The organism is Metabacillus indicus LMG 22858, from assembly GCF_000708755.2.
GTDB lineage: Bacteria > Bacillota > Bacilli > Bacillales > Bacillaceae > Bacillus_P > Bacillus_P indicus.
Map to the genome: position 1 here is coordinate 57224 of NZ_JGVU02000001.1, position 113514 is coordinate 170737.

Here is a 113514-nt window from a genome sequence, read left to right on the forward strand (position 1 = left end):
TCCTTCCAAGAAAAGTACGCACATACCAGCTGCGTGAAGCACAGCGTTTAGTTAATTAACTGACAGAAAACCTTCCTTATCATTTAAGGAAGGTTTTCTTTTTTTTCCATGCGCTGATAGATAAAGCCCGCTGCTGTCAGGAAGAGAATCAGCAAGTACGGAAGCAGCGTACCCATGCTTGGGTGGGTATGGAAGATTGGAGCAAGCTTATGCTCATGAATAATCATTTTGCCGGCCGTATAGGCAAGCATGCCTCCCCCGATGTAGACGAGAGCGGGATATTTGTCCAAAAGCTTTAAAATCAAATTGCTTCCCCAGATCATAATAGGAATGGAGATTAAGAGCCCGATGACGACCAGTACCGTTTTTCCCCCTGCAGCACCTGCAACGGCAATGACATTGTCCATGCCCATCAGCATATCCGCCGCCACAATCGTCTGTACAGCTTTTCTCAGAGACTGGTGGCTTTTAATTTCTCCTTCCTTTTCTTCTGACCCGACAATAAGATGATAGGCGATGTAGAGAAGAAGAATCCCGCCGATCAGCTGTACGAATGGAATCTGAAACAAATAGACCGCGACTGTTGTAAGCAGAATCCGGACGACAATGGCAAAAACCGTCCCGAGCACCACAGCTTTTTTCCTCTGCTTTGGCGGAAGGTTGCGGCTGGCCATTGCAATGACAATCGCATTGTCCCCGCCGAGCAGAAGATCAATGCCGATAATCATAACTAAAGACATGAGAAATTCCTGTTCCATTCAAGTACCTCTTTCTGTGTATTAGACTGCTCGTACCAAGTATATGAACGAAAAGATGAATTATGAGCTTATCCTTCTGGGCAAATAACTGTTTTTGTAAATCCTGAGGTTTTTTTATTTCATTCAGAGCAGTTTTATCATAAAATAGGATTACAAGAAGCTTGAAAGGCAAGTCTCATTTTCAAGACAAGTTTTAAACGCCTGCGAAGCGCTGCGCTGACGATTAAATAGGTGCTGATTTGGGTAAAGTGTAAAAAAGTGCAACTTATTTAGGGGTTTAGTTGTCCCTTCAACATCATATAAAGAAGGGAAGGTTGTAAAGATGGAGATAGAACGTATTAATGAATATACCGTAAAGTTTTATATTTCATATCTTGATATAGAAGAGCGCGGTTTTGACAGAGATGAAATCTGGTACAACCGCGAAAGAAGCGAAGAGCTTTTTTGGGAAATGATGGACGAAGTGCATGACGAAGAAGATTTTATGGTCGAAGGACCGCTCTGGATTCAGGTTCAGGCGCTCGACAAAGGGCTTGAAGTGATCGTGACAAGAGCCCAGCTTTCAAAAGACGGCCAGAAAATTGAGCTTCCCCTGTCTGAAGATAAAGTAAAAGAACTTCCTGTTGATGAAAATATTGAATCCATTCTCGATCATCATTTCAGCGATGACCTTGATGAAAAATCAGAGTCGCAGGAGGAGGAGGAACAGCAGCTTGAGTTCCTTGTGAAGTTCAATGATTTTGAACACCTTATTTCCTTGTCGAAAGTACAGCTCAGCGGGTTTACAAACGCGCTTTATTCCATGGAGAACCGGTATTACCTCTTTGTGGAATTCAATGATGAGCATTCAGACGAAGACATTGAAAATATGCTCAGTGTTATACTCGAGTATGGACAAGAATCACGCATGACGATTCACCGCGTTGCCGAATACGGGAAACAAATTATTTCCGAGGACGCTTTGAGTGTTATTAAGCAGCATTTCAGCTGAAGATTTAAAAGCCGATTTCATTCTGATTGAAGTCGGTTTTTTTTTAGCAGGCAGCTGCCATCATCTTTATAGAGTCAGGGGAATGACATGAAGAATACAGTCCGTGTCTTTTTATTTACAGCATTAATAGGAGTCAGCATTTACCTTCTTCAAAACGTGACAGGCAGTATTTCAAGCGAATGGCTTCTGACGGCTGTGACCGTTTTGTTTACATTTTCCATTATCTTCATCGGATTTGTCATCTTCCTGGAAAACCGCAAGCCATCACAGACGATCACATGGCTCGTTGTCCTTGGAAGCTTTCCGCTGATTGGTTTTCTGTTCTACCTTGTGTTCGGAAGAAATGTAAGGAAGCGGAAACTGTTTGACAGAAAGGCGCTTGTTGATGAAAAAATCATGTTTGAAATTGAAGGGAATCAGCGCTCTTATGAAGATAAGATCGACTTAATGGGAGACCACCAGCAAATGCTTTTCAATCTGGCCCACAGGCTCGGCCATACACCGATTTCATTTGCAACAAGGTCAAAAACATTAACGAACGGGAAAGAAACGTTCGACCATATCTTCAGCGAAATTGAAAAAGCCGAGCATCATGTTCACTTGGAATACTATATTGTCAGACACGATGAAGTAGGCTGCAAGCTTAAAGATCTCCTGATCAAAAAAGCGAAGCAGGGTGTTGAAGTCCGCTTCTTATATGATTCAGTCGGCAGCTGGAAGCTGTCTAAATCCTACATAAAAGAAATGCAGGCAGCGGGCATTGATGTCGTCTCTTTTTTGCCTGTTAGAATGCCGTTTTTAAATAATAAAGTAAACTTCCGCAACCATAGAAAAATCATCGTTATAGACGGAACCGCAGGGTTTGTCGGCGGGCTGAATGTCGGAGATGAATACTTGGGGAAAGATGCGTACTTTGGCTTCTGGAGGGATACGCACTTAATGGTGCGGGGTGAAGCCGTCCGTACTCTTCAAATGATTTTTCTGCAGGACTGGTACTATATGACCGGGGAAAACCTTGTGAAGCAGGAGTATATGACACCTTCTGTGCAGCTGGAAGAACATGAAGGCGGAGTTCAGATTATTGCAGGAGGGCCCGATAATAAATGGGAAGTCATCAAAAATCTGTTCTTCTCCATGATTACATCGGCCAAGGATTCCATTTGGATTGCATCTCCTTATTTTGTTCCGGATGAGGATATTCTTTCTGCGCTTAAGGTAGCAGCCTTGAGCGGTGTGGATGTCAGACTCCTGGTACCTCGCCGTCCCGACAAAAAAATTGTCTTTTATGCGTCAAGATCGTATTTCCTTGAACTGCTTGAAGCAGGGGTGAAGATCTACGAATATAAGGAAGGCTTCATGCACAGTAAAATAGTCATCGTCGATTATGAGCTTGCCTCAATCGGAACAGCAAATATGGATATGAGAAGCTTCCACCTTAATTTCGAAGTCAACGCTTTTCTGTACAGAACAAGAAGCACACAGAAGCTTGTGAATGATTATGAAAAAGATATTTTATACTCTCATGAGATTATTTTGGATGAGTTTGAAAACCGGCCGTTCAAACAGAAGTTGTTTGAATCTATGTCAAGGCTGCTTTCGCCATTGCTGTAGGGCATACCTGAAGAGGTGTGTCTTTTTTGTGCTTTCTTTTTCCTGTTTATTGTATAATGGAAAAGAATTCTAAATAGGAGCTGATAGATAATCATGCTTATAGCTAAAGATGCTGATGGCAGGCTGATCAATCTGACCTCGATAAGGCACGATCATTCAGATCTCCACCGCATGCGCGAAAAAAAGCATTACTGTCCCGTGTGTGACCATCCCCTTGACCTGAAAGCGGGAAGCATTGTAATTCCTCATTTTGCCCATCAGAAACTGAAATCCTGCCTCATTGACCACGAACCTGAATCAGACTATCACCTGAACGGAAAGATCCAGCTGTACCGATGGCTGAAAAGCCAAAACCTGGTTCAAACAGAAATGGAACGCTATTTTCCTGAGATTATGCAGAGGCCCGACGTTTACGCAGACACAGGCCAAAGGAAGATTGCCGTTGAATTTCAGTGTTCATCCATACCTGCTGTCCAGTTTTACAAACGAACTTCGCAGTATAAGCAGGCAAACATTGAACCGCTCTGGATCCTTGGAGCAAAAAACGCGGTAAGGTTAAGCAGCACCACCTTTCGCATTTCCCCTTTTCAATGGCTGTTTGCAAAACAGGGTCCTGATATTCTGGCTCCCCCGCATCTCCTGACTTATTGTTCATCCCTTCAGGCTTTTCTTCTCATCGAGCATCTCATCCCATTTTCCAAGCAAGTGTTCACATCCATTCCCGCAGTCAAACCCATCCGTCACATCACCCTCCGTGATGTCTCTCCGCAGGCAGTTCCTTCACCCCAGTATTGGATCCAGTGGCTAAACCTCATCAAAATGCACCGGCTTAAACCGCACATCCATTTATCAGAAGAATTGAAATCCCTTCAGCAAACTCTCTATGAAAAAAAGCAAATTCCGCTTTCATGTCTTCCTTCCGAAGCCTTCATTCCTGTAGCGACTGGATATCTTTTTCATACAGCTGTTTATGTTTGGCAAACAAAGATCCTGCTTTTTATAGACTCTTTATCTGGACATTCGGTCTTTCGCCTGGAAGATGCGGTAAATGAAATGAAGCGGGACCGCCATATTGTAAGACGTGATATCACACATATGAAGCACGTATCAATCGGAGCTCCTGTCCGGGCTTACCTGGAAGCACTGACTCAAACAGGACTGATCGCGAAGGAAAACAAGTATTCTTATAAAAAAACAGCAGATCTTAAATGGAGTCAAAATCAGGAGGAGCTTTTGAAAAGAGACAATGAGCTTTTAAGCAAAAGATAGCTGGAAAAGTATGAACAGGGGTCAGATGCAGCAACCTAAGGACAAACAGAAAAATGGAGGAATGAGTATGTTTTATAAGAAGAAAAAGAAAGCGACTTTATTTGATTTTACCGTAACAGCAGCGAGCACGGGAGCCATTGCCTACATCCTGGCGAAATCGATGCAGAAACACGGGGAAGAAAATGACGGACCCCGTCGGGAAATGTCTGATATAGAGTGAAAATAGCAAGACTCTTCAATTGATTTGATAGAAAATATAGAATATTATTGGAGTAATCATGTTTAAAAGGGGGATATTTCCATGACAGAACAAACAGCTGCAAAAACGCTGCCGAAACGGTCTGAAATTGCTGCAGAAGATACGTGGAGACTGGAAGATATTTTTAAAAACGACGAGGCATGGGAAGCAGAATTTAAAGAAGTAAAAGCAGCCCTGCCGAAAATGGAAGAATATAAAGGAAAGCTTGGAGATTCTGCAGATGCATTTCTTGAGGCCTTAACGTACCAGGATTCAGTAATGGAGAGACTTGGCAAGCTTTATACATACGCGCATATGAGATACGATCAGGATACAGGAAACTCCCACTATCAGGGGCTGAACGACCGCGCCGCAAACCTTTATACGCAGGCAAGCAGCGTGTCATCCTACATGATACCGGAAATCCTTGAAATGGATGAAGCAAAGATTAAGGAATTTCTTCAGGAAAAAGAAGAGCTGAAGGTGTACGGACATACACTGGATGAAATTAACCGCCAGCGCCCGCACGTTCTTTCAGCCGAGCAGGAAGCCATGCTTGCACAGGCATCGGATGTTCTCAGTTCTTCAAGCAATACATTCGGCATGCTGAACAACGCAGATCTTGAATTTCCATCCATCAAGGATGAAGACGGTGAAGAAGTGGAAGTCACCCACGGCCGCTATATCCGCTTTCTTGAAAGCGAAGACCGCAGGGTAAGAGAAGACGCATTCAAAGCTGTATACGGCACGTATGACAAATACAAGAATACATTCGCAAGCACGTTAAGCGGAGCCGTTAAAAAAGACAATTTCTACGCAACAGTAAGAAACTATTCTTCTGCACGGGAAGCGGCACTCAGCAACAACAACATTCCGGAAGAAGTATACGAAAACCTTGTGAAAACGGTGAATGACAACCTGCACCTGCTGCACAAGTACATTGAACTCCGCAAAAAAGTGCTGGGACTCCAAGAGCTTCACATGTTTGATCTGTTCACACCGCTTGTAAAAGACGTGAAGATGAAGGTGCCGTACGCAGAAGCGAAGGATTACCTTCTAAAAGGTCTTGCTCCTCTTGGAGATGAGTACATCGCCATTTTAAACGAAGGGTTTGAAAACCGCTGGGTCGATGTTCATGAAAACAAAGGAAAACGAAGCGGCGCCTATTCTTCAGGCACGTACGGAACAAATCCTTATATCCTCATGAACTGGCAGGATAACGTAAATAATCTCTTTACACTTGCACATGAATTCGGGCATTCTGTGCACAGCTATTATACACGCAATTCACAGCCTTATCAGTACGGCCACTATTCAATCTTTGTCGCAGAGGTCGCCTCTACCTGCAACGAAGCACTATTGAATGATTACCTGCTGAAAACAATCGATGATAAAAAGAAACAGCTGTATCTGTTAAATCATTACCTTGAAGGATTCAGAGGCACGGTCTTCCGCCAGACGATGTTTGCGGAATATGAGCATGCCATTCATAAAAAAGCACAGGACGGAGAGCCGCTGACTCCGGATCTTCTGACTGAACTGTACTATGATCTGAATAAAAAATACTTCGGCGAACATTTGACAGTAGATGAAGAAATCGGGCTTGAGTGGGCAAGAATACCTCATTTCTACTACAACTACTATGTCTATCAATATGCAACAGGCTTCAGTGCAGCTACGGCGCTCAGCAAACAGATCCTTGAAGAAGGGGAGCCAGCTGTTAAACGATACATTGAGTTCCTTAAATCAGGAAGCTCTGACTATCCAATTGAAGTTCTCAAAAAAGCCGGCGTAGACATGACTTCCAAAGAGCCGATTGAAGAGGCGCTGAAGGTGTTTGAAGAGAAACTGAACGAAATGGAACAGCTTCTGTCTGAATAAAAGAAAAACCTGCAGCGTTCATGGCTGCAGGTTTTGTTCTTTCTATTCGTCCAGCTCCAGCACTTAGATCCTCAGTCAGAACAAATCCGGCAAAAAAGTCAAAATCGGACTTTTCTGCCGGATTCTCATCTGCCTTTCGGATCTAATCAAGGCGCTTCCGCTTTTGTTCCTAAAACCCTTTAAACGTATTCCGGTGATTAACAAAGTACAAAGTCACAAAGATTGAAACAAACAAAAGCGGCGAAGAAATCAGCAGAGGAAACATTTCCATCAGTCCAAGAACGTTCAGGAAAAAGCTGATAAGCAGGATGACAATGCTGATAAGCAGGGGAATGCGGTTATTCATAATCTCCTCCCGGATTGTCCTTTTTAAAAAACTATGAAGTGCCGGGCATTTTTATGTTTGTGACAAATTTGTGAAATGAAGATCAATGGGTTGTCATAAGTCGACAGAATCTGATATATTATAGATGTGAAATTAATCACAAACAAACATTTACCCCTTTGTTTGACCGTGAAAAATTTCTCCCATCCCCTTTGTTGTCGTTAAGACATACAGAAGACTCCGTATTACCCGTGCGGAGTCTTTTTAATTTATAGTTTGTAAGCGTTTTTTATTTGAGAGTTCAGCATAATGCAGAACTCTTTTTTTGATATGCACATCATCTGGTTTTTTATAGGTGTACAAAGGGAATAAGAAAAAAGACCCGTACATGAGTACAGGGTCCGTTCATCCGATATATCTCCAGAAAGTGCCGTGTTTGAGCGGGACACGTTCTGCTTTTTGAGCAAGCATGTACTTTTTCATTTCCCTCTCTGCATCTTCGTGAGTCATATTGTAGACAGCGGCAATTTCGGCTGTGGCTACAAAACGGTAATAGCTCAGGAAAATTTCAAGCGGGGGAGCGACAGATTTCTTCGGCAGGTCTCCAATCATTTCGGACAGGATGCCTACATACATTTCGTAAGGATAGATCCCGCTAATCTTCAGCCCTTCTTCATCCACATTCTGATTGAAGAACGTAAGAGTTGGATTCTCCTGAACCTCCATCTCGGCAGAAATCTTCAAATCGCATTGAAGTGCTTTCGCGGCGCTTGGCGAGTGAAGGTCTCTTACGAATTCATCCTCATCAAGTCCTACTTCTTTTGCAATCTCAAGGAGAACTTTTTCATCTGAGATGTTTCTCGTTTCCAGAAAGAGAACTTCCTGAAGCTTCCGCAAATATTTGATTCCGGCTTTTCTTCCCTGAAGCTCAGCAGCCTTAACCGCAAGGGATGCTGCAAAGGGCGCTGAGATGCTGCTTTCTGACTTAAGGATGCCGTCGCAGGACATGCCGGTCAGGCTGGCCGTTTTTTCCCATGCTTTTGACTGATTGGCGGGTGTTTTCTTTTTAAATTGATTGAGCGTGTTGATACGGCCGCTGATAATATGTTTTAAAGTGAAAAAACGTCCGTATTCAATCTGGAGTTTTTTAATGATCGGCTCAAGAGCCCAGCATTCAGGACATAAAGGATCGATAAACATGTATATTTCAAGCGGTTTTTTTGAGTTTCCCTGGCAGTGAGAGAAAAAAGGTGCTGTATTCTCTCTGTGGCTTATCATCATTGGTGTATCCCTTTCTCGTGACGTTCTGTGTCAGGTGTGTTCACCATATGCCTGGCTGTAAGCTCCAGCCGTTCAAAAAACCATGCTTGAAATCGTTCATCCAGATCCAGTTCATCCATTGCTTCTTCCATGCAGGACAGCCACGCGCGAGCTCTCTCAGGCGTTATTTCAAATGGCAAATGCCTGGCGCGAAGCATGGGATGTCCGTGTTCTTCTGTATATAAAGACGGTCCGCCCAAGTATTGCGTTAAAAATTGTTTTTGTTTTCTGGCTGTTTCCGATAAATCATCCGGAAAAATCGGAGAGAGCAGAGGATGCTTATGCACTCTTAGGTAAAAGGCATCAACCAGCTGCGAAAGTGCATCTGCTCCGATCGCCTCGTACGGTGTTGCAAATTGATCAGCCATTCCAGTGATCTCCTTTATTTCGTAATAAGCTTATTGTAACAACTGGCTTGCCATTGCTCAAACAAACTGCTCTGAATGTCTTTAGTTCTTTCTCATTATATAAGGAATTATGCTTTTAGGCGACAGGGATTTTTCCAGGCTTTCCTGTCATGTAATGGCATTAAAAAAAGCCGATTCATTAGAATCAGCTCTCTATCAGGCGTAATAGGCATCTGTAATTTTCTGCACGTAGCTGCGTGTTTCTTTAAAAGGGGGAATTCCGCCGTATTTATCCACATTTCCCGGTCCTGCATTGTAGGCGGCAAGAGCAAGCGATACGTTTCCGCTGTATTTCGTGAGCATTTGCTTCAGGTATTTCGTGCCGCCTTCCACATTCTGAACCGGGTCAAAAGCGTTGTGCACGCCAAGTGACCGGGCGGTGGCCGGCATGAGCTGCATGAGTCCTGCCGCCCCCGCATGACTGACCGCGTCCGGATTGAAATTTGATTCCTGCCTGATGACTGAACGGATCAATTTCTCGTCAACGTCATATTTGGCTGCCATTTCAGAGATAATGCCGTCAATGTGTGAGGGGGCATTATCCTTTACCGGTTTTGGAGCAGTCTGTACTTCGACCTGATCATATTCTGCAAGCAGCGGCTGAGTCAGCTGGACCGGCAGTCCAATCGGTGTACGGACAGAAACGGAATCGTTCTTCTGGTCTTCGTTGATAAAAGACTGAAAAACATCCTTGAAATAACTATGGGAGGACAGGGGGGATGCCATTGTTTCTTCTCCTGAAAGACTCCGCAATGCCTGCAGCTGCAGGGCTGATTTGAGATGGGTGATATCCATTTGCTTTATACTCCTTACTTGTTTTCCGTCAGAAGTTTTTGGTCGTAAAAACGTTTGATTTTATTAGGGGTTTTGCGAACCGGAATCTGGTGAGAGGCAAGCAGGTTCTGAAAAGAACGAAATCCCTCTTCCGCATGTGTCACTTCAACTTCAATTTCGTAATCCTCTTTATTTAAATATCGGCTGTGATCAAGCACAATTAAGCCTTCATCCGTATTTTTTTCAGCCCTTGAGGTGGACAGCGTGCCGAAAAATCTCAAATTATCTGAATTGACTCCGAGGTTTTGGAGCTGTCTAGTAATGGTTCCCTCTTTCAGCCGTTCATTCGAATTCAGCAGCCCTTCTGCTTCTTCTTTGTTCAGCTGCTGGTGTGTTTCAAGCAGTCCGATTTTTGCAGGCTCTTTCAGTGTAAGCACATAGCTTCCGTTTTTAAAACGGATGCGAAGGGCCGCCCCGCTTGCTTTCAGCTGAAAGTCGGGGGTGTCAAAGTAATGGTTTTCCTGTAATTTGAATGCATCTTTTGTAAAGCCGAAAAAATCGGTCAATCTGTCGAATTCTTGTTTTGTAAGCAGGTTTTTATATTCAATTTCAATTTCCTGGGTCATATACGATGTTCCTTTCAGATCTGACAATATCTTCTTCCATTATCGCAATTAAAAAACGGGTTTTCAATGTTTATCATGTAAAGGGGGAATATGTTAGAATAGACGTGGAATTGATTTGGAAGGAGATTGCTATGAAACAGAGAATTGAAGTAACAGGGGCAGTACGCGAAAATGACCGGATGATTTTTCAGGCACAGCCATTTGAAGAGTCAGATCTTGCAGGACTTGCAGCAATGGGCCAGGTGCTTGCAGATTCGGATCAGCTTTCATTTATATACATATTGGATCATCAAGAAGAATTCATCTACGCTAATCTTCCTTCAAAGGTTTGGCCGGAGCTTAAAGAAACACTCGACAGCAGCATGCCGGCATATTTGGCGGTAAATGGTCTGACGATTGAGCTTAAAGATCTTCATGATGAATTATCAGCCCTTCTTGAAAACATTAAAGGAAATGCAAACTACGGGGAAGAAATGGAAAGAAGAGCAGTAGAAACATTCGGTTTAGAAGATTGATACATAAGGGATTTTCTTAAAAGAGAGAACAAAAGCAGTCTATGCTGCAGCTTCGTTTTTTACAAAAGGGGGAAGGTTATGATCGGCAGAAACTGGGAAGTGTTTTTAGCTCCGTACCGCCAGGCGGTGGATGAGCTGAAAGTAAAGCTGAGAGGAACCAGATCTCAGTATGAGTTAGAAGGGACGCATTCCCCAATTGAATTTGTTACAGGCAGGGTGAAGCCAATCGCGAGCATTCTGGATAAAGCGAAGAGAAAAGAAATTCCGCTTGACGCTCTGGAACGCGAGATGCAGGACATTGCAGGCATCCGCATGATGTGCCAGTTTGTTGATGATATTAAAATTGTTGTGGAGATGCTCAGGAAGCGGAACGACTTTAAGATCATTGAAGAACGGGATTACATTACACAGAAAAAAGCAAGCGGATACCGCTCCTATCACGTTGTGGCTGAGTATCCTGTCCAGACGGTTTCAGGGGAGAAGAGCATCCTTGTGGAGATTCAGATCCGGACGCTTGCGATGAACTTCTGGGCTACTGTTGAGCATTCCCTGAATTACAAATACAGCGGGAATTTTCCGGAGGATATTAAAATCAGGCTGAAAAGCTCTGCGGAGGCTGCCTTTCTGCTGGATGAAGAGATGTCTAAGATCCGCGGGGAGATAAGGGATGCACAAGTCATTTTTTCAAGAAAAACGGACAAGAATGATAAATGATGAAAAAAGGGGCATGCTGCTATGAAATTTGCAGTGACATCTAAAGGTGACACGGTATCTAATACATTGATGCATAAAATGAAGGCCTATTTGATGGACTTTCAGCTTGAGTATGACGAGGACAAGCCTGATATCGTGATTTCTGTAGGAGGAGACGGAACGCTCCTGTATGCGTTTCACAGATACCGAAGCAGACTTGATAAAACGGCTTTTGTAGGGGTGCATACGGGACATCTCGGGTTCTATGCAGACTGGGTCCCTGATGAAATTGAAAAGCTTGTGATCGCCATTGCCAAAACGCCTTATCAGGTTGTGGAATACCCGCTTCTTGAGGTCATCATCAGACATAATGACGGCGGACGCGAAGCAAGATACCTTGCTCTCAATGAATGCACAGTGAAGGCCATAGAAGGCTCTCTTGTCATGGATGTAGAAATCAAAGGGCAGCTTTTTGAAACGTTCAGAGGAGACGGGCTCTGCATGTCAACGCCATCCGGCTCGACAGCCTATAATAAAGCACTTGGTGGAGCCATCCTCCATCCCTCTATCCCTGCCATTCAAGTGGCTGAAATGGCTTCCATCAACAACAGAGTGTTCAGAACGGTCGGCTCTCCGCTTGTGCTGCCGGACCATCACACATGTCTGCTGAAGCCGGTTAACGATGTGGATTTTCAAATCACAATCGATCACTTAACTCTTCTCCACAAAGATGTAAAATCGATTCAGTGCAGGGTGGCAAACGAAAAAATCAGATTTGCGCGGTTCAGGCCGTTTCCGTTCTGGAAGCGTGTCCGCGATTCATTTATAACGGAGTGACATGCCTGTGGACGCGTTTTTATTATCATGGACAGTTCCTTCTGAAGACGAAGGCAAAACCATCAAAGACTATCTGAAAGAGAAAAAAATTTCAAAGCGTGCCTTAACGGATATCAAGTTTGCAGGCGGAAGCATCCTGCTGAACGGGGACCATGCGACCGTCCGCGCCTCGCTATCTGCCGGAGATGACCTGAAGGTGATGTTTCCTCCTGAAGAGCCAAGCCCGGGCATCGTTCCGGAAAAAATGAATCTTGATATTGTGTATGAAGACGAATGGTGCCTTGTTATCAACAAACCTCCGTTTGTACCCACCATTCCGTCCAGAGAGCACCCGGGCGGAACCCTTGCAAACGGCCTGCTGGACTATTACAGTGAAAACGGAATCGCTGCAACCATTCATGCTGTGAACCGCCTGGATAAAGATACTTCGGGACTTATGCTTGTCGCCAAGCACCGCTTTGCCCATTCCCTCTTTTCATCCATGCAAAAGCAGGGAAGCATTAAGCGGACATATGCCGCTTTAGTAGAAGGGGCTTTGACAGAGGAGAGCGGAACCGTCGATGCACCGATCGGACGCAAAGAGGAAAGCATCATCGAGCGGACTGTGCAGGAAGACGGGCAGCATGCCGTTACGCATTATCAGGTGCTGTCTTCTGCGGAAAAGTACACCCTTGTAACTCTCCGGCTTGAAACCGGCCGGACTCATCAAATCCGGGTGCATATGGCTTACATCGGGCACCCGCTTTGCGGAGACAGCCTCTACGGAGGGAGCAGGGACCTGATCCGGAGACAGGCGCTGCACAGCAGAATGCTTTCCTTTTTTCACCCGCTTTTTGAGAAGGAAATGACGTTTGAAGCGGAGATTCCAGCAGATATGCAGGAATTGCTAAGAGGGTAATAATTGAAAGAAAACCGCCGTCGATTATGACGGCGGTTTTTTGATAGTGGGAGATAGGATTCTAGAATTCAGGGACGCGAATCAACTGGAAAATGGTCAAGATCTTGCTAGAAAAAGAGGCAGTTAGTGGGTTGATAAGAGTTTGGATTGCTGAAATGGCTCTTCAACACCCCCTCACTCCGCCCCGTCCAGCTCCCTGAAACGTGTTTCAACGTAAGGCATGGAAGATGGCACAGTCACCGTCTCTTTTTCCGGGTACCTGAGGGCTGTCAGCATTCCGCCGAATACTGCCCCGGTGTCGATGTTGACTGTGTTCCCGACGAATCTGGCTTTGCGCACCGGCGTATGTCCGTACACGATAAGGGGTTTTCCGCGATACAGCTTTGCCCAGTCTCTTCTGACCGGAGTGCCGTCAGGGTTTGTTTGGCCTGTTATATCTCCGTAAAGAACAAATTCCTTGACCTTTTTGTTCGTTTTTCCTATGTAATCTGCCCGGATCCCGGCGTGGGCAATGACAAGTGCTCCGCCGTCCAGCACCTGATAGAGAGGAGCCTGTTCGTAAAGGTTCATGAAGCTTGAATAGATCTGTTTTCGTTCTTCTTCTTCCAGGGACTCAAGCTCGGCCGCGGTAGTTTCGAGTCCGTGGGCGACCTGGACTTTGTTCCCGAGCATGTAGCGGTACAGTTTATTGCAGTGGTTGCCGGGCACATAATACGCTGCCTGATTCTCTATTAAAGCCACAACGGTTTCAATAACCTTAAGCGACTTAGGTCCCCTGTCAGCAAGATCCCCGACAAATGCAAGCTTCCTGTCAGGGTGCAGCGGAATTCCGCCGGTCCAGTCATACCCGAGCTTTTCCGTTAAGCTTTTAAACTCATCAAAACATCCGTGTACATCTCCGATAATATCGAGCTTCACACCTGCCACTTCCTTACTTTTCTCTTTTCTTCATCTTATCAAAAAAGCATCTGGCTTTATTCTTCCATTAAATGCACAATTGCATCCCATTATAAAGAAAAACCCGCTCATGCAAGCGGGTTAATCAAACATATACTTTCTCGTTCTTGACCGGACATTCAGCACAATTCCAATGGCAATCATATAAGTGGCAAGCGAGCTTCCCCCGTAGCTGATGAACGGGAGCGGAAGTCCTGTAATCGGCAGGAGGCCGACGGTCATGCCGACATTCTGGAAAACCTGGAATGTGATCATGCCGATAACGCCTGTACAAAGAAAGCTTCCGAACGGATCGTTGCTTTCAAGTGCAATGTGAACCATCCGGTAGATCAGAAGGAAAAACAGGGAAATGACAACACTTCCGCCAATGAAGCCGAACTGCTCACTGATGATGGCAAAGATGAAGTCCGTATGTCCTTCAGGGAGATATACTTCCAGCTGCTGATAGCCTTTGCCGTATAATTCTCCGGAGCCGATGGCAAGGAGCGATTTAATCAGCTGAAATCCAATATCGTTTGAGTATTCATAAGGGTTCAGCCAGCCGTAAATCCGGTCCAGCTTGTACGAGTTTGTATCAAGAATATATGTGTTGAAAAAACTCGGGAAGGCAAAATAGATGCCGACTCCCATGGCGAAAACGGCAGCACCTGAAAAAACGAAGCCGAGGATGATTTTCCATTTCACGCCAGAAACGAGGATCAGTGATCCGATGATGGCGCAAAAAACCATTGTCATCCCTGTATCCGGCTGTCTCATCAGCAGGAGTATGGGAGGTGCGGCTGCTGCAAATACTTTACCTAATAGGAGCAAGTCGTCTCTCACTGTATTGGTTGCGTATTTCTCCCTGTGATCTGCTATAATTCTGCTGAGCACAATAATCATGAAGATCTTCATTAATTCAGAAGGCTGGAAGTTTCCGATTCCGGGAAGTGTGTACCAGCTTGTGGCACCTTTGATCGGCTCTACAATCGGCGGCGGAAGAATTTCAAGGCCGATGAGCAAAAGCATCCCAAATCCATATAAATACCATGAGAGCTGCTTGAAGCGGTCAAAGTCGATAATCATCGTTCCAATGACGGCGATAATACCGATGATGTACCATCTGAGCTGCAGAAACGCAAAGTTTATATTCTGCAATTTTTCGGGTAAAGTAGGCTGGGCACTGCTTATGGCTACGGCACTGGTCAGTGCCATTAAAAACATAATAAAAATCAGCGTGTAATCCAATTGCTGCTGTGGGGATTTATCTGTGTTCATACGGGATCCCTTTCTTGTACTTTCAGTCATTATATGGTTTGTGCTTAGCTTGCAAGCGAAAATCATCTTTTACAATCTTAGCGAAAATTGACGGTTTTGCAAAGGATTCATTTGTAAATCAGTCAAAAACATGATACCTTATCACAATGAAAAAACGGTTGTGAAGACTGCAGAATGCCTTACCGGCGCATGTTCACAGCGAATAGACGATTTGTATCACAATTTGATGACATTTTGATTTCCCGGTGATTTAGAGACAGGGAGAGGAGGAGATTCTTTATGTCAGAAGAAAAAGAAAAAGTTGTCATCGAGACAGAAACGGTTCTGACTGCACTTGAGAATGAAGACTTTGACGGTTTTCGCTCGCTGTTTTTAGAGCAGCATCCATACGACCAGGCAAAAATGTTCGTAAAGCTAGAACAGGAAGAGCGTTCAAGGGTCTATCAGTATTTGTCTCCAGAAGAGATGGCTGCCCTGTTTGAAAATATTGAAGATGAAGAATACAACTACGAAATGTATCTGTCAGAAATGGATCCAAGGTTTGCTTCGCAAATGCTTGAACACATGTATGCAGATGATGCAGTAGATGTTCTGAATGAGCTTAACAAAGATCAGGTGGCAAGCTACCTGACCATTATGGACGATGAAGCAGCGAAGGAAATCCGTGAGCTCCTTCATTATGAAGAGTTTACTGCAGGAAGTATCATGACGACGGAGTTTATTGCGATTCAGGCGAATCAGACCGTCAAATCGGCGATGCATATTCTTAAGCATGAGGCTCCAGATGCTGAAACCATCTATTATCTGTATGTGATTGACGAAGATAAGCACCTTGCGGGAGTTATCTCCCTCAGAGATTTAATAGTCAGTGACGATGATGTGATGATCGGCGAGATCATGAGCGAGCGCGTCTTTTCCGTCAGTGTGGGGGAAGATCAGGAAGAAGTTGCCCGGAAAATGCGGGATTACAACTTTCTGGCGCTGCCTGTTGTTGACTTTCAAAATCACCTTCTCGGGATCATTACAGTTGATGATATTGTGGACGTTATTGATGAAGAAGCGTCTGATGACTACTCAAAGCTCGCAGGGGTTTCGGATGTAGACTCTATTGACAGAGGTCCTCTCTCTGCTGCTAAAAAAAGACTGCCATGGCTCGTGATTCTATTGTTTCTCGGGATGCTGACAGCCAATCTGATCGGGCAGTTTGAAGAAACACTTGATAAGGTAGCGATCCTTGCTGTGTTTATTCCATTGATTGCCGGTATGGCAGGAAATACAGGCACGCAGGCACTGGCAGTTGCCGTCCGCCGAATTGCCATGGGGGATGAAGAAGAAGGTAACTTTAAAATCATCGCCCGTGAAGCGGGAACCGGTTTAATCAACGGTGCTGTTTGCGGTGTTCTTGTAACAGGCGTCGTGTATTTCTGGAAACACGATCTGTATCTCGGCCTGCTTGTCGGATTATCCATTCTTGCCACGCTGACTGTTGCGACAATTGCGGGAGCGTTTGTGCCTCTTATTATGCACAGGCTGAAGGTCGACCCGGCCGTTGCATCAGGCCCTTTTATTACGACGATTAATGATATTATTTCCATCCTTATTTATTTTGGAATGGCCACTATGTTTATGCAGTACTTAATTTAACTACAGAAATGAGGGAAAAACCTTGCACGGAGCTTCTTTTTCATCACTTGTCATTGTCCTTCTTGCAGCTTTTATCACTCCGCTCATCCTGCACCGCTTTAAAATAAAGGTGATGCCGGTCGTTGTAGCAGAAATTATTATCGGGATTGTGATCGGCAAAAGCGGGTTTGACCTTGTTCAGCAGGATATGTGGCTTGAAACTCTGTCTATGCTCGGATTTATTTTTCTCATGTTTCTGAGCGGTCTTGAAATTGATTTCACAGCGTTTATCGGCGGCAGGAAGAAAGAGGTGCTGCCATCCGGAAAAGAGGCGCCGAATACATTCGTGGTCTCTTTACTCGTATTTGCCGGCATCTTTATTCTTTCCCTGCTGCTCTCTTATCTGTTTGTCCTGATCGGATTTATAGAAAATGCATTCCTGATGACGCTGATCATCTCGACCATTTCACTCGGTGTGGTCGTGCCGACGCTTAAGGATGCAGGCATCATGAAGTCGAACATCGGGCAGATTATCCTTCTTGTCGCCGTCATTGCGGACTTGGTGACAATGATTCTGCTTGCAGTTTTTGCTTCCATTTACGGCGGGGAAAATACGAATATGTGGCTGATGCTCATTTTGTTCGGAGCTGGTGTCGCCCTTTACTTTATAGGCAAAACCTTTCAGAGCAGATCCTTTATTGAAACGCTCTCTAAAGGCACGATTCAAATTGGGACAAGAGCTGTTTTCACACTCATTATTGTTCTTGTTGCGCTTTCAGAAACGATTGGTGCAGAAAACATTCTCGGTGCCTTTTTAGCAGGCGTGCTCGTATCTCTTCTTTCCCCGAATAAAGAAATGGTTCAGAAGATGGACTCGTTCGGGTACGGATTTCTGATCCCGATTTTCTTTGTCATGGTTGGAGTGGACCTTGATATTTGGTCGCTTTTTAAGGACCCTAAAATCCTGATGCTGATTCCGCTCTTATTTATAGCGCTTCTCATTTCAAAAATTGTGCCGATTTATCTTCTAAAAAGATGGTACGATACGAAAACGACTCTTGCTGCCGGCTTTTTGCTGACATCCACTCTGTCGCTTGTTATCGCCGCAGCCACGATCGGAGAACGTGTCAATGTCATTGACTCGCAGATGTCCGGAGCTCTCATTCTGACGGCCGTTCTGACAAGCATCTTTACGCCGATTGGATTTAAAAAGCTTTTCCCTGAAAAACTCGGTTCAAAGAAAAAGCTGAAGGTTGCTTTCATAGGAGCCAATCAAATGACGCTTCCGGTAACGAGAGAACTGAATCCGAATCTGTATGAAACAATCATCTATCATACGCATGTTGATAAAAACGAACAGCAGATTGCCGAATCTCTTTTTCAAATTGAAGAGCTGGACGATTATTCGATTGAGACGCTTCAGGATAAAGGTGTATTTGATTCGGACATCCTTATTGCAGCAACTGGCGATGAGGATGCGAATGCGGAAATTGCCCTGATGGCAAAAGAGCTTGAGGTCGAAAGGGTCATTGCAAGTATTGCTTCGCCTCTGCTTGATGAGCAGCTGAAAGCAAAGAACATTGACGTGTTCTCTGTTCTGCTCTCGACCAAAACCCTGCTCAGAGCTCTGATCGAAGCGCCGGGCATCATGAAAATCCTGACGCACAGCGAATCTGCCCTTTATCAAATCAAAATGAACAACAGACGCTATGATGGAATGGTTCTCAGAAGCTTCCCGTTTACCGGAGACGTCATTTTTGTCCGGATCTTCCGGGAGAATGAGTCGATTGTTCCTCACGGCGATACGGAGCTGAAACGGGGAGATCTGCTGATTTTAACGGGATCCTCCGAATATATCGATGAACTGAGGCAGGAGCTTGAGTTTCACAAAAATTAAGCAGAAATTTCCTGCAAAAGCCTTGAAAGATATTTTTATCGTGGTATGATGGGCATGTAAAACATTCAGAAAATTTTATACGATGAACCGCTAGGGGAGCCCTTTTGAAGGGCTGAGATCGGAGTGTGACTCCGAGACCCTCAGAACCTGATCTGGTTAACACCAGCGTAGGGAAGTGGTGTAATGGTCTATTTCATACACCACTTTTCTATGCGAAAAGTGGTTTTTTGCTGTTTAAAAAGAAATGGAGGATATGTCATGCAATTTTCAAAAGAATGCAGGGAGTACGCGAATGAATGGTGGGAAGGTAGCTTTCACCATCCCTTTGTAAAAGGAATCGGTGACGGGACACTTTCAAAAGAAAAGTTCAAATTTTACGTGATGCAGGATTCGTATTACTTGACCCACTTTGCCAAAGTACAGGCGTTTGCCGGTGCAGTGGCCCCGGATTTGCATACAACGTTCAGAATGTCCGTTCATTCTCAGGGGACCTATGAGGCAGAGCTTTCCCTTCATCAGCAGTTTTCAAAAATGCTCGGTATTACGGAGAAAGAGCGTGCGGAATTTAAGCCGGCGCCGACAGCATATGCTTATACGTCTCATATGTACCGCGCGGTAGCGACTGGAAATCTCGGTGAAATCATTGCTGCGCTGCTGCCGTGCTACTGGCTTTATTACGAAGTGGGAGAGCGCCTGAAGGACTGCAAGCCTGGAGATGCCGTCTATGAAAAGTGGATTGAGACCTATCATGGCGACTGGTTTAAAGAGCTTGTCCTTGAACAGGTGAACCGTTTTGATGAGCTGGCTGAAAAAGCAAGCGCTCATGAGCGTGTGATGATGAAAGAACATTTTCTGATCAGCTCTATGTATGAATACCGCTTTTGGGATATGGCTGAAAACCTTGAAGCGTGGGGCCGTGCAGATTCTCTGCAGCTGCAAAAATGAAGCTGCACCTTGTAACGGATGGAAAGCATTCTTCAGATTTGCTGATTTCAATTCTCGCAGACGTACATAGATATGCGGATGCCATCCATATAAGAGAAAAAGACAGGTCAGCCGGCGAACTGGCGGAGCTTGTGGAGATTCTTGCGCGCAAGGGTGTTCCAAAATCAAAGCTGATCATGAACGGCAGGGTGGATGCGGCCGTACGCTCGGGACTGGCAAAAGTGCAGCTTCCGGCACATGGGCTGCCTGTAAAGTTTGTTAAAGAGCACTACCCTTACCTCGGCGCAGGATGTTCGGTTCATTCAGTAAAAGAGGCAATAGATCGGGAGAAGGATGGGGCAGACTGGCTGATTGCCGGACATGTATTTCAGACAGATTCAAAAAACGGCCTTGAGCCGAAAGGAATTTCATTTCTTCAAACAATTTGCGAATCTGTATCCATCCCTGTCTATGCAATTGGAGGAGTCGCTCCAGATGTGCTGCCGGAACTGAAAAAGCTGAAAGTCGCAGGAGCAGCAGTCATGTCCTACGTGTTTTCAGCAGACAAACCTGTGGATGCGGCAAAAGAGCTTGCACGAAAGCTGAAAGGAGGAACGGCGGATGAAGACATTCTATGATGCCGGCATCGTCGGGGGAGGAGTCATCGGCTTGATGTCTGCCTATTTTCTGTCAAAGGCAGGCCTGAAAGTAGCCATATTTGAAAAAGGAAAGATTGGCTGCGGGGCATCATCCGCTGCAGCAGGCATGCTTGGTGCTCATACAGAAACGGAAAAAGCAGATGCGTTTTTCCGTTTTGCAGAAGAGAGCGGGGCTCTTTATCCCGCGCTTGCAGCCGATTTGCTTGAAGAAACAGGCATAGACATTCAGCTCGTTTATAATGGGATGCTCAAACTTGCCATGACGGCTGAGGAAGCTGTTTCCCTAAAAGACAGAGCCTTGAATGAACCGGATGTTGAGTGGCTCTCAAGGGAGTCTGTCCTGAAGAAAGAAAGGAACCTGACAGAGTATCTGCAAGGAGGACTGTTCATTGCAAAAGACGGCCAGGTTTCCCCTCCCGCTCTTTGCCGTGCGCTGGCAAGGGCGGTACAGATAAACGGAGGAACCATATTTGAAGGAGCTGCAGCCGGACGCATGCGGGCAGAGCCTTCTCATTATGAAATTTCCGCTGCAGGAGAGACTCATTTTTGTGAAGCTCTCGTCATTACAGGCGGGACATGGAGCGGCCCGCTGTTTGAGGAATTAGGCATCTCAGCTCCTGTTCATCCTGTTAAAGGCGAATGTCTTTCCGTCATGCCGGATGGGTTCCGTTTAGCATCAACTGTCTTTCATGACAGCTGTTACCTTGTGCCGAAGTCTGACGGGAGCATCGTCATCGGCGCGACGATGGAGAAGGGGAACTGGAGGGCAGAGCCTACAATACAAGGGATGGCTTCCTTGATGGAGAAGGCTGTCTCCATTATGCCGTGCATGAAAAAGAGTGTTTTTCAAAAAGCCTGGGCCGGACTGAGGCCGGCAGCGCGCGATGCGAAACCATACATTTTTAAGCATGAAGGCATGAAGAATCTTTATGCCGCAACAGGACATTACCGGAACGGCATTCTGCTTGCGCCTAAAACTGGCGAAATGGTCAGGGATTTGATTTTGAGCCGTCAGGTCAAGCCTGAATATGCAAGAGAGTTTGGATTAAATCGGGGTACAGAGGTGAAATCATGAAAATCAGATTGAACGGCAGCACAGCTGAACTGGATCCGCACATAAAGACAATGGAAGATCTTCTGGCATTTTATCAGCTGAGCCATAAAACGGTCATGATTGAACATAACGAAACAATCCTAGATAAGGAAAGCTATGACAGCGTGATATTAAAAGATGGTGATGTTCTTGAAATGGTTCATTTTGTAGGAGGAGGATGACATATGTTGAAAATTGCAGGGAAAACGTTTAGATCACGGCTGCTTCTTGGAACAGGCAAATATCCGTCTTTTGACATTCAAAAGAAAGCGGCTGAAGTTTCAGAAGCGGAGATCCTGACGTTTGCTGTCCGCAGGATGAATATATTCGAGCCGTCTCAGCCGGACTTGCTTGAGAAGCTTGATTTGACGGCATACACACTCCTTCCTAATACGGCAGGCGCCAAAACGGCCGGGGAAGCGGTTCGGATTGCAAAGCTCGCTAAAGCTTCAGGTCTGTGTGATATGATAAAAGTAGAAGTGATTGGATGCTGGAAAACACTCCTGCCGGATCCTGTGGAAACGCTTAAAGCAAGCGCGGAACTCGTAAAAGAAGGATTCATTGTTCTTCCTTACACGTCGGACGATGTTGTGCTTGCCAGAAAACTTGAAGAGACAGGTGTCCACGCCATAATGCCCGGAGCATCGCCAATTGGATCAGGTCAGGGAATCATCAACCCTCTCAATCTCTCATTTATTATCGAACAGACTGACTTGCCGGTTATTGTCGACGCAGGAATCGGTTCTGCAGCTGATGCAGCGAAAGCGATGGAGCTCGGCGCTGACGGTGTACTGCTGAACACGGCTGTATCCGGAGCATCAGATCCCGTGAAGATGGCCAAAGCCATGAAGCTTGCGGTCGAAGCAGGAAGACTGAGTTATGAAGCAGGCCGTATTCCTGTTAAATCCTATGCTGTTGCAAGCAGTCCTGAAGAAGGAATGATCACAACTTAAATGGAACGGTACTCAAGACAGCAATTATTCGCCCCTATTGGGGAAGAAGGCCAGAAAAAAATCATAGACAGCCATGTGCTCGTCATTGGAGCCGGTGCACTCGGCACAGCTAACGCTGAAATGCTGGTACGGGGCGGAACCGGAAAAGTGACGATTGTAGACCGTGACTACGTCGAGTGGAGCAACCTTCAGCGCCAGCAGCTCTATACAGAGCAGGATGCAAAAGAACGGATTCCAAAAGCCGCAGCTGCTGAACGGAGACTTGCCTCCATTAACAGTGAGGTAATAGTCAGGGGCATTATTGAAGATGTAACGGCGGCTTCCATCTTTGAATACTGCCATGATGCGGATATGATCGTGGATGCGACGGATAATTTTGAAACCCGCATGCTGATCAACGATGCTGCTTTGAAGCAGGGAATTCCCTGGGTTTACGGGGCATGTGTCGGAAGCTACGGTCTGACCTATACGGTTCTGCCTGGGGAAGGCCCCTGTCTGAACTGCCTGCTCAAGCAGATTCCTATGGAAGGCCAGACGTGCGATACAGCGGGAATCATCAGTCCTGCCGTTCAAATAACGGCCTCTTACCAGACCGCAGAAGTGTTTAAGTGGCTGACTGGAGAAAAATCAGCGATGAGGAGAGAGATTCTTTCCTTTGATGTCTGGCGGAATCAGTTCAGCAAAATCAGTGTTGCCAAAGTGAAAAATCCATCATGTCCTTCGTGCGGAGAAAATCCGATCTATCCATACCTGACCGGGGACAAAAGTGCGAAGACATCCGTTTTATGCGGAAGAGATACCGTTCAGATCAGGCCCGCAGAAGCCCGGAGCCTGGATTTTCAAAGTCTCGCCAACCAGCTGGAACAGGCGGCCCAAAAGATAACGGCCAATCCGTATCTGCTCTCTTTTCAGGCAGGTGAAAACCGGGTGGTTGTTTTCCGCGACGGCCGTGCGCTTATTCACGGCACAAAAGACCAGGCTGAAGCAAGGAAAATTTATCAGAAGTATTTGGGGTAGAAATCAGCGCGAGATTGTTCCCGCATCAATTACATGCTATAATTATAACCAGGTACTAATAACATGTATTAATCGGGAGGATTCCAAATGAACTTATCATTAGCTGGACGCAATGTTGTCGTAATGGGCGTCGCAAATAAACGAAGCATTGCCTGGGGAATTGCACGTTCTCTGCACGAAGCCGGAGCGCGTCTTATTTTTACATATGCAGGGGAACGCCTTGAAAAATCGGTGCGTGATCTGGTTGAGACGCTTGACCGCAGCGATTCAATCGTTCTGCCGTGCGATGTGACAAACGACGCGGAGATTGAAACATGTTTTGAAGCGATTAAAAATGAGGTTGGCGTTATTCACGGCATTGCGCACTGTATCGCGTTTGCCCATAAAGAGGAATTAAGCGGAGAATACATGAACACTACACGTGACGGATTCCTGCTTGCCCACAACATCAGCTCTTATTCCCTCACGGCTGTTGCAAAAGCGGCAAGAGGCCTGATGACAGAAGGCGGCAGCATCGTCACACTTACGTATCTTGGAGGAGAAAGAGTTCTTCCGAATTACAATGTAATGGGTGTAGCAAAAGCGTCGCTTGATGCAAGCGTGCGTTACCTTGCGAGCGACCTCGGAAAAGACGGCATCCGCGTGAATTCCATTTCTGCAGGCCCGATCCGCACCCTTTCAGCAAAAGGCATCAGCGACTTCAACTCGATCCTTAAGGACATTGAAGAGCGTGCCCCGCTCCGCCGCACAACGACTCCTGAAGAAGTCGGCGACACTGCGCTGTTTCTGTTCAGTGACCTTGCACGCGGCATGACCGGAGAAAATCTTCATGTTGATTCAGGCTATCATATTCTTGGATAACAAATCAGAGCTTCCTGCAGGTGCAGGAGGCCTTTTTTTTGCTTTTTTTAAAATATGCACACGCTCTCAGTGATGAATTTGGACAATTAAGTTCATCTGACTCTGGCGGATGCGGAGATGTGATAAAATGGAAATAGACAAGGGAGCCATCGTTTGAATGGGGGATTAACATGATTATAAAAATGGATATTACAAACAGAAAAACAGCTGAGGAAGTATTAAGTATTCAAATCCCTTCTTATAAAGTCGAGGCAAACTTAATTGGCTCTTATGACATACCTCCATTAAAAGATACAATTGATACCCTGCAGCGATGCGGAGAATGCTTTTATGGCTATTATTCAGAAAATAAGCTATGCGGGGCACTGGCTATGAAAACAGAAAATGAAGAAATGGATATCCATCGTTTGATCGTAGACCCTGGCCATTTTCGAAAAGGAATTGCCCAGAGCCTTCTGAGTTATGCTGAAAGACAGGAAGGGATAAAAAGAATCATCGTTTCAACGGGTTCAAGAAATACTCCGGCAGTAAGATTTTACGAAAAGAATGGATTTCAGAAAGTGAAAGAAGTCATCGTAAACGAACAGATCTCCTTAACGTTTTTTGAAAAGAATGTATGAAATGACTAACTGCAGAGGGGGATTAGCATGAAGCTGCAAACTTTTCATTGGAACAAGATAGACACGTTTGGTACAGAGCATTTCCGTTTGGTACGGGAAGGGGAGCTTTTGCGCGGATCAGGCAAAGTTGCTTATGAAGAGGAAAATGTCCTTTTTCATGCCAATTACGTCTTAGAACTTGATGCCGAGTGGAGAGCCAGGAAATTGAAAGTAGAGGCTTCCGGTGCAGGAAAACTTGAAATCCTTTCAAATGGAGAAGGAAATTGGTTTCAGCCTGATGGAAAGGAAATAGAGGAGTTAAACGGCGCGATCGATGTCGATCTTTCTGTCACACCTTTTACTAATTCCCTCCCGATTAACCGGCATGAGTGGGAACCCGGCCAGAAAAGGAACTTTGAAATGGTCTATGTGGATGTTCCGCATCTGCGCCTGTATAAAGTATTACAAACGTATACATTTCTTGAACAGAAAGGCGGCATGAGAATATTCGCTTATCATTGCCGTGATTTTGAGTCTTTAGTCTATGTAGACACAGCGGGTTTTGTGATCGAATATCCGAATTTATTTATCCGCAAGTCAGACATCCCGGCAGGAGAGTTTGATAGAATAAGATAAAAACCCGTTTAGAAAGGACAAACTATGAGCGCATTTCATGATGAAGCAACCATTGATGCCCCAATTGAAGAAGCATTTGCATTCGCGGCAAATCCGGAGAATGCTGTGCAGTTTATGGAGAACGTGATAAAAGTTGAAAAGCTGACAGACGGACCTGCTGCAGCAGGGTCCAAATACCGGGAAACCCGGGAAATAAGAGGAAGACAGGCATCCGCTGTGATTGAATTTACAGAATACGTACCCAGTGCGAAATTTTCCGTCAAAAGCGAAATGAACGGAATGGAAACCGTGTATCACTATTCATTCACCAAGGCGGGAAATCAGACCGTCATCCGCTTTGAGTGCGAAATCACCGCAAAAACGCTCAAGATGAAACTGATTAAGCCTGTTTTTGTGAAAATCATGAAAAAAGAAGACGGCGATCATTTGAAACATCTGAAAAAAGCGATAGAAGCACAAAAGCAAAGCGAATAGCCAGCTCCTTTATAATCATAAACCCTGGTACCCGGCATATACTTTCTTGTAAAGCATTTAAACCGGGAGGGAAGCCTGTTGAAAAAACATCAATCTGTGAAGAATCCTCCGCTGCTGTATATTGTCCAGCCGGAATTTGAGCCAGTGCTAACGTCCATGCAGAAAACCTATGTGATGAGAAAAAATCCGACGGCCGAAGCGGCCGCTCCTGCACCTGCTGAGCCTGCAGCTAATGAGGCAGCAAAAAAAGCTGCGCCGGTTCAAAAAGAGCAAAAACTTTCAAAGCCTCTGCACTCCTTCAATGACTTATCAAATGAGGAAAAACTGCAGCTGCTACTTCATTTGCCTGACCGCCTGTCGAGTCTCAACTGCAGCATCTCCACCAATGTGCAGACCTATATCGGCAAGGTGACGGAATTTAAAGATAACTGCGTGACGATAAACGGAGAAAAAGTAAAGCTTGAAGACATTCAGTCTATTACGCTAAAAGGCTTATAAAAGTGTCCTGCTGGGACGCTTTTTTTGTTTAATAAAAAAGAGCGCCATATTTGGCGCCCTGTGGCATGCTATTGCCCTGACTTGATCATGGAATTCAAGTGTGCTTCTTTAATCCGCTCATATTCAAATGCCTGAGCAAGTTCTTCCGGCAGCATATCTGTTTTTCTGACAAACTTTTCCCGGGCAATGTCATACATCTCATACGGGAACAGCATGTCGATATACATAACCTCTTTCTGTTCGTCAGTCAGAGGATTGACGCTTTCGTATGCATTCATCATCAGCTGAAATCTCGCTTCATCCCACTCGCCTGTTGTATCGAGGAGAGGAATTATCATTTTGCGCAAATCACGGATCGGCAGATCATATGAGACTGTATCAAGGTCAATGACCCAAATTTTCCCGTCCTGCCCAAGGACTGTATTGCCCGCGCCGTAATCCTGGTGGCAGAGAGTAGGGTTAGCGGACTGCTGTTCAATCCACGGAACATACTTGGAGTTCATCAGACGCTCAAGTGTTTCTCTTCCCTGCTTAATGAAGTAATCGATTTCCTGAATATACAGCTGGGAAAAAGGATTGTCTGGAGTGCTTTGCGCGATGAGCTTCCATGATTCCATCTGCTGGCACCTTTTAATGTAATGGTTCGGCCAGCGTCCGAGCTTCTTAAAGACTGGAATCCCTTCCGGCGGATGATAGCCTTCTGACCAGAGGTGAAATTCAGCAAGACCTTTCATGACCACTTCAAGGTCCGGATCAACGGCTAAATCGAATACTCCGCCTTCAATCCAGTCATACAAAACAAACAAAAACGGCCCCTGTTTAGTGAAAAGCATATCGTTTTTGTTTCGGATAATGCCGGGAACCCTGCCGCCTTTTTCTGCTAAGTAGTTTTGAGCATTGATGGAAAAAAGAGCTTTTTTCTCCGGGCGGTGGATCCTCTTGAGACAAACGGGTCCATTTGGAGTATGAATTTTCCACACGAGCGCCATTTGGCCGCCTTGAATAACTTCTATCCGGTCAACAGCCACGTCCCAGCTTGTGATAATATATTCAGCGAGCTTCACAAGCTTCGCTTCCTCTTCAGGAGACATCACATACAGTTCTTCTTCTTCCTTTTCTTCCTTCTTCTCCGCTTTGATTTTCTTACCTTCCGTCACCGTTTTCACTTTAGGTGCCTCAAGCGCAGGAAAAGTTTTTTTCTTCTTTTTTTCTTTTTTTGGTTTTGGTTTTACCTCTGCTGCAGGGGAGACGTTTTCTGCAGTCATGCTGCTCTCTTGCAGAGATTCCTTCTGAACTTCAGCCTCTGGTGCATCTTCTTCTGACTCTGGAGAGAACTGCAGCATGGCGTTTTTTCTGGATTTGCTTTTTCCTCTGTTTTTCTGTCCTTTTCTTTTTCTCACGATATTAAGCTGCTCTTCTTCAGCAGCAGATTCCGCCTTTTCTTCTGGAGTTTCCGTCCGCTGTGGAGTGTTTTTACGGTCAATAAGTGAAAATACATTGAACGTTTCCTCTGAGGATTTCGAGGATCCTGTGTTGTTGTTTTCCTCCAATATGGTCACCATCCCATCCTTTTATTTCATAGACTATGAAACAAAGCCGGTTTTTGTCATGGGGTAAATGCCGGCGTTTTATTGATGAGTTGTCCTTTTTTAGTAATTGCACCAGATTCATTAGGAATTCCGCCTTTTTTTAAATAGTTCCTTAGAGAAAGGCACATAGCTTCCTGTGTTTCCGTATTTTAGGATAAGGGCTTACTAGATGAATGGAGGTACCGTATGAAGATTGCATTAATCGCAACTGAAAAACTTCCTGTTCCCGCGATAAAAGGGGGAGCGATACAGATTTATCTGGATGCCATTGCTCCTCTTATTGCTCAAAAGCATGACGTGACTATACTTTCCATTACTCATCAGGATCTTCCTGATCAGGAGACACGGAACGGGGTTCAATACATCCGATTTGCTGAAAGCGAGTATTTATCTTCGCTTGGCGCGCACTTGAAAAATGTGAAATATGATGTAATTCACTTATGCAACAGGCCGGCGTGGGTTCCGGTTTTGCAGGCTGCAGCACCGAACGCGCGCTGGATTTTAAGCGTTCATAATGAAATGTTCGCTGTTGAAAAAATGTCTGATGAAGAAGGAAAAGCTTGTATTGCAGCTGTGTCGCAGATTGTGACGGTAAGCGACTATATCGGACGAACGATTACAGACCGTTTTCCCCAGGCAAAAGGAAAGGTGAAAACCGTTTACTCCGGAGTAGATTTAAAGACTTATTTTCCGGACTGGACGACTGAAGGACGCAGGCTGAAAGAAAAAGTCCGCTCTGAGCTTAATTTGAAAAACCAGAAAGTTATTTTGTTTGTAGGAAGACTGAGCAAGGTAAAGGGACCTCATATTCTTCTGCAGGCCATGCCTGAAATTTTAAAGAAGCATCCGGACACTGTTATGGTCTTTATCGGATCAAAATGGTTCGGCGATAACGAAGTAAATAACTACGTAAGGCATTTATATACGCTTGGCGCCATGTATCCTGAAAATGTTCAGTTTATCCAGTTTGTGCAGCCTAAGAACATTCCGACTCTATATGCGATGTCCGATATTTTTGTCTGCTCATCGCAGTGGCAGGAGCCGCTTGCGCGTGTTCACTATGAAGCGATGGCCTGCGGTTTGCCGATTATCACGAGCAACCGCGGAGGAAATCCTGAAGTGATTGATGAGGGCAGAAACGGCAAAGTCATTAAGGATTTTGAAAATCCTGATGCTTATGCAGAGGCCATTATTTCTCTTCTGGACAGTGCGGGCAAGCGGAATGACATGGGAAAATACGGCCGTGCAAAAGTGGAGCGCGATTTCAGCTGGAGCAATGTATCAGGCAATTTGCTCAGTGTGTACGAGAATAGAAGATAGAGAGGGGGAATCATCTTGGATACAGAAGTCAATCAGCATGAACTGCAAATGGACATTATGAATTTGTACCCTTTTGAGGTGGAATCGATCACCCTGCTGACGAACAAAAGCGGCAGAACAACATGGAAGATTGAGACAGCCCAGGGTGTAAAAATTTTAAAACGCGTTGTGATGAAGCCTGCAAGAATGCTGCTTATTGCAGAAGCACATGAACATCTGCAGGAAAAAGGACTGCCGATCGCCCGCATTCACCGGACAAGAGCAGGTGCCATTTGCGTTGGCGCCGGAAAATCCGCCTACGTCCTTTATGACCTGCAGCAGGGGAAAGAAGTACTCTACTATGATAAAGCGCAGATGCTGAACATCATGGAGTTTATTGGAACATTCCATCATACGTCACAAGGATATATGCCGGATGAGATGAGCAAAAAGAGAAGCAGACTCGGCAAATGGCATAAGCTTTTCAGATGGAAGCTTCAGGAGCTTGAAGGCAATAAAATGCTGGCTCTTAAATCCGACCAGGAAAATAATCTGCCTGCGCCTGCTGTCATTGACCCCGATGCAGAACAAACATGGCTGCAGGATCCGTTTTCAAAAATGGTCATCGAAACCATTGATGAGATGATTTTGAGGGGAAAACAGGCACTTCAGGAACTTGATGCAGGCCAGTATGATCAATGGACGCTTGAATGCATCGAATCAAGAATGTTCTGCCAGCAGGATTTTACGCTTGCCAGATTCATTGAAACAGAAGAAGGCCTTTCGATGAAAGAACTGCACTCCATCACATCTGATCTGCCGTCAAGAGATCTGAGAGTCATCTTAAATAAAATGATGAAAAAGATGTCAGTCTGGGATTCAGACCTTGTCGTCGAACTTTTGAGAACCTATGACAAAATCCATCCTTTGACGAAAGATCAGTACAAAGTGCTGTGGACTGATTTGAAATTCCCTCATCTCTATTGTTCCATTGTCCATAAATATTTTCTTGGACAAAAGACTTCATGGTCGGATGAAAAATATATCTGGGCGCTGCAGAACATCGTTTCTGTTGAACAGTCCAAACAGGAATTTCTATCTAACTTTGAAGAATTCTATTCTAAGATAAAGGCGCAGGGAGGGTGATACAATGAGTACAAATGAATTTCAGGAGATTCCTAAAGTCGAGCTTGTAAACTTTTCTTTTTCTCCTCCCGGGCCGATGGGGTGGAGTGCTGCAGAGTATGAAACGATGCTTGAAGATCCGGAAACGTTTCTTTCACAGAATAAGTACCGCAAAGAAGAACCGCCAACGGGAGACGTTGAATTGATTGAACTTCCCATAAAGACGCGGAAGCCTCAGGAAGCATACGTGCCGGTACCAGAAACAGTGTTGCCTCCAGTATCTGTTCAGGAACATACACTCGAAGCAACAGCATTTCCTCCTGCAGCTGTTGAGGAAGCAACGCATGAAGCAGCAGGATCTCCTAACACAGCTGTTGCGGAAGAAACACATGAAGCAGAAGTTCCTATAGCATCTATTGTAAAAGAAACACTAGAAGCAGAGACCATTTTAAATGAAGAACCTTCAGAAATAAAACAAGACGTTTTAATGCAACAGCAGGGAGAAGCAGCAAACTTCATTACGATGTCAGAACATGTGTCACAAGATCAAATGGAAGCAGTACAGAAGACAATCAATACTTCCATGAGTCTCATTGAAATGTTCAGCGCGCTCAGCAAGCAGGAGCAATTCAGCGATGAACTTGAATCCGTTCAGGAATCCATGTTCAGATCGAAGAGAAAATCGAAACACCGAAATTCAACGAGAAAAAACAGAGTATTTTTTATGTAAAAAGAAGGATAAGAGCTTTAAAAAAAGCACATCATCATGGTGTGCTTTTTATTATGCTCTCCGTTCTTGTCCTGCTGGAAAAAACTGGATATGGGTCAAAAAAAAAAACGGCTCTCAGCCGAGTTACTGCGCATTCACATAGATCGATTCAAGTTTTGCTGCAGTATGCTGAAAGGAGAAGTTCTTCTCAGCGTACTGCCTTCCGTATTTCCCTAAAGAAACGGCGCCGGTGCTGTCAGCAAGCAGCTGCGAGATGGCTTCAGCAAACGCATTTGTCTGGTCGTATTCTTTGATGATAAGGCCGTTCATATGATGATTGATCACTTCCGCATTGCCCCCGCGGTCGGTTGTAATAATCGGAAGGCCTGCTGCCATAGCTTCGTAATGGATCCGGGCGAGCGGTTCATGCCACTGGGAGCTGCAGACGAGAAGGTCACCCATGAGCAGGATGTTTGGAATGTCTTCGGATGGAATGTATTTTGTAAAAAGAACATGCTCGCCTAATTTGGCTGCTTCATCGTACAGGAACTGAACATAGTCGTTGATGCCGTCTTCGCTGAACCATTTGCCGCCAACGATGACAAGAACTGAATCGGGGTGTTCCTGGATCACTTGCTTCATCGCTCTGATCAGCAGATGGGGGCCTTTCGTTCTGCTCAGCCTGCCGATGAAGAGAATGGCTTTTTTTCCGTTTAGTCCATACTTCTCTCGCCAGAGTGCTCGTTTTTGTTCTCCTTCGGCTGAATCTCTTTGCAGAAAAGATGAGAAATCAACGCCTGAATAGACCACGTGTGATTTGGCCTCAGCATCAGGATAGCGGAACGTGACCGTCCTCTTGATATATTCGCTGACTGTTGTAATGGCGTCGCACATGCTCAATGCTTCAAGCGCCTGCTCACGCTTCAATTTTCTTGTGGAAAACATGTCGTTGTGAAGGCTGACAAACAGCTTGCTTTTCGGAGAAGCCTGTTTGTATCTCCAAAGTTCGCCTGGCCGATTGAAGACGTGAATATGAGAATAGAATTTGCCTTCGATATCTTTGGCTGTTTGTTCATGAAAGGAAGGTCTTGGAAACCGGATATACTGTATTCCGTTATGTTCATTTGTATCAGGCAGCAGAGGATCTGTAATGGAGTAGACCGTAACTTCGTGATTCCGGCTGAAATAAGGGAGAATGCCATCGAGCATAAGCTGGATGGCACCCCCTTTTACAGCAGGGGACGGCAGTTTTTCTGTGCAAATAAAGGCGATCTTCATAGCGGATCCTCAAGCAGGATGCGTTTCATATAATCATACTCTTTTCGCAGTCCCTCTTTCAGCGGCACATCCGGGGAATAGCCGAGCACATTTTTTGCAAGAGAAATATCTGCATGGGTATGTTTCGGTTCGCCGATTGCTGCATCCAGAAATTGAATATCTGCTTTCCGGCCTGTAATCAGCTCAATCTCTCTAATCAGGTCGATGACGGATGCCCTTTCTTTTCCCCCGATATTAAAAATCCTGCCAATTGTATGATCAGCATGCATTACAGCAGCCGTGCCTTTTACACAATCATCTATATAGGTGAAATCCCTCGTTTGAGAACCGTCTCCAAACAGGGTAAGCGGCTTATCTGTCATGATTTGTTTGAAAAATCGGTGAAAGGCCATATCAGGTCTTTGCCGCGGGCCGTAAACGGTAAAATATCTGAGGATCACTGCAGGCACCCCAAAATTGTGGTTGTAGACAGAGCACAGATGTTCACCCGCAAGCTTTGTGACGCCATAGGGGGAAAGCGGATCAGGCATCGCGTCTTCAGAAACTTTTCCGTGCTTGTAGCCGTAAATGGAGGACGTAGAGGCATAGATGAATTTCTTAAGTGATGTGCCTTTAGCCGCTTCCAGCAGTTTTTGCGTCGCCAGAATATTATTTTCTGCATAAGGATGAAAGTCTTTTCCCCAGCTTGAACGAACGCCGGGAATGCCGGCCAGATGATAGACGACATCCGCTTTTTCTATTAGCTCTTTGCAGTCAATTTCCATAATGGATTTTCTGATGAGCTGAAACCGTGGATGGGTTAAAAGGTTATGCAGATTTATGTTTTTTAAAGGCTCGGGCACAGGTCCGATCATGCAATCAATGCCGGTAACGGTATGAGTCTCATTTTCGAGCAGTTTTTCGCATAAATGAGATCCGATAAAGCCTGCACAGCCAGTTACAAGAATATTCATAGGCGCCCAACTCCTTCATAGATAAGTCCTGCTGCACGTATCACTTCCGGCACAAGACAATTTCTCGCATCCAGAAGCGTCTCGCCTTTCATGAGCTGTTTAACCCTCTGCCAGTCAAGATTCTTGATTTCCTGCCAGTCTGTTGCGAGAATCACAACGTCTGCTCCCGTAACCGCATCATACGGATTACTCGTCTGCTTCACACCGCTTAAATGCTCAGGAAGAGATGCTTTAGGATCAAAAGCGGATACCTCACAGCCAGCTTTATTCAGGGCATGAATCAGTGCTGCAGCGGGAGATTCGCGGATGTCATCTGTTTCAGGCTTAAAGGCAATCCCTAAAACCGCGGTCTTCACAGCCGGAAATGCAGGAAACAGGGATTTCAGTTTCTCAATGTAAACGGTCAGCTGACTTGCATTCACTGATTGAACCGCATCAAGAATAAGCGCTTCAATGCCGCTGCTTTTAGCTGTGTAGCTTAATGACTGAAGATCTTTCGGAAAACACGAACCTCCGTAGCCGATTCCAGCCTGCAAAAAAGAAGGTCCAATCCGGTTATCCAGGCCAATTCCCCTGGCCACATGCGTAATATCCGCTCCATATTTTTCGCATACTCTTGATATTTCATTGATAAAGCTGATTTTTGCAGCAAGAAATGCATTTGATGCGTATTTAATCAGTTCAGCTCCTTCATAGTTCGTCACCAGTTCAGGGGCATCAATTCCTGCGTACAGCTGTTTCAGCAACTGAAGGACCCGCTCATTTTCCTCGTATAGTCCATAAACCATTCTGTCTGGGAACAGCATATCCTTAAGGGCAGAACCTTCCCTTAAAAACTCGGGATTAGAAACAATGTCAAGAAGATCAGGGCCGTAGCCTTTTTCTCTGAGTGAGTTCAGAACAGCACGGTTTGTTCCCGGTGGAACCGTACTTTTAATGAGGATTACTTTATAGGCTGCAATGTTTGCAGCAGCATCTGCCAGCGCTTTATAAAGAAAGCTCAAATTTGAGCTGCCATCTGGAAGGGAAGGTGTCCCCACTGCCAGAACGATTATTTCCGCCTGGTTAATACCTGCAGCGAGATCATCTGAAAAACGGAGCCTGTTTTTATTTTCTTCAATCAGATCCTGAAGTCCAGGTTCATAAATGGGTATCCTTCCGGCCTGCAGCATGGTGACTTTCTTTTTATCCTGGTCGATGCATGATACCCGGTGGCCAAGACTTGAAAGAACGGCTGCCGTTGTCAGGCCCACATAGCCTGCACCAATCACGCACACATTCATTGTAGAAACCCCTTTCTAAAAACCTTCTCCCATAACCTATTATGAAACATGCATAAAACGTTACTGAATCGGGATAAAAACTTGTGAAAGGGTGCTTTTTCTCTGGACAATATGCACCAAAGTCCATAGATGAATAGGCTGACAGCATAAAAGATGAGTGAAGAGGCACAGCTGTGCTCTTAAGAGGAGGAGTGAATCTTTCCAGATGGAAACGATCGCGCACTATCTTATGGAAGATGTGAAGGTCAATCAGCGGTTTATCTACAATCAGATGGTCTATCAGGGAAAATACCGGTCAATTGTCATCGGGCCTTTTCAAAGAAAGGAAGATACGGAGTTTCCAATGGACCATTTCTATAATTTGAATGAAATTTCAGATTTGGCGTCTTTTTTCAAGGAACAGGAAGTGGCCGCCATCCACGCACATCACGGCAAGCATGCAGTGGATGTGTTTCCGCTTGCCATGCAGCAGCAGCTTCCTTTTATCATCAGCATTCGGGGATCAGACGGATCTTCTCAAAGTGAAGTTTTATATAATAAGAACTTTTCACGTTACCGGACGATGGTCGCATACAGCAGCCTGTTTGTTCCTGTATGCGAATACCTTGGAAATGAGCTTCTAAAGCTTGGTGTTCCAAAGAACAAGATGAACGTGCTCTACGGAGGAATCGATTTGGATGTGTTCCCCTTTCAAAAACGGATTCCGCCTGAGGACGGCGAATTTGTCATGATATCGGTCGGCAGGCTTGTCCAAAAAAAGGGCCATGAAACCCTGCTTCGCGCCTTTAAAAAAGCCCATGATCAATTTCCGAAAATAAAGCTTAAAATTATTGGCGGCGGGAAAGAACGGCTGAACCTTGAAGCGCTGATAAATGAATTGAATCTGGAAGGGTCGGTTTCGCTTCCCGGGAAAATGAGCCTGTATGACATTGCGGAAGAGTTAAAAAAAGCCCATCTATTTTGTCTGCCCAGCGAAGTGGCTCCAAACGGTGACGTTGAAGGAATACCTAATGCGCTTAAAGAGGCAATGGCAATCGGGCTCCCGGTCATTTCCACCAGACATGCAGGAATACCCGAACTGATTGCGCATCTGAAGACGGGGTATCTAATTGAAGAAAGAAATGTGCAGCAGCTTGCAGACGGAATGCTTTCCTTTCTCAGGTCAAGCGATGCATGGGGAGAGTATACTCATGCAGCAAGAGCGGTCATTGAGGAGAAATTCGATTTAAGGAAGCAGCTGATCAGACAGCATGAAATGTATGAGCGTTTTTTGAAGATGAACAGAAGATAAACGCAGACCGGGGGCTGCGTTTATTTGCGTTCCAGCATATTCCGGTTTGCCCCAAATACTAAGTCTGGAAGGGCGGCAATTTCAGGTCGGGTTAAAAAATCCGTCAGCCGTTCTTTTTCCCGTTCTGTCACTTCCCAATCCACAGGAATGGCGTCCACGATTTCCGCTATTTTCTGTTTGTTTATCGACATGATTTTTTCTGCAAATTCATACAGCGGGTCAGCATCAGGGAGCAAAGAACTGGCCCATTTGTAAACAGGCATATCCAACCGGTAGACTGGCGTGTCCCGAAGAGTATGCATATCCCAGCTGTACATGCCGGGAAAACACCGTCCATGATCAATCATCCAAAAGAAAACGCTCCCATCCTTCTTTTCTTCAAAAAGAATATTCGTACGGCTTCTGTCATTGTTATTGAGCCACTGATCAAAAATAAGCATGCCGGCAAGGGCATCTTCGTTTTGCACATACATAGCTGCTGAAGACTCTTGAAGTTCCTGATAGGATTTCACTTGATTTAGATAAGGAATGGCAAGATGTATTCCAGCCCGGTAAGTTCCGCGGCTGTCAGCCGGAATTTCCCCAAGTGATCGTTCAGACAGTTCTAATGCAGCAGCGGGCAAAACAGGGAGCCCGAGAAGCATCCCGAGCTTTGCCGCCAGCCATTCATTCACTAGTTCCCGCTTTCGATAATCCCGCACTTTGTAAAATTTCACAACATACAGACAATCATCAGTGAACTGAAACAGATGAGCATAATTTCCTTCAAGTGTCTTTACGTATTTGACAGGCTGAAACCCCTGCTGAGACATATCCCATCCCCCTTAAGCCGTTACTCGTCTTCGCTTCCGACCGTTTCATCTCCGAGAGGCATTTCAATGCCGGTGATTTCATCAAGCTCAAAAGAAACGGACTCTCCTCCGTTTTTATAAAAGCGGTCAATTAAGAAGGAGGCCGTGCCGGATTGCTCATCAAAAGATTCAAAGGCTGCCTCATAATAGACTTTTTCTCCAGCGTGGACATTCACTTCGTCGCCTGGTGCAAGTTTTGCAAGCTTCATAGAAATATCATCCTGACTTTCATTGTTGAAAAACAATACTTTGCTCATAATATCCTCCTCAAACGTCCATTTACTAAACAGTATATGTAGGTGAGCCCCGGAAAGTATGGATATTTGACCAGTAAACCGATAACTTCGGCATAAACACTAAAGCAGCTCATAAAATGTAACATCATTCGTTTGAAGAAAAGGAGACATCTATGATAGCATGGATTGATTTTCTATTATTGTTTCTTGCGAGCTTCAGGCTTACAAGATTGCTTGTATACGATAAAATAACCGCCTTTGTCAGACGTCCCTTTCACAGGGAAGCAGAAGAAACGCTTCCCGATGGCAGCACGATTGCCTATATTGAAATAAAGGGAGGGGGCCTTCAGAAGTGGATCGGCGAATTGCTCAGCTGCTACTGGTGCACCGGCATATGGACATCGGCCTTCCTGTACGGAATCTATGTTTACATGCCTGATCTTGCCTCACCGCTTATTTTGATTCTTGCAATTGCAGGGTGTGCAGCGATTGTTGAATCCATTATTGAAAAACTGATTTTTTAATAGAAACCGGGAAGGAGTCTTAATGGGAGACTCTTTTTTGTTTTTTTTTCAGTTTATGGCCGGATAAAAAATACCGGCGGATTCCCGGCCGGCTATTGTAGGCTTATTTTATTCAAAGAAGGAATTCCATTTGGGAACTCTTTTGCATAAACAAATCCGTTTACCGCCGCCGCGCGTTCAGGAGGAAAAGGAAAGGAAATTTCAAAACTTGAAAAGACGAGCGTCTGGCCGGGCTCAACCAGATTTTCTTTTAGGGGTTTCAGCCAGTATTGGCCGTCTGTCCGCACGCGTTCCCGCCAATTTTCATGAACATGCCTCCAGAGAGGTCCGGGTGCGTCATCAAATAGGTTCGTGTCATCCATCTTACGCTGAAGAATGATTTTTCCGCTTAGTGAACCGTAGGAGACAGGCGTAATCTGCAAGCAGATGACCGGCTGCTGAAGAGGCTTATTTCCGGTGTTTTTTATCACAAAATCCCCGAAAACGGTCAATGGCTCATCGTCCTCTTTTGGCAGGAGAATGGATGCCTGAAAGTGGGCTGTTGCCCCAATGACCGGCGCAATGACAGCAGGTTTCGCCTGTTCTTCCTGCATGAGCAGTTTTTTCCGGAGATCAGATGACCGTTTTTTTTCTTCCTCAAGCGCAACTTCGAGGGTCAGAACTTTTTTTTCGAGTTTGAACACTTCTTTTTCAAACTGATCAGTATGAGTGTGAAGAGCCTCATTCAGCTTTTCCTGAAGATACTGGTTGCGGATCAGCTCTTTTTTTACTTGATTGTCTGCCTCGTTCACCAGCTGCTGCATACGGCTCAGTTCAGAACGGTAGTGGAGGATTTGCTGCTGCAGCTGCAGCGTGCGTTCACCTGCATTTTGGCTATCCTGCTTTTTCATGGCGTGAAACTCCTTTCTGAACTTCCTACTGCATATGTATGAAGAAAAGGTGAAAATCAAACCAAAAAAAATAAGAGGCTGTATAAGAACAGCCATCTTATGTTTTTAGTGCACTGGGAAAATATCAGGGCATTGCGGCGGGAATTTGTCTTTCATGTCACATACATTGATTGCTTCTGTCAGCTCTTCGCGAGGCTTGCAGATTTTAGCTTCTACTTCAAGTTTCACATCAGCTTCCATTTGTACGTCTAAGCAGAATGTAATGGATACATCAAGCTGAGAGAATACGTCTGTGCAGACTAATGTTGCGTCACATTCGAAGTAGTTTACGTGACATTCAAGCTCAGTTCCTTCTGGAGCGCAAAGGATGAATGTTTGAGCAGTTGCAAACGGAATCGCTTTTGATTCACAGATGACATCGTCATTTGCGTCAAGAAGCTCAACTGTTACAAACCCTTTTACAAGAACTTTCACTTTTTGCAGTGTTACTTCGTCACCATTTGGAAGGTTTACTGTTACATCTGTGCGTTTGTCATATGGTGAAATTTCCATGCAAAGGAATGATTTGCTGTCGTCGCCTGTGTCGATGCGATTTCCATCTTTATCGCTTAGGAAGCAGTTCACTGTAACGTCTTTAGAACGTCCCTTTTTCTTAAGAAATTTACAGATGTCGTCTGTCTTGCCATCGCAGTCAAACAAATTATCTAGATCGCAGTCATTTACACTGATTAGCGGCAGGTCCACTGGACGTGTAACCCAGTCATACACTTTGCGTGTTTTGATGCATACTTTTTCTTTTTCTTTTCTGGAATGACTCACTGTTGTTTTCCTCCTATCTTAATTTCTCCCGTCCATTTTAATGAACAGATACATTAGGTGTCGGGACTAATGTATAGTATGTTTTTTCCCAATTTGTGTGCCGTGATAAGAGCGGAAATTTAGGTGAATGTCAGTTTCCTGCATAATTCGCCTGCTGGCTGAATTTCATATTAGTAAGGGAATAATTCAATATATGGATGGGGGAGAGGAATGTGACAAATCAGCAGACGGAAAACATCAAAGCCCTTAAAGCAAGAATTACTTATTTGCAGAGAGAGCTTTCCCATACAAGGGCACAGCTGCTTGACTATGAAGATGACGGTTCTTATCAGGAGCTTCTTAAAGAAAATAAAGAATTGAAGGAAAAGGTATCTCTGCTTGAAGGAGAAAACCTTGTTCTATTTGAACTTCTAAAGAAAAACAAGAACTCTGAAGAAGAAAATGATGCAGTCCATGCGGATAAATATTATGATTCCTGGTTTATCAGCAATCTGAAAAACCAGGCGGCAAAAGACAATAAAAAGACAGAAGAGTAGGCTTCAAGCAAGATTATTGGTACTTTCGCTGAAGTCAAAGCCCTTTCTTCTGACATAATGTAGAAATAGGAACAGCAAAGGGAGGATCAGCATGATTTATAAAAAAAGCTCAAAAGCACCAAAAGTAAACAGTGCCGTGTACCATGGCTCTTCCCAATACAGTCAGCAGCAATTAAGCGGCGGCAAAAAAGCAGGCTGCGGCTGCGGCAAGAAAAAAATCGTTGTAAAAGATTAATGGAAACAAATAAACGTCCCCTGATGTCAGGGGGCTTTTATTTTGTCTATGATCTCTTGCGAACAGAGTATAGTCGGCGGGAATAGGCTGGGAGTAGAGGTGAAGTTCATGAGCAAGCTGAGCGGTGAATTTGAAAAGTTTATGGATAATCATTTCGGCCGTCATGATGACATACAAACAAAACATTCAAAATGGATGGGGCAAAAGGAAAAGGATCTTGGTGCCCTTGAGCGTACGGCCGATGCATTTGAAAAACGAATGGAACAGTTGGCAAATGATGCGGAAAGATGGATGTCAGATCAGGAAAAACGCCTTAAAAAGTAAATTTCCGCAAATAGCCTGATGAATCTGTCCAGCCATTCAAAGCTGTCTGACATATGATGTAGAGACGAAAGGCAGAGGGAGGTGGCTAAGATATGGGTTACGGATATTATGGCGGCTGTGGTTACGGCGGCGGTTACGGCGGTGGCGGCTACTACGGTTCTACATTTGTACTAATCGTAGTATTGTTCATCCTGTTGATCATCGTAGGTGCTTCTTTCTACAACTAATTGAACAGCTTTAACTGAGCAGAAGGTACGGGCGAGAGTCCGTACTTTCCTCTTTTTATTGAGGTCGGATTATGAAAAAAGATAGGCACACACAAGACTCAGTTTCATAGGATATATCATCGTAAAGGAGGCAGCAAAAAAATGGATAATCACTTCTTTAAAAACCTTGAAAAGAAAACAGGTGTAAACATGAAGGAAGTTCTTGATCTTGCCAATTCCCTTCAAAACGCCAACTTCAAAGATGAAAATACGGTCCGCGGCGTCATCCGCCGTGTATCCCAAATTGCCAACAAGCCGGTTAATAAAGAGATGGAAGACAAAATTGTAAACAGCATCGTAAACGGCAAAGAAAAACTTGATTTCGGCACAATCTCAAAAATGATCAATAAGAAATAACGAAAAGACCTCTCAGCCGAGAGGTCTTTTTGCGTATTTAGGGTGTAATCAGCCCTCTGATAAACCTTGAAGGTATCGCCCGGCGCCCTCTTCTGTACTGGGGAACCGATACGGAGAGTGACGTCCTCGCTCTTGTCATTGCTACATACATAAGCCTGCGTTCTTCTTCAATCGGCTTTTCATCCCCTTTGCGGAAGGAATCAAGGGCGAAGTCATGAGGCAGTCCTCCGTCAACGGCACCCAAAATATAAACATGCTCATACTCAAGCCCCTTTGCACGGTGCACCGTCATAAGCTGCACCGCATGAGGATCCCGTTTTTGCCGCCACTCTTTTGACTTTGCGGTCATATGATCGGCATGTTCAAGAAGCTCAGCAATCGTTTCGAATTTGCCGGCAAGAACTCGGACATCCTTCAGGTCATCAGAGCCTTTTTCAATGGCGTTGCCTTCATTTCCGCGTTTTTTCAGGAAATCTGAAAAACCCATTTCCTTTTCAATGACATCAATGGCAGCTGCCGGCCGCATCAGACGTAGCTTTTTAAACAGCGGAACGATTTTCTTGATTTTTGCTTTTTGAAACGGCTGCAGGGACTCGAGCTTGGCAAGGGCTTCTACAAATGTACAGTCATGTGTAATGGAAAATGCTTTAAGGTCATTTAACGCGCTTTGTTTAATAAACAGCGCACTCATGACGTGAACAATCGCAGCCGAATCATCGGGATTCAGTCCAAGCCGTAAATAGGCAAGAAGTGATTTGACCATTCTTCTTTCATAAAAAGACAGTCCTTCCTGTTCAATCGTAAACGGGATGCTTGACTGCGCAAGGCGTTCAAAAATGGCCCGTCCCGACGTGTGAGTCCGGTAAAGAACGGTAAAATCGCCTGGCTTTGACCCTCTTTCAAGCTTTTCCTTCATATCATTTACAACAAGCGTCGCCTCTTCTTCTTCATCAAATGGAAAGAAAAACAGGGGAGGTGTGTCATTTTGATATTGCGCGTTCATCGCTTTTTGATGCCGCTGCTTATTTTTGGAGATAACGGAATTCGCGCTTGCGACGATCTCATGGCTTGAACGGTAATTCTCAGCCAGTGTCACGATTTTCGCCCCCGGAAAATCATGCTTGAAATTAAGGATGAAGGAGGGATCGCTTCCTCTGAACGCATAAATCGACTGATCATCATCCCCGACGACACAAAGCTGATTTGTACGGGAAGAAAGCATTTTTAAAAGCTCATATTGCACAGGATTAATATCTTGAAACTCATCGACGAGAAAATACTCAAACCTTGCCTGGTAAGCTTTAAGAAGCTCCGGATTTTCTGAAAGTAGCTCATAGCATTTGATAAGCATGTCATCAAAATCGAATTGTCCCTGGGCACTTTTCATTTCTTCGTAGTTTTTATAAAGAGTCAGCACCTGTTCTTCAAATTCGTCAGCAGGCTTGATTTCGCCTGCTGTCAGGTAGGTGTTTTTCCAGTAGCTGATCTGCTGGAGGGCCTGGTCATAAGGGAATTCCTTCTCATTGAGTCCCAGGTCTCTGCCGGCCGTTTTAATGTACTGCTCTTTCTGCCAGTCCCATTTAATCAGATGCTGTCCGTTCCATCTTTCTGGATCGCTGTGCATCAGGATTTTGTAAAAAATGCTGTGAAAGGTTCCGCAGACAAGTCTTCCGGCACCATGTACAGCATGTTCGCTCAGCCGGTGCTTCATTTCCTGCGCCGCTTTGGACGTGAATGTGACGAGCATGATTGAGCCAGGGTCAATGCCCTGCTTTTCCATCATGTATAAAGCCCGTGTTGTCAGAACTCTTGTTTTGCCGCTGCCTGCCCCCGCAAGGACGAGAAGCGGTCCATCTATTGTTGTTACAGCTTCAAGCTGAGTATCGTCCAGGCGTATTTCAAGGACGCTGTTTGCCGCTGATTTTTCTTTGATTTGAAGCGGTCTGTCCATCTTTGCAAGCTGATAAGACTTCCAGCCGGTTTCTTTTTTATCACTGTTCTCTGAAATGGATCTTCCTGCAGGCAGCCTGAAGCCGTTCAATTCCTTATAAACCGCCTCTTTGGATGCTGCCGACTCCTGAACGGCCTGACTATACTGCTCACACTGTTCGTGAACGGAATGATCCGCGTGAATAAAAGCGGGTTCCTGTTTAATGCTCATCTGCATTTTCAGCGGCTGGCCGCAGCATGCACAATGAAGTTTTCCGTGCAGGCTTGCTTCATATATCTGCTGATAGCGTTCTCTTGCAAGGTACGGGAGCTGAATGTATTCATCTTTATATTTTCCGCAAATCAATGAAAGTCCCCCCGATTCATTTATGTAAACATCTATTCTCATTTTAAAGTCACAAACCTTATCTTATCAAAAGGAGAGAAAACAAAAAAGGGGCAGGATAATTCGTTTTAAAGGACGAATGTATGGGAATAGTCTCTTAAAAGGGGTGATGAAGATGAGTTTTGCCGTACCGCCAGTGCCTGAACAGTATGTACAGTATGCAAACCGCATGGTGAAACATCAGCAGGATTATGCAAAAGTACCTGGTGCAGCACGCATCAGTCTTTCCCTGTACCCAAGAGAAGAGGTAAAAGAAAAAGCCCGGCCGGAGGAAAAACGGACGGACCAAAAAGCTGTAAGCAAGGTGACCGGAAAGGGACTGCTTTTCAGCGAATCCATTTAAAGAGAAGGAAAGAAGTTGAACGCAATGAAATTCATACAGCTCAGCGAAACATGCTATTATTTTGAATCACCGGTAAATATCGGGTATATAAAAAGCGGGGAGAGCGGTATGCTGATCGATGCCGGCCTTGACCGGCAAGCTGCGAAAAAGGTAATCAGCCAGCTTGAAAAACATGAGCTGCCCCTGACTCATCTCTTTATTACACACGCCCACGCTGATCATTACGGGGGAGCTTCATACATACAGGAACAATTGGCTGTTTATACGTTTGCATCAAAAGAGGAAGCTGCGATTCTGCGGAATCCCGTTTTGGAACCGCTTTATTTATTCCATGGTGCGCTGCCGCTCCCTGAACTGCGGAATAAATTTCTTGAAGGACCGCCTATTGCTGTTGATGAAGAGGTGACAGAAGGGACTTATTGGTTTGGGGAGCAGTCATTTGAATGTATCGCTCTTCCTGGACACAGTCTCATGCAGATGGGAGTGCTTTCGGATGGCATTCTATACGCAGCAGATTCCTATTTCGGTGCAGAACAGCTCTTCAAACATAAAATTCCGTATATCATTGACGCGGAGGAAACGCTTCATTCTCTGAACAGGCTCCTGGAACTGAATGCTGCAGGTGCTGTTCCGGGGCATGGAGCCTTTGAGGCATCATTTAAAGACACGGTAAAAGTGAATGCTTCCTATCATTTGAAGGTACTTGATTCACTTGAAAAAAAATTGACCCCATCAGGAATACCATTTGATGAGGTCATTCAAAGCATGTGCGAAGAATATGATGTGGCTGCTGAAAGACTGTCATCGTGGCTTTTATACCGCACGGCCATCACAGCGTATTTGACGAAACTGATAAAAGAAGAGAAAGTAGAGTTTATAATCAGAGATGCGATGCTTTTTGTTCGAAGCAAAAATTAAGAGGTCGGCTTGAATTTCTGGAGAAACAGGCCGTCTCCTTCCAGCCATTCCGCATACAAAACTTCCCTGTAACCGGTAATACTGCGGGAGGCAAGTTCGTTTTTCAGCCATTCCTCTGAGAAGCCGGCCTCATGAACATTATCAAGCAGCACCTCACCGTCAATGATCATCGTAAAAGGCAGGACTGCGCTTTCTATAGGCAAATTGAAATCACTCTTTGTAGGAGATTCAAACTGCTGCTTTTTCAGAAGATTGATGGTTCCGTCCGTTTCAAGCACCGCATAAGCCACTTCTCTTATTGAAAACGCACCTTTTGCTCGAAGCAGGTGCTGCAGCTGATTGATATCAAGCTTGCTTTTCTTCAGGGCTTCACGGTTAATTTCACCCCTGTGAATAACAATGGTAGGCCTTCCTTCAAGAAACGCCCTCGTTTTTTTCCACTTTTGCGTGATGATCTCAAGCAGATAAATGAGCACCCCCCACACAGCAATGGCAAACAGAATTTTCAAGATGCCCGTGTCATCATCAAATACCGCATTTCCCACAAGCTCTCCAAGCACTAAAGCGGAGATAAAATCAAACGTTGTAATTTGCGTGATCTGCGTCTTCCCAAGCATTCGGGTTAAAAAAAACAGGCCAATAAAACCAATAATCAAATCCATCCCAGTATGTACAAATTCCATTGGATTAAAATGCAAGAGATCCACTGACTTCACCCGGTTTCAATAGGAGATGCCATTAGCATGTGCATTTTGGGGGATTTTCATGATTTTGTTTTGGGCAGGAGTGGAGGATAGATGACCTTTCGGAGCATCGAGGGAAAATAATAAAGTGGATAATGCCGAGTGGAAATTGCGCCCGGAGTTAGCAGCACAAAGTGAGTAGATCACAGACTCAAAAGTGTTCTAAGCCAGGGTTAGCAGCAGAAACTGAGTAGATCAAAGGCCCGAAAGTGTTCTAAACCAGAGTAAGCAGCACAAAGTGAGTAGAGCCCAGGTCCAAAAGTGTTCTAAGGCAGAGTAAGCAGCACAAACTGAGTAGAGCCCAGTCCCAAAAATGTTTTAAACCAAAGTTAGCAGCAGAAACTGAGTAAAGCACAGGCCCAAAAGTGTTCTAACCCGGAGTAAGCAGCACAAAGTGAGTAGACCACAGGCTCGAAAGTGTTCTAATCCGGAGTTAGCAGATCACAAAGGACACCCGGTACCAGTAAATCCGCACAAAAATAAAAAAGCAGCACACAGCTGCTTTTTTATCTGATTACTTTATTTCCTTCATCATCGTCACGTGAGGAATTCCCGCATCCAGGAAGGTTTCCTTGGAGACTGTGCGGTAGCCGAGTCTTTCGTAAAACGCTTCTGCATGTGTCTGGGCGTTGAGTTTTAATGTCTGCATGTCCTTTGCAGCGGCAATTTCTTCGAGTTTTTCCATAATCAGTTTGCCGGCGCCTTTTGAACGGTATTCAGGGAGCACGCAAATACGCTCCATTTTGCCGACGCCGTTTAATATTCTGAAGCGGCCTGCTCCGACGGGCTGATCACCGTCGTAAAGGACCACGTGGGAAGCTTCGCGTTCAAACTGGTCAATTTCTTCTTCTTCAGGCACTTGCTGTTCTTCTACAAATACTTTCGTCCGGACATCATAAGCATCCTGAAGCTCTTCATCCGATTTTACAATGCGTACGTTCACTTAGAGGCCTTCCTTTCCAAGGAGAAATGTTTCAAAAACCGTCCATGATCCATTTTCCAGCTGATAGAGAAGGTGGAAACGGTCCACGGTTTCTTCGTGCTGAAAATCAGTCATCTTCAGACTGCCAAGCACGTCCGAATGTTCATCATCCGAAAGCTTCTGTCCGATTGTGATGTGAGGGACAAATGCATATTCCGGCTCAACATCAGAAAAATACTCATCATGAAGCGCATCATACAGGCTTAAAATCTGCTCTGTCGGTTCTACTTTTAAATAAATGACATTGTTTACTGGAGAAAAGGAACTGAACTTTCGGATTGACAGAGTTACGGGCTGATGGTTCTGCGCAATCTGGCGCAGTTCTCTTGAAATATCGCGGATTCGCTCGTCTGTTGCTTCAAATGGCTGCTTCAGCGTCAAATGCGGCGGAATCAGTGCGTAGTTCGGATCGTAGCGCTTTCTGTACGAATTGGCTGCATCCTGCAGTTTTTTTGATGGAAAAATGGCTATGCCGTATTTCATTTTAGTTCCCTCCCATGTTACGAATATGTAAGTAAAGTATATCAAAATCAGCGGCCAAAGCCTATTAAAGCAGTTAAAACATGGACTGCAGTATCTTTTTAATGGCCGGCTGCCAGTAAGTCCATTTATGATCGCCGTCAAATTCTTCATACTGAACCGGAATGCCTCTGTCCGTCATTGCCTGATGCAGAGCTCTGTTCGGTTCAAGGAAATCCTGTACAGCGCCGTCTGTAGTCTTTACCTCTGTCTCGTTCAGACCAATTTGGTGATACACCGACAGCAGTTCAGGCGAGGAGCATTCCTTCACCATTTTGAGTACCGAATCATCCGAGTATGGTGACTGCATGATGACTTTTCCGAATGTGTGCGGATAGGTCAAAGCCGTCATAAAAGATACTGTGCCTGCCAGAGAATCACCGATCAGCGCACGTCCCGCACCCATTTGATAAGTCGGGAATTCCCGGTCTAAAAATGGCACGAGTTCATGCGCCAGAAAGCGGATATAGGCCGACTGGCGACTGCCGTCAGGATGATATTTTTCCCTGCGGTCATGGACATCACGGTAGGGAATGCCGACTATGATGACATTTTCCATTTTACTGTCTGAAAGCAATTCCTCAGCCTGCCTTGAAATGCGCCCCAGCCTGAAATAATCCTGACCGTCCTGAGCGATCAGGAGGCTGTATTTATATAGAGGGGAATAATTTTTAGGCAAGTAAATGAGCAAGGTCATTTCTTCTTTTAACTCCTGCGAATAAAGCAGCGTCTCCTGTACAATACCTGATTTGACTGTCATGTGTGATACCCCCAAAAGATGACGGACTAACATCCGAAAATAATGATTAAAACGCTTCCATCATTTTAACATGAACAGCGGGAAAATACCTGCATCTTGAGTCATTAGCTTTCGGTTCGTCTCCTGATTTCACGGATGAATGACTCCGCTTCATCAGCATTAAGCAAAACGATTGTGACTTCTTTCTTAAATCCATACAGCAAATCCGCTGAAACAGGTTCTTTTAAACTGATTTTAACAGCGGGTTTCTCTTTCACCAGATCTTGAAGGCTTAAATCAAGAATCTGCCGCTCCTGTTCCTTCGGCCGTTTTTCAGGAAGATCGTTCAGTCCTGCATCACGTATGTGCGCAAGCGGGATGCTGATTTTTTTTGAGATGCCAGCCTGCAGATGCAATGTGTCATCTGACAGGTGATAAGGGCAAAGCCTTATTGCCTGCATGTCTGCGAGGAGAAAAAGCACTCCATATAGATTTAGAATAAGCAATACCCACGAAAGGACGGGGCTAAACGAGTGGAGAAAAAAATGTATCGCAGCCGTTTCCAGCACGATGGCATGAATCAGCATAATCGAAGTAGCAACCGCACTTGTTTTATGGTGGGCGGAAAAGAACGTTCCGCTTCGAACGGGTGCTTTTTTCTTCCATGAAAGAAGCGCGTAATAGAACAGGGAAGCTTCTGTTAAAAGGACGTCCGTCAATTTGTTCCTGGAAATATGATTGCAGACAGCAGATTCCGCTTTCAGGTGAAAATAGGGAAGACCGGATGCTGACAGATAATCTCTTCTGATGAGAGGAATCTTTCTCAATACAAGGACAAGAAGAAACAGCTCTGCTGCGATAAAGATTGATTCAAAAGCCAGAACGGCTGCCGGGAGAAGGGGATGCGCGGCAAGCTGTTCTTCAGGCAGCATAAAATGGGCAAATAAAAAACCGGCTAAAACAACAGGTCCTATATAGGTGAGGGAATACCGTTTTCTTAAAATGAAAAAGTAAGTTAAAAGGGGAATGACAACTAGAAAATCAAGAAGGGATCCAATCAGCGCACCATCAGGAACAGGCTGCATGATTGGAAGACGGTATAGAGCAGCATTTGAAGCCAGAATCAGGACCACAAAAAACAGATACAATCCCCATTTAGGCTTAGTAAGAGTTTGGTTCATATCCTTCGCCGCCTTTCTGTATAGGATAAATATACCATATAATAGTGTAATAAATTGGAAGGGTATGTGAATGAATAATGACAGATTTCAACGTGTCATAATTCCGGAGAGCAGCTCATATTTCTTAAAAGAAGACAAGCTCCGGGAGTGCTGAAGGTGAAAAAACCGTTCCAGTTTATTGCAAGTATTTATGCAGCCGTTTCGATTTCTTTTTGGGGCATTTCTTTTGTGTCTACAAAAGCTGTTCTCAGCCAGCTTGACCCGTTCACGCTCCTTGTTGTCCGCTTTGGAATTGCTGCGGTCTTTTTGCTTTTTCTGCTTCTGCTTCTAAGACATCCGCTCAAGATGAGCCTCTCGCAAATGCCCGCCGTTTTCATTCTTGCCGTACTCGGGATTTTCGTCCATCAGATCATACAGGCCTCAGCCCTGCAATCGATCGGGGCTTCCGAAGCAGGCTGGATCATTTCTTTTTCGCCGATTTTTACAGCTGTTCTTGCTGCCTTCTTTTTAAAAGAACGGTTTACGCTGTTTAAAGCGGCCGGCATGACGATTGCCATTCTCGGGGTGCTTCTGATTACGTCTTACAGGCAGGGCGGATCCATTGTGTTTCACGTGAACTTCGGTTATATCCTGATGATTTTAAGCACGTTAAACTGGGCGGTTTATTCGATTTTGATTAAAAAACTGGCGATACCGTATTCGGCTTTGACGGTCACCTTTTACACAAGCTTTTTCGGCTTTCTAATGACGCTCCCATTTTTCATCAGGGGAGAAGGCTGGAGGCAGCTGTCCGTTCTGACAGGCGAAAACTGGACACATCTTATGTTTCTCGGGATTTTTGTATCAGCCGTAGCCTATTGGTTCTGGGGGAAGGCGCTGGAAGTCATGGAGGCAACGAAAGTATCCTCCTTCCTTTACTTTGAGCCGCTTGCAACCGTCATTGCCGCCGTGCTCCTGCTGAATGAGCCTGTCCTGCTGGCGAGCGGCGCCGGGGGCATGCTGATCATTGTAGGTGTGATGCTTGTGAATTTTAAGAGAAAAGGTTAAAGGAGTTTGTCATTTTTTGAAGAATGTATGTTAACAGGGAAAGCCTTTTTTCACCAAATTATGCAAAATAAATTGACAATCTTGTAAACTCTTACTATTATAAAAATTAATTCTGACTAATCTTATATGGATTGAGCTGATTGGAAAACCAAAGGCTCCCGCCCCATGTCTATTTGGGCTGGGAGCCTTTTTGAAAAGAAAGCGGATCCATTTTTTTATTCAGGCAGCTGAAAATACAGCAGTGCATTCGAGCACAGGCAAATGACTTAGGAGGATATATATGGAGATATTCTGGTTTTTACCGACAGCAGGCGACAGCAGATATTTAGGTACAGATAAAGGCAGGAGGGAGGTCACCATCGAATATTTGCAGCAGGTGGCAAAAGCGGTGGATACGCTTGGGTTCACCGGAGCACTCCTCCCGACAGGAAAAGCATGCGAGGATTCATGGGTCATCGCATCAAGCCTTATTCCTGTGACAGAACGGATGAAATTTCTGATAGCACTGAGACCGGGCTTTACGCCCCCGACGATTGCAGCCCGCATGGCTTCTACTCTTGACCGTATTTCAGGGGGAAGACTTCTTTTGAATATCGTACAGGGAGGGGACCCTGTTGAGCTGGCAGGAGACGGCCTTCATTTGAGCCATGACAAGCGCTATGAGCAGACAAATGAATTTTTGACGGTATGGAGAAGGCTTTTTGAAGAAGAATCGGTTGATTTTAAGGGAGAGTATTTTGACATTGCAGGCGGCGGCATCCATCATCCGCCTGTGCAAAAGCCTTATCCTCCGCTGTATCTTGGGGGCACATCACCTGCAGCACATGAAGTGGCGGCAGAACACGTTGATTATTATTTGACATGGGGAGAGCCGGTTGAAATCGTGAAAGAGCGAATTGACAAAGTCAGGGAGCTCGCCGCCAAAAAAGGACGCGAAGTGAAGTTTGGCATCAGGCTTCATGTCATTGTCAGAGAAACGGCGGAAGAGGCATGGAAGGCTGCAGACGAACTCATTCAATATGTTGATGAGAGCGTAGTGGAAGCGCAGAGACAAAAATTTGCGCGCTTTGATTCAGTCGCGCAGCGCCGGATGACGGATTTGTCGCTGGACAACAAAAACGCGCTTGAAATCGCACCGGGACTGTGGGCAGGAATTGGTCTTGCAAGGGAAGGTGCGGGGACTGCGCTTGTCGGGGATCCGGACAGCGTGGCCGAAAATATGAAAAAGTACGCCGAAGCAGGCGTAGACACATTCATTATGTCGGGGTATCCGCATCTGGAAGAAGCATACCGCACAGCGGAACTGCTGTTTCCAAAGCTGCCCCTGAAACATAAAACCATCAAACAGGAGGTATAAGATGAACAAAAAGCTCAGCAGCTTCTTAGCGGCAATATTCGTAATGGTCCTTGCTTTAGCCGGGTGCTCCTCGAATGAAACCGGAGGGAGCGGAAAAGACGGAGTGACAGAAATCAGCTTTATCCACTGGCGCGGGGAGGATGCTGAAGTTTTTAAAGAACTGATCAGCAAATTCGAAAAAGAGAATCCGAAAATCAAAGTAAACATGACAGTCTATCCATCTGAAGAATATCAGTCTACTGCACAGACGCTGCTCAGAGACGGTTCAACGGGAGATGTGTTTACATCATTCCCGGGATCTCAATTTGAAATTATTAAAAAAGCAGGCTTTTTCGCTGACCTTTCCAATGAGGAATTTGTTCAGAATTACAACGAAAACCTGATAGAAGCAGGAAAGGCAGACGGCAAACAGCTTGCCGTTCCGCTGCAGCTTGTCTATAACCAGCCTGTCTATAATGCAGGTATTTTTGAAGAACTCGGACTGGAGCCCCCTAAAGACTGGGAAGGATTTTTGGCTCTTTGCGAAACTCTTAAAGAAAACGGCTATACACCTATCGCCTTCCCTGGAGCTGATATTGGCCCGGGACAGCTGATGAACAGCATGATGATGAACAATGCGCCGGACGAAGAGATTTTTGCGAAGCTTATGGCCGGCGATGCAAAATTGACGGATGAGTGGTGGGTCAAGACGCTTTCTCAATTTAAAGAGCTTACTGACAAAGGCTACATTGCTAAAGAAGCCCTCGGCACAAAGCATGACGGAGCCATTGCGCTGATGGCCCAGGAAAAAGCAGGAATGCTTGCAAGCGGATCTTACGCTATGGCCGGCATTAAGCAGCAAAATCCGGACATTAAGCTGCAGCTTCTTGCGCCAATCACAGTTGCTGAAAATGAAGCAAAATACGAGGGGGTCCACACAACCACGTTCATGCTTGCAGTCAACAGCAAATCAGAGAAGCAGGATGCAGCAAAAAAATTCGTGAGCTTCCTTTCTGAATCAGAAAATGCAGGAGAGTATGCAAATAAAACAGGCCAGCACGTAACGCTTAAAGATGTCACGTATGAGTCTGAAGAACTGAAAGATACAGCTGTCTGGATGGAAAAAAACACACGGTTCCAGCCGCGCTTTCTGATTCCAAATGCAGATGTTGAAAAAGCGGTGATCGCGTCCATTCAAGCTGTCATCGGCGGAACGGATCCTGAAAAAGCAGCTGCAGAAGCACAAAAAATTGTTGAGCAGAACTTAAGCAAGTAAACCGGAGAAGAGGGGGAAAGCCCCTCTTCTTCTCATCATGAAAGGAGGCCTTTTCATTGCTGAAACATAACAAATCACTGCTGTTCTTTCTGGCACCCGGCATTCTTGTGTACAGCATCTTTTTTATCTACCCGACACTGAGCGCCTTCTTTTACTCATTTACAAACTGGGACGGCATATCCCCGGATTTTGATTTCGTCGGAGTGACCAATTATATCAATCTCGCGACAAATGATTCTATTTTTGCAAAAGCACTTGGAAACAACGTGAAATTCATGTTGTTTGTCGTTGTTTTTCAAACGCTGTTTTCCCTTGTCTTTGCCCTTTTCCTGATTAAAAACACAAGAACCAATGTTTTTTTCAGGGCACTGTTCTTTTTTCCTACGATTTTATCCTCTGTTTCAGTCGCCTTTATCTGGTCGTTTATTTACGATCCAAACCTTGGGCTCCTTAAAACCATTCTTACAGGGCTGCAGCTTGATTTCCTGGCACAGAACTGGCTGGGTGATGAGAAGATCGCCATTTTTTCAATTGCTGTCGTGCAAGTATGGTTTCATACAGGACAGATGATTATTATCTTTGTTGCCGGTCTTCAGAGCATTCCTGCCGATCTTTACGAGGTGGCCAAAATTGAAGGGGCAAGCAGATGGCAGACGTTCAAAAAAGTCACATGGCCGCTTGTTGCTCCCGCAGCAACCATCGTTGTCGCGTACACAACGATACAATCATTTAAAGCGTTCGATCTGATCTTTGCCATGACGCGCGGAGGTCCGAACTATTCAACGGAGATTATCGCAACCCTGATTTACACAACGGCATTCAGGAGCTTTAAATTTGGCTATGCATCAGCAGAATCCGTTATTTTTATGGCCGTCATTGCCTTGATTACGTTTGTGCAGTTTAAGGCATTGCGCGCAAACAGGGTCGACTACTGAGGAAAGGGTGACGAACGTTGAAAGGAACAAAGTACGGACTCATACTAATCTACGCAGCCATTATCATCATTCCGATCTTCGCCATCTTTTTAACAACGTTTAAAACGATTGCTGAAATGTATGAAAATGTACTCGGACTGCCTGAACGGTTTTCAGTGTCAAATTACATATCTATTTTTAAAGATCAGTCGATGGGCCTGTATTTTCAGAACAGCTCGGTTGTCACACTTGTATCCGTCTTTCTGACGCTGTTTTTTGCAAGCCTGATCGCCTTTGCCATCACGCGGATCGGCGGTGTACTCAGCGCTGCTGTGTTCGGATTTTTCACACTCGGCATGATGATTCCTGCGCAGGTGAACATGATTCCGCTCTATCAGTTGATTTTTCAGCTGAAGCTGACGAACAGTCTCGTGGGACTGATGATCGTCAACATTGCGGCTACCTTGCCTGTTGCTGTTTTCATTCTCACTGGATTCATGAAAACTCTGCCGAAATCGTTGTTTGAAGCAGGATCCATTGACGGCGCCGGGAACTGGCTGATGTACCGCAAAATTGCCCTGCCGCTCTCGCTTCCATCGCTGTCTGCAACAGCCATTTTTCTGTTTGTGATGCACTGGAACGACCTGCTGTACCCTTTGCTTTTCATCACGAAAGATGAATATAAGACCTTGCCGCTTGCTCTGCTTGAATTCCAAGGGGAGTACATGACGAACTATCCGATGCTGTTCACCGGCGTGATGATTGCCTCTGCGCCGCTTATTATTGCCTACATCTTCCTTCAGAAATATTTTATTGCGGGAATGACTGCAGGCTCGGTGAAGGGCTGAGTTTTTTGCCCCAAACCCTTGCATTTATGAAAAAAGTGAGGTAAGGTAATAAAAACATTTAAAAAATTCATACTATTTATTCTTATCCAGAGAGGTGGAGGGTTCTGGCCCTGCGAAACCTCAGCAACCGGAAAAGATCAGGCAGATGCCTGTTCGAACCAAGGTGCTAATTCCAGCAAGCTTGATGCTTGGGAGATAAGAGGAAGCCAGTTTTGCCGAACCAGCGTCTTCTTCTTATATGAGGAAGGCGCTTTTTATTTTTCCAAAGCATATAAAAAAGCCCGGTCCAGGGCGTGTAAAAGAAGAAATGACAAACAGGATGGTGTTTAATCATGTCGGAACGCATTGAAACAACTTTGGCGCAAATCGGGAATCGCAGTGAAAACATAACGGGAACGGTAAACCCGCCCGTCTACTTTTCAACAGCCTACAGACATAATGGAATCGGGGAATCAACAGGGTTTGATTACATCAGGACAGGAAATCCGACGAGAACGATTTTAGAAAAAGCAATCGCAGATCTTGAGCACGGCGATCAGGGATATGCATTCAGTTCGGGAATGGCAGCCATTCAGACGCTAATGGCCCTGTTTAAAAGCGGGGATGAACTGATTGTCTCTTCCGATTTGTACGGCGGAACATACCGTTTGTTTGAACGGGAATGGCGCAAATACGGCCTTGTTTTCCATTATGCGGATTTTAAAGACGGGGACTGTACAAAGCAGCTGATCAATGACCGCACAAAGGCGATTTTTCTGGAGACTCCGACAAATCCTTTGATGCAGGAAACAGAGGTCAGCGATATAGCCGAAATGGCACGGGAACACAAGCTGCTGCTGATTGTTGATAATACGTTCTACACGCCGATTCTGCAGACGCCGATTTTAGACGGAGCCGATATTGTCATTCACAGTGCTACCAAATATTTGGGCGGACATAACGATGTACTTGCAGGTCTTGTCGTCGCAAAAGGCAAAGAGCTTTGCGAAGAGCTTGCCCAGCACCATAATGCAATCGGCGGCGTGCTCTCCCCGTTTGATTCATGGCTTTTGATCCGCGGGATGAAGACACTTGCTTTAAGGATGAATCAGCATGAAAAAAATGCAGGACAGGTTGCAGAATTTTTGGAGAGCCAATCCGAAGTAACGGATGTTTTATACCCGGGAAAAGGCGGAATGCTTTCGTTCAGACTGCAAAAAGAAGAGTGGGTCAATCCATTTTTAAAAGCACTGAAGACGATAACCTTTGCTGAGAGCCTCGGAGGCGTTGAGAGCTTTATCACATATCCGGCCACACAGACACATATGGATATTCCAGAAGAGATCAGAGCTGCAAACGGCGTATGCAACCGCCTCCTGCGCTTTTCAGTCGGCATTGAACACGTGGGTGATCTGGAGCAGGACCTGCTGCAGGCATTTGAATGTATGAAGGAGGCAGATAAAGTTGAGCAGCGGTAAGTGGACATTTGAGACGAAACTGCTTCACAACAGTCATAAGGCGCAGAAAGATACAGGGGCGGTCAGCGTTCCCATTCATCATTCATCAACGTTTCACCAGTTTGATTTTGACGATTACGGCAAATTCGACTACGGCCGTTCAGGCAATCCGACGCGGGAAACACTTGAACAGGCCATTACTGAACTTGAAGGCGGAACTAGAGGTTTTGCTTTTGCATCCGGGATGGCAGCAATCTCCACCTGTTTTCTGCTTCTTTCAAAAGGAGACCATGTCCTGATTACAGAGGATGTTTACGGGGGAACATACCGGATCATTACAGACGTTCTCAGCAGATTCGGCATCGAGTACAGCTTTGTTGACATGACCGATCTGCATGAAGTGGCTTCTCATATCAGGCCGAATACGAAAGTCATTTACGTTGAAACGCCGTCCAATCCTCTTTTGAAAATTACCGACATCCGGGGGATTACAAAGCTTGCTAAAGCAAACGGATGCCTGACGTTTTTAGATAATACGTTCCTTACACCAGCTTTGCAGCGGCCGATTGAACTCGGCGTGGACATCGTCCTTCACAGCGCCACCAAATTCCTTGCCGGACACAGTGACGTCCTTGCAGGCCTTGCCGTTGTAAAGGGAGAGGAGCTTGCAGCGAGAGTACAGAAACTGCAGAACGCATTCGGAGCCGTCCTCGGCGTCCAGGACTGCTGGCTCGTTCTCCGTGGCATGAAAACATTGAACGTAAGGCTGCAGCAGTCCAGTGAGTCTGCTCGAAAACTCGCAGACTATTTATCCCGCCATAAAGCCGTCCGGAACGTGTACTACCCTGGACTCACGTTTCATCCCGGGCACTCGATCCAGCGGTATCAGGCAGATGGTCCTGGAGCTGTCCTGTCTTTCACACTGGCAGACGAGGATGCCGTCCGCACGCTCGTTAAAAATGTGGAGCTGCCGGTATTTGCGGTAAGCCTTGGAGCGGTCGAATCCATTCTGTCCTATCCGGCCAGAATGTCCCACGCCGCCATGCCAAAAGAAGAACGGGAGCGCCGCGGAATTACAGACGGACTATTGCGCATAAGCGTCGGGCTGGAAAATGCGGATGACCTGATCAAAGATTTTGAGCAGGCGCTTGCAAAACTGCCGGCGAGTGCAGTGGAGAATAAATTAAGAGCTTAAATCTAGCGGAATTAAAAAATACAAGACTCTTAACTTGATGTTAGGAGTCTTTATCAAGTAATGGAGGAAATGCAGATGTACAGCTATGTTTCACACTTGGAGTGCCCAAAGTGCGGTGCCGAGTATTCAGTTAAGGACGTGCAGCAGCTTTGCACATGCGGATCTCCGCTTTTGGTGCGCTACCATTTAGATCAAGTGAAGAGCACGTTAACAAAAGAAGAAATCGGCAGCAGGGAAAACAGTTTGTGGAGATACCACGAGCTGCTGCCTGTTGAGGATCCAAAGCATGTGGTTTCAATGGGCGAGGGCATGACCCCTCTTTTGAAAATGGACAGGCTTGGGGCAGAATATGGCCTAACACAGCTGCTTATGAAGGATGAAGGGCTGATACCGACCGGCTCTTTTAAGGCCAGGGGAGCGGCTGTCGGAATTTCAAAAGCAAAGGAGCTTGGCGTAAGGACCTTTGCGATGCCGACAAACGGAAATGCAGGTGCAGCCTGGTCGCTTTATGCTGCCAGAGCGGGGATGGAGCCATATGTCATCATGCCGCTTGATGCTCCGCTCATCACCCGGAAAGAAACCGCCATTTCAGGGGCGAATCTCCATTTAATTGACGGACTGATCAGCGATGCGGGAAAAGTTGTGGCGGAGCTTGTGAAAGATCAAGGATTCTATGATGCTTCTACTCTGAAGGAACCTTACCGCATTGAAGGGAAAAAGACGATGGGATATGAAATCGCCGAACAGCTCGGCTGGGAGGTGCCTGATGTCATTCTTTATCCGACAGGAGGAGGAGTGGGCATTATCGGAATCTACAAAGCGCTCCGGGAGCTGCAGGAGCTCGGCTGGATCAGCAAGGAGAGGATGCCTCGCCTTGTTGCCGTTCAGGCTGAGGGATGTGCGCCGATTGTAAAAGCTTTTGAAGAAGGAAAAGCTGAATCGGAGTTCTGGGAAAATTCGCAGACGGACGCGTTCGGCATTAACGTTCCGAAGGCAATCGGTGATTTCCTTGTACTGGAGGGAATTTATGAAACAGAAGGGAATGCCATAGCTGTATCAGAAGAGGAAATTAAGGCAGAACAAGCCCTGACGGCAAAGCTTGAAGGGTGTTTTATTTGTCCTGAAGGTGCCGCAACATTTGCTGCTGCCCGGAGATTGAAGGAAAGCGGATGGATCAGGGAAGACGAGAAAGTGGTCTGCCTGAACACCGGCCAGGGCATCAAATATCCGGAGACGGTACGCGCAGAGGCGCCGGTTCTGAAAAAAGGCGAAAAGCTCTCACTCTAAACTTCTACTCCATCAGCGGGATTCATATACTGTAGCAATGTACAGGCAGTCTTGTGCATAATCGGCTGTGGAGGTGCAAGATGATTGTTGAAGTAAGTGCTGCAGGAGCTGCGCTCGCCTTTATGTTACTCGTCGCCTATTTAATTCAGACTCTCCGCAAGGGCATGACGACTCTTGATGAGACGAATGAAACGCTTGCGGAAGTAAGGAAAGCGGTCCATGATCTGTCGGGGGAAGCAGAAGAACTTATCCAATCTGCCAATCAGATCACGGTTGATGTGAAAGGCAAGATGAAGACAGTGGAACCGCTGTTTGAATCCGCACAGGACATGGGAGAAGTTCTGAACAGTGTGACCCATACCGTAAAACAGGCGGCATCGGGCTATGGATACGGACTCCCTCCAGTGAAAAACGATGATCCCCCAAACCGTGAGATGAAAATCAGGCTTAAATGAACGTTTCCTCAACAGAATTGAAATGACACATGAAACAGCAGGCACATTCTTTGGAGAATAGTGCCTGCTGTTTTTGTTTTACATGGTATTATTGTAAAAAACAGATAATTTGATAAAAGATGGAAGCCTATATTATTACGAAAAAAGATAAGGAGTGAAGGCATGAAATTGCTGCTTACATCTGGAGGCGTAACGAACCGGAGCATACACAATGCCCTTGTTGACATGCTGGACAAGCCGATCGCAGATTCCACTGCCCTCTGCATTCCTACAGCTATGTACGGACACCCCTGGGTCGGGCCCGGCGTCAAAGTCTGGGAGTTTATCACCGGGAAACCCGGAAATCCCATGGTCGATTTGGGCTGGAAATCTGTAGGCGTGCTGGAGCTCACCGCGCTGCCGAGCATTGATAAAGACCGCTGGGTGCCGCTCGTTCAGGAGACAGACGTCCTGCTGGTGTCTGGAGGCGACGCCCTCTACCTGTGCCACTGGATGCGGCAATCCGGTTTCGCAGACCTCTTGCCGTCGCTTAACGCCGTTTATGTGGGAATGAGTGCCGGGAGCATGGTGATGGCCCCTGAGATCGGAGACTATTTCGTCGGCTGGACTCCGCCCTCTGGAAGAGATGAAACGCTGAGCATGGTTGATTTTTCACTATTTCCTCATCTGGACCACGAGATGCTTCCGGGCAACACCATGGCTGCTGCAGAAAAATGGGCCGGCGGGATCAAGGGACCAGCGTATGCAATAGACGATCAGACCGCCATTAAGGTGATTGACGGAGAAGCAGAAGTTATTTCTGAAGGGAATTGGAAGCAGTTATAGTAGACCATTTGAAAGAATAGGCGAATCAAAAGATACTGCATTAGCCGTTAAACTTTTGATGAGCGATGATGCAGCCTGGGTAAGGTATCTGTATGAAATGGCCCTTTTATGTAATGGGTTGGATTGAAAGACTCGGAACAGTACAAAAAAGAACTCCATTTTAAAATGGAGTTTCCTTTGATAAAATAATATACACCAGCAGTCCCGCATAGTTTTACTTCCAATCCCGTTTCCTTTTTAACTTCCCTCAGAGCTGAATGTCCTCGCCATACTCAACTCGTCCACTCGGAAAGGTCCCTACCAGTGTACTTGAAGTTTATTGCCATCTGGGTCGTAAAAGTGGAAAAAGGCATGACCATTATCTTCTTTTATTTCCTCAACCTTAACTTGATTAAAAATTAAATGCTGATGAAATTTCGATAATTCTCGACTTGTAAAGCCAATGCTAAATTCTTGTTGATTATCAATTGTAAAATGTGCAAATGTTTCATCTTCGGTAGGAACCAAGATAAGTAAGAAAGGTCCTTCATTTACTTTTAAAACTGCAAGTTCTTCAGTAATGTTTAGTAGGTGGAGCCCCAATACATCTCTATACCATTTTGCAGACAGTTCTAAATCTTTAACTGGAATCCTAATATAATGGACTTGTTCAATAAATGATTGACTCAAAGTTTTCTCTCCTTTATTTAATCAGGTGTATGAATTAGTTTCCTTACTAAATAACTATTTAACTGTTGAACTAAAATCTTTTAATTTAATAACTATTATTTCCATATTAACATAATCATGCTAAATTCTGCTTTAATCGGTTGAATGAAAAAACACACCATTTTGGTAGTAAATGGTGTGAGAATTACTTTGCAATTTTCAGTTTTGCACCTTAATATCGGCCCGTTACTCATCATGAAGCCTTTTGTATTGAAAATCCTAATCTAAGCTTCTCTTATAATATACAGCGCAGTAGGAAGCGTTTTGGCATTTCACATACTTACAGCGCTATTAATAGGACAAAAACCAGCTCTCTCAGGTCTTCTGACAAGTTCTCCTGAACAATTAGGACAAACGTTTGACATTTCAATTGTGCAGTCTTCGCAAAAAGTGCATTCATGCACACAGATGTATGCCTTTCCTTTTAAATCTCCATCACATTTTTCGCATATTGTCTTCATTTCTAATCCCATTATTAAAACCTCCAATATTTGAATACTCCTTATTTTAGTTTATCAATGCCGGTTTAAACATACTGTTCTTATGGAATTTAGCCGGTTATACTTAAGAAAATAATGTATTTTATTAGATTGAGATAAAAAAATAAAGGTGGCATCATATGGACCCGATTAATCGTCAAATCCTTACGATTTTGCAGGAAGATGGAAGAGTTTCAATGACTGTACTTGGAAAGAAAGTTTCTTTATCCGTGCCTGCGGTCACAGAAAGGGTCAGGAAGATGGAGGATCAGGGGATTATTAAAGGGTACAAGGCTGAAATTGACAATGTGAAGATTGATAAACCGGTTCAAGCATTCATTTTAATGAAAACGCACCGATGCAGCGCATTTAGAGAATACTGCAAAGTAAACCCTTTGGTTATCGAATGTCACCGGTTAACTGGAGAGTACAGTTATCTTGTTAAAATCGTGACTGAGTCAAATGAGTTATTAGAAGGGTTTATTGATTCATCGATGGAGTACGGCGAACCGCTCACGATGATGAACCTGTCTTCCCCTGTTCCTGATAAAGTTATATAGCAGGAAGAAGCGGTTCAAGCCTGGTCAAGCTATGAACCGCTGAAGTTATGGTGAGTAATGATTTTGAGTGAAAAACGGCACAGGTCATTCACTCCACAAACAGATTCCCGACTAACCATCTGTTCGATACATCCTCAGCACATCCTCAGCCCGCTTAATCATTTCATTTACCAGCTCTTTGGGTTCTTGTACATAAACATCTTCTCCAAGCAGGATGAACTGCTTCGCCATGAACGGAACTTCCTCAAGCGGTGCTAAAGTGTCAATAAATCCGGTGCCGTCCTCATTAATCGTAAGATGATCTGACAGAAAAGGCAGCGTTTTGCACTCTCTTACCCCGTTTTTTGAGAGCAGGACTTTAAGCGGCGCCTGTGTACGCGTTTCTTCTTTCTCCATCCATTGTTTTAACGTTACAGAACTGTTCTGCGCAGGAGCCAATTTTTCAAGAGAAAGAATTCTGTCTGCCCGGAACAGCCGGTCCCCGCCGGATTTCCTGTCATATGCAGGACAGTACCAAAGCCCTCCGGATGTATATAATCCGTATGGCACGATAGCCCGATTGGATGGTCCGTTTCTGCTTTCATAGGCAATACGGATTTCAATCTGCTCCACGGCAGCGTCCAGGAGCTCGTTTAAAAAAGGCACGTCCGCTTTGGACGGCGGAGCCCAAAAAGCGACCCTTTCTTTTAACTGATCAATTTTCCCCTTAACAGCATCAGGAAAAGAAGCATATAGTTTGTCAGATGCAGCCTTGATTTCGGATTGAAACGGCAGGGCGTGCAGAAGCAGGAGGTGCTGATAGGAAAAATAGAGGGCAATCCCCTCGTCCTCTGTGAAAAAAGACGGCGGAAGGATGTTGTTTCTGAGAACCGTGTATCCTCCGCCAGGACCCGGTTCACTATATAAAGGAACCCCCCATGCCTCCAGTTCAGCGAGGTCGCGCTGAACCGTCCTGACACTGATATCGAATTCCGCAGAGAGTTCACCGGCCGTCACTTTTCTCTGCCTGTTGATGTAAAAAAGAATGTTTAATAATCGCTGTGTTTTTGACATGAAATTTCCCCGCTATTCACGACAGATTCTGTCGCCATTATCTGCTAGGATGATACAGAAGTCAATTTTAGAAAGTGAGATGGACATATGAGAAAAGTGGTTTTATATATAGGAGTCAGTCTTGACGGATACATTGCACGCAGGGATGGAAGCATTGACTGGCTGGAAGAAGCACAGGGAGAGGGAGACAACGGGTATAGTGAGTTTCTAAAAACAATCGATACGGTCATCATGGGTAAAAAAACATATGATCACGTTCTTGAACTCACAAATCACAAGTATCCGTATGAAGGGATGAAAAGCTTCATCTATACAAGAAGCGAATCCAGGACTGAAGGTGACCTGATTTTTACGAAGGAAGAACCGGAAGCACTCATTGACCATTTGAAAAAAGAGGAAGGCGCTGACATCTGGATGGTCGGCGGCGCAGAAATTCTCGATGATTTTATGAAAAAAGATCTGATTGATGAATATATCATCACGACCGTTCCAGTCATTCTAGGAGACGGCATTACCTTGTTCAGACCGGGTAATCCCGAAACCAAACTTGCATATAAAAGAACTGTCCGCTTTGGGGACTATGTTCAGTCTCATTACACGCGTTCATAAAAAAACAGGCATCTTCCTTTAGGAAGGTGCCTGTTTTATATCCTTCTGGATTAAAAACGACATAAGTGTCATTTTGTTATTGTATTTCTCGGAGTGATGTTATACAATTAAAAACGACAACGATGTCGTTTATTTGAATTTAACCCCAGGAGGTTTTATATATGTTAATCACAATGCTCTCAACTGGAACAAGAGGAGATACCCAGCCATTTATTGCTTTAGGTACAGAACTGAAAAAGAAAGGGTACCGGGTACGCATTGCAGCATCAGAATCATACCGGCAGCTTGTCGAAGAGTATGGATTTGAATATGCCCCTATGCGCGGCGATATAGCCAAAATCTTAGAAAGCGGAGTTGTAAAAGATGCAGATAACCCTCTGAAATTTTTTACAAGCTTAAACTTTAAAAATGACGATTTGGAAGAGCTGATGGTTGGCGGACAAGAAGACATGCATAGAGCATGCGAAGGTGCAGATGCCATCGTGTACCATCCAGGAGCTGCACTTGGATATTTTGTTGCAAAGGAAATGGGCATTCCAAGCATCTTGGCCGCACCTTTTCCAATGACACCTACAAAAGAATATCCTGCTATCATCTTTTATGACCGACTGCGGCTTGGCAGGACCGTAAACAAACTGACTCATCACATCTTTGAAAAAGGTTTTTGGAAGATGGCCAATACGGGCGTGAAGAAATACTGGGTTAAGAAGTATGGACAGCTCCCGAAAGATTTTTCGAATCCCTATCCAAAACAGCGTACATCTAGTCATCCTACAATCACTTCATTGAGTCCAAGCGTTTTCCCTGTACCGGGTGACTGGCCAGAGAATGTCCACTCTTTAGGATACTGGTTCATTGAAGATCAAGCCGGTTATAAACCGTCTAAAGAGGTAGATGAGTTCCTCAGAAACGGAGAGCCGCCGGTATACGTTGGATTTGGCAGTGTTGGAGATAAGGCAAATGCCGCGGAATCAACAGAAATGGTTTTAAAAGCACTTGAGAAGAACGGTAAGCGAGGCATCATCAATGCTGGAGGAGGCATGGAGGAAAGAGAAAGTACAAAAGATATTCTGTATGTGAAAAGTGTCCCTCATGAGTGGCTTTTTCCACAGCTGTCTGCCGTTGTCCATCACGGAGGGGCGGGCACGACGGCTGCAGCACTTCGTTCGGGCGTGCCTCAAGTGGTGATTCCGTTTGGAAACGACCAATTTGCCTGGGGTAAGAGAATGGTTGAGCTGGGTGTGAGCGGAGGATCAATACCGCGAAAGGAATTGACTGCCGATAAGCTGGCTGACGCTATTGCTTTAACCCAATCGATTGAAGTTAAAAATAAGGCAAGGGAATTAGGAGTAAAGGTAAGTGCAGAAAAAGGTGCGCAAAAGAGTGCAGACCTTATTCATAAAACAATTGAAAATTATTATAGAAAAGAAAGGAACTGATTTCAATTATGCCTAAAGTCAGTGAAAATCATGCTCAATTGAAAAGAAAGGAAATATTGGAAGCAGCCAGAAAAGTATGCATGCAAAAGCCCATTTTTGACGTATCGATGAGAGATGTTGTGATAGAAACCGGTATGAGCCAGGGAGGCGTATACAAATATTTCTCCAATATCGATGAAGTGTTTGGAGCTTTGCTGAACGAAGAAAATTTAAACAGCGAAGTGAAAGAGGAAGTTGATGATATATTTGCAGGGTCGGACGAGCCTCTGCAAAAACTTGAAAAAATCCTGATGTACATTGGCGATTATATGGAGAAGTCCTTGCTGGACCGAGGACCTGTTTATTATAGCTTGATGGCTCTTTATTCGAGGGATCCAGAAAGATATAAGAGGGTGCAGAGCATCGTCAAGGACGTTTCGAATCTCCAATATCTTCATAAAAAGTTCTGCTCTTTTTTAGAAGTGCAAATTAGTCAGGAGACATTCACTCCTGCAATGCCAAAGGAAGATATCATTATGCTGATTGAAACCTATATGTCAGGCATTTTGAACCAGGTAAGCATCGGGAATAGACCAAAACAAGAGCTTTCAAATGAAATACAGAAAAAATTGAGGATTTTATTCGTGACTCTAAAGCGTGTGCTGGTGTAATGAGAGGTTTTAACCGTGATTTCAAAATACTGATATTCGGACAGATCATATCGATATTCGGTTCGTCTGTTTTACGGTTTGCTTTGTCTTTATATGTACTTGATCTAACTAATTCCGCAACAGTTTTTGGGACAATTATGGGTCTTTCCATCGTGCCTGCTATCGTTATTTCGCCAATCGGTGGAGCTATTGCAGATCGATTTGATAAGAAAAAAATCATGGTGATCTTAGACCTGTGCAGCAGTATTCTTATCATCCTGTTTGCCATTCTTCTCTTTAGCGGAAACGGAACGGTCATTTCTATAGGTATTCTTCTGATGGCTCTGACTTTAGTTAGCTCGATGTATCAGCCAGCTGTTCAGGCCAGTATACCTGTACTTGTCCCTAAGGAGCTGCTCTTGAAAAGCAATGGCATCGTTTCAGGAGTCGTGTCCATTGCCAACTTTGTTGGTCCTATCGCCGGCAGTGTGCTCTACAGCTTTACGAGCATCAATGTGATTGTTGTTGTCAGCGCCATCTTCTTTTTTACAGCAGCCGTTATCGAAATTTTCATGAAGATTCCGTTTGAAAAACGAGCGCCGGAGCCTTTTGCTCAAATGGTCACAAGCGACATCAAACAGGGGATTTCCTATATCATTCACGAAAATCGATTCATTCTAAAAAGCATTGGTATAGCATTCACTGTCAGCCTTTTTATTGCCCCTATGTTTTTTGTAGGACTGCCATACATGATCAAAGTACTTTTTAATATGCCGGATACTTATTTCGGATTTGCCCAATCAGGCATCTCACTTAGTATCGTTTTCTCTGCCATGACCATCGGGCTTTTAAAGAGCAAAATTCGGGGTGATAATCTCTATCTGTGGATTGCAGCGTGTGCAGCTGTCTATTTCGGTATGGCGTTCGGCACCAGTCAATTCATTGAAAGTGCTTTTGCGAAATACTTGATTGTCAGTGTCAGTTCCATGCTCGTCATGTTTGCCTTGACGGTCGTAAACATTTATCTGAATACGATTATTCAGGAGAAGACGCCTGGAAATATGCTGGGGAAAGTGATGTCGATACAAGCAGCCGCGGCTACAACGGCCGTACCAATAGGACAAATTCTATTCGGCTTTTTGGTTGACGTGTTCTCAAGCCAGATTTATATCCTGATTGCAATCATTGGTGTGATTTCACTTCTTATCAGCTTAATGGTAAAGCAAGTATACAAAGTAAAATCAGTTCAAAATTAAAATGAATGGATGTAAATTTACCATGTTTTTAAAAATCATAAAAAAAATCATTTTAGTACTAGGAACAATTTTGATTATTCCAATCGGAATCGGGCTATTAATTGGAGGAGGGTATATTCTGTTTTCTTTAGTAGATGGGTCCTCCCTTGATGAATCGCTAAAAAATCTGGCTCAATTCAGCCAGACAATCCAGCCGTATTTCAACTATTTGATTCTGCTTTTTATCATCCCTTTGCTGCTGAAAGGAATAAAAAAAGTAAAAGCGTCAAAAGGATGAATACCATTTGGATCGTGTATGCTTTGCAAAGGGAGGGAGAGGCTGGAATTAAGCCAGCTTCTAATAGGTGAAAAAGGTGAATTTGAGCCTGCTCAAATTCACCTTTTTCTATTTCAATAAGGACAGCGATATATGTGCAGACAATTCATTTCTTCATACTTGATCAAACAAACAAAATCTCATCCGTCATCCGGTACTCGCTCGGGGTAATGCCTACGTATTTTTTAAAAGTCGAGCTGAAATAGTTCGGTGTGTTGAAGCCAAGTTCATCTGCGATCTGCTCGATTGTTTTGTCTGAATGGCGAAGCATCCAGACGGCACGCTGCAGGCGGACGAAGGTGACATATTCGACAAAACTCCTGCCCGTTTCTTTTTTGAAAAGTCTGCAGAAGTAGGGAACACTGATGTTTATTTGATTGGCGACTTGTCTGGTTGTTAAATCATGCTGGCAGTTTTCTGCGATATATTTGGTGCATGAGGTGATCAGCGGGTTCTTCGTTATCTCTTCATAGTAGCGGAGCGACAGCCTGTTATAGTGAGGCGTGCGCCTTGCTTTTCGTGCTTCCCTGTAAGAGTGGGAGAGCATAAGGGGTTCTCTGCAGATTGATCCGACGCCTGTGAAAAGATGAATGCCGTGTTTTTCCTTCAATGCTTCTGCTGCCCGGAGGAAAGTCTCTTCGCCTTCCTGAAAGTGCTGAAAGGATGTATAGCCGTGCGGAACCTGGATCAGCATGAGCAGATGTTTTTTATAGGCCAGAAAAGAAGGAAGCACACCTATGGCTGAAAAAGCATCTTTAAACGCAGCCTGAATCAGCATGGGCGCATTTACTGCTGTTTCCCGGGGCTGGTTGTGAATGAATCCCTGAATAAAACAGACCGTGTTTGGGACGCTGTGATCAGGAAAATAGGGGCGTGCGGCAAACAGTTCCTCCTCAGATTTGACTTCGGCTCTGAGAAGTCTTCTGAGAAAAGCTTCCTGAAAGGGAAGAAGCTCGCTGTTTCCTTGCTTGTATGTTTTAGTCATATCACCGTAGTTCGTTATGATTGCGCTTTCATTTGCAGCTGAAGTCAGTACTTTTTTTATGCTTTTAATGAAGGTGTGTTTTTTGACAGGCTTAACGAGCATGGTCTGAAGCTTCATCTCAAGTGCAAGCGGCGATGTTTTCAGCATGGAAGGCTCAATAAGCGGGAAGATAATGCAGTTCTGATGGTGTTTTTTGAGCCGGTGAATTTTAACCCAGTCGAACAGTTTAGTAACTTCGACTACCGTTATCGTAAGCGGATCTCGTCTATGACCGGAAACAGATAGTTCTTCTTTAAGTTCTTCATGGATCCATGCGGCCATTTTCTCTTTTTCGGCAGGTTCCTTAACTTCGAATGTTACGGTATACACGCTTTTATTCCCCGTTTCTATCAGTATGACTCTAGCACTAGTATACATGAAAGAAGGAATATATTAAATATTTATACATTTCTGATAATTTATTGTAAGGTAACGCGCGTTTTGGTCATGTACAATACAATCAAGCAGCAGATTACCAGATAAAAGGGGGAAAGGATCGTGGCAGCAGATTATAAAGATTATGAGTATGTAGAGGCAGGGACAGTGGATGTCCGGGAGCTCACGCCGCTTGATGAGGAGACGCGCCATTTGATGAAAAGCGAGTTCAGCATCGGGTCAAAGCTCACACTGTTTTATTTTGCATTCATTTTGATTATCCCGGTCTTAAACTGGTTCGCACCGGATTTTATGTTCTCTTCTTTTTACGGAGGCATGACGTACGCCTGGTTTTTCACCGGAATCTTTGCGATGGGCATGGCCTTTTTAATTGCATTTATTCATACTTCCCTTTACGAGAAGAGACTGAAGAAGACTCAGACGCCGTCAAGCTCTGTTCAATCTTCTGACGGAAGGAGTGTCAACTGATGGCAGCGTTACTTGAACCGAAAATGCTTTTGACGATTTTCCTGATGGGTACAATCGTGTATATTACGTATCTTACAAAAAGAAACGCAACGGCATCTGAATTTTTCGTAGGAGGCAGAAGCTTCGGGTGGTTTACCAACGGTTCGGCCATTGGAGGGGACTACCTTAGTGCTGCAACGTTTCTCGGAATTGCGGGGCTGACGTTTCAGCTTGGCTATGACGGAGCGTACTATGCGTTCTGTTTCTCGATTGGGCTTACTCTTCTTGCTATTTTCGTAGCGGGTCCGCTCCGCAGATTCGGAGCTTATACAGTAGCCGATTTCCTCGGCTACCGCTTTCACAGCAAGCGTGCAAGACTTGCGGCAGTAGCAGTCGTTCTTGCCATTTCAGGTTTCTACGCAGCACCCCAGCTGCTCGGCGCCGCACAGATCTTGAGCATGTTCTTTGGAACTAGCTATGAGTTTGGCATTATCTTTACGTGCAGTGTCATGATCTTCTACGTTGGTGTCGGAGGGATGAAGGGAACTACCCTGAACCAGGCGCTGGAGCTCTGGATCCGTCTTGGCGCTTTCATCCTTATGGTCGTCGCGGCCATATACGGCGGTCTATATTATGAGCGCATTCTTGCGTCCGTTACTGAATTCACAGGAAGCATCGCCGGAACAGCCGAATTTGCTCCTGATGGCAAAGACATCGTTCATGACGGCCAGACTTGGATTGGAACAGGAAACTATTTTCCTTCTTTCTGGCAGACCATTTCCATGACGATTGGTCTTGCGCTTGGTACCATCGGCCTTCCGCATATTCTCCTGCGCTTTTACACAAACCCAAGTGCAAAGGCTGCCCGGAAATCCGCTCTTATGGCGATTATAATTGCAAGCGTTTTCTTTCTCTTTGCTGTTTATCTTGGTGCTGTCGGAAGATCAATCTTCCTGAGCGGTTCTGCTGATCCTCAAGTTATGAAGGATCTTGTTGCAGGCGGCAACAACATGGTTATTCCGTCCACAGCACAGGCTCTTGGAGGAGAGTGGCTGCTTGGTCTTGTCATTGCCGGTGCGTTTGCGGCCGTTTTCTCAAACCTGTCAGGACTTTTCATCGCAAGCTCGGGTGCATTGGCGCATGATTTGTATGCTACATTCCTGCGGAAAAACATCTCGCAGAAAGAGCGCGTTATTGCAGGAAAAGTTTCGATTATCGTTCTCGGTATTCTATATGGGGCCCTTGGTCTTCTTGTAAAAGAAGCCTCAATCGGCCACTTGGTTGCACTGGCCTTCACAGTAGCAGCAAGTACGTTTACTCCAATCTTCATCCTTGGCATCTGGTGGAGAGGCATGACTGAAAAAGGGGCGATCGCAGGTCTTGTGCTCGGACTTCTTTCTTCTATGTACATGATCTTCCTGCCGGCAACACTTCCTGAATTCCTACAATTCAGGGTGCCTGGCCTGATTACCGTGCCAATCGGCTTCTTATCCGTCTATATCGTTTCAAAACTTGACCGGAAAGTGCCGGCAGACGTAAATGACTTTATGAGAAAAGTGCATTCAAAAGAATCAGAGATTGCCTGATGTAAAACGGGGGACCTTCTAAGTGGAGGTCCTCTTTTTGTGCGTTTTTAAACCATTCAAATAAACTATATATATTATAAGATTAGTAGGAATAATAACCTATTTTATAGTAAAAATGGGTATATTTAGATGGTTATCTTGGCACTTATTTCGTCTGACGAAATAAAGTAAGATACACATTAAGAATCTATCTCTAACCATCAGGAGGCAATGCTATGAAAAAACCAATCCTATCTCTTACTCTGGCAGCATCTCTGGCAATTGGAGCTGTCAGTGTACAGGCTGCTGTAAAGCAGGAGCCTGCGGCAAAAGCGGCTCATTACTTCCAGGACCCTTTTGAAAAGAAAATCCTAAAGGCAATCAGCGCAGAAAACATCTATGAAAATATTGATTACCTATCAAAAGTTCCGCGTGTGGCTGGAACGGAGTCAGAGGCTAAAGCTGTTCAGTTTATAAAAGAAGAATTTGAATCATACGGGTATAAAGCCGATGTTCAGCCGTTCACATTTTACGGCTATACACCTCCAAGCAGCATCTCCCTTTCAGTAGATGGATACGAGGGTGAATTGAAGCCTCAGGCATTTACTTATTCTGTGAGCGGAAATGTGTCGGGAGAGCTCGTTTTAGCTGGCCTTGGAAAAAAGGACGAGCTGTCTTCACTTGATTTGAGCGGGAAAATTGCCCTTATCAAGCGCGGTGAAATCAGTTTTGCAGAAAAAGTGCTCAATGCAGCGGAAAAAGGAGCTGCCGGGGTCATTATATATAACAATGCAGAGGGAGCACTTAGCGGAACCCTTGGAGAACACAACGACAAATTCGTTCCTTCAGCTGCTTTATCAAAAGCAGAAGGTGAAGCGCTGCTGTCACAGATCGGGAAAACAGTTTCCCTCTCCATTGTGGGAGCGGAAACGGGTGAAAAAACGTCTCACAATGTAATAGCCGTGAAAAAACCGACTGGCAAAAAATCTGCAGCGAACGATATTATCGTTCTCGGTGCACATCATGATTCTGTTGCGGGTGCCCCGGGAGCAAATGATGATGCCTCAGGAACTGCAATGACTCTTGAGCTTGCTCGCGTTTTGAAGAATGTACCGGCAGATACAGAAATACGCTTTGTGACATTTGGTGCGGAAGAAGTCGGACTGCTTGGATCAGAACACTATGTAAGCACGTTATCTGACGATGAAATCAGCCGCACAGTTGCTAACTTTAACCTTGACATGGTTGGGAGCAGAGATGCTGGGGATCTGGTTATGCTGACGCTGGACGGCAAGCCGAACCTTGTCACAGACCTTGCTCAAAAATCGAGCGAAAAACTAAACGGCGAACCGACGCCATATGGACAGGGAGGACGCAGTGATCATGTTCCTTTTGCGGAAGCGGGAATTCCTGCTGCGCTGTTTATTCACAGTCCCTCCGAGCCATGGTATCACACACCTGAAGATTCAATAGACAAAATCAGCAAAGAAAAGCTTCAGGATACAGCGGAAATTGTCGGGACAGCCATTTATGACCGTGCTAGGATGGATCAGATCGGACCAAAACCGAAAAAAGCTCCAAAGGTTAAAGCACCGGATGAGCTCAAAACAGAAGAGAATATCAAGTAAACAGCAAATACAGCCTTCATACCTGAAGGCTGTATTTTTTTTTGGAAAACCGCTTTTGCTAAAAGGAGCTCTCTTTTTTAGAAATCATGTAATCGATTGTCAAAAAAGGAATACCTGCTGCTTTCATATGATGGGTGGCCGCAAGCTTTCCCTTTTCAGTCTCTTCTACTCTGAAAACCTCATCTAAAGGAAGCTTGAACAAGTAATTTTTCCAGGCGAGATAGATGCCTGCATCAGATGAAGGGTTCTGTTTTCTGCTTGTCAGAAGCAGTGAATCTCCGGATTTACTGAGCTCGAGTATGCCGATCATAGAGCATCCGGGCAGAGGGAGCGCAATATTCATATAGGTCTCCCCGTCTTTCTGATGATAAGAATAAAGGGCGAGAAAAACCGTTTTTTCATCAATTTGTCTGTGCCACGCTCTGACAGACGGCCTTCCGTCCAAGCCTTCTCTTACCGTATAAATACCGCCGGTCATTTCTTTTTGAGCAGAGGAAAGCGGCAAATGGATTTGTTCTGTACGGCTGCTGATCCAATGATAGAAAAAAGCAAAAGGTTTAAACCAGGTATGCCAGTGCACGGCTGCAAACAAACGGTAGCTGCTTGTATGTTCATAAAAATCTGTAATTGTATCAGTCGTCTTTAAACCGTAAATTTTCATATCATCAACAAGTCCCACATGAATCTGAGCCTCAGCTGCGAGATCCGCCGCATGCTGTTTTCCGCGTATTTTACTTACAGAAAAGGAAGGCAGCGCTGCAGATGCCGGTGTAGACACACTCCATCCTATCACTCCAGCCAACGCAAAAACCCCGCCGTTTAACACGCCGTGAAACTTCAGCATGGTGTCTATGGAAACGGCATATTCGCCGAAAGCATTTCCTGACGCATACGCAAGAGAAAACAGGATGGTGATCCCAAGAGATAAGAAGGAGAGACGAATGAGCCATTTCCCCCGGGGAATGTCCGCTTTAAAAGAATGCCAGATAAGCGCATAAATCCCGGTGATGTATAGAATCACTGAAAAAAGTTCAAGCCATACGGAAAAAGCAATGCCTGCAGCAACAATGACAGGTGAAACGATCAGAATACTGACTGCAGCCCGGTAGACGGTTCCTTTTAACAATCTTCCAAGAAACCCTGCAAAAACCGGAAGCAAAAAGGAAGAGTAGTGAAAATGAATGCCCGTCAGCCACGTGATGATCGGAGAGAATCCAGTATCAACTTCAGCAATATGGGCAAAAAACCAGCCGCCCCCGATCATTAAGGAAATCAGGCCCATGTCAATGGAAAACTCCTCAAATCTTACAAATCCCCTTTTCAGAAAACGCGTGGCGCCATAACTTGCGACAAAGACTGTAAATAGCAGATAAATACCTGCAAGGATCGGACCAGCCGGAGACGGCCCCAGCATGTGCAGGAGCAGAACGGAGCCGTATCCGAAAGGAGCGATCCATTTATACGTTTTGTAAAACCAGTCCTCTTTTTGTATGACTTGTCTTAGCACAAGCGGGACGTAGACAAGCTGGGCTGCAGTAAGAAGCAGATAATACCAGGGCCCTTCATGAAAAGCGGCCGAAAGGAAAAACATCAAACCGCATAATACGGCCGTTTTATAAACGTTCATCAGAAACAAACTCTCCTTCATAGGAAAATACATGACCGATCAGCGGATTTGTCACGTCTACCCGGATAGTAAAGAACCCTTTCGTTTCATCGAACGATTCTTCAACAGATGCCAGACCCTGGAGGATCTTCGGCAGGGGAATCTCAAGCTTTCCAATGACAAGCCTTTGATTTCCGGACTCAATTCTGAGGCTGCCTCGGTCCGTAACATGAAACGTTAAATCAGAGTAAAACAGGCCTGGTTCGCCCAAGTAATCTTTGATGACGTTCCGATCACTGTCCAGGCTCATCAAAGCGTTAAACCCTCTCTTTTTGCCTGGGAAATAAAACACTCTCTCCCAATGAACCTGCTGTTCACCGCCCACGCCCGTTCTCACAGAATTTACAATCGTAAACGGAATGTTCTCCCCTCTCTCCGGAAAAAGAAGCTTGCATGCGACTCCCCCTAAAAAGAGCGGATACAGCCATTTCGGGCCGCCTGTTATCTTATGCATCATCCCGCTCCCCCTGAATGGAAACTGATATCTCTTTTGAAGAGCAGGATGCAGACGGTGATATTCTTCTCGTAATACTTGCTGATAAATAGCCATCTGTTTCTCCTTATCTTTTTCGCCTGCAGCTCTTTGCCGAAGGCACGTCTTTGCTTTGAAAAAAGCCGATTCCTGACAGGACGAAAAGCGCTGCATTAAATGTAATCGGTGTAAAAGGGTGAGTGAGAACACCCGGGTCTGCTAAAGCGGCAGACAAAGCAAGCATTGGGAAAGCAAGAAGCTGGATCCCAAACAGCCATTTCTTTTTTACAGACATCAGCCACAGGATTCCGAATGCTATTTCAGCGATTCCAATACCTGCTGTCAGAAGGGCTGCTTCCTTATATGGCATCTGCAGGAGCTTTTCAGCCATTCCGATTTCTTCAGGGTGCTGAAAGAAAAGCTTTGGGACAGCCCCGTGGTAAGTCCAGACAAAAAAGAAAAGAAACGAAATCACCCAGACGCTGAAAAAACGGAGGTACTGGCTCCCCGGAGTCTCCCCTTTTTCCAGCCACCTTTTTAACACATCAAAGCTTAGCGCGGTTGCCCAGCCGATCATCGGCCTGAACAGAAACCTGTCCAAAATGGCTCCCGCTCTGCCAAATCTGACATCATAATCATATTGTGTTAAAAAAGTGATATTGTCCTGATTTGGTTTGTACTTCCAATAGCCTCTTCCTTCCCTGATCAAAGACCGTTTCTGATCGGTTCCAAAATGCAGGGAAGAGGTTCTTGACCCGTCACGGGCATGAAATTCACCGGCACTTTTTCCAAAGCCTTCTATGCTGAGGCCAAATCCAATATTGGTTTTGTAGGTAAAATGCTGAGGACCGTTTTCTTCTTTTGGCAGATATGTAATAGAGGAAAACCGGAGATCCCATTGTTCATGCAAGTCTGGAGTCTGAGTGGCGTCCCATAGTTTATCCAGTTCCGCTTCTATAGGAATTTCCACATAGACCGGTTTGTTTTTCATCGTATTCACCTCTTTTTTAGAGTATCATATTCATAGACGGATAAATGAGAGATTAAGAGAATTTGTCCACATTTTTACAAAGGGGATGGACGCATATGACACAAATAGGAATCATACGCCACGGGAGAACAGCATGGAACGTTGAGAGAAGAGCTCAGGGCAGCTCGGATATTCCGCTTGATGAAAATGGCATGGAAGAAGCGCAGAAGCTTGCAGACAGGCTGGGTGAGGAAGAATGGGACCTGATCTTTGCAAGCCCGCTGAAAAGAGCAAGACAGACAGCAGAATGTGTGTCCGTAAAGCTTGGGAATCTGCCGATTATCTTTGATGATCGTTTAGTAGAAGTGAATGGCGGACTTATTGAAGGAACAACCGAAGATGAACGTCTGGAAAAGTGGGGAGAGGGCTGGCGCGGTCTCGACCTCGGCATTGAAAAGACCGATGATGTCATACAAAGAGGAAAAGAGTTTTTGGAAGACCTGCTGAATGAACACCCGGATAAAAAGATTCTGATTGTCAGTCACGGCCTCTTCATAGCCCACTTTCTCAAACAGCTCGTCCCTCAGTTTGAGATGAAGGAAGCTCTGAGAAATACCTCTGTTTCCACCTTGATTAAAGGGGAAAAGGGCTGGTCCTGCGAGATGTACAACTGTACGAAGCACCTTTAACCTGTCACCTGAAAGCAGAAAAAGACAGGAAGCTTGAGCTGGACGCTTGTAAAATAAAGTCAGGAGGTGAGTCATATGCCATCATGGATAGGAGCGATTCAAAACGCGATTGATTACATGGAAGACCATATGCTTGAAGAGATTGCCATTGAAGATATTGCGGCTGCCGCCAATGCATCAGTCTTTCACTTTCAGCGGACGTTTGCCCTTTTGACAGACTCTTCAGTCGGCGAATATATCCGGCGCAGAAGGCTGACTCTGGCAGCACACGAACTTGCACACAGCAGCACAAAAGTCATTGAGCTTGCTTTGAAATATGGCTATGACACTCCTGAATCGTTTGCTAAGGCTTTCAGAAGGCAGCACGGAATTTCCCCGAGCGAAGCTAAAAAAGCCTCATGCTGTTTTACAAGCTACAGCCGCCTGGTAATTCAGGTGAGTTTGAAAGGAGCAGATCCGATGAAGTACAGAGTGGAAGAAAGAGAGAGTTTTCCTGTTATAGGGGTAAAGAGAAGCTTTTCCTGTGCAAATGGGGAGAATCTGATTGGTATTCCGCAATTGTGGAAAGACATTCATGAGAACGGAACCAATGACAGGCTGCTTGCGCTGAATAACGGCGGTATTAAAGGGATCATGGGAATATGTGAACCGGGTCCTGACAGTATGATGACGTATTGGGCTGCATGCAGCTACAGCGGCGAAACTCCGGAAGGACTTGCTTCAACGACGGTCCCTGCTTCAAAGTGGGTGATCTTTGAAGTAAGAGGCGCGATGCCCGATGCGATGCAGGAGGCGTGGAAAAAAATCTATTCAGAGTGGTTTCCGGCAAGCGGCTATGAACATGCAGGAACCCCGGATCTTGAAGTTTATACAGAAGCTGATGCATACAGCAGCGACTATTATTCAGAAATTTGGATTCCGGTAAAAAAGTAAGGCATGACAAAAAACACTCTTAATGAGTGTTTTTTGCGTTTTGACGAAAAGGCGGGATAACCTTATTTTGATGAATGGTTAGTTTTCAAACCATCTTTGCCATAATTTTGGCTTTGGAGAATCTTCAAGGCCTGCCGCAGCCGCAGCCACAGTTTCTGCAGCCTGCTCAGCGAGCGGTTCCAGTACACCAGGATCACCTTGACTGCCAATGTCTACAATAGCGCTCAGCTGGTTGGCATTTTTGCCGTTTGCCCCTGCAATCTGACCTCCCTGATTTGCATTCTGCCCCTGATTTCCTGAGATTTGACCGCCGCCTTCTGCTTTTACCTTGTTTGCAGCAAAGCTTCCCCCAGTCGCAGTGACAATATTAATGTCTTTAACAGAGACTTTTACATTGACTTTTACTTTAATGCTCAATGTTTTCCCTCCTTTATGTTTTGTTAGTACATGTTATGTACATGCTTGAGATTCCGATTATGTTCTTGTCCACGTATAGATAACCATTTTTACAGAATTCGACATTTTTCTTGGTGGAGACAGCCGGACATATGAAAAATGAATGTTTATACATGATTAAGATGGTAATATTTTTTGAAGTGAATTGGCATAAATGGTTTGAGATTCTAACTAAAACGTACTATCCTTAATAAAAGAATATTGTTTTGGAAGGGAGAACCATGCAAACAAAAAACAATTTAGTAGAAACCCTGAAAAAAATAAATGAAAAAGTAATAGATGAAAAACAAGTTCTAATTAACGCAATAAAAAAAGAAAGAACGATTAAATATCCGAACAGCATTCAATCAAACAGCACAGAAGTTGCGGAGTGGAGAAACAAGCTGATTGATGTTTATGCAGAATCGTTAACACTTCCAAAAGAGAATGCAGTGGGTCTGATTAATAATTGGGGAAGAGAGACGGCTAATCTTCTGGTTACGATTCAGTTTCCCCTTGATCTTGCTGTTGAGGAGATCAGGTTCTACAGGGATCTTATCGGAGAAATGATCAAGGATCAGGCTTCAGCAGACAATCTTTCTTTAGATGAGTTTTATTTGCTGCTTTCGGCGTTTGATTATGTAGTGGACCACGCTATCCATTTAATCAGCGTTTTTTACATGAAGAGCTATTCAGCCAACATTGATTCTGCTAAAAGTGCGGTAGATGAATTATCTGTGCCGATTGTGAATGTTTCTGAAAAAACAGGCGTTCTTCCGCTGATAGGAGATCTTGATACACAGCGTGCCCAGGTGTTAATGGACGTTGCTTTAACAAAGAGCGCTGAGTGCGGCTATGAATATTTGATCATTGATTTATCAGGTGTTCCGGTTATCGATACAATGGTTGCCAATCAAATCTTCAAAGTGCTCGATGCCCTCTCACTTCTTGGCGTTGATACAAAACTCAGCGGAATCCGCCCTGAGATTGCTCAGACAATGACAAGTCTGGGACTTGATTTCAAAGGAACAGAATCATATTCAAGCCTCCATCTGGCACTGAAATCGATTGGTTTTGAACAGGTGAACTGAAAAAATGGCATCTCTTTACAGAGGTGCCATTTTTATAATGACGTTTTAAAAGATGATACAAAGGGAAGAATTTTATCAAAAAAGCTTCACGAGAGGAGCAGCCGTTTTGGAAAACTGGATTACAGATTTTATGGAGCAATACGGATATTTTGGCATATTTCTGATGATTGCTCTTGAAAATATTTTCCCTCCCATTCCTTCTGAGGTCGTTTTGCCTTTTGGAGGATTTATGACAACCAATTCGGATTTGACTATTCCGGGTGTTATCCTTGCTGCTACAGTAGGATCTGTTGTCGGTGCGGTCATTCTGTTTTGGATCGGCCTTCAGCTTGACGTTGAGCGCCTTGAAAAAATCATCGACAAGTGGGGGCATATCCTCCGGGTAAAGAAAAAAGATGTACACCGGGCAGATGCCTGGTTTGACAAGTACGGCATTTGGACCGTTTTTTTCTGCCGGATGGTTCCTCTGCTCCGAAGTCTTATTTCCATTCCGGCCGGTATGTCCAATATGAACTTTGTAAAGTTTCTGCTCTTTACGACTGCCGGAACCCTGATCTGGAACATAGCCCTTGTGCTGCTTGGAGCATCCTTAGGCGAAGCATGGCCGAAGATCAATGATTACGTAGGTGTTTATTCATCCGTGATCTACGCTGTGCTCGGAGTCGCAGCCGTTGCGGTGATCATTTGGTTTGTGCGCAAAAGAATGACAAATCGGACGAGTTAACAGGAAAAGCCAGATCCATTGCGGATCTGGCTTTTTTTAGACGGGTCTAAACGGGCGGTTCCGCATTTCAGGTCAGGCAGCCGTTCTTTCCTCAACATAAGTCTCTTTAAATTTATTCATCATGGAAATATTCACAAGCATGCCGGCTGCTATGCAAAGCAGGATGAGGGAGGAGCCCCCGTAGCTGACAAAAGGAAGAGTCACGCCGGTAATCGGAAGAAGCCCTGCTACGGCACCGAGGTTAATGACAGACTGAATGCCAATCATCGAAGAAATTCCGATGGCAAGCAGCGAACCGAATGGATCTTTGCACGATCTGCTTATCAAGAATCCCTTTAACACAATAAAAGCAAGTAGTCCAATAACAATCATCACTCCAATTATCCCTAACTCTTCGCTGATGACCGCCATGATGAAGTCAGTATGGCTCTCAGGGAGATATCCGTATTTTTGGATGCTGTTACCAAGACCAAGTCCTGCAACGCCTCCGCTGCTGATGGCAAAATAGGAGCTGACAAGCTGATAGCCGGAATCGGCCATATTTTCAAAAGGATCCATAAACCCAGTAAACCTTGAAATCCTTTCGGGTGAAAACACGTCTGCCAGTTTATCCGACACATATAAAAGCAAAAGTCCGAGACCTGCAGCCGCAATGGAAAATACGAAAAGTCTCATAAAACTTCTAAGCGTCATTCCCGAGCACAGAAGAACAATGAATGCGTTCAGAAGAAGGATCAGGGCTGTTCCAAAATCAGGCTGAATCAGGATAAGAACAAAGACAATCACGACAAAAATGACGGGGGGCAGAATCGCATGCCCGAAATCATCCATGTACCGCTGTTTTTTAGCAAGCAGGGCAGAAAGGTAAATGATGACCCACATCTTGGCAAATTCAGCAGGCTGAACGGCCATTCCTCCAAGCTTGATCCAGCTCTGGGCGTTGCCGGCCGTATGTCCGAAAACAAAAACAACGAGCAAAGACCCGATGGTTCCATAGAATAAAAACTTGATGATGCTTTTCTGGAGAAACAGCTTATAAGGAATGAATGCTGTAACGATAAAAGCGGCCGTTCCGATAAAAAGAGACAGACTCTGCTTTTGAAAGAAATAGCTGCTCGTAACTTCGTACCGCAGGATGGATGTAATCATACTTGAACTGTATACCATGACAAGGCCGAAGGCACTCAGCGCGAATACAGCGGCAATCAGGGAATAATCGTAGGATTTTACTATTCTGATGAACATGGTGCAGCTCCTTAAGGTTTCATAATGACCAAGATTGTATACCCAAAAACGTTCTGTCACTAACAAGTTTTAAGAAAAAAAGTGATCCTTCTTTTGTATCGGCACGGTGGAACAGCATTTAAGGTAATTGTAAGGAATGCAAACAATTAAATAGGAATTTTTGTAATCATAGACAGGTTTATGGATTTTCTTTCGATTTTCAGTAAGGCTGAAACCTTGTTATATAACACATTTGAGCACTTATGGTATACTAGCAGTGTAAAATATTGAATATTTCGACAAAGGGGATGCGGACGATGAAGGTGCCTTTGCTGCTGACAGATTTTCTGGATCGGGCTGTAAAGCTTTACGGGGGGAAGACAGCCATCATTGATGATGGGAAAGAGTTTACATATGCACAGGTTGGAGAGAGGGTAAACCGGCTTTCACGGGGACTTGCAGATTTAGGGGTGCAAAAAGGGGACCGGGTTGCGTATCTTGCGCCGAATTCATCTGAGATGTACGAAGGTTTTTATGGTGTCTTGCAGCTTGGGGCTGTGATGGTGCCTCTGAATACACGGCTGATTCCGGATGATTATGTGTACATTTTAAATCACAGTGAAACAAAAGTATTGTTTGTTGATCAAGAATTATATGCTCAAATTGAACCAGTCCGGGACCAATTGAAAACGGTTAAATCCATTCTTGTCCACGGGCTTGAAACCGGGAATGACAATACGTTTGCTTATGAGGAATGGCTCAGTTTATATGAGAGCAGCGATATCGGCCGCCCGGAAATGGATGAAGAGGACCTCGCCACTCTTTTATACACAAGCGGAACGACCGGCAAACCTAAAGGTGTCATGCTGACTCACCGCAGTAATTACCTGCATGCGCTGACCTCTATGCATCATCTCAGAGTGTCGGACAGAGATGTGCTGCTGCACGTGCTCCCGATGTTTCATGTTAACGGGTGGGGATCTCCTTTTTACTACACGGCAAATGGGGCAGTACAGGTTTGCCTGCGGAAAGTACAGCCCGCAGACATTTTCAAAAAGATCAATGCCTATGGTGTAACGGTCATGCATATGGCACCGACGGTCTTAAACAGCCTGCTGCAGTATGCAGATGCTCATGGCTATGAAAAACAGGCGCAGGAAATGAGAATTGTTGTCGCAGGCTCTGCTCCTCCTCCTGCTTTTGTCAAAAGAGTGGAAGAAGAGCTGCAGTGGGAATTTATCCAGGTGTATGGCATGACGGAGGCTTCACCGCTCATTACTACGTCCATCATCCGGGATACTCAAAAGCACTTGGAGCCTGAAGCAAAATACCGTTTGAAAGCAAAAGCGGGCTATGCGTTTATAGGCAGTGACGTGCGTGTATTTACCGAGACCGGTGAAGAAGTGCAGCACAATGGCCGTGTGATCGGTGAAGTGGCAGTCCGCGGAAACGGCGTCATGGAAGGGTACTGGAACAACCCGGAAGGAACGGCTGAAGTCATCCGTGACGGCTGGTATTTTACAGGGGATATGGCAGTGGTTGATGAAGAAGGCAATATTGAAATTGCCGACAGGAAAAAAGACATCATCATAAGCGGAGGCGAAAACATTTCGTCGATTGAAGTAGAAGGCGTCTTATATGATCATCCTGCCGTGCAGGAAGCTGCCGTTATCTCTGTGCCTCACGAAAAGTGGGGAGAAACGCCGCTTGCCATCGTCGTCATTAAAGAAGGGCTTCTCACAAGTGAAGAAGAGCTGATTGCCTTCTCACGCAGCAAACTGGCTCACTTCAAGGCGCCTACGAGAGTCATATTTGCAGACGAGCTCCCTAAAACCGCCTCAGGAAAAATTCAAAAAGTGCATCTGAGGAAGGAATTTTGGAGAGAAAAAGAGAAATTTGTCAATTGAGACATCCAAGAACTAGGGAAGCCTGGTTCTTTTTCAGGAGGAAAAAAATGAAAGCACCGAACGAAATTATACAAGTATGGAGAAAATTTGACGGTTTTCCGATGGAAACACTCACCAAGGTCTGGCATAACAGGAAGTCAGGCCGGAAAAAACAGCGATCCCTTTCAGAGATGAAAGAACACAGGGAGCAGTACGGCATCTCAGGCAATTGCTTTGATTTGTCCATATGGCTGCTTGATGAATTCGACAGGGCGGGAATTGAAGCGTATCCGATTGGCCTTGACCACGGTGCGGTGATAGCACGCGATCAAAATGGAAGACGCTTCCTGTGTGACCTCGGGGATCAGTGGCTCATGCCGATTTTAATAGACACGGATGACGAACAGTTCACAAATGCACGATTGAAAGAGCTTTTTCCGGGTGCAGAAATATCAGCGGAGCCTGCGGGTGAAGATCTGAAAATCACCTATCATCGCCCGAACGGAAAATACTCATCCCAGATCTATCAGACGGCGCCGCTTGACCGGAAGGAGTTTCTTGCTGCAGCCGAGCATTCCCAAAATACCATTCACCCTAAGCCGCTCGTTGAGACACGCGTGCAGCTGCCCGGAGAAACCGCACACTGGGAGTTTTATGACTGGAGGAGCTTCTTAAGCACAAACTCCGGTCTGGTGCATGACAGGGATGCAGATTCCCTTGAAGAATGGACAGACAGAATTTGCGCAAAAACCGGGTATGATGAGGCATTCGTGACAGAGGCCCTCTCAATCTATGAAAAAATGACAGGAGAACTATAATGGAACAGGAACTGCTTCGCATATTTAATGAAAATAGAGAGCCAGTGGGTACAGCCCCGCGGGAAGAAATACATAGAAAAGGCTATTGGCATGAAACCTTTCACTGCTGGTTTGCTAAAGAAGAGAACGGGAAAATCTTTCTTTATTTTCAGCTTCGAAGCGCAAATAAAAAAGATTATCCAGGCATGCTCGATATTACAGCCGCCGGACATTTGCTGGCAGATGAATCTGTGAGGGACGGCATTAGAGAGGTCGAGGAAGAAATCGGTGTTAAACTGATGTTTTCAGAGCTGAAATTGCTGGATATCATTGATTATTCTGTTACAACGGGTGAACTCCGCGACAATGAAATTGCCCATGTTTTTTTATATCCGTTTCATGGAACTAGCTCTGACTTTGTTCTGCAGAAAGAAGAAGTATCAGGGATTTACAGAACAGAACTGACCGCTTTTAAAGAGCTTATTGAAGGAGTCAGAAAAGACATTGTCATAGATGGGTTTGAAGAGGACTCAGATGATAACCGGTGCGTCAAACAAATGACTGCAGGGATGGAACGGTTTGTTCCGCATGAAGATTCATATTATAAGAAGGTTTTAGCTTTGATTGAGCAAAAAATGGCTGGTGTTCTTTGAAACTTTTTATCCTGAATATTCGTATGTAATGATAGGAGGTGCATGAAGATGATTCCAATGTGGGCTGTCATACTAAGTGTAGTGATTCCGGCCATTCCGGTGTTTTATTTTGGCAGAAAAGTAATGGATCAGCTCTATGATGTGAAGCCGGTTATTTGCCAGGGCTGCGGAACGGCTATTGTTCAGACTCAGAATTATATAAATGCCCCCGGTAAAAGAGACTGCGGCAAGTGCGGTACGTCGTACTGACAGAATTGTAACAGCTCTACATGCGAAAGGATTTGCAAAGTATGGAGAAAAATGAACATCCTTTTGATTTTAGTCTTGTCTTTATCATTTTCCTGTTTTCCATCATCAGCTTTCTCTCAATCAGCACGGCTCAGGAATTTGGGCAGTATAACGAAAATTTCCTTGTGAAACAGATTGCGTGGTATATAGTCGGATGCATCATCATTTTAACCGTGATGTATTTTGATATGGAGCAAATACAGCGGATTCAATGGTTTGCGTATGGCTTTGCCATGCTTCTTTTACTCTTTCTTATTGTGGCGCCCGAATCTATTGCGAGGCCAGTCAACGGGGCGAAAAGCTGGTTTCAGATTCCTGGAATCGGTTCCCTCCAGCCCTCGGAACTGTCGAAGATTGCTTTGATCCTGGCCCTCAGCCATCTCATTTCAGCTCATCATGAAAAAATAGTATTCAGCGACTGGAAGAGCGATCTGCAGCTGTTTGCAAAAATGCTGCTGGCAACGTTTGCCCTTATTGCTGTCATCATGCAGCAGCCTGACTTGGGAACATCGCTTGTCCTGCTGGCCATTTTCAGCGGAATGATGCTCGTTTCGGGCATTACATGGAAATTGATTGTGCCCATCTTTCTATTTATGCTATCAGCCGGGAGTCTGATCATCTACCTCATCGTCTTTCAGCCGGACATGCTCAGCATCATCGGTGTCAGGCAGTATCAGCTCGGCAGAATCTATGCATGGCTTGATCCTGAGACTTTCAGGGACGGTGAAGGCTATCACCTGTATCAATCCATGCTTGCTATTGGATCGGGATTAATAACGGGAAAGGAAGCGGGGCTTGGCAATGTGCATTTGCCTGAGGGGCACACTGATTTTATTTTCAGTGTCATTGGAGAAAAATACGGCTTTGCCGGCGCAAGCTTTGTGATCAGCCTCTATTTTCTGCTGATCTACCGGATTGTCAGTTTGTCGCTTGATGTGAAAGATCCGTTTTCTTCCTACGTATGCACAGGAGTCATTTCCATGCTTGCGTTTCACGTTTTTCAGAATGCGGGAATGACAATCGGACTTTTGCCGATTACGGGGATACCCCTGCCGTTCATCAGTTACGGCGGAAGCTCGATGATCAGCAACATGCTCGCAATCGGACTTGTGTTCAGCATAAGCTTCCGCAACAAAAAATATTTTTTTGATTCGTAGGAAAAGAGGTTCATTATGAAAGTAGTCCTGGGTATCATGAAATTCTTTGTCTTCCTGGTTCTTTTCGGGATGCTGCTGTTTTCAGGGTTGATGGCTTATGAATCCGTTTTGCTGGGAGATCATTTTGAAGCTGTGTTTTTCTCCCTGACCGTCATATGCTGCATGTATTTTCTCGGCATGCTGATGGAGAGGTCAAACTTTCATAATGGTCTCGGCATTTGGGATATTGGGGCTGCCATTGCTTTTATTCTTTTTGTTCTTCTAGGCGGACTTGTGTATCACGGAATAAATGCAGCGGGGAAAAACCTGTACTGGATGTTTTTTCCAGGAAGAAAGCCCCAGCCGTCAAAACATAGAATGAGCCATCAAAAACCTTACAGACAAAAGGGAAAAAACCGGTGATGCAGGCAAAACTCAAAAAATCCAAACTCTAAACCTCTTTCGTATACAAAATAGCGACATTTCATCCATTTGTTCTGCACCATTCGACAGCTTTTTTATCATTTCTTGCCTTGTTTTCTATTTTTATGGCTCCCGCTGTAAACAACAGTCGATAACTTTGAATATCTTTAAGGTTCTTTCTGGGTTATTATAATCATACTCATTGTTGCTAGTTTTTGGATAGGGACCGTCATCATCATCACGAAGTCTGCGGAGGGATCTGTATGAGTGTTACATTAGAAGCGAGGAAAATTGAGAATTATGCTGACTTGCCAGATGAAGTATTGCTTGAGCTCGTTCAAAAAGGAGATTCAGAATCGACCGACTTTTTAATCAGCAAATACCGCAATTTCGTCCGTGCAAAAGCGAGCCGCTACTTTTTAATCGGCGGTGAAAGAGAGGATATTGTGCAGGAAGGCATGATCGGCCTCTATAAAGCAATCCGTGATTTTAAAGTGGACAAGCAGGCATCATTCAAGGCTTTTGCAGAATTGTGCATTACAAGACAAATCATTACAGCGATCAAGACAGCGACGCGTCAGAAGCACACCCCTCTAAATTCCTATGTCTCTTTGTACAAGCCCCTGTTTGAAGATGATAACCATACGCTGCTCGATGTGATTCCCGGAACAAAAACAATGGATCCGGCTGCCTTGATCATCAACCAGGAAAAAGCGCTGGATATCGAAATGAAAATGGCTGAAATGCTGAGTGATCTCGAACGAAAAGTGCTCGCCCTCTATATGGACGGCCAATCATACGTTGAAATTTCAGAAGAGTTGAACAAGCATGTCAAATCCATTGACAATGCTCTGCAGCGGGTGAAAAGAAAGCTTGAAAGGTACATGGAAATGCGTGATTACAGCCTTGTATAGAACAGCTAAAATAGCAGGTGATTCTGAGGGCATGACTTTAACCGGTGATGCTTTTATTTTTTGCATATAAAATCCGACATCCATACAGGAAAAAGGAGAATAATGAATGGAAGTACTCCTCATTTATAAAGACAATTCATCAAATAAATTCTGGGAAATCCGTACAAACGGAGAGAGTTTTACGGTAACCTACGGCAAGACAGGGACAAGCGGCGCAGTGAAAACAAAAGCTTTTCATTCAGAGAAAGAGTGCCTGAAGGAAGCAGAAAAACTGATAAAAGCAAAAATGAAAAAAGGCTACGTCCCTGTCCAAAAAGCAGACGGGATCGTAAAAGAATCTTCCATGACTGAGGAGGCTTTCTGGAATCTTCTCTCTCAAGCAAAACGAAGAGGCGAAGACATAGAGGAGCAGATGGAGTGGCTCATCAGCCTCTTATCTAAAATGCCAAATAAAGAAATGGTCCGTTTCGATGCCATCCTGCAGAAACAGATGAACAGCTCATTCTCGTCGAATTTGTGGGCAGCTGCTTACATTATTATGGGCGGATGCTCAGATGACTGCTTTGATTATTTCAGAGCCTGGCTTATTTTTCAGGGAAAAGAAACATTCGAAGGAGCCAAAGTTGATCCTGAACAGCTGATTCCGCTGCTTGAGCGGATGGAAGAAGATGGTGACTTTCCGCAGGCTGAGGACCTGTTATATGCCGCATGTCTTGCATTTGAAGAAAAGACAGGCCGTGATGATGAAGAATATCATGAGCTTTTTGAACAGCTTGAAGGCTATGCACCATACCCGGAAATCGAGTTTGACTGGGAAGAAGATGATGAAGAGGGACTTCAGCGCAAATTTCCAAAACTCTGGAGAAGGTTCGGGGAGGTTCCCATGGAAGGATAGAGATCTGCGTAAAGCGCAGGTCTTTTTTATATGGAATAAGTCATTGACTTTTAATACTTACTAAAATATAATTACTTACATAAAGTAAGTTAATTTAAGGAGGTTTACCATGGGTTTTCATAAGGCGCCAAATACGTATACAGGAGAAGTAAGAATTAAAGTAAAGGATGTAAAGCGTTCTTTAGCATTTTACAAAGAAGTCATCGGGTTTAACGTGCTGAATGAAACAGAACACACAGCAGAACTTACGGCTGATGGGAAAAACGTGCTTCTTTCAATCGAGCAGCCGCCAAATATTGCTCCCAAACAGCAAGGAACCACTGGTCTTTATCATTTTGCCTTGCTGCTTCCTGAACGTTCAGACCTTGGAAGAGTGCTGCAGCACCTGGTCCATTTGAATATTCCGCTTGGTGCCTCGGATCATCATGTGAGCGAGGCTCTGTACTTAAATGATCCCGACGGAAACGGCATTGAAATCTATTCAGACCGTGATGCATCCAAATGGATTTGGCAAGACAGTCAGGTGGCAATGACTACAGAAACACTTGATGCGCAAGGTGTGCTCGCAGAAGCAAAGGGTGAACCATGGCATTCTTTGCCTGAAAATACAGTTATGGGGCACGTTCATCTGCATGTTTCCTCCTTAAAAGAAACGGAAGCGTTTTATGATCAGGGACTTGGATTTAAAACCGTTGCCAGGTACGGAAGACAGGCCATGTTTATGTCCACAGGCGGCTACCATCATCACCTCGGCCTTAATACTTGGGCAGGCGAAGGAGCACCTGCACCAGATCCTGAAAGTGCCGGACTGGACTGGTTTACACTCATCTATCCTGATGCAGATGCAGTTGAACAGGCTGTTGCACGGTTAAAGAACATGGGTGCGAAAACGTTTATTGAAGATGGCTTTGTGATGACTGCTGATCCGTCAGGAAACCGGATTAGATTAATATACTGATGTGATGAACCTTGGCGGCTGTGGCTGTTGGGGTTTTTTTGTTCTGGGGGATGGAGTATCTGACTGGGAGACTTGAGTGGTCTGAGCTGTATAAATATAAAATATTTTGAACACATTGTGAAAGCGGTTGAATAGTTGATTCTAGAGGAGTATAGTAAGAGTAAGGAAAGTTAGTGAAAAACTTCACAAACTTTCCGGAGTATAACCAGCTGGCAGGGATCATATATTTTTTTAATTACTTTTGTGAAAGATTTCACAAAGAGGAGATGGAAATGATGGCTTGGTTAAGAGGACCGAAAATGGCGATTGTTTGGACCGTTCTTCGCATTTGGCTCGGCGTTCAATGGTTTGAAGCAGGAATTGCGAAAATAGCAGGAGGCTTTGATGCCACAGGTTATCTGCAAGGTGCTATTGCAAAAGCAGGCGGCGAGCACCCGGCTGTACAAGGCTGGTACGCTGCATTTTTGAAGCATGCGGCGCTCCCGAATGCTGACCTTATCAACGTTCTTATTCCTTGGGGAGAATTACTGGTCGGAATAGGCTTGATCATCGGACTTGCAACACTTCCGGCATTGCTTGCCGGAGCGTTTATGAACCTCAACTTCATGCTGGCAGGTACAACAAGCACGAATCCGGTCCTCTACACCGCAGCTTTTCTCCTGATAGCGGCTGGTGCAGCAGCCTGGTTTTACGGATTAGACAGACTGGTCTTGCCTTACTTTAAAAATGAGTTTAAACATAAAAAATGGAATAGAAAACATGCAGTTGTTCATTGAAGGTGAAGGCTGGGAAGGAAATTTGGAAGTTGCGCCAGAAATGGTGTTTGTGGCTAGAGAAAAGTTGCAGCACTAAGGCGAGTAGTGCCAGAAATGGCGGCTGGAAACAGAGAAAAGTGGCAGCACTAAGGGGAATAACGCTAGAAATGTTGATCGGGGCCAGAGAAAAGTGGAAGCACCAAGGCGAGTACTGCCAATAAGTGTGGAGCCAGAACAAATGAGCACCACTAATATAAGTTCAGCCACAAATCTCTGCACTAATACAGCATGAATAGAAAAAATCCGAACATATTCCTGATTTTAAAAGGAATGCAGTTCGGATTTTTTTGGTTAAACTATCCTATAAACCTGTTTATAGAGAAGGGATATTCATTTCAGACCATTCTTCCTTTGATGGTCCGTACGCGCCGTAAACAGGGAGACCTGCCTGGCGCATCAGAACGGTCAGCTGTCCGCGGTGGTGAATTTCGTGCTTGAGGAAAAGGGACAGTGTCAGTCCGTTTTGCCATTCGTAGCCAAACACTTCATTTGTTTCCAGAAGTTTTTCGTCGTCCCATTTGCTGACAGCTTCAATGACTGAATCTGCTCCGATCTGGTATTGCTCTGCTATGTCAGAAGCACTTGCAGGCACCTCGCTGCTTCCTGGATTTTTAATGCTCAGCCCCATCGGTTTGAACATGGAATCGTTCGGAACAAGGTGCCATGCGAGTTCCCCGAGTGTCCGGTAACCGGGAGCGGTTTCCTGTTTTAAAGAGGCATCTGTCAGGGCATCAAGCAATTTTTTAGTCAAGACTGCCTCATTTTTGTAATCTGCGAGAAAATTTTCTACGGTAACAAACATCATCATCTCTCCAATTCAATTAGTTTTTAAGAACGTATGTGCTGTTTCGTAAACTAATTCTCCGCAGAATCTTCATTTTCCTCCTAAAAAATATAAAATTTATAAAAGTGTGGAAAAGCCTATATGACATTTATCATGTATGGTCTATGACACATATGTCTGCACAGGCGTTTGAAACCCCTTTATAATTTGAAGTACCTTATTGAGAAGGGAATCAATAACCTATGAGCAAAGAATTACAGAAAAACTTACGAAAACAAGTAGCTCCATATGAAAAAGCCAATACGAAAGCAAGCATCATACAGATGATCAACACACTCGGACCCTTTTTTCTTCTTTGGATTCTGGCATATCAGAGCCTGCAGATTTCTTATTTCCTGACGCTTGCCTTTACGACAGCAGCCGCCTTTTTTCTGACGCGGATTTTTATCATTTTCCATGACTGCTGTCATCACTCGTTTTTCAAAAGCAGAAAAGCAAACAAGATTGTTGGAACCATAACTGGCGTTTTAACTCTTTTTCCTTACAGCCAGTGGCAGCACGACCATTCCATCCATCACGGAACAAGCGGAAATCTAGACAAGCGCGGAACCGGTGATATTTGGGTGTTAACTGTGGATGAGTATCTTGCTGAGCCGGTGTGGCGCAGAATTGCCTACCGTTTATACCGCAATCCGCTCGTTATGTTCGGACTCGGACCTACCTATGTATTTCTTTTGAAAAATCGTTTTAATAAAAAAGGTGCTAGACGCAGCGAGCGTATAAATACCTATCTTACAAATGTTCTGATTGCCGCAGCAGTTGCTGTGCTGTGTTTGACAATCGGCTGGGAAGCATTTTTGCTTGTCCAGGCGCCGCTGTTTTTGATCTCAGGTTCCCTTGGAGTATGGCTGTTCTACGTGCAGCATACATTTGAAGATTCTTATTTTGAAGAAGATGAAAACTGGGATTATGTGAAAGCGGCAGTTGAAGGAAGTTCTTTTTATAAGCTTCCAAAGCCGCTGCAATGGCTGACAGGTAACATCGGCTACCACCATGTTCACCATTTAAGCCCGAGAGTACCCAACTACAACCTGGAAAAAGCACATGTGAACACAGAGCCGCTTCAAAACATCCCGACCATCACCCTTAAAACAAGCCTTCAGTCTCTGAAGTTCCGTTTATGGGATGAGCAGGGGAAAAAGTTTGTCGGCTACAAAGAAATCCGCGCTTACGCAAAAGTTAGAAGAAGTCAGACTGTATAGATGAAAATGGCATGCAGCCAGTAGGCTGCATGTATTTTCTTATGATGTCAAATAACAAATGTATTGCGGGAGCTTCCGCTTTTCTTGTGATAAAATAGGTAAAAAAAGGAGTTTCCACCATGCTGAAGAAATACATTAACAACGGAATATCTCCTTATATCTGGGCCGTCCTCAGCATATTGCCATTTTATTTCATTCTGCAGTCTTCATCTACAGCTGAAATTGCAGTAGGTATATCGCTGACCATTTTGTTTTTTATTATTTTCCGTCTCGCTTTTATTTCAAAAGGGTGGCCTGTCTATCTTTGGAGCTGCCTCTTAATGGCCATCTCCTTCACATCGATGTACCTGTTTACTTATATTTATTTTTCTTTTTATATCGCCTACCAGATCGGCAATATTAGAGACAGGGTGGCTTTTATCACGCTTTATGTCGTTCATCTTGTCGTGACAACTGCAGCCATAAATTTCAGCCTGATTTTAAAAGAATCCTCCTTCCTGCAGCAGCTTCCGTTTATTATCATTACATGCATCAGCGTTATTCTTCTTCCATTTAATATTTATAATAAAAAGGAAAGAGGCCAGCTTGAGGAAAAGCTTGAAGATGCGAATAAGAAAATTTCGGAGCTTGTAAAGCTTGAAGAACGTCAGCGAATTGCACGGGATTTGCATGATACGCTTGGACAGAAGCTCTCGCTGATCGGACTGAAAAGCGACCTTGCCAGAAAACTTGTGTACAAGGATCCCGAAAAAGCGAGAGAAGAGCTGAAGGACGTACAGGCAACTGCCAGAACCGCTCTTAATGAAGTGAGAAAAATGGTTTCCCAAATGAGGGGCATCCGGCTGAAAGAGGAAATGGTCCGGGTCAAGCAGATTTTAATGGCTGCCGAGATTGACTTTAAGATTGAACAGAATGCGGCACTTTCCAATGTGACGCTTCTTACTGAAAATATATTGAGCATGTGCCTGAAAGAAGCTGTAAACAATGTGGTCAGACACAGCGGGGCAAAAACGTGCTATTTCAAAGTGGAGCAAACATGGGACGGGATTATCATGACCGTCAGAGACGACGGAAAAGGCGCCATAACTGAAGGTGATTTTACAAAAGGAAACGGTCTGAACGGCATGAAAGAACGGCTTGAGTTTGTAAACGGAAGTCTTGATATTCAGTCTGAACAGGGGACTGTTCTTATCATAAAAGTGCCGAACGATGTGAAACAAAAGGAGAAGGAGGATCTCATATGATCCGGATTGTAATTGCAGAAGACCAGCAAATGCTGCTCGGTGCTCTAGGATCGCTTTTGAACCTTGAAGATGATATGGAGGTCGTTGGAAAAGCAAATAACGGGGAAGATGCAGTCTCATTGGTAAGAAAACTTAAGCCGGATGTATGCATTACAGACATCGAAATGCCCGGCATGAACGGTCTTGAGGCTGCTGAGGCACTTAAAGAAGATGCGTGCAAAGTCATTATTCTGACGACCTTTTCACGAACCGGGTATTTTCAGCGGGCGATTAAAGCCGGCGTCAGTGCATACCTCCTGAAGGACAGCCCGAGCGAGGAACTGGCAAACTCCATCCGCAGCGTCATGGACGGCAGAAGAATTTATGCCCCGGAACTGATGGATGACGTTTACAGTGAAGAAAATCCGCTGACAGAGCGGGAAAAAGAGGTACTGGAACTGGTCGCTGACGGCATGAACACCAAAGAAATTGCAGAAGAGCTCAGCATCAAAGCCGGCACCGTCAGAAACTACATTTCCACCATCTTCGAGAAACTAGAAGTCAAAAACAGGATCGAAGCCATTTCTCAGTCGAAGGAAAAGGGATGGTTTAAATAAACGTGAAAAACCTCGAGAACCGGGAATTTAGGGGCTTGAGGTTTTTTGTTTTGGCAGCTAGAAAAACCTGAGTTGAGAGCACTATCTCACTGAGTCGGAAGCCTGAAAGTGTTGCTAACCAAGTTAAAGAACACTTTTTCGCTGAGCAGGAGGGTTGAAAGTGTTGCTAATCCAGTTTAAGAACACTTTTCCGCAGAGCAGAAGGGTTGAAAGTGTTGCTAACCCAGTTTAAGAACACTTTTCCGCAGAGTAGAAGGGTTGAAAGTGTTGCTAACTCGTTTAAGAACACTTTTCCGCAGAGCAGAAGGGTTGAAAGTGTTGCTAACCCAGTTTAAGAACACTTTTCCGCAGAGCAGAAGGGTTGAAAGTGTTGCTAACCCAGTTTATGAACACTTTTCCGCAGAGTAGAAGGGTTGAAAGTGTTGCTAACCCAGTTTAAGAACACTTTTCCGCAGAGCAGAAGGGTTGAAAGTGTTGCTAACCCAGTTTAAGAACATTTTCCCCCTGATCAGGAAGCTTGAAAGTGTCACAAACCCGAGCTAGGAACACTTTCCGCTGAGCAGGAAGCCCGAAAGTGTCGCAAACCCAAGACAAGAATCCCTAAGTTACATCCCTCACTCAAAAAAAAGCAGCCCGTCAAACGGCTGCTTCTTCTCTTTTAATCGCTTTATGAATCTGCTTGATGGTTTCAAGGTGCATGGCTTCGTGGAAGAAGCTGAACAAAAAGGTTTCTCCTACTGTATTGAATGTGATGCCTGCACTGTTCGTAAACGGCTGTTTTAAATCTTCATGGTAGTGCTCCGGGATGAACGCTTTGATGCGGTTTGTCTGGTCCTGAAGTACGGCTCTGATCTCACTTAGTGATGGAACGTGCTCTCCCCAGTCGGCAGGAGATGTTCCTGCACGGAATAAATCCTTGTATTCGGCAGGAAGCTCGGGTGTTCCGCCTGAAATGCCGAAGACGATTTTCTCCTGAACGAAGGCAATGTGCCCGAGATTCCAGCGGATATTGTTGGTGAAGCCTTGCGGAATGATATCTGCCCGCTCTTCTTTTATTTTTCCAAGGGTATTCAGCGTAATATCCCTTACCGTTTCCATATGCTTGATCATAATTTGATCCACTCGAATCCCTCCTCATCTTCTTCAATTCTAGCTTTATCCGCTATTTCCTTCCTGTTCATGAAAAAGGAATTTTCGGTAGTGATACAGAATACTTTTAGTGAAAATATTTATACAGCGGAGGATTTACATGCTTACAGAGACGCAATTAAAGGAAATAAAGGAGCTTCAGTCAGAATGCGAGGAGCTTGACAGCATTCAGTTGAAGCTGAACTGGGATATGCTGAAAAGCGGGGGAGATGAACACCTTCTGCATTACGAGGACGGGGTACTTGCTGCTTTCCTTGGAATTTATGGCTTTGGGAGCAAAGCAGAGCTGTGCGGGATGGTGAAGCCTTCTTTCCGCAGAAAGGGCATTTTTACCCGCATGCTGAATCAGGCGCTCGCTCACTGCAAAGATACCTATAGAGAGATTCTCTTAAACGCTCCGGCTGAATCACAGGCTGCAAAGGAATTATTGAAAATCATGCCTTGCACATATTCTATTTCTGAATACCAGATGAAATGGGCTGAAACGCCGCTTGAAGAAGATAATCTCGTCAGTCTGAGGCCTTCTGAGCCTGAAGATTTAACGCTTGAGACACAGCTTGATGTTCTTTGTTTTGGATTCCTTGAACACGAAGCAGGTCCCTATAATCGTTCTCTTAAAAGAGAAGAAAATCAGGATTTTATCATTATTGAATATAAGGGTAAATCGGTCGGAAAGCTTCGCGTCTCCCATTCTTCAGGAGAAGCGTGGATTTATGGCTTTGCCGTTCTTCCAGACTATCAGGGAAAGGGTATTGGGAGAGACACACTGAAGAAAATTGTCTTAAAAGAAACAGGGGCAGGCTTTCCTGTTTTTCTGGAAGTGGAAGCTGAAAATGAACATGCTCTGAGACTCTATGAATCATGCGGATTTAAAGCATTTCATGTCCAGGATTATTATCAGGTGCAATTTTAGAAAAAGAAAAGGATGAAGACGATGAATACTCGCCCAGAGCAAAATGAATTCCCGGTCTATTATAAAGACTATATCGGACTTGTTCCGGAAGGTGATATTGAATATAACCTGAAACACCAAATCTCAGAGACGTTAAAGCAGCTGAATGACTTATCGGAAGAAGAAGGAACCTTCAAGTATGCTCCCGGAAAATGGAGCATCAAGGAAGTCATCGGCCACATAACGGATACTGAGCGGATCATGGCGTACCGCATGCTGTCTATCGCAAGGGGGGAAGCTGCAGAGCTTCCGGGATTTGACGAAAATGAGTATGTTGCGAAAGCTGATTTTAACAAGGTAAGCATGGACGACCTGCTGCAGAATCTTTTTGTTGTAAGAGAAGCCACTCTTCTCCTGTTTAAAACACTCGGTGATCCAGACTGGAAACGGACCGGGATTGCCTGCGGCCAGACTGTTTCTGTGAGAGCCATCGCCTATATCATCGCAGGTCATGAGCTTCATCACAGGAGGATTCTTGCTGATCGATACTTGATCGGCCAGAGTGCTCCTAAATCCTTTTAATATGATTTTTTTAAAACCGTGCCTTTCAGGCGCGGTTTTTTTCAGAAAATAGGATCAATTCATCTACCATTCTTTCGGAAAATTGGTACTATTAAATCATGAAGACTATCAAAAATCCTCAAAATCGGACAAACACTCTAACGGGAAAGGTTCGCAGCCTTTCCATTTTTCACAGGCTATTACTGGCTTTTTTCCTCGTGATTATTATTTTCAGCACGGTGATTATTACGGTTGTTTATGATGTTGTCGAAGACAGGATTTATGAAACAAATATCAATTATGTTTCACAGAATGTCGAAGCCGTTAAAAGGCTGATCAATAAAGAACTTGATTCGTACATGTCAGGAGCAGCAGAATTTGCCCAGGAGGCCTCTGCTGCTTTAAAGTCAGCTGAAGAACTGGATCCGGAATCAGAAGAATTTCGGGAAAAGGAAGCTGAAATCAATGATAAGCTGTATTCTTTTTTCTCCAATCCCTATGTGAAAAACGCGCAAATTGTTACGAAGGAGAATGAATATGTTCAGCGCTCAATAGAGGGAGAGGAAAGAGGGGCGCGTCTTGCTGATGCCGCTCAATTTGCACAATCACAAGTATACAAAAGGGGAGCGTCCATCCCCTATCAGCCGGCCTTTCATAATACGATAAGGGAAACGGGAGTTTACTATACGGGCAATAACATTTCTCTTGGAAACTATCTCACGATAACCACCCCTGTTCTTTCCGATTCAAAAGAATATCTTGGTCTGCTCATTTTAAATGTGGACATCTCGTTTTTAACAGGATCGATGGATTTTAAAAAGCAGTTTAATCAGGATTTGTACATTGCGGATCAGAAAGGCATTATCTCATCGTTAAGCAATCATTATTCGTTCCTCTATTATCCGGAAGAGATCTGGGAACGCATTTACTCAGAAGATGTCGGGGTTGCTGAATTTTCCCTTGAGAAGGGGAACAGGATTGCTGTATATGACCAGCTCGGTGTAAGGGACTGGAAAGTGATCAGCCTGTTGAACGTTGACGATTTGATGGCGGATGCCCATACAATCAGAAACCGTATTCTCCTCCTTACTTCAATTGCCCTCATCCTGTCAGCCGGCATTTGTATTTTTGTCACCTCTACCATTTACAATCCGCTGAAAAAACTTGTGCAATCCATGAAAAGCTTTGGGGAGCACAATGTGGTGACGGTGTACGATGATCCGTATCAGGATGAGATCGGAAGTGCGGGAAGGCAATTCCTCACAATGGTCAAGCAAGTGAACAGGGCTGTACAAAAAGAACTTGAAATAGAAAAGCTGCATCACAGCGAAAAACTGAAAAGAAAGGAAGCAGAGCTTAAAGCACTGCAGATGCAGATAAATCCTCATTTTATCTACAACACGCTTGATATTATCAGATGGAAAACAATGCGCCTGGAAAATGGAGCAGGTCCCGTAAGCAGTACAATCGGCGGATTTGCCAAGCTTCTCAGGTATAACATTTCAATAGATGAGGGACTGGTAAAAGTCCATGAGGAGCTTGCGCACATTGAACAGTATGTCTGCATTCTTTCTCTGCTGCATGACACTGAGATCTCGCTCCAGAAAAAAATGGAGCCGGAGGAAATAGAAAGCTGGCACATTCCGAAATTTATTTTTCAGCCAATAGTTGAGAACGCTGTCATTCATGGGAAAATCCATCAATCCGAAAATGGAGCGATCCACTTGATGATGAGAGAAGAGAAGGGTGCTCTCTATATTGAGTTCAGCAATAACGGCAAATCCATCACAAGAGAAAGAGCAGAGCATATCCAAAACAAGCTCATGAATCCGGAACATGAAAAAGGGAGCATCGGCCTTGTAAATATCCATGACCGAATACGTCTATTGTTCGGAGAGGAATACGGTATTAAGGTGAATCTATCAAACGAAGAAAAATTAAAAGTCACAATCAGGCTGCCCATTATTAAGATCAACTGACAGAGGAGGAAGGCGCATGCTGAAAGTAGTCATTGTCGATGATGACAAAATTGTGAGAGAAGGCTTAAGAGAATTCGTTGACTGGAAAGGCATGGGGTTTGAAGCGGTTCAGACGCTTGCTTCTGCTGAAGATGCGCTTCATTTTCTTGAATCAAATGAAGCAGATGTGGTCCTGACTGACATCGTCATGGATGAAAAAAACGGAATTGATCTTGTCAGGGAATCGGCGAAACAAAATGAGCAGCTGAAATTTGTGCTGCTGAGCGGACACGGAGAATTTAATTATGCGAAGGAAGCGTTTAAACTCGGAGTGTTTGACTATTTGACGAAACCGGTTCAATTCGATGAACTGCAGGAAACCTTCGAAAAACTGAGAGATGTTGTCACAAAAGAAAAGATGAACATGATTAATCATAAGCTTTACCGGAACGCACGGATCAGCCAGCTGCTGAATCAGCTGGTTTCCAATCATTATGACCTGACGCATTCAAAACTGGATGAAATGTCCCTTTTATTCGGAGGCAAGTCATTTACTGTCATCAGACTCTACATCACGAACCTGCATTCCATTTCTCTTTCCAAGGAAGAAATAGAAGCTTCCCTGCAGAAAATGATTTCAGCTCACCCTTATTGTTATCTTTTCAATAACAGACTGTCTGAACTTGCCATATTTGCCTCATCAGATTCCAAAGACCGCATTATTCAGAAGCTTTCCGGTCATTTAGAGGAGCTTGAGAGAAACTCCGGGGCGGCAGTCTCCGCGGGGATAGGCAAAAGCTATGATTCTCTCGAAAAGATCGCTCAATCATACAGAGAGGCAGGAGAAGCCATCACTTACAGGTACTACCTCGAAGATGAGAAGTTCATTGATTATGAGGCGATGGAGAAGCAAAAGATGAATATCTATATGCCTGAAGAAGCAAAGGAAAAGATCATCGCCTTTTTAAATCACGGGGAATTCACTGATCTTCAGGAGTATGTCAGGGGGATGATTGAAGAAAACGCACGGATTAACAGCGAAGACAGGAGTATTTTTTATGATATCAGCATGGAGCTGCTAAGACTTGTCAGAGAGTTTCTTGAAAGCAGGTCACACATTGATTCAATCACCGGTGAAATGGAACGGGAATTTATGTATACCGTTTTAAAGAAACAGACGGCAGGAGAGGTGATGGAGTACCTCGAGTCCTTTATTAAAAAGCTTCATCAGTCTCTGCAGCGCTCACAAAATGATTCGTCCCATGCGATCATCCATCATGTGAAAAAATACATTCATGACCATTTCGGGGATGAGCTCAGCCTGCAGAGGCTCGCAGAGGTTGTCTATGTTCATCCAGCGTATTTAAGCGCGTTGTTTAAAGATAAAACAGGCGAAAACATCCTGCACTATATTTCGAAAGTAAGAATGGAAAGGGCGAAAATCCTATTAAAAGATTTGTCACTCAGGATTTATGATGTCAGCAGTTTAGTAGGCTATGAAAGTTCAAAGCACTTTTCAAAGGTGTTTAAACTGTTCACAGGAATGACGCCCAAGGAATACAGGAACAGCCTTTCTTGAAAATGTCCGCAGAGCAACAACGTTAAAAATGAGGACCAAATCTTAATTTTGTGCCATTGTAAGCGCTTTCTCACCTTCTTATAATTGGAGTATCAACGTTTATAAGGGGTGGAATGGGGGATGAACGTATTGAAGAAAAAGGGGATCATCATGATTTTGGCAGCTGTACTATTGCTTGCAGCAGGCCTCGCAGGCTGTTCTAATGGAACGTCAGGATCAGCAGACAGCAAAAAAAGCGGCGGTAAAAACGGGGGATTTGAGCTTACATACTGGGTAGGTCCAGATGGTCTTGACGAGTACGAGCAGTCTGTTGTCGATGAGTACAATGAGCTGTATCCGGAACACCCGATTAAACTAGTTACAATGCCTGAGGGCGAAGGCGGCGAGCTGATGGCGGCCATGATGTCCGGGACGGCTCCAGACGTATTGATTCTTGCGTACGGAGAGATTGAAAAGTTTGCTTATGCAGGTGCACTTCGTCCGATGGATGAGTTTTTTGACAGCTGGGATGACTACAAGAACATCAACCAGGACATGGTGGAGAAATTCAAGCTGAATGGCAATCGCTACGCCCTTCCTGCAGGTGAATACGCGATGGGTTTCTTCTACAATAAGAAAAACTTTGAAGCAGCGGGCATCACTCCTCCTGAATCCTGGACATGGGAAGACTTGATGAAAACGTCTGAAAAATTGACAAAGCCTGAAGACGGGCAGTACGGGTTTGCTTTAAACTGGGGCCAATGGGCTGACTGGTGGTTTAATATGTTTGTATGGGGAGCTGGCGGAGATTTGACGAAAGCAGGTCCTGACGGCGAACTGATTCCAACTTTTACAGATCCTGCAGTCATTAAAGCAGCACAGTTTTACCGTGATTTGAAAGAAAGCAAATCCATTCAGACTGATATGTCAAGCAAGCTTGATCAGCTTCAGCAGGACTTTGCTTCAGGAAAAGCGTCAATCATTTATCACGGCATTGATGATGTGAAGAAATTTGTGCAGCTTGGCATGAATCCTGATGATTTCGGCGTTCTTCCTATTCCGGAAGGACCGGCTGGAGTAAACCCTACACAGGTAGGCGGCTCAGCTTATGTTATTCATTCAAAAGTTCCAGAGGAAAAAATTGACGCTTTGACAAAGTATTATGAACTTGCTTCAAGCAAAAAGTTCTATGAAGGAAAGATTGAATACTTCCAGGATCAGGGCTTCAGCTTAACAAATACCCTTCCTCGCACAGATATTGATACAGATAAGTACTTTGCAGACACAGCTCCGGATATTCTGAAGGCGATGGAAAACTCCTCAGGAAACGGAAAATTATCATGCTACGGGTCATCGGTTGTATCGCAGTTTATTGACCAGGCCGTGCAGAAAATGTTTGTAGATACAGATCTCGACATCGAAAAAGTGTTTGCAGAAGCTGAAAAAGAGGCCAATAAACAGGCAATACCAGAGTACAATAAAACCATCAAGTAAAAACACAGCCGGGCCAAACAGGTCCGGCTGTTTCGTTTTTTCAACGGTTTTCTATACCTTTAAAATGAGCACCAAATCTTAAAATGGCGTCATTGTAAGCGTTTTCTTTTACTCCTATACTAGAAATATCAAAGAATTAACTTACAGCAGCTGAACTAAAGAAACGGGGTGGGGGCTTGTCAAAAACAAGAGACGGGGGAAATTTGCACGCATTGTCCAATACAGAAATGGTGCCTGCTGCACCTGAGCAGCCGCTTCAATTGAACAAGAGCCTGATTGCGGCAAAGAAGCGAAACAAAAGAGAATACATCACAAATAAGCGGGTGGTTCCATGGCTGTTTCTGCTGCCTGGTATCTTAGCAACCCTATTGCTTAAATACGTCACGATCGGCACAAGCGTTACATGGTCTTTTTTTAATGTCACCGTCCAGGACATGCCGGGGGAATTTGTCGGCCTGCAGAACTATATCAATCTCTTTACAGCTCCGGATTTCGGCATCACGTTCGGAAATACGCTTGTCTATCTCGGTCTGACCCTTTTATTATGTTTTCCGGTTCCAATCATTCAGGCAGTCATTTTAAATGAGATCAGAAGCAAAAAGCTGAAAAACTGGTTCTCGACATTATACATCCTGCCTGCAGTTATTCCGGGCACAGTCATCATTGTCATCTGGAGATGGATCTGGAATCCGGAATATGGGGTGGCAAACTACATCTTCGGCTTGTTCGGTCTAGAAAACCAGGCGTGGCTCAGCGATCCTGAACTTGTCAAACTGTGCATCGTGATTCCCGGAATACTCGGAGGCGGATTATCCGTGCTTCTGTATTATGCAGCTATTCTTGGGGTCCCGAAAGATATTTATGAAGCAGCAGAGCTTGACGGCTGTTCAGGATGGAAAAAAGTCAGGTATATCATTCTGCCAAATATCAAATTTATCATTCTTGTTCAGCTGATCATGACAGTTATCGGCACATTTCAGATTATGGATGTCATATTCCAGTTTACAAACGGCGGCCCTGCAGGGGCATCGAATTCACTGGGTCTGAACATTTACAAGCTGTTCAATGAACAATTCCAGTACGGACAGGGCAGCGCATTATCAACTGTCTTGCTTCTCATCATTGCCATCATTACACTCATTCAGCTGAAAGTCAGCAAAACGGATGCAGACTAAAAGAGGAGGGCCAAATGAAAAAGCGAAATTGGACACAATATGCGACGGTAAGTGCAACGGTCATCATGATAGCGGCTCTTCTTTTTCCATTGTTTTATGCGCTCAGCATTTCACTGCAGGATGAATTTTCAATCTATAAACCAAAGCCGCAGTTCCTCCCCGAGAAGGGCAAAAATGTTGTGCTGGAAGTGGACCTTGCTTCTCTTAAAAATGAAGGCAATTTAGAAGATGCCATCCTTCAGGATGCGACTCTGGCGATTTTCTCAACCTTTATCGAACAGAGAAAAGAAGGAATTACAGAGATTGATTTTATTGGAAAAATGGATGGCAAAGTCATCTTCCGTTCCGAGGCCCATACGTCAAAGCTGGCACTTGAAAATGATTATGGAGTCTACAAACGAACAAACCCGACGCCAAAAGTTCTCCTTGGAAAAGACCGCTACAAACAGTTCATGGAGAATATGGGCTACGAATTTGATCCAGGCGGAATACAGGGTGAAAACATAGAGAAAAGTGAAAATGAATCCGGTCTCGTTCAGTCAGTAAGCGAAAACTTTAAAGAGAAATATCCGCTGAAAGGCGAGCTTGCAAATGTTGGAGTTACGTATTCATGGATGCAGGTCATTGAAAAATATGCCTACTACTTTACGCTGCCTAAATACATGTTCAGTGATTCAGAAGCCGTTGCAAAATACGGACTTTTCGCCTTCGCATTCAATACGTTTCTGACAACGGTTTGGGCCATTTTGTGCCAGGTATTCCTGCCGGCCCTGACAGCCTATCCGCTTGCGAGACTCCTGAAGAAAAAAACATCAGACGCCGTGACGATGTTTTTCCTGATCACGATGATGATTCCGTTCGTCAGCATTATGGTGCCACAGCTCATTCTCATGAAAAGTGCGGGAATGTATGACAACTATTGGGCGATGCTTGTTCCGTGGCTTGTGCCGTCACCGTTTTATATTCTTTTGTACAAGGCATTTTTCCAAAGAATCCCGCACAGCTTGTTTGAGGCGGCAAGAATGGACGGGGCAGGAGAATTTTATATCTTTACGAAAATCTGCATGCCCATCTCAAAGCCAATCATTTCGCTTATTGCCATTCAGGCGTTTATTGCAGGCTGGTCCGATTTCTTCTGGTATTTTATTTCAACTAAGCAGGCTTCACTCTGGACCTTGAATGTGGCGATCTTCAACATGAGCGAATCCCAGGCAATCAAACAGAATTTCCTGATGGGCATTTCGGTTGCTTCCGTTATTCCAATCATTATCTTCACCTTTATTTTTGCAAGACAGCTGAAAGAGGGAGCGCTTGGTTCTTCTGTAAAAGGCTGAAAAACTGTAACGAACCAAACTTGAACTGGAGGAAAACACGATGTCAAACAAAATTCTTAAGGTTGGAATCATTGGATGCGGGGGAATTGGAACTCAAAAACACCTCCCTGCTCTTTCAAAACAAAAAAATGTGGAACTGACCGCTTTTTGCGACCTGGTTGAAAGCCGTGCACAAGACGCTGCTGAAACGTTCGGAACAGCAGGAGCGAAAGTATTTACGGATTATAAAGAGCTCCTAAAAGAAGAGCTGGATGTTGTGCATGTCTGCACGCCAAATAAATCGCATTCTTTTATTACAATTGATGCCCTTGAATCCGGCAAACATGTCATGTGCGAAAAGCCGATGGCAAAAACGGCTGATGAGGCTAGAGCAATGGTAGAGGCAGCAAAAAGAACCGGAAAAAAACTGACGGTCGGCTATCAGAACAGATACCGGGATGACAGTCTGCATTTGAAGAAAGTATGCGAATCGGGCCAGCTTGGGGACGTTTATTACGCAAAAGCACATGCGGTCAGAAGACGGGCAGTGCCGACCTGGGGAATCTTTTTAAACAAAGAAGAACAAGGCGGGGGACCGCTCATTGATATCGGTACGCATGCTCTGGACCTGACGCTGTGGCTGTTAAATAATTACGACGTGAAATATGTGGTCGGCAATACATACAAAGCATGGGACGGCCGTACAAGCGAAGCAAATATATTCGGTGCATGGAAACAGGAAGAATATGAAGTGGAAGACTCGGCATTCGGATTTATCACCATGGAAAATGGGGCAACCATTGTGCTTGAATCAAGCTGGGCTTTAAACACGCTGGATATTGGCGAAGGACAGACAACTCTCTGCGGGACAGAAGGCGGTGCCGATATGAAGGACGGCCTCAGAATTAACGGAGAAGAATTTGGAAAGTTCTTTATGAAAAAACCTGAACTGAATGACGGATCGGTCGCTTTCTTTGAAGGGGAGACAGAAGAACCTCAGGACAGAGAAGCAAGAATGTGGATAGAGGCCATTTTGGAAGACAGGGAGCCTCTTGTAAAACCGGAAGAAGCTCTCCGCGTGAGCGAAATTCTCGAAGCCATCTACGAATCGGCCAAAACAGGTAAACCTGTTTATTTTAAAAAAGAAGAAGCATTTGCCTGAAGAATAAAGGAAACCGGCATAATCTAAAGAAATAGGAAAAGAGCTATCCGCTGCCGATAACGGGGATAGCTCTTTTCAGTCAATCAAAAATACAGCAGAAAGAGGCATCTGATATGACCCTTGAAAAAGTATGGGAAAACCCTCAAATTCTTCAGATAAACCGTGAAAAACCGAGAGCGTATTACATACCTTACCATGATGAGCGCGCAAAAAGCAGAAACCGCCATCTTTCAGATCACTTTCGCCTCCTGAATGGGGAATGGAAATTCAGTTATTTTTCAAATGTTAATGACATTAAGGATGAGCATGTTTCAAACGGAATAGATGTTTCGGACTGGGACCGCCTGCTGGTTCCATCATGCTGGCAGACAAACGGCTATGATCAGATGCAGTATGTAAACGTTAGGTACCCCTTTCCGTTTGATCCTCCGCACGTTCCGAATGAGAATCCGGCGGGAATTTACGTAAAGGACATTCAGATATCTGACCTCAGTGAAAGCAAAGAACAATTCATCGTTTTTGAAGGAGTCAGCGCCTGCTTTTATTTATATGTAAACGGGACATTTGCCGGATACAGCCAGGGTAGCAGAATGCCTGCCGAGTTTAACATCACTCCTTATTTGAAAGATGGAAGTAACAGACTGACTGCCGTTGTCCTGAAGTGGTGCGACGGAAGTTATCTTGAAGATCAGGATATGTGGAGGTATACAGGAATTTTCAGAGACGTTTACTTGCTCAGCCGGGATGTATCCCGCATACAGGATGTGTTCAACAGGGCTGTCTTATCTGAAGACCTCACTCAGGGAGAGCTTCAGATCGATCTAACGGCGAAGGGACGCTGCCATACAGAGGTTCTGCTGAAGGATGAAAGAGGGGAAACAGTCGGTCATATAGCCAGGGAAATAAAAGGAACTGAATCATTAAGCATGACTGTGGACAGTCCTGCTCTCTGGAATGCTGAAAATCCTGTCCTGTATGATCTTTATGTGAAGAGCGGAGAAGAGGTCCTCCATTTTCATATTGGATTCCGGCGGATCACGGTTGAAGACGGAGTCTTTAAGATTAATAATGAAGCAGTCAAATTAAAGGGTGTGAACCGCCATGATTCTCATCCGAAACTAGGCCATACAATTCCTCTGAATCATATGAAAAAAGATTTGCTGCTCATGAAAAAACATAATATGAACACTGTCAGAGCTTCGCATTATCCGAATGATCCAAGATTTTTGACCCTTTGCGACCAGCTTGGTTTTTATGTCATTGATGAAGCGGATCTTGAATGCCATGGTGCAGGAGAAGCGGGTGATATTCACTGGCTCAGTAAACAGGAGGACTGGCAGGCTGCCTTTTTGGACCGTATGGAAAGGCTGGTCGAGAGAGATAAAAACAATCCTTCTGTCATCATTTGGTCACTCGGAAATGAGGCAGGATACGGGATCAATCATATAAAAATGGCGGAATGGGCGAAGAAAAGAGATGCAACAAGGCTCACACATTACGAAAGTGCCGCAGAAGGATATAAAGGGCATGAAAATACAGAAGCTCTTGATATGGAAAGCAGAATGTACCCTACCCTTCAGTATGTAGAGGAATATGCCAAAAATGAAAGCAAGACAAAGCCGATGTTTTTATGCGAATACTCGCATGCCATGGGAAACGGTCCTGGAGATGCGGCGGACTACTGGGAGCTGATTTACAAGTATCCAAAGCTCATGGGCGGATGCATCTGGGAATGGAATGACCATGGAATCAGCAGAACAGACGACAGAGGAAACGTGTCGTATGCCTATGGCGGGGATTTCGGCGAAACCATTCATGACGGGAATTTCTGCATAGATGGACTCGTTAAGCCTGACAGGACCCCTTCAACCGGCCTGAAGGAAATAAAGGCCGTGTATAAACCGGTTCGATTTAAAATGAAGAGCGCCGAAGAAGGGTTGGTTGAAGTAACGAACCTGTTTGACTTTACCAATCTCTCAGATTATGAGATTCAGTGGATGGTGGAAAGGGACGGTGAAGTGGTTCAGCAGAATGTCATCTATGACCTGGACCTTCATCCGAAAGCATCAAAAGTCATTCAGATTCCTTATGACGTTCCAGAAGCATCTGTCAGCAGCTATTACCTGACAGTTTCCCTCCTTCAGAAAAAGACAGCACCATGGGCTGAGAAAGGCCATGAACTCGGTTTTGAACAGTTTCTCCTGCCGGTCATCAGGCAGGTACCGGAAAAACGACCAGGAAAGCATCCTCTCAAAACAGAAAAAAACGGCAATAGCCTTGTGATTTCAGGTCTCGATTTCACCTATGTCTTCAATCTGGAATCCGGCCAATTTGAAAAAGTGTCGCTCAATGACTATGAATGCCTTGCTGGAATTCCGTCCTTTACTGCTTGGAGAGCTCCGATTGATAATGATGCACCAATTTTACAAGAGTGGAAGAAACATGGTTTTGACAAGCTGAATATGCACACATACAAGGCGGAAGTTGTGCAGGAAGATGAAAGCTTGATTGAACTGCAGGTCCATTTTTCATTAAGTGCATTCAGCCGTTTTCCGGTGGTAAAAGGAACAGCAAACTGGAAGGTGCACAGCAGCGGAGCCATTGCCGTTACCTGTCAGGCTGATGTAAACGGTGCAGTTCCTTATCTTCCGAGATTCGGTCTTGAGATCCCAATGCCAAAAGGGAACGATGAAGTGGAGTATTTCGGAAACGGACCGCACGAAAGCTATATGGATATGAAGTCATCCGTACGGAAAGGCAGGTATCTCACAACCGTTCAAGGCATGCACGAGCAGTACATTTATCCGCAGGAGAACGGCTCACGCTACGGAACAGACTGGGCGATTGTGTCCAATGAACTTGGGATGGGGATGAAGTTTTCTTCAAATGAAGGCTTCTCATTTAATGTTTCCAGGTATGCTCTTGCAGAGTTGACGGCTACTTCACATGATCATCAATTACAAGAAGACAACAGCAGAACATGGGTGTATATTGATTACAAAATGAGCGGTGTCGGCTCAGGAGCATGCGGGCCTGCGCTTGCTGAAAACTATCAGCTGAATGAGAAGAGCATCAGCTTTTCATTTGAAATGGAGCCGGTATTTAAAGAGCATTAAGAGTCAGTCGAAAAGACCAACCGGAAAACGGCTGGTCTTTTCGGTTTTCACACAGTGTCCGTCATTCTCTGTTAATGAGTAAAATAGACTGATGGTATAAGAACTTCATTAAAACCAAGAGTTCGGACGGGGGAAGCGGAATATGGATGTTTTTATTGAAAAAGTGGACCGCCAGACGGCTGCTGAAATTCTGGGGTGGCGCTATGAGGCACCGTATGACTTTTATAATATGGATGTAAGCGAAGAGAACATTCATGGAATGCTTACACATCCCTACTATGCAATGAAGAACAAAGCGGGGGAGACAGCGGGCTTTTTCTGTTTCGGCATCACGGCTCAGGTTCCAAGCAGATATATGGCTCAAATCTATGCTGGAAACATGATCGATATCGGACTTGGCATGAATCCTCACTTAACCGGAAAAGGGCAGGGATCTGCTTTTTTTGCCTATATTCTCAATCAGGCAAGAGCAGGCTTTCCGAATACCCCGCTGCGGCTGACAGTAGCCTCCTTTAATGAGAGGGCTTCACGCGTATATGAGAAAGCGGGCTTTAAAGAAGCGGTAAGGTTTGAGAAAGAGAGGGTTATTTTTAAAGTTATGGTGCTGGAGGAGCGTGGATTTAAAAGCAACCAGCAAGCTCAGGTATGATTGAGCTTGCTGGTTTTTATCCTTTAAGCGATCCGAAAAAAAAACAGGATCCCGAAGATAAGAAATGCTCCAACAATAGTCAGCAGCACAATGATGCTTATGAGAATCCATCCAAGTTTTTTTCTGCCGGTCCGGATAAAGAAAGCGCATAGAGCGAAAATGGTAAAGAAATAACCAAGTACGGCCCACAGCCACCTGTTTTTATTGTATTTCGGAGCTTTAATGAATAAGTAAACCGCAAAAACAGCACTAAAAAGAAAATTGTATATCCATTCCATGCATCAAAACCTCTATTTCTGTTTTGTTATGAATCTTAATTTCTACTGAAAAAAATGACTTCTGTTAAGAGAGGCAGATCCTCCTAAATGTAATCATACCCGAATCGCCCTTGCTATTCATTCATTGTACCGTTTGCTTCCTGAAAACGGCAATAAAAAAAGAGTACAAACCATGGTAAGGGCCATAAGGAAATGAGAAATTGACCTTTCAGTGCTGCTGGAATGATGTGAAGGGTTGTAAAGAAGTGAGAAATGACCCTTTAGTGCAGCTGTAGTGATGTGAAGGGTTATAAGTAAGTGGAAATTGACCCTTTAGTGCAGACGGAGTGATGTGAAGGGTTATAAGTAAGTGAGAATTGACCCTTAAGTGCAGCTGTAGTGATGTGAAGGGTTATAAGTAAGTGCGAATGGACCCTTCAGTGCAACCGTAATGATGTGAAGGGTCATAAGGAAGTAAGAAATGACCTTTCAGCCTAGCCGTAGTGATGTGAAGGGTCATAAGGAAGAAGGAATTGACCCTTCAGCCCGGCCAGAGCGATGCGAAGGGTCATAAGCCAGTGTGAAATACCCCTTTAGCCCAGCCAGAGTAGTGTGAAGTGTCATAAAACAACAAGAAAAAACCCTCCAATCCGGCTCAAGCCTACTGAAGGGTCCTAAAGCATGATCTAATCCTTAAGCCGGAAAAAGTCACGAAAGCCGCCTGCTCTCCGCAACATCCAGCCTTCCTAAACAGCCGTCTGATTCAATACATGCTCGATAAACTTAAGCGTCTGATCAATGATGATTGGCTGATCATGGTCAAGTGTTGCCACATGGTAGCTGTTTTCAAGCACAATCATTTTTTTATGCTCAGAAGAGATTTCATCCATGATGAGTCTGGAGTTATCCGGCGGAACAACGTGGTCTTCTGTTGATACAAAAACGAGTGCCGGGCATTTGATTTCATGTAAGTTTTGTCTCACAAGCGCCATAAGCTTATTAATTTCTTTTATGGATTGAACAGGCGTTTTATCGTAAGCAAGCTCGGTAACGGCAGGATTCTTAATGTCAGATCCGATGGCATCGAGAAAGCGGGCCTGAATCTGCTGGGCGCCTGCCATTGTCGGGATGTCGACCGCTGCGTTGATCGGTATAATCGCTTTGATTTCCGGGTGCTTTTGGGCAAGGTAGAGTGTCAGGGTGCCGCCCATGGACAAGCCGGTGACGAAAATGGTGCTGCAGCGGTCTTTAAGCCACTGGTAGCCTTCTTCTACAGAAGCGGTCCAATCCTCATATGTGGTTCCTTCCATTTCCTCGTAGTGCGTGCCATGTCCTTTGAGCCTCGGACCGCATACGGTGTATCCGGCTTTCGCATATGCCTCGCCAAGAGGACGCATGCTCTGGGTGGAGCCGGTAAATCCATGCGATACGAGAATTCCGATCGAATTGCCTTCAAAGTAAAATGGTTCTGCTCCTTCTAATACGGGATAACGTTCTGACATCCTCATTCCTCCTTTAAAAATGAAAACCCTTTCTCAGTACGATTCGATACTGGGCATAGAATCTCCTACTTAAGAATGAGATTCTTCGTTCCATTTAAGGATTCGAAAACTGTGAAATTGTGGTAAACTTTCTCTTATTACAGGACGGAGGATACAGAAATGAAGCAGCTTAAACACGTTCATCCGCTCGGCTGGAACATCCTGATCGGAACCATTTTCGGGCGCATGGCCACATCAATGAGTCTTCCATTTTTAGCTATCTATTTAACTCAGGTGAAGGGCGTATCGGCCGCTATGACCGGGACGATTATCGCCGTAAGCTCGCTAGCCGGCATTTTATCAAGTTTTTACGGCGGATATCTGTCAGACAAACTGGGCAGGAAAAAAGTGCTGATCACATCTATTTTCGGATGGGTCTTCGTCTTTATTGGCTTTGGCGCTGCAGATACAGTTCTCGCATTTTTCATTATGAATGCGCTGAACGGAGTATGCCGCTCCGTCTTTGAGCCAACTTCAAGAGCCCTTTTATCCGATCTGACAGAACAGAAAAACAGGCTTCTTATCTTCAATTTAAGGTACGCTGCAATCAATGTGGGAGTCGTTTTCGGGCCGCTGCTCGGCATTTATTTAGGTTCGGCAAAAACAACGTCGCCGTTTTTTATAGCCGCGATTATCTATGCTCTGTACGGATTCTCCCTTCTGATTACGTTCATGAAAACATCACATAAAACGGAAACGAAGGAGGCTGCGCGGATATCTTTTAGAGAAGCCGTGCACGTGACAAGAAAAGATAAATTGCTGCTCCTGTCCCTGGTCGGCATCATCCTGTGCATCACCGGATTTTCCCAGCTGACCTCGACGCTGCCACAATTTTTTGCGATGTCGCCTGACATTAAAGACGGGGCTAAAACATTTTCGATCCTGCTGTCTCTAAACGCCGTCACAGTGCTGCTGATTCAATATCCGATTGTAAGAGCGGCCAAGAATCATCCGCCTATTTTCTCTATTATTCTAGGGAACTTGCTTGTCGGACTCAGCCTGTTCAGTTTTGCATTCGCGCACAGCATCTGGCTTATTGCACTGGTCGTGATTTTGTTTACAGTAGGAGAGGTTCTGCTCTTTTCCATGATGGACGTCCTGATTGATGAACTGTCAAACCCTGAAATGAAGGGAACGTACTTTGGAGCCATGGGCTTTACCCAGCTTGGAAATGTCATCGGCCCCTGGATTGGCGGTGTCCTGCTTGATGCATATGGAATAAGCAGTCCGGCGGCCGTCTTCAGCTGCCTCATGCTTGTGACCCTTTCTGGTATTCCGGTTCTTTTTCTGGTGAAAAAAGAGATGGAGAGAAAAACCGAAGCGAGCGTTCTTAACCAACAGGCACACATTTGAAAAATGTTAAAAAATTGAAACTTATGGAACCCTCTGAGCGTATTACATAAAAAAAGGGGGACGTAACATGAAAAAACTTGGCGCATTTTTTGTTATTGCTGCTGCACTGCTCTCGGGAGGATGTTCGCTTGAAGCGAATGCCGTGCCGAAAGACGTTAAGAGTGATATCCAAAAAGAATTCGGAAAAGACATCTATGTCCCGGAGTTTGGTGACTACCCGGTGACGCATGCTGCTGTTATTTATCCGCCGGCTGGCATGGAAACGAAAAAAAAGGATCTTGTACTATCTTATGGCAGCAAGCTTGGGAAGCTGGAAGAAGTGGCGGCGAATGAAGAAATCAAAGCTCTTTACGGGCCTTACAATGGAAAAAGACAGTTCACCCTGACATACAGCACCTATAAAATAGATATAGACAAGAATGAAGAACGGGAAGTTGATGGAGAAAAGATTCAATACTCCGAGTCGGACGGAAAGTATGTGTTTGCTAATTTTAATGCAGACGGCGGCTCCTACCGGCTGGAGTTTATCCTGGATAAAGAATTTTCAGAAGAAGATGCGCTTGATGTAATAGAGGATGTGCTTAAGCATACAGAAGAGAAGTGATTTCGGTCACTTCTCTTTTTTGATTACATAGATCTTTCTGCCTTGCTGTCTTTCATTTTTTCAGTGTAAAACGGAAGGACAAGAAGCACAAACAGGCAAAACGCAACAGCCTCAAGAGACAGAAGATACCACGGATACGGTCCGAGGAAATCAATCGGTGTCGGGTTCACAGGCTTTTGCGAGAGGAACATATAATTTCCTCCAAGAGCGCGATTGACGAAAAAGATACAGACAGCGGCTATATTCAGAAAGCCCATCGTTTTAAAAACCGACTTGAACGTGACCTGATATCCCTCCGTCCATACAAAAAAGAAGCAGGTCATCATGATGACGGAATGGGTCAGGAAGAAATGGAAATAGCGGAGATGTGGGAAGCTGTAGTTAAGTTCAGGGGTCAGGAGCGCAAGTCCTGCGCCTGCAATTCCGATGAAATACACGATTTCAAAAATACGTCTGTTTTTTGTGATCAGCAGGATGATGCACAAAAACAGACTCATGCTGCACAGTTCAAGCGGCAGGGTATAGGCGGCCTTCCACGTTCCATTCCAAAGGAGCCAGATATGGTAGGCGGCTTCAAACAGCACTCCGGTCCCTGCAAGCAGAAGTCTGAACCCCAAATTCCATTCCTTTTGGAGGAGTGTATGCCGCATCGCATACATACCGGCAAGCAACAGGAGCAGAAAACCAAGTCCTGCAAGATGAGCTGGAGAAAATAACGAGAAGGGATTCTGATCATAGGCTGTGCTGAAAAAAGAATTCACCGGATTCATCTCTCTTCATTTTTTCTTCATTATAAGGGTTTCAGAGTTTAATAAAAAGATAAAAATTGGAAAAAATAAGTTGAATATTATCACTTTGTATATTATTATTAAAATTGATAATAAAAGTTGGAGGGTTTTTAAGTGAAGAGAAAAATGGACTTGATTCTTCATCCTGTCCGGTTAAAAATTGTCCAGTCCCTTTTAAATGGAAAAACGATGACGGTGCATCAGCTGGCTGAACGGACTCAAGATGTTCCACAGGCTACGTTATATAGACATCTGAATAAGCTTCTTGAAGCAAACATCATTTCTGTGGTTCAGGAAAATCAGATCAGAGGAACAGTTGAGAAAGTATATGCGCTGAATGAACCAGCCATTCAGTCCCATGAGGATTTGCTCAATCTCACAAAAGAGGAGCATCTCCAAATGTTTATGCATTTTACCACTCACCTTATGGGGATGTATGAAAATTATTTAGAGAAAGAAAAGCCTGACCTGGTAAAGGACGGCGTTACTTACAGGGTGGCAAATGTCCATCTCTCAGACGAGGAGTATATGGAAACGGCACAAGAAATCGGAAAGATCATTTTGAAGGCAATGAAAAACGAGCCTTCACCTGAACGAAAAAGCAGAAACATCGCAACGATTGTCATACCTGAGTAGAAGCCATTGGGGGGAATCTCTTATGAAAAAATTGGATGTAAAGCTTGCATTGTTTATTGGAGTTATATGTTTTGGAGCAGGTTTTTTGCTCCTGCCTTACCAATTAGAGACTTTAAAGTCAGCGCTTCCGCAAAACGAGTTTGAGAAGATGACAGCGGATATGCCGATGGTGATTACGTCTCTGGCTTTTTCCGCGCAGCTGTTTGTTATGAGTTTCCTGTTAGCCTGGGCAGGGTTTAACCTTGCTCGGAAAACGGGTTTTTCGTTTGACATTCTGCAGTCCTTTTTTGAAAAAGGGCAAAAGAAATCGTTCGGGGGTAAACCTTTCTTGCTTGCAGTCTTTTTTGGAGTGATAACAGGATTCCTTATTGTTGCTTCGGATCGTTTTTATTTTGAAAGCCGCATTCCTCAATTAAATGAGTACAGCCCCGAATTCTCATGGCTTGGTTTGGCTGCGGGTGTAATAGGGGGAGGCGTTTTTGAAGAAACGCTTCTTCGCCTGTTTTTTGTCTCCTTTCTTGTTTGGGGATTCCGCAAGATTCTAAAGACAGATAACAAGGCAGTTTATTTGGCGGCCATCCTCATAGCTGCTTTGGGATTTGCTGCGCTGCATTTGCCCTTTACATCCGTCGTGTTCGGGGAGCTGACAGGGTTAATCGTGTTCAGAAGCTTTTTGCTTAATGGCATCGGTGGAATTTTCTTCGGTTATCTCTATTGGAAAAAAGGATTCGAATACGCAATCATTTCTCATATGTTTGCCCATATTTCCATGCAGCTGCTGTTTATTCCACTATTCTACTAATGGGAGA

General features: G+C 44.7%; 120 protein-coding genes, 1 pseudogene and 2 riboswitches (1 of these 123 running past the window's edge). Of the genes and pseudogenes, 86 read left to right on the plus strand and 35 right to left on the minus strand.

What is annotated here, in order from left to right; genetic code table 11:
* On the plus strand, positions 1-59 hold the 3' portion of the coding sequence (gene spxA, locus AZ46_RS00280; protein ID WP_029282609.1) for a transcriptional regulator SpxA. 337 nt of this gene lie to the left of the window's left edge; the window shows 59 of its 396 coding nt (coding positions 338-396); its start codon lies beyond the left edge, outside the window; it ends in the stop codon at positions 57-59.
* Between the two features lie 24 nt (positions 60-83).
* Here the strand turns inward: spxA and AZ46_RS00285 are convergent, their stop codons facing one another.
* Positions 84-758: a TerC family protein gene (locus AZ46_RS00285; RefSeq protein WP_029282607.1), complete on the minus strand. Its 675-nt coding sequence runs from the start codon at positions 756-758 to the stop codon at positions 84-86.
* Between the two features lie 322 nt (positions 759-1080).
* On the opposite strand from AZ46_RS00285, the gene mecA reads away from it, so the two are divergent.
* From mecA to pepF, 5 genes are all read left to right on the plus strand, one after another.
* Positions 1081-1749: an adaptor protein MecA gene (gene mecA, locus AZ46_RS00290; RefSeq protein WP_029282605.1), complete on the plus strand. Its 669-nt coding sequence runs from the start codon at positions 1081-1083 to the stop codon at positions 1747-1749.
* 87 nt (positions 1750-1836) lie between these two features.
* The gene (gene cls / locus AZ46_RS00295) at positions 1837-3360 is read left to right on the plus strand and encodes a cardiolipin synthase (protein ID WP_029282598.1); all 1524 of its coding nucleotides are present in this window, start codon (positions 1837-1839) and stop codon (positions 3358-3360) included.
* 93 nt (positions 3361-3453) lie between these two features.
* The gene (locus tag AZ46_RS00300; protein WP_051865045.1) at positions 3454-4629 is read left to right on the plus strand and encodes a competence protein CoiA; all 1176 of its coding nucleotides are present in this window, start codon (positions 3454-3456) and stop codon (positions 4627-4629) included.
* Positions 4630-4696: 67 nt separating this feature from the next.
* A complete protein-coding gene (locus tag AZ46_RS21810; RefSeq protein WP_161781186.1) occupies positions 4697-4849 on the plus strand; it encodes a hypothetical protein in 153 nt (50 codons plus the stop codon).
* Between the two features lie 81 nt (positions 4850-4930).
* Positions 4931-6748, plus strand: coding sequence for an oligoendopeptidase F (pepF, locus tag AZ46_RS00305; RefSeq protein ID WP_029282594.1), 1818 nt, complete (start codon positions 4931-4933; stop codon positions 6746-6748).
* 169 nt (positions 6749-6917) lie between these two features.
* On the opposite strand, the gene AZ46_RS22110 is transcribed toward pepF, so the two are convergent.
* The 5 genes from AZ46_RS22110 to AZ46_RS00330 all read right to left on the minus strand — a co-directional run bounded on the left by AZ46_RS22110 (position 6918) and on the right by AZ46_RS00330 (position 10200).
* Positions 6918-7094 carry a hypothetical protein gene (locus AZ46_RS22110; RefSeq protein ID WP_029282587.1) on the minus strand — a complete coding sequence of 59 codons (177 nt, stop codon included), beginning with the start codon at positions 7092-7094 and terminating at the stop codon, positions 6918-6920.
* A gap of 384 nt (positions 7095-7478) precedes the next feature.
* Positions 7479-8354, minus strand: coding sequence for a ClpXP adapter SpxH family protein (locus AZ46_RS00315; RefSeq protein WP_029282585.1), 876 nt, complete (start codon positions 8352-8354; stop codon positions 7479-7481).
* Positions 8351-8761 (minus strand): globin domain-containing protein, encoded by a 411-nt coding sequence (locus tag AZ46_RS00320; RefSeq protein ID WP_029282583.1) that lies wholly within the window; start codon positions 8759-8761, stop codon positions 8351-8353. The genes AZ46_RS00315 and AZ46_RS00320 overlap by 4 nt, the downstream gene beginning before the upstream one ends.
* 195 nt (positions 8762-8956) lie before the next feature.
* On the minus strand, positions 8957-9595 hold the full coding sequence (locus tag AZ46_RS00325; RefSeq protein WP_029282581.1) for a lytic transglycosylase domain-containing protein: 639 nt from the start codon (positions 9593-9595) through the stop codon (positions 8957-8959).
* A gap of 14 nt (positions 9596-9609) precedes the next feature.
* Positions 9610-10200: a CYTH domain-containing protein gene (locus AZ46_RS00330; protein ID WP_029282580.1), complete on the minus strand. Its 591-nt coding sequence runs from the start codon at positions 10198-10200 to the stop codon at positions 9610-9612.
* Between the two features lie 131 nt (positions 10201-10331).
* Here AZ46_RS00330 and AZ46_RS00335 point away from each other — a divergent pair, with 131 nt between their 5' ends.
* From AZ46_RS00335 to AZ46_RS00350, 4 genes are all read left to right on the plus strand, one after another.
* Positions 10332-10715, plus strand: a complete 384-nt coding sequence (locus AZ46_RS00335) for a UPF0738 family protein (protein ID WP_029282579.1) — start codon at positions 10332-10334, stop codon at positions 10713-10715.
* 78 nt (positions 10716-10793) lie between these two features.
* Entirely contained in the window at positions 10794-11429 is a 636-nt protein-coding gene (locus AZ46_RS00340) for a GTP pyrophosphokinase (protein ID WP_152554693.1), read from the plus strand.
* Between the two features lie 21 nt (positions 11430-11450).
* Positions 11451-12245 carry an NAD kinase gene (locus AZ46_RS00345; protein ID WP_029282577.1) on the plus strand — a complete coding sequence of 265 codons (795 nt, stop codon included), beginning with the start codon at positions 11451-11453 and terminating at the stop codon, positions 12243-12245.
* Between the two features lie 7 nt (positions 12246-12252).
* The gene (locus AZ46_RS00350) at positions 12253-13143 is read left to right on the plus strand and encodes an RluA family pseudouridine synthase (protein WP_029282576.1); all 891 of its coding nucleotides are present in this window, start codon (positions 12253-12255) and stop codon (positions 13141-13143) included.
* 174 nt (positions 13144-13317) lie between these two features.
* Here the strand turns inward: AZ46_RS00350 and prpE are convergent, their stop codons facing one another.
* Both prpE and AZ46_RS00360 read right to left on the minus strand, forming a co-directional pair.
* Complete coding sequence (gene prpE / locus AZ46_RS00355) at positions 13318-14061, minus strand: bis(5'-nucleosyl)-tetraphosphatase PrpE (protein ID WP_029282574.1); 744 nt, start codon at positions 14059-14061, stop codon at positions 13318-13320.
* A 120-nt stretch (positions 14062-14181) separates the two neighbouring features.
* Entirely contained in the window at positions 14182-15357 is a 1176-nt protein-coding gene (locus AZ46_RS00360; protein WP_029282573.1) for an FtsW/RodA/SpoVE family cell cycle protein, read from the minus strand.
* 279 nt (positions 15358-15636) lie between these two features.
* On the opposite strand from AZ46_RS00360, the gene mgtE reads away from it, so the two are divergent.
* The 13 genes from mgtE (at position 15637) to AZ46_RS00425 (ending at position 26591) form a co-directional block, all read left to right on the plus strand.
* Positions 15637-17001, plus strand: a complete 1365-nt coding sequence (gene mgtE / locus AZ46_RS00365; protein ID WP_029282572.1) for a magnesium transporter — start codon at positions 15637-15639, stop codon at positions 16999-17001.
* A gap of 22 nt (positions 17002-17023) precedes the next feature.
* Positions 17024-18877: a monovalent cation:proton antiporter family protein gene (locus tag AZ46_RS00370; protein ID WP_029282571.1), complete on the plus strand. Its 1854-nt coding sequence runs from the start codon at positions 17024-17026 to the stop codon at positions 18875-18877.
* A gap of 82 nt (positions 18878-18959) precedes the next feature.
* Positions 18960-19068: riboswitch (TPP riboswitch) on the plus strand.
* A gap of 67 nt (positions 19069-19135) precedes the next feature.
* On the plus strand, positions 19136-19822 hold the full coding sequence (gene tenA, locus AZ46_RS00375; protein ID WP_029282570.1) for a thiaminase II: 687 nt from the start codon (positions 19136-19138) through the stop codon (positions 19820-19822).
* A complete protein-coding gene (locus AZ46_RS00380; protein WP_029282569.1) occupies positions 19819-20439 on the plus strand; it encodes a thiamine phosphate synthase in 621 nt (206 codons plus the stop codon). Before tenA ends, AZ46_RS00380 begins: the two co-directional genes overlap by 4 nt.
* A complete protein-coding gene (gene thiO / locus AZ46_RS00385) occupies positions 20423-21535 on the plus strand; it encodes a glycine oxidase ThiO (protein WP_029282566.1) in 1113 nt (370 codons plus the stop codon). The genes AZ46_RS00380 and thiO overlap by 17 nt, the downstream gene beginning before the upstream one ends.
* The gene (thiS, locus tag AZ46_RS00390) at positions 21532-21735 is read left to right on the plus strand and encodes a sulfur carrier protein ThiS (RefSeq protein ID WP_029282565.1); all 204 of its coding nucleotides are present in this window, start codon (positions 21532-21534) and stop codon (positions 21733-21735) included. Before thiO ends, thiS begins: the two co-directional genes overlap by 4 nt.
* A 3-nt stretch (positions 21736-21738) precedes the next feature.
* Positions 21739-22506: a thiazole synthase gene (locus AZ46_RS00395; RefSeq protein WP_029282563.1), complete on the plus strand. Its 768-nt coding sequence runs from the start codon at positions 21739-21741 to the stop codon at positions 22504-22506.
* Positions 22507-23523, plus strand: a complete 1017-nt coding sequence (locus AZ46_RS00400) for a thiazole biosynthesis adenylyltransferase ThiF (RefSeq protein WP_029282561.1) — start codon at positions 22507-22509, stop codon at positions 23521-23523. It abuts the gene before it with no gap.
* Between the two features lie 87 nt (positions 23524-23610).
* Positions 23611-24384, plus strand: coding sequence for an enoyl-ACP reductase FabI (gene fabI / locus AZ46_RS00405; protein WP_029282559.1), 774 nt, complete (start codon positions 23611-23613; stop codon positions 24382-24384).
* Positions 24385-24554: 170 nt separating this feature from the next.
* A complete protein-coding gene (locus tag AZ46_RS00410; protein ID WP_029282557.1) occupies positions 24555-25004 on the plus strand; it encodes a GNAT family N-acetyltransferase in 450 nt (149 codons plus the stop codon).
* Between the two features lie 27 nt (positions 25005-25031).
* Positions 25032-25619, plus strand: a complete 588-nt coding sequence (locus AZ46_RS00415; RefSeq protein ID WP_029282555.1) for a putative glycolipid-binding domain-containing protein — start codon at positions 25032-25034, stop codon at positions 25617-25619.
* A gap of 24 nt (positions 25620-25643) precedes the next feature.
* The gene (locus AZ46_RS00420) at positions 25644-26093 is read left to right on the plus strand and encodes an SRPBCC family protein (RefSeq protein ID WP_029565152.1); all 450 of its coding nucleotides are present in this window, start codon (positions 25644-25646) and stop codon (positions 26091-26093) included.
* Between the two features lie 78 nt (positions 26094-26171).
* Positions 26172-26591 carry a CotO family spore coat protein gene (locus tag AZ46_RS00425; protein ID WP_029282551.1) on the plus strand — a complete coding sequence of 140 codons (420 nt, stop codon included), beginning with the start codon at positions 26172-26174 and terminating at the stop codon, positions 26589-26591.
* A gap of 68 nt (positions 26592-26659) precedes the next feature.
* Here the strand turns inward: AZ46_RS00425 and AZ46_RS00430 are convergent, their stop codons facing one another.
* Complete coding sequence (locus tag AZ46_RS00430; protein WP_051827147.1) at positions 26660-27682, minus strand: CotS family spore coat protein; 1023 nt, start codon at positions 27680-27682, stop codon at positions 26660-26662.
* A 684-nt stretch (positions 27683-28366) separates the two neighbouring features.
* Here AZ46_RS00430 and AZ46_RS00435 point away from each other — a divergent pair.
* Genes AZ46_RS00435 through AZ46_RS22050 form a run of 3 tightly spaced genes read left to right on the plus strand, consistent with a single transcriptional unit; the run spans position 28367 to position 31334 of the window.
* Complete coding sequence (locus AZ46_RS00435; protein WP_029282547.1) at positions 28367-29500, plus strand: glycosyltransferase family 4 protein; 1134 nt, start codon at positions 28367-28369, stop codon at positions 29498-29500.
* Between the two features lie 48 nt (positions 29501-29548).
* The gene (locus AZ46_RS00440) at positions 29549-30625 is read left to right on the plus strand and encodes a CotS family spore coat protein (protein WP_035206569.1); all 1077 of its coding nucleotides are present in this window, start codon (positions 29549-29551) and stop codon (positions 30623-30625) included.
* Between the two features lie 4 nt (positions 30626-30629).
* Positions 30630-31334, plus strand: a complete 705-nt coding sequence (locus AZ46_RS22050) for a hypothetical protein (protein WP_029282543.1) — start codon at positions 30630-30632, stop codon at positions 31332-31334.
* Positions 31335-31457: 123 nt separating this feature from the next.
* Here the strand turns inward: AZ46_RS22050 and AZ46_RS00450 are convergent, their stop codons facing one another.
* From AZ46_RS00450 to AZ46_RS00460, 3 genes and pseudogenes are all read right to left on the minus strand, one after another.
* Positions 31458-32591: a glycosyltransferase family 4 protein gene (locus AZ46_RS00450; protein WP_029282541.1), complete on the minus strand. Its 1134-nt coding sequence runs from the start codon at positions 32589-32591 to the stop codon at positions 31458-31460.
* On the minus strand, positions 32588-33544 hold the full coding sequence (locus tag AZ46_RS00455; RefSeq protein WP_029282539.1) for an NAD-dependent epimerase/dehydratase family protein: 957 nt from the start codon (positions 33542-33544) through the stop codon (positions 32588-32590). Before AZ46_RS00455 ends, AZ46_RS00450 begins: the two co-directional genes overlap by 4 nt.
* Positions 33541-34830 (minus strand): annotated as a pseudogene (locus AZ46_RS00460) (UDP-glucose dehydrogenase family protein); the annotation flags it as partial. The gene AZ46_RS00455 and the pseudogene AZ46_RS00460, both read right to left, overlap by 4 nt.
* Positions 34831-35032: 202 nt before the next feature.
* On the opposite strand from AZ46_RS00460, the gene AZ46_RS00465 reads away from it, so the two are divergent.
* Positions 35033-36118 carry a glycosyltransferase gene (locus AZ46_RS00465; protein WP_029282536.1) on the plus strand — a complete coding sequence of 362 codons (1086 nt, stop codon included), beginning with the start codon at positions 35033-35035 and terminating at the stop codon, positions 36116-36118.
* Between the two features lie 20 nt (positions 36119-36138).
* Here AZ46_RS00465 and AZ46_RS00470 read toward each other — a convergent pair whose 3' ends face one another.
* Positions 36139-36930, minus strand: a complete 792-nt coding sequence (locus AZ46_RS00470; RefSeq protein WP_029282534.1) for a HipA family kinase — start codon at positions 36928-36930, stop codon at positions 36139-36141.
* Positions 36931-36950: 20 nt separating this feature from the next.
* Positions 36951-37226 (minus strand): hypothetical protein, encoded by a 276-nt coding sequence (locus AZ46_RS00475; RefSeq protein ID WP_051865048.1) that lies wholly within the window; start codon positions 37224-37226, stop codon positions 36951-36953.
* Between the two features lie 152 nt (positions 37227-37378).
* On the opposite strand from AZ46_RS00475, the gene AZ46_RS00480 reads away from it, so the two are divergent.
* Positions 37379-37729, plus strand: coding sequence for a DUF1360 domain-containing protein (locus AZ46_RS00480; RefSeq protein WP_029282531.1), 351 nt, complete (start codon positions 37379-37381; stop codon positions 37727-37729).
* Between the two features lie 92 nt (positions 37730-37821).
* On the opposite strand, the gene AZ46_RS00485 is transcribed toward AZ46_RS00480, so the two are convergent.
* Together AZ46_RS00485 and AZ46_RS00490 are read right to left on the minus strand one after the other, a co-directional pair.
* A complete protein-coding gene (locus AZ46_RS00485) occupies positions 37822-38619 on the minus strand; it encodes a hypothetical protein (RefSeq protein ID WP_029282529.1) in 798 nt (265 codons plus the stop codon).
* A 105-nt stretch (positions 38620-38724) separates the two neighbouring features.
* On the minus strand, positions 38725-39438 hold the full coding sequence (locus AZ46_RS00490; protein WP_029282527.1) for a BMQ_0737 family morphogenetic spore coat protein: 714 nt from the start codon (positions 39436-39438) through the stop codon (positions 38725-38727).
* A gap of 212 nt (positions 39439-39650) precedes the next feature.
* Between AZ46_RS00490 and AZ46_RS00495 the strand changes: the two genes are divergently transcribed.
* The 5 genes from AZ46_RS00495 to spoVIF all read left to right on the plus strand — a co-directional run bounded on the left by AZ46_RS00495 (position 39651) and on the right by spoVIF (position 41156).
* Positions 39651-39974 carry a hypothetical protein gene (locus tag AZ46_RS00495; RefSeq protein WP_029282525.1) on the plus strand — a complete coding sequence of 108 codons (324 nt, stop codon included), beginning with the start codon at positions 39651-39653 and terminating at the stop codon, positions 39972-39974.
* 91 nt (positions 39975-40065) lie between these two features.
* Positions 40066-40209, plus strand: coding sequence for a hypothetical protein (locus AZ46_RS21815; RefSeq protein WP_158001587.1), 144 nt, complete (start codon positions 40066-40068; stop codon positions 40207-40209).
* A 42-nt stretch (positions 40210-40251) separates the two neighbouring features.
* On the plus strand, positions 40252-40533 hold the full coding sequence (locus AZ46_RS00500; protein ID WP_139015472.1) for a hypothetical protein: 282 nt from the start codon (positions 40252-40254) through the stop codon (positions 40531-40533).
* A gap of 92 nt (positions 40534-40625) precedes the next feature.
* Positions 40626-40760: a YjcZ family sporulation protein gene (locus AZ46_RS21135; protein WP_081414023.1), complete on the plus strand. Its 135-nt coding sequence runs from the start codon at positions 40626-40628 to the stop codon at positions 40758-40760.
* Between the two features lie 141 nt (positions 40761-40901).
* On the plus strand, positions 40902-41156 hold the full coding sequence (spoVIF, locus tag AZ46_RS00505; protein ID WP_029282521.1) for a sporulation-specific transcription regulator SpoVIF: 255 nt from the start codon (positions 40902-40904) through the stop codon (positions 41154-41156).
* A gap of 37 nt (positions 41157-41193) precedes the next feature.
* Here the strand turns inward: spoVIF and AZ46_RS00510 are convergent, their stop codons facing one another.
* Positions 41194-43452: an ATP-dependent helicase gene (locus AZ46_RS00510; protein ID WP_035318948.1), complete on the minus strand. Its 2259-nt coding sequence runs from the start codon at positions 43450-43452 to the stop codon at positions 41194-41196.
* Between the two features lie 154 nt (positions 43453-43606).
* Between AZ46_RS00510 and AZ46_RS00515 the strand changes: the two genes are divergently transcribed.
* Together AZ46_RS00515 and AZ46_RS00520 are read left to right on the plus strand one after the other, a co-directional pair.
* Positions 43607-43834, plus strand: a complete 228-nt coding sequence (locus AZ46_RS00515) for a hypothetical protein (protein ID WP_029282517.1) — start codon at positions 43607-43609, stop codon at positions 43832-43834.
* A gap of 24 nt (positions 43835-43858) precedes the next feature.
* On the plus strand, positions 43859-44752 hold the full coding sequence (locus tag AZ46_RS00520; RefSeq protein WP_029282515.1) for an MBL fold metallo-hydrolase: 894 nt from the start codon (positions 43859-43861) through the stop codon (positions 44750-44752).
* Here AZ46_RS00520 and AZ46_RS00525 read toward each other — a convergent pair.
* The 5 genes from AZ46_RS00525 to AZ46_RS00545 all read right to left on the minus strand — a co-directional run bounded on the left by AZ46_RS00525 (position 44749) and on the right by AZ46_RS00545 (position 48916).
* The gene (locus AZ46_RS00525; RefSeq protein WP_029282513.1) at positions 44749-45435 is read right to left on the minus strand and encodes a DUF421 domain-containing protein; all 687 of its coding nucleotides are present in this window, start codon (positions 45433-45435) and stop codon (positions 44749-44751) included. The genes AZ46_RS00520 and AZ46_RS00525 overlap by 4 nt on opposite strands.
* Positions 45436-46009: 574 nt before the next feature.
* The gene (locus tag AZ46_RS00530; RefSeq protein ID WP_029282511.1) at positions 46010-46438 is read right to left on the minus strand and encodes a GNAT family N-acetyltransferase; all 429 of its coding nucleotides are present in this window, start codon (positions 46436-46438) and stop codon (positions 46010-46012) included.
* Positions 46439-46960, minus strand: a complete 522-nt coding sequence (locus AZ46_RS00535; RefSeq protein ID WP_029282509.1) for a YjcG family protein — start codon at positions 46958-46960, stop codon at positions 46439-46441. It lies immediately after the preceding gene.
* Positions 46961-47033: 73 nt separating this feature from the next.
* Complete coding sequence (locus AZ46_RS00540) at positions 47034-47756, minus strand: alpha/beta hydrolase (RefSeq protein WP_029282507.1); 723 nt, start codon at positions 47754-47756, stop codon at positions 47034-47036.
* A gap of 104 nt (positions 47757-47860) precedes the next feature.
* Complete coding sequence (locus tag AZ46_RS00545; RefSeq protein WP_029282506.1) at positions 47861-48916, minus strand: hypothetical protein; 1056 nt, start codon at positions 48914-48916, stop codon at positions 47861-47863.
* Positions 48917-49072: 156 nt separating this feature from the next.
* Between AZ46_RS00545 and AZ46_RS00550 the strand changes: the two genes are divergently transcribed.
* From AZ46_RS00550 to AZ46_RS00595, 10 genes are all read left to right on the plus strand, one after another.
* On the plus strand, positions 49073-49963 hold the full coding sequence (locus AZ46_RS00550; RefSeq protein WP_029282505.1) for a DMT family transporter: 891 nt from the start codon (positions 49073-49075) through the stop codon (positions 49961-49963).
* Positions 49964-50243: 280 nt separating this feature from the next.
* Positions 50244-51320 carry an FMNH2-dependent alkanesulfonate monooxygenase gene (gene ssuD, locus AZ46_RS00555; protein ID WP_051865050.1) on the plus strand — a complete coding sequence of 359 codons (1077 nt, stop codon included), beginning with the start codon at positions 50244-50246 and terminating at the stop codon, positions 51318-51320.
* Position 51321: 1 nt separating this feature from the next.
* Positions 51322-52575 (plus strand): ABC transporter substrate-binding protein, encoded by a 1254-nt coding sequence (locus tag AZ46_RS00560; RefSeq protein ID WP_029282503.1) that lies wholly within the window; start codon positions 51322-51324, stop codon positions 52573-52575.
* A gap of 59 nt (positions 52576-52634) precedes the next feature.
* A complete protein-coding gene (locus tag AZ46_RS00565) occupies positions 52635-53510 on the plus strand; it encodes a carbohydrate ABC transporter permease (protein ID WP_029282502.1) in 876 nt (291 codons plus the stop codon).
* Between the two features lie 17 nt (positions 53511-53527).
* Positions 53528-54337 carry a carbohydrate ABC transporter permease gene (locus tag AZ46_RS00570; RefSeq protein WP_029282501.1) on the plus strand — a complete coding sequence of 270 codons (810 nt, stop codon included), beginning with the start codon at positions 53528-53530 and terminating at the stop codon, positions 54335-54337.
* Between the two features lie 79 nt (positions 54338-54416).
* Positions 54417-54539, plus strand: a riboswitch (SAM riboswitch).
* Positions 54540-54669: 130 nt separating this feature from the next.
* Complete coding sequence (locus AZ46_RS00575) at positions 54670-55794, plus strand: methionine biosynthesis PLP-dependent protein (RefSeq protein ID WP_029282500.1); 1125 nt, start codon at positions 54670-54672, stop codon at positions 55792-55794.
* Entirely contained in the window at positions 55781-56968 is a 1188-nt protein-coding gene (gene metC, locus AZ46_RS00580; RefSeq protein WP_029282499.1) for a cystathionine beta-lyase, read from the plus strand. Before AZ46_RS00575 ends, metC begins: the two co-directional genes overlap by 14 nt.
* 69 nt (positions 56969-57037) lie before the next feature.
* A complete protein-coding gene (locus tag AZ46_RS00585; RefSeq protein WP_029282498.1) occupies positions 57038-58255 on the plus strand; it encodes a threonine synthase in 1218 nt (405 codons plus the stop codon).
* 80 nt (positions 58256-58335) lie between these two features.
* Complete coding sequence (locus AZ46_RS00590) at positions 58336-58710, plus strand: DUF948 domain-containing protein (RefSeq protein ID WP_051826963.1); 375 nt, start codon at positions 58336-58338, stop codon at positions 58708-58710.
* Between the two features lie 162 nt (positions 58711-58872).
* Entirely contained in the window at positions 58873-59535 is a 663-nt protein-coding gene (locus AZ46_RS00595) for a Type 1 glutamine amidotransferase-like domain-containing protein (RefSeq protein WP_029282496.1), read from the plus strand.
* Between the two features lie 297 nt (positions 59536-59832).
* On the opposite strand, the gene AZ46_RS00600 is transcribed toward AZ46_RS00595, so the two are convergent.
* On the minus strand, positions 59833-60204 hold the full coding sequence (locus tag AZ46_RS00600) for a VOC family protein (protein ID WP_029282495.1): 372 nt from the start codon (positions 60202-60204) through the stop codon (positions 59833-59835).
* 311 nt (positions 60205-60515) lie between these two features.
* Positions 60516-60716, minus strand: coding sequence for a DUF1272 domain-containing protein (locus AZ46_RS21140; RefSeq protein ID WP_029282494.1), 201 nt, complete (start codon positions 60714-60716; stop codon positions 60516-60518).
* A gap of 146 nt (positions 60717-60862) precedes the next feature.
* Between AZ46_RS21140 and AZ46_RS00605 the strand changes: the two genes are divergently transcribed.
* Positions 60863-61282 (plus strand): Lrp/AsnC family transcriptional regulator, encoded by a 420-nt coding sequence (locus AZ46_RS00605; RefSeq protein ID WP_029282493.1) that lies wholly within the window; start codon positions 60863-60865, stop codon positions 61280-61282.
* A gap of 111 nt (positions 61283-61393) precedes the next feature.
* Here the strand turns inward: AZ46_RS00605 and AZ46_RS00610 are convergent, their stop codons facing one another.
* Entirely contained in the window at positions 61394-62335 is a 942-nt protein-coding gene (locus tag AZ46_RS00610) for a helix-turn-helix transcriptional regulator (protein WP_029282492.1), read from the minus strand.
* Positions 62336-62422: 87 nt separating this feature from the next.
* On the opposite strand from AZ46_RS00610, the gene AZ46_RS00615 reads away from it, so the two are divergent.
* From AZ46_RS00615 to AZ46_RS00635, 5 genes are all read left to right on the plus strand, one after another.
* Positions 62423-62944, plus strand: a complete 522-nt coding sequence (locus AZ46_RS00615) for a dihydrofolate reductase family protein (RefSeq protein ID WP_029282491.1) — start codon at positions 62423-62425, stop codon at positions 62942-62944.
* A gap of 161 nt (positions 62945-63105) precedes the next feature.
* Positions 63106-64383: a glycosyltransferase gene (locus AZ46_RS00620; RefSeq protein WP_029282490.1), complete on the plus strand. Its 1278-nt coding sequence runs from the start codon at positions 63106-63108 to the stop codon at positions 64381-64383.
* A gap of 8 nt (positions 64384-64391) precedes the next feature.
* Positions 64392-65033 carry a TetR/AcrR family transcriptional regulator gene (locus AZ46_RS00625; RefSeq protein ID WP_029282489.1) on the plus strand — a complete coding sequence of 214 codons (642 nt, stop codon included), beginning with the start codon at positions 64392-64394 and terminating at the stop codon, positions 65031-65033.
* On the plus strand, positions 65033-66268 hold the full coding sequence (locus AZ46_RS00630) for an MFS transporter (RefSeq protein ID WP_029282488.1): 1236 nt from the start codon (positions 65033-65035) through the stop codon (positions 66266-66268). Before AZ46_RS00625 ends, AZ46_RS00630 begins: the two co-directional genes overlap by 1 nt.
* Positions 66269-66290: 22 nt before the next feature.
* Positions 66291-66545 (plus strand): hypothetical protein, encoded by a 255-nt coding sequence (locus AZ46_RS00635; RefSeq protein ID WP_029282487.1) that lies wholly within the window; start codon positions 66291-66293, stop codon positions 66543-66545.
* A 163-nt stretch (positions 66546-66708) separates the two neighbouring features.
* On the opposite strand, the gene AZ46_RS20865 is transcribed toward AZ46_RS00635, so the two are convergent.
* Positions 66709-67938, minus strand: a complete 1230-nt coding sequence (locus tag AZ46_RS20865; protein WP_051826965.1) for a helix-turn-helix transcriptional regulator — start codon at positions 67936-67938, stop codon at positions 66709-66711.
* A gap of 168 nt (positions 67939-68106) precedes the next feature.
* Between AZ46_RS20865 and AZ46_RS00645 the strand changes: the two genes are divergently transcribed.
* The 3 genes from AZ46_RS00645 (at position 68107) to AZ46_RS00655 (ending at position 71644) form a co-directional block, all read left to right on the plus strand.
* Positions 68107-68472, plus strand: coding sequence for a DUF485 domain-containing protein (locus AZ46_RS00645; protein ID WP_029282485.1), 366 nt, complete (start codon positions 68107-68109; stop codon positions 68470-68472).
* Positions 68469-70037: a sodium/solute symporter gene (locus AZ46_RS00650; RefSeq protein ID WP_029282484.1), complete on the plus strand. Its 1569-nt coding sequence runs from the start codon at positions 68469-68471 to the stop codon at positions 70035-70037. The genes AZ46_RS00645 and AZ46_RS00650 overlap by 4 nt, the downstream gene beginning before the upstream one ends.
* Before the next feature lie 215 nt (positions 70038-70252).
* Positions 70253-71644: a M28 family peptidase gene (locus AZ46_RS00655; RefSeq protein ID WP_029282483.1), complete on the plus strand. Its 1392-nt coding sequence runs from the start codon at positions 70253-70255 to the stop codon at positions 71642-71644.
* Between the two features lie 58 nt (positions 71645-71702).
* Here AZ46_RS00655 and AZ46_RS00660 read toward each other — a convergent pair whose 3' ends face one another.
* The 3 genes from AZ46_RS00660 to AZ46_RS00670 are packed head-to-tail and all read right to left on the minus strand — an operon-like array spanning position 71703 to position 74773.
* Complete coding sequence (locus AZ46_RS00660) at positions 71703-73271, minus strand: YndJ family protein (protein ID WP_051865055.1); 1569 nt, start codon at positions 73269-73271, stop codon at positions 71703-71705.
* Positions 73258-73860 (minus strand): DUF4166 domain-containing protein, encoded by a 603-nt coding sequence (locus AZ46_RS00665; protein ID WP_029282481.1) that lies wholly within the window; start codon positions 73858-73860, stop codon positions 73258-73260. The genes AZ46_RS00660 and AZ46_RS00665 overlap by 14 nt, the downstream gene beginning before the upstream one ends.
* A gap of 10 nt (positions 73861-73870) precedes the next feature.
* Positions 73871-74773, minus strand: coding sequence for a DoxX-like family protein (locus AZ46_RS00670; RefSeq protein ID WP_029282480.1), 903 nt, complete (start codon positions 74771-74773; stop codon positions 73871-73873).
* A 95-nt stretch (positions 74774-74868) separates the two neighbouring features.
* Between AZ46_RS00670 and AZ46_RS00675 the strand changes: the two genes are divergently transcribed.
* Both AZ46_RS00675 and AZ46_RS00680 read left to right on the plus strand, forming a co-directional pair.
* Positions 74869-75441 carry a histidine phosphatase family protein gene (locus tag AZ46_RS00675; protein ID WP_029282479.1) on the plus strand — a complete coding sequence of 191 codons (573 nt, stop codon included), beginning with the start codon at positions 74869-74871 and terminating at the stop codon, positions 75439-75441.
* Positions 75442-75516: 75 nt separating this feature from the next.
* The gene (locus AZ46_RS00680; RefSeq protein WP_029282477.1) at positions 75517-76374 is read left to right on the plus strand and encodes an AraC family transcriptional regulator; all 858 of its coding nucleotides are present in this window, start codon (positions 75517-75519) and stop codon (positions 76372-76374) included.
* 78 nt (positions 76375-76452) lie between these two features.
* Here the strand turns inward: AZ46_RS00680 and AZ46_RS22055 are convergent, their stop codons facing one another.
* Positions 76453-76791, minus strand: coding sequence for a hypothetical protein (locus AZ46_RS22055; RefSeq protein WP_035318952.1), 339 nt, complete (start codon positions 76789-76791; stop codon positions 76453-76455).
* A 260-nt stretch (positions 76792-77051) separates the two neighbouring features.
* On the opposite strand from AZ46_RS22055, the gene AZ46_RS00690 reads away from it, so the two are divergent.
* On the plus strand, positions 77052-77900 hold the full coding sequence (locus tag AZ46_RS00690; protein ID WP_035318955.1) for an STAS domain-containing protein: 849 nt from the start codon (positions 77052-77054) through the stop codon (positions 77898-77900).
* Between the two features lie 106 nt (positions 77901-78006).
* Entirely contained in the window at positions 78007-78624 is a 618-nt protein-coding gene (locus tag AZ46_RS00695; RefSeq protein ID WP_029282473.1) for a DedA family protein, read from the plus strand.
* Positions 78625-78696: 72 nt separating this feature from the next.
* Here AZ46_RS00695 and ftsW read toward each other — a convergent pair whose 3' ends face one another.
* Positions 78697-79869: a putative lipid II flippase FtsW gene (gene ftsW / locus AZ46_RS00700; protein WP_029282471.1), complete on the minus strand. Its 1173-nt coding sequence runs from the start codon at positions 79867-79869 to the stop codon at positions 78697-78699.
* A 296-nt stretch (positions 79870-80165) separates the two neighbouring features.
* Here ftsW and AZ46_RS00705 point away from each other — a divergent pair, with 296 nt between their 5' ends.
* From AZ46_RS00705 to AZ46_RS00750, 10 genes are all read left to right on the plus strand, one after another.
* Positions 80166-81755, plus strand: coding sequence for a long-chain-fatty-acid--CoA ligase (locus AZ46_RS00705; protein WP_029282469.1), 1590 nt, complete (start codon positions 80166-80168; stop codon positions 81753-81755).
* Positions 81756-81802: 47 nt separating this feature from the next.
* Positions 81803-82552, plus strand: coding sequence for a hypothetical protein (locus AZ46_RS00710; RefSeq protein ID WP_029282467.1), 750 nt, complete (start codon positions 81803-81805; stop codon positions 82550-82552).
* Positions 82552-83184, plus strand: a complete 633-nt coding sequence (locus AZ46_RS00715) for an NUDIX hydrolase (RefSeq protein WP_029282465.1) — start codon at positions 82552-82554, stop codon at positions 83182-83184. Before AZ46_RS00710 ends, AZ46_RS00715 begins: the two co-directional genes overlap by 1 nt.
* Before the next feature lie 48 nt (positions 83185-83232).
* Positions 83233-83433 carry a hypothetical protein gene (locus tag AZ46_RS00720; RefSeq protein ID WP_029282463.1) on the plus strand — a complete coding sequence of 67 codons (201 nt, stop codon included), beginning with the start codon at positions 83233-83235 and terminating at the stop codon, positions 83431-83433.
* Between the two features lie 41 nt (positions 83434-83474).
* Positions 83475-84629 carry an FtsW/RodA/SpoVE family cell cycle protein gene (locus tag AZ46_RS00725; RefSeq protein ID WP_029282461.1) on the plus strand — a complete coding sequence of 385 codons (1155 nt, stop codon included), beginning with the start codon at positions 83475-83477 and terminating at the stop codon, positions 84627-84629.
* 15 nt (positions 84630-84644) lie between these two features.
* Complete coding sequence (locus AZ46_RS00730) at positions 84645-85031, plus strand: hypothetical protein (protein ID WP_029282459.1); 387 nt, start codon at positions 84645-84647, stop codon at positions 85029-85031.
* A 263-nt stretch (positions 85032-85294) separates the two neighbouring features.
* Entirely contained in the window at positions 85295-85945 is a 651-nt protein-coding gene (sigH, locus tag AZ46_RS00735; protein WP_029282458.1) for an RNA polymerase sporulation sigma factor SigH, read from the plus strand.
* Positions 85946-86051: 106 nt separating this feature from the next.
* Complete coding sequence (locus AZ46_RS00740; protein ID WP_029282455.1) at positions 86052-86840, plus strand: DUF4240 domain-containing protein; 789 nt, start codon at positions 86052-86054, stop codon at positions 86838-86840.
* Between the two features lie 109 nt (positions 86841-86949).
* Complete coding sequence (locus AZ46_RS00745) at positions 86950-87798, plus strand: VOC family protein (protein WP_029282453.1); 849 nt, start codon at positions 86950-86952, stop codon at positions 87796-87798.
* Between the two features lie 275 nt (positions 87799-88073).
* Complete coding sequence (locus tag AZ46_RS00750) at positions 88074-88574, plus strand: DoxX family protein (protein WP_029282451.1); 501 nt, start codon at positions 88074-88076, stop codon at positions 88572-88574.
* 352 nt (positions 88575-88926) lie between these two features.
* On the opposite strand, the gene AZ46_RS00760 is transcribed toward AZ46_RS00750, so the two are convergent.
* Positions 88927-89415: a DinB family protein gene (locus tag AZ46_RS00760; RefSeq protein ID WP_029282447.1), complete on the minus strand. Its 489-nt coding sequence runs from the start codon at positions 89413-89415 to the stop codon at positions 88927-88929.
* Between the two features lie 224 nt (positions 89416-89639).
* Here AZ46_RS00760 and desA point away from each other — a divergent pair, with 224 nt between their 5' ends.
* The 3 genes from desA (at position 89640) to AZ46_RS00775 (ending at position 92499) form a co-directional block, all read left to right on the plus strand.
* Complete coding sequence (desA, locus tag AZ46_RS00765) at positions 89640-90659, plus strand: Delta(5) desaturase DesA (RefSeq protein ID WP_029282445.1); 1020 nt, start codon at positions 89640-89642, stop codon at positions 90657-90659.
* 119 nt (positions 90660-90778) lie between these two features.
* Entirely contained in the window at positions 90779-91903 is a 1125-nt protein-coding gene (locus AZ46_RS00770) for a sensor histidine kinase (RefSeq protein ID WP_029282443.1), read from the plus strand.
* A complete protein-coding gene (locus AZ46_RS00775) occupies positions 91900-92499 on the plus strand; it encodes a response regulator transcription factor (protein WP_029282441.1) in 600 nt (199 codons plus the stop codon). Before AZ46_RS00770 ends, AZ46_RS00775 begins: the two co-directional genes overlap by 4 nt.
* A gap of 636 nt (positions 92500-93135) precedes the next feature.
* Here the strand turns inward: AZ46_RS00775 and AZ46_RS00780 are convergent.
* Complete coding sequence (locus tag AZ46_RS00780; protein ID WP_029282439.1) at positions 93136-93621, minus strand: DinB family protein; 486 nt, start codon at positions 93619-93621, stop codon at positions 93136-93138.
* Positions 93622-93748: 127 nt separating this feature from the next.
* On the opposite strand from AZ46_RS00780, the gene AZ46_RS00785 reads away from it, so the two are divergent.
* The 11 genes from AZ46_RS00785 (at position 93749) to AZ46_RS21820 (ending at position 107678) form a co-directional block, all read left to right on the plus strand.
* Positions 93749-94561 carry a GNAT family N-acetyltransferase gene (locus tag AZ46_RS00785; RefSeq protein ID WP_029282437.1) on the plus strand — a complete coding sequence of 271 codons (813 nt, stop codon included), beginning with the start codon at positions 93749-93751 and terminating at the stop codon, positions 94559-94561.
* 21 nt (positions 94562-94582) lie between these two features.
* A complete protein-coding gene (locus AZ46_RS00790) occupies positions 94583-95122 on the plus strand; it encodes a DinB family protein (RefSeq protein ID WP_029282435.1) in 540 nt (179 codons plus the stop codon).
* A 98-nt stretch (positions 95123-95220) separates the two neighbouring features.
* Complete coding sequence (locus AZ46_RS00795) at positions 95221-97080, plus strand: sensor histidine kinase (RefSeq protein WP_029282433.1); 1860 nt, start codon at positions 95221-95223, stop codon at positions 97078-97080.
* A gap of 16 nt (positions 97081-97096) precedes the next feature.
* On the plus strand, positions 97097-98638 hold the full coding sequence (locus tag AZ46_RS00800; protein WP_029282431.1) for a response regulator: 1542 nt from the start codon (positions 97097-97099) through the stop codon (positions 98636-98638).
* Between the two features lie 120 nt (positions 98639-98758).
* Positions 98759-100111 (plus strand): extracellular solute-binding protein, encoded by a 1353-nt coding sequence (locus tag AZ46_RS00805; RefSeq protein ID WP_029282429.1) that lies wholly within the window; start codon positions 98759-98761, stop codon positions 100109-100111.
* A 176-nt stretch (positions 100112-100287) separates the two neighbouring features.
* A complete protein-coding gene (locus AZ46_RS00810; RefSeq protein ID WP_203289792.1) occupies positions 100288-101286 on the plus strand; it encodes a carbohydrate ABC transporter permease in 999 nt (332 codons plus the stop codon).
* 14 nt (positions 101287-101300) lie between these two features.
* Complete coding sequence (locus AZ46_RS00815) at positions 101301-102620, plus strand: carbohydrate ABC transporter permease (protein ID WP_051826969.1); 1320 nt, start codon at positions 101301-101303, stop codon at positions 102618-102620.
* Between the two features lie 40 nt (positions 102621-102660).
* Positions 102661-103761 carry a Gfo/Idh/MocA family protein gene (locus tag AZ46_RS00820; RefSeq protein ID WP_029282424.1) on the plus strand — a complete coding sequence of 367 codons (1101 nt, stop codon included), beginning with the start codon at positions 102661-102663 and terminating at the stop codon, positions 103759-103761.
* A gap of 113 nt (positions 103762-103874) precedes the next feature.
* Positions 103875-106877, plus strand: a complete 3003-nt coding sequence (locus AZ46_RS00825) for a glycoside hydrolase family 2 TIM barrel-domain containing protein (protein ID WP_029282422.1) — start codon at positions 103875-103877, stop codon at positions 106875-106877.
* A gap of 142 nt (positions 106878-107019) precedes the next feature.
* Complete coding sequence (locus AZ46_RS00830) at positions 107020-107526, plus strand: GNAT family N-acetyltransferase (RefSeq protein WP_029282420.1); 507 nt, start codon at positions 107020-107022, stop codon at positions 107524-107526.
* Positions 107523-107678: a hypothetical protein gene (locus AZ46_RS21820; protein ID WP_161781187.1), complete on the plus strand. Its 156-nt coding sequence runs from the start codon at positions 107523-107525 to the stop codon at positions 107676-107678. Before AZ46_RS00830 ends, AZ46_RS21820 begins: the two co-directional genes overlap by 4 nt.
* 851 nt (positions 107679-108529) lie before the next feature.
* Here AZ46_RS21820 and AZ46_RS00835 read toward each other — a convergent pair.
* Entirely contained in the window at positions 108530-109285 is a 756-nt protein-coding gene (locus AZ46_RS00835) for an alpha/beta hydrolase (RefSeq protein WP_029282418.1), read from the minus strand.
* A gap of 159 nt (positions 109286-109444) precedes the next feature.
* Here AZ46_RS00835 and AZ46_RS00840 point away from each other — a divergent pair, with 159 nt between their 5' ends.
* Positions 109445-110677, plus strand: coding sequence for an MDR family MFS transporter (locus AZ46_RS00840; protein WP_029282416.1), 1233 nt, complete (start codon positions 109445-109447; stop codon positions 110675-110677).
* A gap of 67 nt (positions 110678-110744) precedes the next feature.
* Complete coding sequence (locus AZ46_RS00845) at positions 110745-111281, plus strand: hypothetical protein (RefSeq protein ID WP_029282414.1); 537 nt, start codon at positions 110745-110747, stop codon at positions 111279-111281.
* A gap of 23 nt (positions 111282-111304) precedes the next feature.
* Here the strand turns inward: AZ46_RS00845 and AZ46_RS00850 are convergent, their stop codons facing one another.
* Entirely contained in the window at positions 111305-112042 is a 738-nt protein-coding gene (locus AZ46_RS00850) for a YwaF family protein (RefSeq protein ID WP_161781188.1), read from the minus strand.
* 141 nt (positions 112043-112183) lie between these two features.
* Between AZ46_RS00850 and AZ46_RS00855 the strand changes: the two genes are divergently transcribed.
* Together AZ46_RS00855 and AZ46_RS20870 are read left to right on the plus strand one after the other, a co-directional pair.
* Positions 112184-112705, plus strand: coding sequence for a helix-turn-helix domain-containing protein (locus AZ46_RS00855; RefSeq protein WP_081870101.1), 522 nt, complete (start codon positions 112184-112186; stop codon positions 112703-112705).
* 22 nt (positions 112706-112727) lie between these two features.
* Positions 112728-113507 carry a CPBP family intramembrane glutamic endopeptidase gene (locus AZ46_RS20870; RefSeq protein ID WP_051826971.1) on the plus strand — a complete coding sequence of 260 codons (780 nt, stop codon included), beginning with the start codon at positions 112728-112730 and terminating at the stop codon, positions 113505-113507.
* Positions 113508-113514: the final 7 nt, after the last annotated feature.

What these genes read in the sequence shown, in the direction of transcription:
- AZ46_RS00285 (WP_029282607.1), bottom strand. Translation starts at nt 758, where the DNA reads ATGGAACAGGAATTTCTCATGTCTTTAGTTATGATTATCGGCATTGAT.
- mecA (WP_029282605.1), top strand. Translation starts at nt 1,081, where the DNA reads ATGGAGATAGAACGTATTAATGAATATACCGTAAAGTTTTATATTTCA.
- cls (WP_029282598.1), top strand. Translation starts at nt 1,837, where the DNA reads ATGAAGAATACAGTCCGTGTCTTTTTATTTACAGCATTAATAGGAGTC.
- AZ46_RS00300 (WP_051865045.1), top strand. Translation starts at nt 3,454, where the DNA reads ATGCTTATAGCTAAAGATGCTGATGGCAGGCTGATCAATCTGACCTCG.
- AZ46_RS21810 (WP_161781186.1), top strand. Translation starts at nt 4,697, where the DNA reads ATGTTTTATAAGAAGAAAAAGAAAGCGACTTTATTTGATTTTACCGTA.
- pepF (WP_029282594.1), top strand. Translation starts at nt 4,931, where the DNA reads ATGACAGAACAAACAGCTGCAAAAACGCTGCCGAAACGGTCTGAAATT.
- AZ46_RS22110 (WP_029282587.1), bottom strand. Translation starts at nt 7,094, where the DNA reads ATGAATAACCGCATTCCCCTGCTTATCAGCATTGTCATCCTGCTTATC.
- AZ46_RS00315 (WP_029282585.1), bottom strand. Translation starts at nt 8,354, where the DNA reads ATGATGATAAGCCACAGAGAGAATACAGCACCTTTTTTCTCTCACTGC.
- AZ46_RS00320 (WP_029282583.1), bottom strand. Translation starts at nt 8,761, where the DNA reads ATGGCTGATCAATTTGCAACACCGTACGAGGCGATCGGAGCAGATGCA.
- AZ46_RS00325 (WP_029282581.1), bottom strand. Translation starts at nt 9,595, where the DNA reads ATGGATATCACCCATCTCAAATCAGCCCTGCAGCTGCAGGCATTGCGG.
- AZ46_RS00330 (WP_029282580.1), bottom strand. Translation starts at nt 10,200, where the DNA reads ATGACCCAGGAAATTGAAATTGAATATAAAAACCTGCTTACAAAACAA.
- AZ46_RS00335 (WP_029282579.1), top strand. Translation starts at nt 10,332, where the DNA reads ATGAAACAGAGAATTGAAGTAACAGGGGCAGTACGCGAAAATGACCGG.
- AZ46_RS00340 (WP_152554693.1), top strand. Translation starts at nt 10,794, where the DNA reads ATGATCGGCAGAAACTGGGAAGTGTTTTTAGCTCCGTACCGCCAGGCG.
- AZ46_RS00345 (WP_029282577.1), top strand. Translation starts at nt 11,451, where the DNA reads ATGAAATTTGCAGTGACATCTAAAGGTGACACGGTATCTAATACATTG.
- AZ46_RS00360 (WP_029282573.1), bottom strand. Translation starts at nt 15,357, where the DNA reads ATGAACACAGATAAATCCCCACAGCAGCAATTGGATTACACGCTGATT.
- mgtE (WP_029282572.1), top strand. Translation starts at nt 15,637, where the DNA reads ATGTCAGAAGAAAAAGAAAAAGTTGTCATCGAGACAGAAACGGTTCTG.
- tenA (WP_029282570.1), top strand. Translation starts at nt 19,136, where the DNA reads ATGCAATTTTCAAAAGAATGCAGGGAGTACGCGAATGAATGGTGGGAA.
- AZ46_RS00380 (WP_029282569.1), top strand. Translation starts at nt 19,819, where the DNA reads ATGAAGCTGCACCTTGTAACGGATGGAAAGCATTCTTCAGATTTGCTG.
- thiO (WP_029282566.1), top strand. Translation starts at nt 20,423, where the DNA reads ATGAAGACATTCTATGATGCCGGCATCGTCGGGGGAGGAGTCATCGGC.
- thiS (WP_029282565.1), top strand. Translation starts at nt 21,532, where the DNA reads ATGAAAATCAGATTGAACGGCAGCACAGCTGAACTGGATCCGCACATA.
- AZ46_RS00395 (WP_029282563.1), top strand. Translation starts at nt 21,739, where the DNA reads ATGTTGAAAATTGCAGGGAAAACGTTTAGATCACGGCTGCTTCTTGGA.
- AZ46_RS00400 (WP_029282561.1), top strand. Translation starts at nt 22,507, where the DNA reads ATGGAACGGTACTCAAGACAGCAATTATTCGCCCCTATTGGGGAAGAA.
- fabI (WP_029282559.1), top strand. Translation starts at nt 23,611, where the DNA reads ATGAACTTATCATTAGCTGGACGCAATGTTGTCGTAATGGGCGTCGCA.
- AZ46_RS00410 (WP_029282557.1), top strand. Translation starts at nt 24,555, where the DNA reads ATGATTATAAAAATGGATATTACAAACAGAAAAACAGCTGAGGAAGTA.
- AZ46_RS00415 (WP_029282555.1), top strand. Translation starts at nt 25,032, where the DNA reads ATGAAGCTGCAAACTTTTCATTGGAACAAGATAGACACGTTTGGTACA.
- AZ46_RS00420 (WP_029565152.1), top strand. Translation starts at nt 25,644, where the DNA reads ATGAGCGCATTTCATGATGAAGCAACCATTGATGCCCCAATTGAAGAA.
- AZ46_RS00430 (WP_051827147.1), bottom strand. Translation starts at nt 27,682, where the DNA reads ATGTCTCCTGAAGAGGAAGCGAAGCTTGTGAAGCTCGCTGAATATATT.
- AZ46_RS00435 (WP_029282547.1), top strand. Translation starts at nt 28,367, where the DNA reads ATGAAGATTGCATTAATCGCAACTGAAAAACTTCCTGTTCCCGCGATA.
- AZ46_RS00440 (WP_035206569.1), top strand. Translation starts at nt 29,549, where the DNA reads ATGGACATTATGAATTTGTACCCTTTTGAGGTGGAATCGATCACCCTG.
- AZ46_RS22050 (WP_029282543.1), top strand. Translation starts at nt 30,630, where the DNA reads ATGAGTACAAATGAATTTCAGGAGATTCCTAAAGTCGAGCTTGTAAAC.
- AZ46_RS00450 (WP_029282541.1), bottom strand. Translation starts at nt 32,591, where the DNA reads ATGAAGATCGCCTTTATTTGCACAGAAAAACTGCCGTCCCCTGCTGTA.
- AZ46_RS00455 (WP_029282539.1), bottom strand. Translation starts at nt 33,544, where the DNA reads ATGAATATTCTTGTAACTGGCTGTGCAGGCTTTATCGGATCTCATTTA.
- AZ46_RS00465 (WP_029282536.1), top strand. Translation starts at nt 35,033, where the DNA reads ATGGAAACGATCGCGCACTATCTTATGGAAGATGTGAAGGTCAATCAG.
- AZ46_RS00470 (WP_029282534.1), bottom strand. Translation starts at nt 36,930, where the DNA reads ATGTCTCAGCAGGGGTTTCAGCCTGTCAAATACGTAAAGACACTTGAA.
- AZ46_RS00475 (WP_051865048.1), bottom strand. Translation starts at nt 37,226, where the DNA reads ATGAGCAAAGTATTGTTTTTCAACAATGAAAGTCAGGATGATATTTCT.
- AZ46_RS00480 (WP_029282531.1), top strand. Translation starts at nt 37,379, where the DNA reads ATGATAGCATGGATTGATTTTCTATTATTGTTTCTTGCGAGCTTCAGG.
- AZ46_RS00485 (WP_029282529.1), bottom strand. Translation starts at nt 38,619, where the DNA reads ATGAAAAAGCAGGATAGCCAAAATGCAGGTGAACGCACGCTGCAGCTG.
- AZ46_RS21815 (WP_158001587.1), top strand. Translation starts at nt 40,066, where the DNA reads ATGATTTATAAAAAAAGCTCAAAAGCACCAAAAGTAAACAGTGCCGTG.
- AZ46_RS21135 (WP_081414023.1), top strand. Translation starts at nt 40,626, where the DNA reads ATGGGTTACGGATATTATGGCGGCTGTGGTTACGGCGGCGGTTACGGC.
- spoVIF (WP_029282521.1), top strand. Translation starts at nt 40,902, where the DNA reads ATGGATAATCACTTCTTTAAAAACCTTGAAAAGAAAACAGGTGTAAAC.
- AZ46_RS00515 (WP_029282517.1), top strand. Translation starts at nt 43,607, where the DNA reads ATGAGTTTTGCCGTACCGCCAGTGCCTGAACAGTATGTACAGTATGCA.
- AZ46_RS00520 (WP_029282515.1), top strand. Translation starts at nt 43,859, where the DNA reads ATGAAATTCATACAGCTCAGCGAAACATGCTATTATTTTGAATCACCG.
- AZ46_RS00525 (WP_029282513.1), bottom strand. Translation starts at nt 45,435, where the DNA reads ATGGAATTTGTACATACTGGGATGGATTTGATTATTGGTTTTATTGGC.
- AZ46_RS00535 (WP_029282509.1), bottom strand. Translation starts at nt 46,960, where the DNA reads ATGAAATACGGCATAGCCATTTTTCCATCAAAAAAACTGCAGGATGCA.
- AZ46_RS00540 (WP_029282507.1), bottom strand. Translation starts at nt 47,756, where the DNA reads ATGACAGTCAAATCAGGTATTGTACAGGAGACGCTGCTTTATTCGCAG.
- AZ46_RS00545 (WP_029282506.1), bottom strand. Translation starts at nt 48,916, where the DNA reads ATGAACCAAACTCTTACTAAGCCTAAATGGGGATTGTATCTGTTTTTT.
- ssuD (WP_051865050.1), top strand. Translation starts at nt 50,244, where the DNA reads ATGGAGATATTCTGGTTTTTACCGACAGCAGGCGACAGCAGATATTTA.
- AZ46_RS00560 (WP_029282503.1), top strand. Translation starts at nt 51,322, where the DNA reads ATGAACAAAAAGCTCAGCAGCTTCTTAGCGGCAATATTCGTAATGGTC.
- AZ46_RS00575 (WP_029282500.1), top strand. Translation starts at nt 54,670, where the DNA reads ATGTCGGAACGCATTGAAACAACTTTGGCGCAAATCGGGAATCGCAGT.
- AZ46_RS00585 (WP_029282498.1), top strand. Translation starts at nt 57,038, where the DNA reads ATGCAGATGTACAGCTATGTTTCACACTTGGAGTGCCCAAAGTGCGGT.
- AZ46_RS00590 (WP_051826963.1), top strand. Translation starts at nt 58,336, where the DNA reads ATGATTGTTGAAGTAAGTGCTGCAGGAGCTGCGCTCGCCTTTATGTTA.
- AZ46_RS00595 (WP_029282496.1), top strand. Translation starts at nt 58,873, where the DNA reads ATGAAATTGCTGCTTACATCTGGAGGCGTAACGAACCGGAGCATACAC.
- AZ46_RS21140 (WP_029282494.1), bottom strand. Translation starts at nt 60,716, where the DNA reads ATGGGATTAGAAATGAAGACAATATGCGAAAAATGTGATGGAGATTTA.
- AZ46_RS00605 (WP_029282493.1), top strand. Translation starts at nt 60,863, where the DNA reads ATGGACCCGATTAATCGTCAAATCCTTACGATTTTGCAGGAAGATGGA.
- AZ46_RS00610 (WP_029282492.1), bottom strand. Translation starts at nt 62,335, where the DNA reads ATGTCAAAAACACAGCGATTATTAAACATTCTTTTTTACATCAACAGG.
- AZ46_RS00615 (WP_029282491.1), top strand. Translation starts at nt 62,423, where the DNA reads ATGAGAAAAGTGGTTTTATATATAGGAGTCAGTCTTGACGGATACATT.
- AZ46_RS00620 (WP_029282490.1), top strand. Translation starts at nt 63,106, where the DNA reads ATGTTAATCACAATGCTCTCAACTGGAACAAGAGGAGATACCCAGCCA.
- AZ46_RS00625 (WP_029282489.1), top strand. Translation starts at nt 64,392, where the DNA reads ATGCCTAAAGTCAGTGAAAATCATGCTCAATTGAAAAGAAAGGAAATA.
- AZ46_RS00630 (WP_029282488.1), top strand. Translation starts at nt 65,033, where the DNA reads ATGAGAGGTTTTAACCGTGATTTCAAAATACTGATATTCGGACAGATC.
- AZ46_RS00635 (WP_029282487.1), top strand. Translation starts at nt 66,291, where the DNA reads ATGTTTTTAAAAATCATAAAAAAAATCATTTTAGTACTAGGAACAATT.
- AZ46_RS00655 (WP_029282483.1), top strand. Translation starts at nt 70,253, where the DNA reads ATGAAAAAACCAATCCTATCTCTTACTCTGGCAGCATCTCTGGCAATT.
- AZ46_RS00660 (WP_051865055.1), bottom strand. Translation starts at nt 73,271, where the DNA reads ATGAACGTTTATAAAACGGCCGTATTATGCGGTTTGATGTTTTTCCTT.
- AZ46_RS00665 (WP_029282481.1), bottom strand. Translation starts at nt 73,860, where the DNA reads ATGGCTATTTATCAGCAAGTATTACGAGAAGAATATCACCGTCTGCAT.
- AZ46_RS00670 (WP_029282480.1), bottom strand. Translation starts at nt 74,773, where the DNA reads ATGAAAAACAAACCGGTCTATGTGGAAATTCCTATAGAAGCGGAACTG.
- AZ46_RS00675 (WP_029282479.1), top strand. Translation starts at nt 74,869, where the DNA reads ATGACACAAATAGGAATCATACGCCACGGGAGAACAGCATGGAACGTT.
- AZ46_RS00680 (WP_029282477.1), top strand. Translation starts at nt 75,517, where the DNA reads ATGCCATCATGGATAGGAGCGATTCAAAACGCGATTGATTACATGGAA.
- AZ46_RS00690 (WP_035318955.1), top strand. Translation starts at nt 77,052, where the DNA reads ATGCAAACAAAAAACAATTTAGTAGAAACCCTGAAAAAAATAAATGAA.
- ftsW (WP_029282471.1), bottom strand. Translation starts at nt 79,869, where the DNA reads ATGTTCATCAGAATAGTAAAATCCTACGATTATTCCCTGATTGCCGCT.
- AZ46_RS00705 (WP_029282469.1), top strand. Translation starts at nt 80,166, where the DNA reads ATGAAGGTGCCTTTGCTGCTGACAGATTTTCTGGATCGGGCTGTAAAG.
- AZ46_RS00710 (WP_029282467.1), top strand. Translation starts at nt 81,803, where the DNA reads ATGAAAGCACCGAACGAAATTATACAAGTATGGAGAAAATTTGACGGT.
- AZ46_RS00715 (WP_029282465.1), top strand. Translation starts at nt 82,552, where the DNA reads ATGGAACAGGAACTGCTTCGCATATTTAATGAAAATAGAGAGCCAGTG.
- AZ46_RS00720 (WP_029282463.1), top strand. Translation starts at nt 83,233, where the DNA reads ATGATTCCAATGTGGGCTGTCATACTAAGTGTAGTGATTCCGGCCATT.
- AZ46_RS00725 (WP_029282461.1), top strand. Translation starts at nt 83,475, where the DNA reads ATGGAGAAAAATGAACATCCTTTTGATTTTAGTCTTGTCTTTATCATT.
- AZ46_RS00730 (WP_029282459.1), top strand. Translation starts at nt 84,645, where the DNA reads ATGAAAGTAGTCCTGGGTATCATGAAATTCTTTGTCTTCCTGGTTCTT.
- sigH (WP_029282458.1), top strand. Translation starts at nt 85,295, where the DNA reads ATGAGTGTTACATTAGAAGCGAGGAAAATTGAGAATTATGCTGACTTG.
- AZ46_RS00740 (WP_029282455.1), top strand. Translation starts at nt 86,052, where the DNA reads ATGGAAGTACTCCTCATTTATAAAGACAATTCATCAAATAAATTCTGG.
- AZ46_RS00745 (WP_029282453.1), top strand. Translation starts at nt 86,950, where the DNA reads ATGGGTTTTCATAAGGCGCCAAATACGTATACAGGAGAAGTAAGAATT.
- AZ46_RS00750 (WP_029282451.1), top strand. Translation starts at nt 88,074, where the DNA reads ATGGCTTGGTTAAGAGGACCGAAAATGGCGATTGTTTGGACCGTTCTT.
- AZ46_RS00760 (WP_029282447.1), bottom strand. Translation starts at nt 89,415, where the DNA reads ATGTTTGTTACCGTAGAAAATTTTCTCGCAGATTACAAAAATGAGGCA.
- desA (WP_029282445.1), top strand. Translation starts at nt 89,640, where the DNA reads ATGAGCAAAGAATTACAGAAAAACTTACGAAAACAAGTAGCTCCATAT.
- AZ46_RS00770 (WP_029282443.1), top strand. Translation starts at nt 90,779, where the DNA reads ATGCTGAAGAAATACATTAACAACGGAATATCTCCTTATATCTGGGCC.
- AZ46_RS00775 (WP_029282441.1), top strand. Translation starts at nt 91,900, where the DNA reads ATGATCCGGATTGTAATTGCAGAAGACCAGCAAATGCTGCTCGGTGCT.
- AZ46_RS00785 (WP_029282437.1), top strand. Translation starts at nt 93,749, where the DNA reads ATGCTTACAGAGACGCAATTAAAGGAAATAAAGGAGCTTCAGTCAGAA.
- AZ46_RS00790 (WP_029282435.1), top strand. Translation starts at nt 94,583, where the DNA reads ATGAATACTCGCCCAGAGCAAAATGAATTCCCGGTCTATTATAAAGAC.
- AZ46_RS00795 (WP_029282433.1), top strand. Translation starts at nt 95,221, where the DNA reads ATGAAGACTATCAAAAATCCTCAAAATCGGACAAACACTCTAACGGGA.
- AZ46_RS00800 (WP_029282431.1), top strand. Translation starts at nt 97,097, where the DNA reads ATGCTGAAAGTAGTCATTGTCGATGATGACAAAATTGTGAGAGAAGGC.
- AZ46_RS00805 (WP_029282429.1), top strand. Translation starts at nt 98,759, where the DNA reads ATGAACGTATTGAAGAAAAAGGGGATCATCATGATTTTGGCAGCTGTA.
- AZ46_RS00815 (WP_051826969.1), top strand. Translation starts at nt 101,301, where the DNA reads ATGAAAAAGCGAAATTGGACACAATATGCGACGGTAAGTGCAACGGTC.
- AZ46_RS00820 (WP_029282424.1), top strand. Translation starts at nt 102,661, where the DNA reads ATGTCAAACAAAATTCTTAAGGTTGGAATCATTGGATGCGGGGGAATT.
- AZ46_RS00825 (WP_029282422.1), top strand. Translation starts at nt 103,875, where the DNA reads ATGACCCTTGAAAAAGTATGGGAAAACCCTCAAATTCTTCAGATAAAC.
- AZ46_RS00830 (WP_029282420.1), top strand. Translation starts at nt 107,020, where the DNA reads ATGGATGTTTTTATTGAAAAAGTGGACCGCCAGACGGCTGCTGAAATT.
- AZ46_RS21820 (WP_161781187.1), top strand. Translation starts at nt 107,523, where the DNA reads ATGATTGAGCTTGCTGGTTTTTATCCTTTAAGCGATCCGAAAAAAAAA.
- AZ46_RS00835 (WP_029282418.1), bottom strand. Translation starts at nt 109,285, where the DNA reads ATGTCAGAACGTTATCCCGTATTAGAAGGAGCAGAACCATTTTACTTT.
- AZ46_RS00840 (WP_029282416.1), top strand. Translation starts at nt 109,445, where the DNA reads ATGAAGCAGCTTAAACACGTTCATCCGCTCGGCTGGAACATCCTGATC.
- AZ46_RS00845 (WP_029282414.1), top strand. Translation starts at nt 110,745, where the DNA reads ATGAAAAAACTTGGCGCATTTTTTGTTATTGCTGCTGCACTGCTCTCG.
- AZ46_RS20870 (WP_051826971.1), top strand. Translation starts at nt 112,728, where the DNA reads ATGAAAAAATTGGATGTAAAGCTTGCATTGTTTATTGGAGTTATATGT.